Annotated in this window: 118 protein-coding genes, 1 tRNA gene and 29 pseudogenes; 110 read left to right on the top strand and 38 right to left on the bottom strand. The window is 69.4% G+C overall.

From position 1 onward, the window contains the following. Nucleotides 1-49: 49 nt before the first annotated feature. From KAE78_RS17850 to KAE78_RS18825, 4 genes and pseudogenes are all read left to right on the top strand, one after another. Nucleotides 50-292, top strand: a pseudogene (locus KAE78_RS17850) (tyrosine-protein phosphatase); the annotation flags it as partial. After that, a complete protein-coding gene (locus KAE78_RS11750) occupies nucleotides 270-701 on the top strand; it encodes a tyrosine-protein phosphatase (RefSeq protein WP_262927653.1) in 432 nt (143 codons plus the stop codon). The pseudogene KAE78_RS17850 and the gene KAE78_RS11750, both read left to right, overlap by 23 nt. Nucleotides 702-749: 48 nt before the next feature. Further along, nucleotides 750-1097, top strand: a complete 348-nt coding sequence (locus tag KAE78_RS11755; protein WP_317451773.1) for an SIP domain-containing protein — start codon at nucleotides 750-752, stop codon at nucleotides 1095-1097. Next, the gene (locus tag KAE78_RS18825) at nucleotides 1094-1219 is read left to right on the top strand and encodes a hypothetical protein (RefSeq protein WP_317451774.1); all 126 of its coding nucleotides are present in this window, start codon (nucleotides 1094-1096) and stop codon (nucleotides 1217-1219) included. Before KAE78_RS11755 ends, KAE78_RS18825 begins: the two co-directional genes overlap by 4 nt. 34 nt (nucleotides 1220-1253) lie before the next feature. On the opposite strand, the gene KAE78_RS11760 is transcribed toward KAE78_RS18825, so the two are convergent. The 5 genes and pseudogenes from KAE78_RS11760 to KAE78_RS11775 form a co-directional block, all read right to left on the bottom strand. Beyond that, a complete protein-coding gene (locus KAE78_RS11760) occupies nucleotides 1254-1703 on the bottom strand; it encodes a Fe-S oxidoreductase (RefSeq protein WP_223170951.1) in 450 nt (149 codons plus the stop codon). Nucleotides 1704-1821: 118 nt separating this feature from the next. Further along, nucleotides 1822-1950 (bottom strand): annotated as a pseudogene (locus tag KAE78_RS18830) (arginase family protein); the annotation flags it as partial. A gap of 83 nt (nucleotides 1951-2033) precedes the next feature. Continuing rightward, nucleotides 2034-2519: pseudogene (locus tag KAE78_RS18835) on the bottom strand (arginase family protein); the annotation flags it as partial. Between the two features lie 165 nt (nucleotides 2520-2684). Continuing rightward, nucleotides 2685-3422, bottom strand: a complete 738-nt coding sequence (locus tag KAE78_RS11770) for a PspA/IM30 family protein (RefSeq protein WP_223172482.1) — start codon at nucleotides 3420-3422, stop codon at nucleotides 2685-2687. 1653 nt (nucleotides 3423-5075) lie between these two features. Beyond that, nucleotides 5076-5615, bottom strand: a pseudogene (locus tag KAE78_RS11775) (TPM domain-containing protein); the annotation flags it as partial. Between KAE78_RS11775 and KAE78_RS11780 the strand changes: the two are divergent. Continuing rightward, nucleotides 5614-6456 carry a DUF3097 domain-containing protein gene (locus KAE78_RS11780; RefSeq protein WP_223170952.1) on the top strand — a complete coding sequence of 281 codons (843 nt, stop codon included), beginning with the start codon at nucleotides 5614-5616 and terminating at the stop codon, nucleotides 6454-6456. The pseudogene KAE78_RS11775 and the gene KAE78_RS11780 overlap by 2 nt on opposite strands. A 225-nt stretch (nucleotides 6457-6681) precedes the next feature. Here the strand turns inward: KAE78_RS11780 and KAE78_RS11785 are convergent, their stop codons facing one another. Then, nucleotides 6682-7380, bottom strand: a complete 699-nt coding sequence (locus KAE78_RS11785; protein ID WP_223170953.1) for an HNH endonuclease signature motif containing protein — start codon at nucleotides 7378-7380, stop codon at nucleotides 6682-6684. A gap of 244 nt (nucleotides 7381-7624) precedes the next feature. On the opposite strand from KAE78_RS11785, the gene KAE78_RS11790 reads away from it, so the two are divergent. The 4 genes and pseudogenes from KAE78_RS11790 to KAE78_RS18850 all read left to right on the top strand — a co-directional run bounded on the left by KAE78_RS11790 (nucleotide 7625) and on the right by KAE78_RS18850 (nucleotide 10177). Beyond that, nucleotides 7625-8032 carry a hypothetical protein gene (locus KAE78_RS11790; protein ID WP_223170954.1) on the top strand — a complete coding sequence of 136 codons (408 nt, stop codon included), beginning with the start codon at nucleotides 7625-7627 and terminating at the stop codon, nucleotides 8030-8032. A gap of 615 nt (nucleotides 8033-8647) precedes the next feature. Further along, nucleotides 8648-8872: pseudogene (locus KAE78_RS18840) on the top strand (tRNA (guanosine(46)-N7)-methyltransferase TrmB); the annotation flags it as partial. A 26-nt stretch (nucleotides 8873-8898) separates the two neighbouring features. Further along, nucleotides 8899-9233, top strand: a pseudogene (gene trmB, locus KAE78_RS18845) (tRNA (guanine(46)-N(7))-methyltransferase TrmB). A 106-nt stretch (nucleotides 9234-9339) separates the two neighbouring features. After that, nucleotides 9340-10177 (top strand): annotated as a pseudogene (locus tag KAE78_RS18850) (CPBP family intramembrane glutamic endopeptidase). Nucleotides 10178-10339: 162 nt separating this feature from the next. Here the strand turns inward: KAE78_RS18850 and KAE78_RS11810 are convergent. Continuing rightward, a pseudogene (locus tag KAE78_RS11810) lies at nucleotides 10340-11959 on the bottom strand (ABC-F family ATP-binding cassette domain-containing protein). Between the two features lie 198 nt (nucleotides 11960-12157). On the opposite strand from KAE78_RS11810, the gene KAE78_RS11815 reads away from it, so the two are divergent. Further along, a complete protein-coding gene (locus KAE78_RS11815; RefSeq protein WP_223170957.1) occupies nucleotides 12158-12550 on the top strand; it encodes a DUF1304 domain-containing protein in 393 nt (130 codons plus the stop codon). A gap of 71 nt (nucleotides 12551-12621) precedes the next feature. Here the strand turns inward: KAE78_RS11815 and KAE78_RS11820 are convergent. After that, nucleotides 12622-13703 (bottom strand): annotated as a pseudogene (locus KAE78_RS11820) (DUF1611 domain-containing protein). 139 nt (nucleotides 13704-13842) lie between these two features. Continuing rightward, nucleotides 13843-14085 carry a hypothetical protein gene (locus KAE78_RS11825; RefSeq protein ID WP_223170958.1) on the bottom strand — a complete coding sequence of 81 codons (243 nt, stop codon included), beginning with the start codon at nucleotides 14083-14085 and terminating at the stop codon, nucleotides 13843-13845. On the opposite strand from KAE78_RS11825, the gene KAE78_RS11830 reads away from it, so the two are divergent. Beyond that, nucleotides 14043-14285, top strand: a complete 243-nt coding sequence (locus KAE78_RS11830; RefSeq protein WP_223170959.1) for an alpha/beta hydrolase — start codon at nucleotides 14043-14045, stop codon at nucleotides 14283-14285. The two genes, KAE78_RS11825 and KAE78_RS11830, sit on opposite strands and share 43 nt — an antisense overlap. A gap of 121 nt (nucleotides 14286-14406) precedes the next feature. Next, a pseudogene (locus KAE78_RS19850) lies at nucleotides 14407-15554 on the top strand (AAA family ATPase). A gap of 259 nt (nucleotides 15555-15813) precedes the next feature. Here the strand turns inward: KAE78_RS19850 and KAE78_RS11845 are convergent. Next, a complete protein-coding gene (locus tag KAE78_RS11845; protein WP_223170961.1) occupies nucleotides 15814-16083 on the bottom strand; it encodes a helix-turn-helix domain-containing protein in 270 nt (89 codons plus the stop codon). A 131-nt stretch (nucleotides 16084-16214) separates the two neighbouring features. Here KAE78_RS11845 and KAE78_RS19855 point away from each other — a divergent pair, with 131 nt between their 5' ends. Both KAE78_RS19855 and KAE78_RS11855 read left to right on the top strand, forming a co-directional pair. Beyond that, on the top strand, nucleotides 16215-16406 hold the full coding sequence (locus tag KAE78_RS19855) for a helix-turn-helix domain-containing protein (RefSeq protein WP_223170962.1): 192 nt from the start codon (nucleotides 16215-16217) through the stop codon (nucleotides 16404-16406). Further along, a complete protein-coding gene (locus KAE78_RS11855) occupies nucleotides 16403-16783 on the top strand; it encodes a hypothetical protein (protein WP_223170963.1) in 381 nt (126 codons plus the stop codon). The genes KAE78_RS19855 and KAE78_RS11855 overlap by 4 nt, the downstream gene beginning before the upstream one ends. A gap of 421 nt (nucleotides 16784-17204) precedes the next feature. Here KAE78_RS11855 and KAE78_RS11860 read toward each other — a convergent pair whose 3' ends face one another. Then, nucleotides 17205-17372 (bottom strand): hypothetical protein, encoded by a 168-nt coding sequence (locus KAE78_RS11860; RefSeq protein ID WP_223170964.1) that lies wholly within the window; start codon nucleotides 17370-17372, stop codon nucleotides 17205-17207. Nucleotides 17373-17447: 75 nt separating this feature from the next. Between KAE78_RS11860 and KAE78_RS11865 the strand changes: the two genes are divergently transcribed. From KAE78_RS11865 to KAE78_RS12000, 29 genes and pseudogenes are all read left to right on the top strand, one after another. Next, on the top strand, nucleotides 17448-18179 hold the full coding sequence (locus KAE78_RS11865; protein WP_223170965.1) for a DNA methyltransferase: 732 nt from the start codon (nucleotides 17448-17450) through the stop codon (nucleotides 18177-18179). Beyond that, nucleotides 18176-18394: a hypothetical protein gene (locus KAE78_RS11870; RefSeq protein ID WP_223170966.1), complete on the top strand. Its 219-nt coding sequence runs from the start codon at nucleotides 18176-18178 to the stop codon at nucleotides 18392-18394. Before KAE78_RS11865 ends, KAE78_RS11870 begins: the two co-directional genes overlap by 4 nt. After that, a complete protein-coding gene (locus KAE78_RS11875; RefSeq protein ID WP_223172485.1) occupies nucleotides 18394-18909 on the top strand; it encodes a phage antirepressor KilAC domain-containing protein in 516 nt (171 codons plus the stop codon). Before KAE78_RS11870 ends, KAE78_RS11875 begins: the two co-directional genes overlap by 1 nt. 2 nt (nucleotides 18910-18911) lie before the next feature. Further along, a complete protein-coding gene (locus tag KAE78_RS11880) occupies nucleotides 18912-19106 on the top strand; it encodes a hypothetical protein (RefSeq protein WP_223170967.1) in 195 nt (64 codons plus the stop codon). Further along, the gene (locus tag KAE78_RS17860; RefSeq protein ID WP_262927655.1) at nucleotides 19103-19237 is read left to right on the top strand and encodes a hypothetical protein; all 135 of its coding nucleotides are present in this window, start codon (nucleotides 19103-19105) and stop codon (nucleotides 19235-19237) included. The genes KAE78_RS11880 and KAE78_RS17860 overlap by 4 nt, the downstream gene beginning before the upstream one ends. After that, nucleotides 19234-19995 carry a helix-turn-helix domain-containing protein gene (locus KAE78_RS11885; RefSeq protein WP_223170968.1) on the top strand — a complete coding sequence of 254 codons (762 nt, stop codon included), beginning with the start codon at nucleotides 19234-19236 and terminating at the stop codon, nucleotides 19993-19995. The genes KAE78_RS17860 and KAE78_RS11885 overlap by 4 nt, the downstream gene beginning before the upstream one ends. Next, entirely contained in the window at nucleotides 19961-20386 is a 426-nt protein-coding gene (locus KAE78_RS11890) for a hypothetical protein (RefSeq protein WP_223170969.1), read from the top strand. The genes KAE78_RS11885 and KAE78_RS11890 overlap by 35 nt, the downstream gene beginning before the upstream one ends. Beyond that, the gene (locus KAE78_RS11895) at nucleotides 20353-21285 is read left to right on the top strand and encodes a helix-turn-helix domain-containing protein (RefSeq protein WP_223170970.1); all 933 of its coding nucleotides are present in this window, start codon (nucleotides 20353-20355) and stop codon (nucleotides 21283-21285) included. The genes KAE78_RS11890 and KAE78_RS11895 overlap by 34 nt, the downstream gene beginning before the upstream one ends. Before the next feature lie 145 nt (nucleotides 21286-21430). Next, complete coding sequence (locus KAE78_RS11900) at nucleotides 21431-21682, top strand: hypothetical protein (RefSeq protein ID WP_223170971.1); 252 nt, start codon at nucleotides 21431-21433, stop codon at nucleotides 21680-21682. Next, nucleotides 21682-22125, top strand: coding sequence for a hypothetical protein (locus tag KAE78_RS11905; RefSeq protein ID WP_223170972.1), 444 nt, complete (start codon nucleotides 21682-21684; stop codon nucleotides 22123-22125). Before KAE78_RS11900 ends, KAE78_RS11905 begins: the two co-directional genes overlap by 1 nt. Beyond that, nucleotides 22118-22438 (top strand): hypothetical protein, encoded by a 321-nt coding sequence (locus KAE78_RS11910; protein ID WP_223170973.1) that lies wholly within the window; start codon nucleotides 22118-22120, stop codon nucleotides 22436-22438. Before KAE78_RS11905 ends, KAE78_RS11910 begins: the two co-directional genes overlap by 8 nt. An 11-nt stretch (nucleotides 22439-22449) precedes the next feature. Then, nucleotides 22450-22899, top strand: a complete 450-nt coding sequence (locus KAE78_RS11915; protein WP_223170974.1) for a hypothetical protein — start codon at nucleotides 22450-22452, stop codon at nucleotides 22897-22899. Beyond that, the gene (locus tag KAE78_RS11920) at nucleotides 22896-23165 is read left to right on the top strand and encodes a hypothetical protein (RefSeq protein WP_223170975.1); all 270 of its coding nucleotides are present in this window, start codon (nucleotides 22896-22898) and stop codon (nucleotides 23163-23165) included. Before KAE78_RS11915 ends, KAE78_RS11920 begins: the two co-directional genes overlap by 4 nt. Continuing rightward, on the top strand, nucleotides 23162-23353 hold the full coding sequence (locus KAE78_RS11925) for a hypothetical protein (protein WP_223170976.1): 192 nt from the start codon (nucleotides 23162-23164) through the stop codon (nucleotides 23351-23353). The genes KAE78_RS11920 and KAE78_RS11925 overlap by 4 nt, the downstream gene beginning before the upstream one ends. Further along, nucleotides 23350-23604 (top strand): DUF3263 domain-containing protein, encoded by a 255-nt coding sequence (locus KAE78_RS11930; protein WP_223170977.1) that lies wholly within the window; start codon nucleotides 23350-23352, stop codon nucleotides 23602-23604. The genes KAE78_RS11925 and KAE78_RS11930 overlap by 4 nt, the downstream gene beginning before the upstream one ends. 11 nt (nucleotides 23605-23615) lie before the next feature. Further along, nucleotides 23616-25397: a ParB/RepB/Spo0J family partition protein gene (locus KAE78_RS11935; protein ID WP_223170978.1), complete on the top strand. Its 1782-nt coding sequence runs from the start codon at nucleotides 23616-23618 to the stop codon at nucleotides 25395-25397. Between the two features lie 259 nt (nucleotides 25398-25656). Beyond that, the gene (locus KAE78_RS11940) at nucleotides 25657-26601 is read left to right on the top strand and encodes a histone-like nucleoid-structuring protein Lsr2 (protein WP_223170979.1); all 945 of its coding nucleotides are present in this window, start codon (nucleotides 25657-25659) and stop codon (nucleotides 26599-26601) included. 242 nt (nucleotides 26602-26843) lie between these two features. Further along, nucleotides 26844-27431, top strand: coding sequence for a hypothetical protein (locus KAE78_RS11945; protein WP_223170980.1), 588 nt, complete (start codon nucleotides 26844-26846; stop codon nucleotides 27429-27431). 71 nt (nucleotides 27432-27502) lie between these two features. After that, nucleotides 27503-27736 (top strand): hypothetical protein, encoded by a 234-nt coding sequence (locus KAE78_RS11950; RefSeq protein ID WP_223170981.1) that lies wholly within the window; start codon nucleotides 27503-27505, stop codon nucleotides 27734-27736. Beyond that, nucleotides 27729-27926 carry a hypothetical protein gene (locus KAE78_RS11955; RefSeq protein WP_223170982.1) on the top strand — a complete coding sequence of 66 codons (198 nt, stop codon included), beginning with the start codon at nucleotides 27729-27731 and terminating at the stop codon, nucleotides 27924-27926. The genes KAE78_RS11950 and KAE78_RS11955 overlap by 8 nt, the downstream gene beginning before the upstream one ends. Beyond that, the gene (locus KAE78_RS11960) at nucleotides 27919-28146 is read left to right on the top strand and encodes a beta/gamma crystallin family protein (protein ID WP_223170983.1); all 228 of its coding nucleotides are present in this window, start codon (nucleotides 27919-27921) and stop codon (nucleotides 28144-28146) included. Before KAE78_RS11955 ends, KAE78_RS11960 begins: the two co-directional genes overlap by 8 nt. Beyond that, entirely contained in the window at nucleotides 28080-28385 is a 306-nt protein-coding gene (locus tag KAE78_RS11965; protein ID WP_223170984.1) for a hypothetical protein, read from the top strand. The genes KAE78_RS11960 and KAE78_RS11965 overlap by 67 nt, the downstream gene beginning before the upstream one ends. After that, the gene (locus KAE78_RS11970; RefSeq protein ID WP_223170985.1) at nucleotides 28340-28888 is read left to right on the top strand and encodes a hypothetical protein; all 549 of its coding nucleotides are present in this window, start codon (nucleotides 28340-28342) and stop codon (nucleotides 28886-28888) included. Before KAE78_RS11965 ends, KAE78_RS11970 begins: the two co-directional genes overlap by 46 nt. Beyond that, the gene (locus KAE78_RS11975) at nucleotides 28881-29156 is read left to right on the top strand and encodes a hypothetical protein (protein ID WP_223170986.1); all 276 of its coding nucleotides are present in this window, start codon (nucleotides 28881-28883) and stop codon (nucleotides 29154-29156) included. The genes KAE78_RS11970 and KAE78_RS11975 overlap by 8 nt, the downstream gene beginning before the upstream one ends. Then, nucleotides 29153-29893, top strand: coding sequence for a hypothetical protein (locus KAE78_RS11980; protein WP_223170987.1), 741 nt, complete (start codon nucleotides 29153-29155; stop codon nucleotides 29891-29893). The genes KAE78_RS11975 and KAE78_RS11980 overlap by 4 nt, the downstream gene beginning before the upstream one ends. Nucleotides 29894-29933: 40 nt before the next feature. Beyond that, nucleotides 29934-30140: pseudogene (locus KAE78_RS19860) on the top strand (hypothetical protein); the annotation flags it as partial. 106 nt (nucleotides 30141-30246) lie between these two features. Then, complete coding sequence (locus KAE78_RS11990) at nucleotides 30247-30405, top strand: hypothetical protein (RefSeq protein WP_223172524.1); 159 nt, start codon at nucleotides 30247-30249, stop codon at nucleotides 30403-30405. Continuing rightward, nucleotides 30405-30563, top strand: coding sequence for a hypothetical protein (locus KAE78_RS11995; protein WP_223170988.1), 159 nt, complete (start codon nucleotides 30405-30407; stop codon nucleotides 30561-30563). Before KAE78_RS11990 ends, KAE78_RS11995 begins: the two co-directional genes overlap by 1 nt. A 212-nt stretch (nucleotides 30564-30775) precedes the next feature. After that, the gene (locus KAE78_RS12000; protein ID WP_223170989.1) at nucleotides 30776-31243 is read left to right on the top strand and encodes a hypothetical protein; all 468 of its coding nucleotides are present in this window, start codon (nucleotides 30776-30778) and stop codon (nucleotides 31241-31243) included. Here KAE78_RS12000 and KAE78_RS12005 read toward each other — a convergent pair. Continuing rightward, a complete protein-coding gene (locus KAE78_RS12005) occupies nucleotides 31206-31826 on the bottom strand; it encodes a hypothetical protein (RefSeq protein ID WP_223170990.1) in 621 nt (206 codons plus the stop codon). The genes KAE78_RS12000 and KAE78_RS12005 overlap by 38 nt on opposite strands. Before the next feature lie 703 nt (nucleotides 31827-32529). On the opposite strand from KAE78_RS12005, the gene KAE78_RS12010 reads away from it, so the two are divergent. From KAE78_RS12010 to KAE78_RS12115, 23 genes and pseudogenes are all read left to right on the top strand, one after another. Beyond that, a complete protein-coding gene (locus KAE78_RS12010; RefSeq protein ID WP_223170991.1) occupies nucleotides 32530-32898 on the top strand; it encodes a hypothetical protein in 369 nt (122 codons plus the stop codon). Nucleotides 32899-32955: 57 nt separating this feature from the next. Beyond that, nucleotides 32956-33123 (top strand): hypothetical protein, encoded by a 168-nt coding sequence (locus KAE78_RS12015; protein WP_223170992.1) that lies wholly within the window; start codon nucleotides 32956-32958, stop codon nucleotides 33121-33123. Between the two features lie 13 nt (nucleotides 33124-33136). Beyond that, nucleotides 33137-33517 (top strand): annotated as a pseudogene (locus KAE78_RS17865) (phage portal protein); the annotation flags it as partial. 5 nt (nucleotides 33518-33522) lie between these two features. Beyond that, a pseudogene (locus KAE78_RS17870) lies at nucleotides 33523-34209 on the top strand (phage portal protein); the annotation flags it as partial. Between the two features lie 910 nt (nucleotides 34210-35119). Beyond that, a complete protein-coding gene (locus tag KAE78_RS12025; RefSeq protein WP_223170993.1) occupies nucleotides 35120-35908 on the top strand; it encodes an HK97 family phage prohead protease in 789 nt (262 codons plus the stop codon). Nucleotides 35909-35934: 26 nt separating this feature from the next. Further along, nucleotides 35935-37257 carry a phage major capsid protein gene (locus KAE78_RS12030; protein ID WP_223170994.1) on the top strand — a complete coding sequence of 441 codons (1323 nt, stop codon included), beginning with the start codon at nucleotides 35935-35937 and terminating at the stop codon, nucleotides 37255-37257. A gap of 117 nt (nucleotides 37258-37374) precedes the next feature. Further along, the gene (locus KAE78_RS12035; RefSeq protein WP_223170995.1) at nucleotides 37375-37614 is read left to right on the top strand and encodes a hypothetical protein; all 240 of its coding nucleotides are present in this window, start codon (nucleotides 37375-37377) and stop codon (nucleotides 37612-37614) included. 187 nt (nucleotides 37615-37801) lie between these two features. Next, nucleotides 37802-38158 carry a hypothetical protein gene (locus tag KAE78_RS12040; RefSeq protein ID WP_223170996.1) on the top strand — a complete coding sequence of 119 codons (357 nt, stop codon included), beginning with the start codon at nucleotides 37802-37804 and terminating at the stop codon, nucleotides 38156-38158. 47 nt (nucleotides 38159-38205) lie between these two features. Further along, nucleotides 38206-38496 (top strand): hypothetical protein, encoded by a 291-nt coding sequence (locus KAE78_RS12045; protein ID WP_223170997.1) that lies wholly within the window; start codon nucleotides 38206-38208, stop codon nucleotides 38494-38496. A gap of 4 nt (nucleotides 38497-38500) precedes the next feature. Further along, the gene (locus KAE78_RS12050) at nucleotides 38501-38749 is read left to right on the top strand and encodes a hypothetical protein (protein WP_223170998.1); all 249 of its coding nucleotides are present in this window, start codon (nucleotides 38501-38503) and stop codon (nucleotides 38747-38749) included. 3 nt (nucleotides 38750-38752) lie between these two features. After that, complete coding sequence (locus KAE78_RS12055; RefSeq protein WP_223170999.1) at nucleotides 38753-39184, top strand: hypothetical protein; 432 nt, start codon at nucleotides 38753-38755, stop codon at nucleotides 39182-39184. Between the two features lie 65 nt (nucleotides 39185-39249). After that, a complete protein-coding gene (locus tag KAE78_RS12060; protein ID WP_223171000.1) occupies nucleotides 39250-39840 on the top strand; it encodes a hypothetical protein in 591 nt (196 codons plus the stop codon). A gap of 67 nt (nucleotides 39841-39907) precedes the next feature. Beyond that, nucleotides 39908-40177: a hypothetical protein gene (locus tag KAE78_RS12065; protein WP_223171001.1), complete on the top strand. Its 270-nt coding sequence runs from the start codon at nucleotides 39908-39910 to the stop codon at nucleotides 40175-40177. A gap of 44 nt (nucleotides 40178-40221) precedes the next feature. Continuing rightward, the gene (locus tag KAE78_RS12070) at nucleotides 40222-40545 is read left to right on the top strand and encodes a hypothetical protein (protein ID WP_223171002.1); all 324 of its coding nucleotides are present in this window, start codon (nucleotides 40222-40224) and stop codon (nucleotides 40543-40545) included. A 30-nt stretch (nucleotides 40546-40575) separates the two neighbouring features. Then, nucleotides 40576-41382 carry a phage tail tape measure protein gene (locus KAE78_RS12075; protein ID WP_223171003.1) on the top strand — a complete coding sequence of 269 codons (807 nt, stop codon included), beginning with the start codon at nucleotides 40576-40578 and terminating at the stop codon, nucleotides 41380-41382. An 86-nt stretch (nucleotides 41383-41468) separates the two neighbouring features. Continuing rightward, nucleotides 41469-42569 (top strand): hypothetical protein, encoded by a 1101-nt coding sequence (locus KAE78_RS12080; RefSeq protein ID WP_223171004.1) that lies wholly within the window; start codon nucleotides 41469-41471, stop codon nucleotides 42567-42569. Nucleotides 42570-42669: 100 nt separating this feature from the next. Further along, nucleotides 42670-44805: a hypothetical protein gene (locus KAE78_RS12085; protein WP_223171005.1), complete on the top strand. Its 2136-nt coding sequence runs from the start codon at nucleotides 42670-42672 to the stop codon at nucleotides 44803-44805. A gap of 178 nt (nucleotides 44806-44983) precedes the next feature. Continuing rightward, nucleotides 44984-45844, top strand: coding sequence for a hypothetical protein (locus KAE78_RS12090; protein WP_223171006.1), 861 nt, complete (start codon nucleotides 44984-44986; stop codon nucleotides 45842-45844). Continuing rightward, the gene (locus KAE78_RS12095; protein ID WP_223171007.1) at nucleotides 45841-46512 is read left to right on the top strand and encodes a pyocin knob domain-containing protein; all 672 of its coding nucleotides are present in this window, start codon (nucleotides 45841-45843) and stop codon (nucleotides 46510-46512) included. Before KAE78_RS12090 ends, KAE78_RS12095 begins: the two co-directional genes overlap by 4 nt. A gap of 431 nt (nucleotides 46513-46943) precedes the next feature. Beyond that, complete coding sequence (locus KAE78_RS12100) at nucleotides 46944-47501, top strand: hypothetical protein (protein WP_262927656.1); 558 nt, start codon at nucleotides 46944-46946, stop codon at nucleotides 47499-47501. A 38-nt stretch (nucleotides 47502-47539) separates the two neighbouring features. Further along, entirely contained in the window at nucleotides 47540-47779 is a 240-nt protein-coding gene (locus tag KAE78_RS12105; RefSeq protein ID WP_223171008.1) for a hypothetical protein, read from the top strand. Between the two features lie 178 nt (nucleotides 47780-47957). Then, on the top strand, nucleotides 47958-48386 hold the full coding sequence (locus tag KAE78_RS12110) for a DUF2746 domain-containing protein (protein ID WP_223171009.1): 429 nt from the start codon (nucleotides 47958-47960) through the stop codon (nucleotides 48384-48386). Beyond that, nucleotides 48386-48700, top strand: coding sequence for a hypothetical protein (locus KAE78_RS12115; RefSeq protein ID WP_223171010.1), 315 nt, complete (start codon nucleotides 48386-48388; stop codon nucleotides 48698-48700). The genes KAE78_RS12110 and KAE78_RS12115 overlap by 1 nt, the downstream gene beginning before the upstream one ends. 71 nt (nucleotides 48701-48771) lie before the next feature. On the opposite strand, the gene KAE78_RS12120 is transcribed toward KAE78_RS12115, so the two are convergent. The 9 genes and pseudogenes from KAE78_RS12120 to KAE78_RS12150 all read right to left on the bottom strand — a co-directional run bounded on the left by KAE78_RS12120 (nucleotide 48772) and on the right by KAE78_RS12150 (nucleotide 52315). Then, complete coding sequence (locus tag KAE78_RS12120) at nucleotides 48772-49158, bottom strand: hypothetical protein (RefSeq protein ID WP_223171011.1); 387 nt, start codon at nucleotides 49156-49158, stop codon at nucleotides 48772-48774. Continuing rightward, nucleotides 49155-49370, bottom strand: coding sequence for a type II toxin-antitoxin system HicA family toxin (locus KAE78_RS12125; protein ID WP_223171012.1), 216 nt, complete (start codon nucleotides 49368-49370; stop codon nucleotides 49155-49157). The genes KAE78_RS12120 and KAE78_RS12125 overlap by 4 nt, the downstream gene beginning before the upstream one ends. A 70-nt stretch (nucleotides 49371-49440) precedes the next feature. Then, a complete protein-coding gene (locus tag KAE78_RS12130; RefSeq protein WP_223171013.1) occupies nucleotides 49441-50070 on the bottom strand; it encodes a hypothetical protein in 630 nt (209 codons plus the stop codon). An 80-nt stretch (nucleotides 50071-50150) separates the two neighbouring features. Beyond that, nucleotides 50151-50348 (bottom strand): hypothetical protein, encoded by a 198-nt coding sequence (locus KAE78_RS17875; RefSeq protein WP_262927877.1) that lies wholly within the window; start codon nucleotides 50346-50348, stop codon nucleotides 50151-50153. A 9-nt stretch (nucleotides 50349-50357) separates the two neighbouring features. Beyond that, nucleotides 50358-50672 (bottom strand): annotated as a pseudogene (locus KAE78_RS17880) (tyrosine-type recombinase/integrase); the annotation flags it as partial. Further along, nucleotides 50615-51079, bottom strand: a pseudogene (locus KAE78_RS19865) (tyrosine-type recombinase/integrase); the annotation flags it as partial. The pseudogenes KAE78_RS19865 and KAE78_RS17880, both read right to left, overlap by 58 nt. Nucleotides 51080-51213: 134 nt before the next feature. Next, on the bottom strand, nucleotides 51214-51435 hold the full coding sequence (locus KAE78_RS12140) for a hypothetical protein (RefSeq protein WP_223171014.1): 222 nt from the start codon (nucleotides 51433-51435) through the stop codon (nucleotides 51214-51216). A gap of 88 nt (nucleotides 51436-51523) precedes the next feature. Further along, nucleotides 51524-51596 (bottom strand) — tRNA-Arg (locus KAE78_RS12145). Nucleotides 51597-51748: 152 nt separating this feature from the next. Further along, complete coding sequence (locus tag KAE78_RS12150) at nucleotides 51749-52315, bottom strand: SGNH/GDSL hydrolase family protein (RefSeq protein ID WP_223171015.1); 567 nt, start codon at nucleotides 52313-52315, stop codon at nucleotides 51749-51751. Nucleotides 52316-52596: 281 nt separating this feature from the next. Between KAE78_RS12150 and KAE78_RS12155 the strand changes: the two are divergent. Both KAE78_RS12155 and KAE78_RS17890 read left to right on the top strand, forming a co-directional pair. Further along, nucleotides 52597-54262, top strand: a pseudogene (locus KAE78_RS12155) (arginine--tRNA ligase). 649 nt (nucleotides 54263-54911) lie between these two features. Next, a complete protein-coding gene (locus tag KAE78_RS17890; protein WP_262927657.1) occupies nucleotides 54912-55034 on the top strand; it encodes a hypothetical protein in 123 nt (40 codons plus the stop codon). Nucleotides 55035-55105: 71 nt separating this feature from the next. Here the strand turns inward: KAE78_RS17890 and KAE78_RS12160 are convergent, their stop codons facing one another. Next, nucleotides 55106-56125, bottom strand: coding sequence for a YihY/virulence factor BrkB family protein (locus KAE78_RS12160; RefSeq protein WP_223171016.1), 1020 nt, complete (start codon nucleotides 56123-56125; stop codon nucleotides 55106-55108). 325 nt (nucleotides 56126-56450) lie between these two features. Here KAE78_RS12160 and lysA point away from each other — a divergent pair, with 325 nt between their 5' ends. From lysA to thrB, 4 genes and pseudogenes are all read left to right on the top strand, one after another. Then, nucleotides 56451-57923 (top strand): diaminopimelate decarboxylase, encoded by a 1473-nt coding sequence (gene lysA, locus KAE78_RS12165; protein ID WP_223172487.1) that lies wholly within the window; start codon nucleotides 56451-56453, stop codon nucleotides 57921-57923. Nucleotides 57924-57969: 46 nt separating this feature from the next. Then, nucleotides 57970-59289: a homoserine dehydrogenase gene (locus KAE78_RS12170; protein ID WP_262927658.1), complete on the top strand. Its 1320-nt coding sequence runs from the start codon at nucleotides 57970-57972 to the stop codon at nucleotides 59287-59289. Between the two features lie 2 nt (nucleotides 59290-59291). Beyond that, nucleotides 59292-60379: pseudogene (thrC, locus tag KAE78_RS12175) on the top strand (threonine synthase). Nucleotides 60380-60399: 20 nt separating this feature from the next. Beyond that, nucleotides 60400-61340, top strand: a pseudogene (gene thrB / locus KAE78_RS12180) (homoserine kinase). Between the two features lie 185 nt (nucleotides 61341-61525). Here thrB and KAE78_RS12185 read toward each other — a convergent pair. Continuing rightward, entirely contained in the window at nucleotides 61526-61954 is a 429-nt protein-coding gene (locus KAE78_RS12185) for a hypothetical protein (RefSeq protein ID WP_223171018.1), read from the bottom strand. 231 nt (nucleotides 61955-62185) lie between these two features. Here KAE78_RS12185 and rho point away from each other — a divergent pair. From rho to KAE78_RS12200, 3 genes and pseudogenes are all read left to right on the top strand, one after another. Continuing rightward, a pseudogene (gene rho, locus KAE78_RS12190) lies at nucleotides 62186-63433 on the top strand (transcription termination factor Rho); the annotation flags it as partial. A gap of 2 nt (nucleotides 63434-63435) precedes the next feature. After that, on the top strand, nucleotides 63436-64509 hold the full coding sequence (gene prfA, locus KAE78_RS12195) for a peptide chain release factor 1 (protein WP_223171019.1): 1074 nt from the start codon (nucleotides 63436-63438) through the stop codon (nucleotides 64507-64509). Nucleotides 64510-64554: 45 nt separating this feature from the next. Further along, complete coding sequence (locus KAE78_RS12200; protein WP_223171020.1) at nucleotides 64555-64965, top strand: hypothetical protein; 411 nt, start codon at nucleotides 64555-64557, stop codon at nucleotides 64963-64965. Between the two features lie 39 nt (nucleotides 64966-65004). On the opposite strand, the gene epsC is transcribed toward KAE78_RS12200, so the two are convergent. After that, nucleotides 65005-65574 (bottom strand): serine O-acetyltransferase EpsC, encoded by a 570-nt coding sequence (gene epsC, locus KAE78_RS12205; RefSeq protein ID WP_223171021.1) that lies wholly within the window; start codon nucleotides 65572-65574, stop codon nucleotides 65005-65007. Nucleotides 65575-65579: 5 nt separating this feature from the next. After that, nucleotides 65580-66518, bottom strand: a complete 939-nt coding sequence (cysK, locus tag KAE78_RS12210) for a cysteine synthase A (RefSeq protein ID WP_223171022.1) — start codon at nucleotides 66516-66518, stop codon at nucleotides 65580-65582. Nucleotides 66519-66619: 101 nt separating this feature from the next. Between cysK and prmC the strand changes: the two are divergent. The 18 genes and pseudogenes from prmC to KAE78_RS12300 all read left to right on the top strand — a co-directional run. Continuing rightward, nucleotides 66620-67488, top strand: a pseudogene (prmC, locus tag KAE78_RS12215) (peptide chain release factor N(5)-glutamine methyltransferase); the annotation flags it as partial. A gap of 47 nt (nucleotides 67489-67535) precedes the next feature. Then, nucleotides 67536-68234 (top strand): L-threonylcarbamoyladenylate synthase, encoded by a 699-nt coding sequence (locus KAE78_RS12220; RefSeq protein WP_223171023.1) that lies wholly within the window; start codon nucleotides 67536-67538, stop codon nucleotides 68232-68234. Beyond that, nucleotides 68231-69388, top strand: coding sequence for an MraY family glycosyltransferase (locus tag KAE78_RS12225; RefSeq protein ID WP_223171024.1), 1158 nt, complete (start codon nucleotides 68231-68233; stop codon nucleotides 69386-69388). Before KAE78_RS12220 ends, KAE78_RS12225 begins: the two co-directional genes overlap by 4 nt. Nucleotides 69389-69478: 90 nt before the next feature. Further along, entirely contained in the window at nucleotides 69479-69901 is a 423-nt protein-coding gene (locus KAE78_RS12230; RefSeq protein WP_223171025.1) for a hypothetical protein, read from the top strand. Between the two features lie 128 nt (nucleotides 69902-70029). Continuing rightward, nucleotides 70030-70843 (top strand): annotated as a pseudogene (gene atpB, locus KAE78_RS12235) (F0F1 ATP synthase subunit A). A 42-nt stretch (nucleotides 70844-70885) separates the two neighbouring features. Further along, the gene (gene atpE, locus KAE78_RS12240; protein ID WP_223171026.1) at nucleotides 70886-71122 is read left to right on the top strand and encodes an ATP synthase F0 subunit C; all 237 of its coding nucleotides are present in this window, start codon (nucleotides 70886-70888) and stop codon (nucleotides 71120-71122) included. A 29-nt stretch (nucleotides 71123-71151) separates the two neighbouring features. Then, complete coding sequence (locus tag KAE78_RS12245; RefSeq protein WP_223171027.1) at nucleotides 71152-71688, top strand: F0F1 ATP synthase subunit B; 537 nt, start codon at nucleotides 71152-71154, stop codon at nucleotides 71686-71688. Next, nucleotides 71688-72476, top strand: coding sequence for a F0F1 ATP synthase subunit delta (locus KAE78_RS12250; protein ID WP_223171028.1), 789 nt, complete (start codon nucleotides 71688-71690; stop codon nucleotides 72474-72476). Before KAE78_RS12245 ends, KAE78_RS12250 begins: the two co-directional genes overlap by 1 nt. A gap of 45 nt (nucleotides 72477-72521) precedes the next feature. Then, a pseudogene (gene atpA / locus KAE78_RS12255) lies at nucleotides 72522-74161 on the top strand (F0F1 ATP synthase subunit alpha). A 19-nt stretch (nucleotides 74162-74180) separates the two neighbouring features. After that, on the top strand, nucleotides 74181-75080 hold the full coding sequence (locus KAE78_RS12260; RefSeq protein ID WP_223171029.1) for a F0F1 ATP synthase subunit gamma: 900 nt from the start codon (nucleotides 74181-74183) through the stop codon (nucleotides 75078-75080). Between the two features lie 23 nt (nucleotides 75081-75103). Next, nucleotides 75104-76556 (top strand): annotated as a pseudogene (gene atpD / locus KAE78_RS12265) (F0F1 ATP synthase subunit beta). Nucleotides 76557-76558: 2 nt separating this feature from the next. Next, nucleotides 76559-76819, top strand: a complete 261-nt coding sequence (locus KAE78_RS12270) for a F0F1 ATP synthase subunit epsilon (protein WP_223171030.1) — start codon at nucleotides 76559-76561, stop codon at nucleotides 76817-76819. A 62-nt stretch (nucleotides 76820-76881) separates the two neighbouring features. Beyond that, a pseudogene (locus KAE78_RS12275) lies at nucleotides 76882-77571 on the top strand (YaaA family protein); the annotation flags it as partial. A gap of 138 nt (nucleotides 77572-77709) precedes the next feature. After that, entirely contained in the window at nucleotides 77710-78519 is an 810-nt protein-coding gene (locus KAE78_RS12280) for a DUF5684 domain-containing protein (RefSeq protein WP_223171032.1), read from the top strand. Nucleotides 78520-78528: 9 nt separating this feature from the next. Continuing rightward, nucleotides 78529-79511: pseudogene (locus tag KAE78_RS12285) on the top strand (aldo/keto reductase). An 81-nt stretch (nucleotides 79512-79592) separates the two neighbouring features. After that, nucleotides 79593-80402, top strand: a complete 810-nt coding sequence (locus KAE78_RS12290; protein ID WP_223171033.1) for a PP2C family protein-serine/threonine phosphatase — start codon at nucleotides 79593-79595, stop codon at nucleotides 80400-80402. Between the two features lie 56 nt (nucleotides 80403-80458). Continuing rightward, nucleotides 80459-81547, top strand: coding sequence for a hypothetical protein (locus tag KAE78_RS12295; protein WP_223171034.1), 1089 nt, complete (start codon nucleotides 80459-80461; stop codon nucleotides 81545-81547). An 8-nt stretch (nucleotides 81548-81555) separates the two neighbouring features. Next, nucleotides 81556-81978, top strand: coding sequence for an FtsK/SpoIIIE domain-containing protein (locus KAE78_RS12300; protein WP_262927659.1), 423 nt, complete (start codon nucleotides 81556-81558; stop codon nucleotides 81976-81978). Nucleotides 81979-82525: 547 nt separating this feature from the next. On the opposite strand, the gene KAE78_RS17895 is transcribed toward KAE78_RS12300, so the two are convergent. Continuing rightward, on the bottom strand, nucleotides 82526-82648 hold the full coding sequence (locus tag KAE78_RS17895; RefSeq protein ID WP_262927660.1) for a hypothetical protein: 123 nt from the start codon (nucleotides 82646-82648) through the stop codon (nucleotides 82526-82528). 162 nt (nucleotides 82649-82810) lie between these two features. Between KAE78_RS17895 and KAE78_RS12305 the strand changes: the two genes are divergently transcribed. Further along, nucleotides 82811-83353 (top strand): hypothetical protein, encoded by a 543-nt coding sequence (locus KAE78_RS12305; protein ID WP_223171035.1) that lies wholly within the window; start codon nucleotides 82811-82813, stop codon nucleotides 83351-83353. Here the strand turns inward: KAE78_RS12305 and KAE78_RS12310 are convergent. After that, nucleotides 83343-84340, bottom strand: a pseudogene (locus KAE78_RS12310) (asparaginase). The gene KAE78_RS12305 and the pseudogene KAE78_RS12310 overlap by 11 nt on opposite strands. A 176-nt stretch (nucleotides 84341-84516) precedes the next feature. Between KAE78_RS12310 and KAE78_RS12315 the strand changes: the two are divergent. Beyond that, nucleotides 84517-85020, top strand: coding sequence for an OsmC family protein (locus KAE78_RS12315; RefSeq protein WP_223171036.1), 504 nt, complete (start codon nucleotides 84517-84519; stop codon nucleotides 85018-85020). A 37-nt stretch (nucleotides 85021-85057) separates the two neighbouring features. Here KAE78_RS12315 and KAE78_RS12320 read toward each other — a convergent pair whose 3' ends face one another. Then, a complete protein-coding gene (locus KAE78_RS12320; protein ID WP_223171037.1) occupies nucleotides 85058-85747 on the bottom strand; it encodes a lysophospholipid acyltransferase family protein in 690 nt (229 codons plus the stop codon). A gap of 220 nt (nucleotides 85748-85967) precedes the next feature. Between KAE78_RS12320 and KAE78_RS12325 the strand changes: the two genes are divergently transcribed. Further along, nucleotides 85968-86912, top strand: coding sequence for an FKBP-type peptidyl-prolyl cis-trans isomerase (locus tag KAE78_RS12325; protein ID WP_223171038.1), 945 nt, complete (start codon nucleotides 85968-85970; stop codon nucleotides 86910-86912). 25 nt (nucleotides 86913-86937) lie between these two features. Beyond that, on the top strand, nucleotides 86938-88029 hold the full coding sequence (gene dxr, locus KAE78_RS12330) for a 1-deoxy-D-xylulose-5-phosphate reductoisomerase (RefSeq protein ID WP_223171039.1): 1092 nt from the start codon (nucleotides 86938-86940) through the stop codon (nucleotides 88027-88029). Here the strand turns inward: dxr and KAE78_RS12335 are convergent. From KAE78_RS12335 to KAE78_RS12345, 3 genes are all read right to left on the bottom strand, one after another. Further along, complete coding sequence (locus tag KAE78_RS12335) at nucleotides 87947-89659, bottom strand: Mur ligase family protein (protein WP_223171040.1); 1713 nt, start codon at nucleotides 89657-89659, stop codon at nucleotides 87947-87949. The two genes, dxr and KAE78_RS12335, sit on opposite strands and share 83 nt — an antisense overlap. 239 nt (nucleotides 89660-89898) lie before the next feature. Beyond that, a complete protein-coding gene (locus KAE78_RS12340; RefSeq protein ID WP_223171041.1) occupies nucleotides 89899-90576 on the bottom strand; it encodes a YcnI family protein in 678 nt (225 codons plus the stop codon). 218 nt (nucleotides 90577-90794) lie between these two features. Next, on the bottom strand, nucleotides 90795-91391 hold the full coding sequence (locus KAE78_RS12345) for a hypothetical protein (protein WP_223171042.1): 597 nt from the start codon (nucleotides 91389-91391) through the stop codon (nucleotides 90795-90797). A gap of 230 nt (nucleotides 91392-91621) precedes the next feature. Between KAE78_RS12345 and KAE78_RS12350 the strand changes: the two genes are divergently transcribed. The 5 genes from KAE78_RS12350 (at nucleotide 91622) to KAE78_RS12370 (ending at nucleotide 95105) form a co-directional block, all read left to right on the top strand. Next, nucleotides 91622-92935 (top strand): M50 family metallopeptidase, encoded by a 1314-nt coding sequence (locus tag KAE78_RS12350; protein ID WP_223171043.1) that lies wholly within the window; start codon nucleotides 91622-91624, stop codon nucleotides 92933-92935. A 129-nt stretch (nucleotides 92936-93064) separates the two neighbouring features. Then, entirely contained in the window at nucleotides 93065-93400 is a 336-nt protein-coding gene (locus KAE78_RS12355) for a YciI family protein (RefSeq protein ID WP_223171044.1), read from the top strand. A 255-nt stretch (nucleotides 93401-93655) separates the two neighbouring features. Then, nucleotides 93656-93859: a YciI family protein gene (locus KAE78_RS12360; RefSeq protein WP_411155944.1), complete on the top strand. Its 204-nt coding sequence runs from the start codon at nucleotides 93656-93658 to the stop codon at nucleotides 93857-93859. Beyond that, complete coding sequence (locus KAE78_RS12365; RefSeq protein WP_223172490.1) at nucleotides 93859-94869, top strand: RNA polymerase sigma factor; 1011 nt, start codon at nucleotides 93859-93861, stop codon at nucleotides 94867-94869. Before KAE78_RS12360 ends, KAE78_RS12365 begins: the two co-directional genes overlap by 1 nt. Then, the gene (locus KAE78_RS12370) at nucleotides 94812-95105 is read left to right on the top strand and encodes a hypothetical protein (protein ID WP_223171045.1); all 294 of its coding nucleotides are present in this window, start codon (nucleotides 94812-94814) and stop codon (nucleotides 95103-95105) included. The genes KAE78_RS12365 and KAE78_RS12370 overlap by 58 nt, the downstream gene beginning before the upstream one ends. 233 nt (nucleotides 95106-95338) lie before the next feature. Here KAE78_RS12370 and KAE78_RS12375 read toward each other — a convergent pair. Then, a pseudogene (locus KAE78_RS12375) lies at nucleotides 95339-97243 on the bottom strand (anthranilate synthase family protein). Nucleotides 97244-97418: 175 nt separating this feature from the next. On the opposite strand from KAE78_RS12375, the gene ispG reads away from it, so the two are divergent. Together ispG and KAE78_RS12385 are read left to right on the top strand one after the other, a co-directional pair. Then, nucleotides 97419-98570, top strand: coding sequence for a flavodoxin-dependent (E)-4-hydroxy-3-methylbut-2-enyl-diphosphate synthase (gene ispG, locus KAE78_RS12380; RefSeq protein ID WP_223171046.1), 1152 nt, complete (start codon nucleotides 97419-97421; stop codon nucleotides 98568-98570). Continuing rightward, complete coding sequence (locus tag KAE78_RS12385) at nucleotides 98570-98953, top strand: VOC family protein (RefSeq protein WP_223172491.1); 384 nt, start codon at nucleotides 98570-98572, stop codon at nucleotides 98951-98953. The genes ispG and KAE78_RS12385 overlap by 1 nt, the downstream gene beginning before the upstream one ends. On the opposite strand, the gene KAE78_RS12390 is transcribed toward KAE78_RS12385, so the two are convergent. After that, complete coding sequence (locus tag KAE78_RS12390) at nucleotides 98896-99153, bottom strand: hypothetical protein (protein WP_223171047.1); 258 nt, start codon at nucleotides 99151-99153, stop codon at nucleotides 98896-98898. The genes KAE78_RS12385 and KAE78_RS12390 overlap by 58 nt on opposite strands. Nucleotides 99154-99170: 17 nt before the next feature. Between KAE78_RS12390 and KAE78_RS12395 the strand changes: the two genes are divergently transcribed. The 5 genes and pseudogenes from KAE78_RS12395 to KAE78_RS12410 all read left to right on the top strand — a co-directional run bounded on the left by KAE78_RS12395 (nucleotide 99171) and on the right by KAE78_RS12410 (nucleotide 104355). Further along, complete coding sequence (locus KAE78_RS12395) at nucleotides 99171-99803, top strand: phosphotransferase family protein (protein ID WP_223171048.1); 633 nt, start codon at nucleotides 99171-99173, stop codon at nucleotides 99801-99803. Further along, complete coding sequence (locus KAE78_RS12400; RefSeq protein WP_223171049.1) at nucleotides 99803-100591, top strand: hypothetical protein; 789 nt, start codon at nucleotides 99803-99805, stop codon at nucleotides 100589-100591. Before KAE78_RS12395 ends, KAE78_RS12400 begins: the two co-directional genes overlap by 1 nt. 154 nt (nucleotides 100592-100745) lie before the next feature. Further along, nucleotides 100746-101078, top strand: coding sequence for a nuclear transport factor 2 family protein (locus KAE78_RS12405; RefSeq protein WP_223171050.1), 333 nt, complete (start codon nucleotides 100746-100748; stop codon nucleotides 101076-101078). Between the two features lie 503 nt (nucleotides 101079-101581). Further along, nucleotides 101582-102130: pseudogene (locus KAE78_RS17900) on the top strand (S8 family serine peptidase); the annotation flags it as partial. A gap of 119 nt (nucleotides 102131-102249) precedes the next feature. Then, nucleotides 102250-104355 carry a S8 family serine peptidase gene (locus KAE78_RS12410; RefSeq protein ID WP_262927865.1) on the top strand — a complete coding sequence of 702 codons (2106 nt, stop codon included), beginning with the start codon at nucleotides 102250-102252 and terminating at the stop codon, nucleotides 104353-104355. 46 nt (nucleotides 104356-104401) lie between these two features. On the opposite strand, the gene KAE78_RS12415 is transcribed toward KAE78_RS12410, so the two are convergent. Next, nucleotides 104402-104686, bottom strand: a complete 285-nt coding sequence (locus KAE78_RS12415; protein ID WP_223171051.1) for a hypothetical protein — start codon at nucleotides 104684-104686, stop codon at nucleotides 104402-104404. A 274-nt stretch (nucleotides 104687-104960) separates the two neighbouring features. Between KAE78_RS12415 and KAE78_RS12420 the strand changes: the two are divergent. After that, nucleotides 104961-105451 (top strand): annotated as a pseudogene (locus KAE78_RS12420) (GNAT family N-acetyltransferase). Between the two features lie 131 nt (nucleotides 105452-105582). On the opposite strand, the gene KAE78_RS12425 reads toward KAE78_RS12420, so the two are convergent. From KAE78_RS12425 to KAE78_RS12440, 4 genes are all read right to left on the bottom strand, one after another. Next, on the bottom strand, nucleotides 105583-106803 hold the full coding sequence (locus KAE78_RS12425) for an HNH endonuclease signature motif containing protein (RefSeq protein ID WP_223171052.1): 1221 nt from the start codon (nucleotides 106801-106803) through the stop codon (nucleotides 105583-105585). 44 nt (nucleotides 106804-106847) lie between these two features. Continuing rightward, a complete protein-coding gene (locus KAE78_RS12430; RefSeq protein WP_223171053.1) occupies nucleotides 106848-107036 on the bottom strand; it encodes a hypothetical protein in 189 nt (62 codons plus the stop codon). Between the two features lie 274 nt (nucleotides 107037-107310). After that, nucleotides 107311-108906: an isocitrate lyase gene (locus KAE78_RS12435; protein WP_223171054.1), complete on the bottom strand. Its 1596-nt coding sequence runs from the start codon at nucleotides 108904-108906 to the stop codon at nucleotides 107311-107313. Between the two features lie 130 nt (nucleotides 108907-109036). Then, nucleotides 109037-109387 carry an MBL fold metallo-hydrolase gene (locus KAE78_RS12440; RefSeq protein ID WP_262927662.1) on the bottom strand — a complete coding sequence of 117 codons (351 nt, stop codon included), beginning with the start codon at nucleotides 109385-109387 and terminating at the stop codon, nucleotides 109037-109039. Nucleotides 109388-109538 lie beyond the last annotated feature (151 nt).

The following is a 109538-nucleotide window of genomic DNA, read 5'->3' on the forward strand; positions in this document are numbered from 1 at the left end:
CCGTCCTCGAGATCGAGGGGCCTGGAACGTCCGCGACGTCGGCGGGATCATGGCATCCGAGGGGCGCATCCGCTCCGGCATGCTCATGCGCTCCGGGAATCTGGCCGCGGTGACGGATGCGGGCGCCGAGGCCATCCGCGGGCGCGTGCGCCACATCGTCGATCTGCGGGGTGAGCGGGAGCTGAAGAACGAGCCGACCGCGGTCACCGGGGTGACGATCACGCACCTCCCGCTCTTCTACGGGTCGATCCGTTCCTTCTTCACCGCGGATGCGACGCTCGACGAGCTGTACGGGCACATCCTCGACGAGGGCTCGGACAAGATCGTCGAGGCGATGCGGATCCTCGGCGCGGGGAGCCCACGCTCGTGCACTGCACGGTCGGCAAGGATCGCACGGGGTCACCGTCGCGCTCGCGCTGGCCGCGGTCGAGGCCGAGCGCGAGGCGGTCGTCGCGGACTACGCGCTCACCGAGTCGCAGCTGCCGCCAGAGCTCGTCCGTCGTGCACTGGGCTTCCTCCGTTCGAGTCATCCCGATGCGGTCAACATCGAGGCGCTCGCGACCAAGTCTCCGGCGCCGGTCATGCGCGCCCTGCTGGCGCGGATCGACGAGGAGTTCGGCTCCGCGGCGGGGTATCTGCGCGCGCACGGTCTCACCGCGGGCGAGCTGAACGGGCTGAGGAGCGCGCTCGTCGAAGGCTAGGAAGGTAAGGCAAGCCTTCATCGGTGATAGACTCGTCACGTTATGACGATGATCACCGAAGTCCGCACCTCCCGCGCGCAGCGCCGTGCCGCACGGCAGTCGCGCGTGCAGCACCTGGTGACCGCCGACGAGCAGTCGCTCGCTGAGCTCGAGGCCTTCCTCGCCACACTGCCGCTGTGCGCGACCGGCCGGGTGTTCATCGAGGTTCCGGATACCGAGTCGATCAGTCATGTCGACGCCCCGGCACGCATGACGGTGACCTGGCTCGCACGTTCGCGTCGCTCGGGCTCCCCGGCACCGGGCAGGCCTGCGGTCGCGGCATGGCCGTGGCACGTGCCACCTGCGCCTGGGCCGATGAGATGCTCTGCGACGAGGCGGGTGCCCAGACGCAGGTGACGCTGCTGGGCGGCTACCTCGGCACCGCCGACATCATCGAGCACCTCACCGAGAAGACCGGCGTCGCCGCCGAGCGCATCCACGCCCCGGAGAGCTTCGGCCTGCTCCCCAGCAACTCCTGAGAGCCCGGCCCTTCGGAGGATCCGGCTCGCTCGCTCAGCGAGCCGACCTCGTGCGCGGAACGTAGTTGCCGTCCTCCAGGCCCGCCTCGATCTCGAAGCGGTTGCGCAGCGGATCGCGCCCCGCCGCCAGGTACAGGAGCGGCATGAGGAAGCCGTAGCGCAGCCACTGCTGCTTGTGCACGGCTTCGTGCCGCAGCACCGCGTCACTGGGGGCGGCCTCGCCGGTGAGGAAGCAGGCGCCCACGCACTGCCCGCCGCGCATGTAGGTCCCGCGCGGCATCCCCCGGAACACCAGCAGCCCGTGTCGGCGCTCGACCTCGCCCGTGCTCCACAGCGTGCCCCAGGTCCAGCCGATCGCGGTCGCCCACAGATAGCCCAGCCTGCTGAGCGGCGAGCGCAGGAGGAAAGAGGGGATGCGCCGGTCGAAGCGGCGCCCGCGCGCCAGGATCTCCTCGGCATCGCGGCGCCACTCGGTGTCGGTCACGCCAGGGCTCCGACCAGCCGCAGGAGCGACCCCAGGTCGTCGACGGCGTCGACGGGGAGCGTGGAGCGAAGCCGGCGATCGTGGCGCCGGCCAGCGGCATCCGTTCTCGCAGCGCCTTGATCGTCGCGCTCAGCGCCGCCACAGTCGCGCCGAAGGGCGCCGGGCTGGAGACCCCGCCGAACTGACCGGGGTCGAGCACGTCGACGTCGACGTGGATGTAGACGCGGGAGGCGCCGGTCGCCGACACCGCCTCTGCCAGCGCCCCGGGGCGGTGAGCGCGTCGGCGGCCAATCGTGTCAGGGGAAGACGGTTCAGGGCGTCCTCCTCACCCGGGTCGATCTCGCGGGCGCCGACGAGCACGACGCGCTCGGCGTCGATGGCGGGGGAGAGCGTGAGACCGGGCGCGCCCTCGCCCAGGACGGCCCGCAGGGCCATCCCGGAGAACGCCCCGGAAGGGGAGCTCTCGGGCGTGTGGAGATCGGGATGGGCATCGCACCAGACCACCGCGACGTCGTCGGTTCCGCCCGGAAGCGCCGCGAGAGCGCCGACCGTGATGCCGCAGTCGCCGCCGACGACGATCACCGGTTCGTCGGCGTGCTCCTGCAGGGCCTCGCCGATGAGCGTCCGTGTGCGCTCCAGCGCGCTCTTGCGCAGGACGCCGCTGCCGAGCGACTCACCGGCCTCCAGCGGCACGTCGAGGATGTGGGTGGCCGCCCGCGGCAGGTCGCCGGCGATCGCGGTGGCGCCGTCGCGGAGCAGCATGGCGCGGGCCGCGGGCGACCCCTGCCACTGCGGGACGATGAGGAAGCGGGTCATGGGAGGTTCTCTTCAGATCATGCGGACGGCTCCCGGCCGTTGAGCGAGTCGTGGAGCGAGGGAACGGAACGGGGTGACTCACCACGTTCCGACTCGGTCGCACGTCGCACACCCTCGCTCAACGACCGGGAGAGACGACTCGCGCGGCGCGAGGCCGCGGGAGGGTCAGTCCTCGATCGCGGCCTGCGTGGGCCCGCCGGCCTTCAGCTCGGCCAGCCGCGCCTCGACCTCGGTGAGCTCGCCGAGATCCTCCAGGCTCTCGAACTGGGCGTCCAGGCTCGATGCGGCCAGCTCGATCTTGCCCTGGGCGAGCGCTTCCTGGCGACGGACCTTGTCCTCGAAACGACCGAGCTCGCTGGTCGGGTCGAGCACATTGATCGACGAGATCGCGTCCTGCACCTTGGTCTGCGCCTCGGCGACCTTGGCGCGCGAGAGCAGCTCGCTGCGCTTGGACTTGAGCTCCTCGAGCTTGACCTTCATCGTGTTCAGGCCGTCCTTGAGCTTGTCGACGACCTCGGTCTGGGCCGCGATCGTCGGCTCGGCGCTGGTGGCCTCGCGCTCGGCGGAGATCTGCCGCTGGAGTGCGATCTTCGCGAGGGAGTCGAACTTGTCGGCGTCGGCCGTGTTGCCGCTCGTGCGCAGCTCGTCGGCCTTCTTGCTCGCGGCGAGCGCCTTGTTGCCCCACTCACGGGCCGACTGGACGTCTTCCTCGTGGTCGCGCTCGAGCAGGCGCAGGTTGCCGATCGTCTCGGCGATGGCCGCTTCCGCGTCGGCGATGCTGTTCGTGTAGTCACGCACGAGCTGGTCGATCATCTTCTGCGGGTCTTCCGCCGAGTCGATGAGCGCGTTGATGTTCGCTCGGACGAGGGTCGAGATGCGACCGAAGATGGACTGCTTTGCCATGGTTGGTTCCTTTCGTGGACGGATTCTGTTGTCGTTGAGTCGTGTGGTCAGAAGCGGCCGCCGCTGGAGCTGGAGCGCCCGCCTCCGCCCGAGCTGGATCGTCCGCCTCCGCCGCCGAAGCCGCCGACGGAGAAGCCTCCGCCGCTGGAGCTGGAGCGGCTGCTGCCGGAACTGCCGAAGAGGCCGCCGCCGCTGCTTCCCAGCTGCTGCCTCCGCCGCGGCCGCCGGTGGATCGGCCGATGAGGATGCCGCCGAGCAGGGCGCCGAGCGTGTCGTCCTGGCCGCCGCCGCCCCAGGATCCGCCGCCGCCCAGGAGCCAACATCGTACTGGGCCTGGCGGAGCGCTTCGCTCGCGAGCGCGTCGGCGCGCTGGGCGAGGGTGAGGGCGCGCACCGGATCCGCCTCGGCGAGCCGCCCCGCCTCATCGCGACTGCTCCTCGCCTCGGCCAGACGGGTGCGGGCGCGCGATTCGACGGCGCCGCGGCGGTTCAGAATGAAGCTCTCGGCGGCGGAGAGCTGGGTGTCGGCGCGCTGCAGAGCGCCGGCCAGCAGGCTGCGCGCGTGCGCGATCTTCGCCTGCTCGTCTCGCACGCGCTGGACGATCTGATCGATCGAGGTGTTGGCGGCTTCGAGGATCCGCAGCGCTTCGACGGGGTCGCGACCCGTGTCGCCGAGCATGGCCTGTGCCCGCGCGAGATGCTGCCGGGTGGCGTCGATCGCCTGTGCGACGGCGCCGTCGGCGTCCGGAAGCGCCGCCGCTGTCTGCAGATCCTGCTGGAGGTCGGCGACGAGGGCGGCGCTGCGGTCCTCGGCGTCTTTGAGGTCGTTCGCCAGATGCTCCACGGCGTCCTCGAGCTGGGTCGCCTGCTGCACGGCGCCCTCGGCGGCGCGGATCGATACCGCGGCGTCGCCGGTGCGGCCCTCTACGATCGCGTCGTCGGCGGCGTGGATCTGCTCGTCGGTGAACGACATCCGTACGCGCGCCTGTGCCGGGTTGTCGGCGACGGCAGAGATCGCAGCCGGAACATACGCCGCGGTCAGCCGAGCGAGGATCTGATCCGCCCGGTCGATCTCGGCACCGGCGGCCGCCCGGAGCGCCCGCACGTTCTCAAGAGCGGCGGGTGCGCTCTGCTCGAGCTCGCGCAACTCGTCGAAGTCGGCCTTGCGTTCTTCGAGCGACTCCGTGGACTCGGAGCAGAGCGCAAGGATGCGCGTGTTCCAGTCCCTGCGTTCCTGGTCGCTGTCGGGGATCTCGTCATCGAGCTTCTGCTTGAGCGAGAACGCCTCGTTGAGGTCTGTGCGCGCGGTCGCCAGCGCCGTGACGAACTCCGCGATCACCTCGTCGCCGAACTGCGCGCGGGCGTATTCCAGCTCCTGTTCGCTGGACCGGACGAGGTCGTCGGTGCGTACGAGGGCGATGTTCGCCTGCTGCGCCAGTTCGGCGATCTCGGATTCCCGCTTCGCGTGCTCGGCGGCACGTCTGCGCGCGCGGCGGAGGAGCAAGACGACGACGATCACGGCCACGGCGACCGCGACGACGATGCCGATGATCGCCCACGTCCGCGCGTCGCGGGCCGGACCGTCGATGAGGATGTCCTGTATCTCGGCCGCGGCGGCGTTGATCGCCCCTGCCCAGTCGTCGTTCCCGAGGGACGGCAGCATCGCGTTGGTGACCTTCGTCCGGTCGGCGGCCGAGAGCAGACCGTCGGCGCCGTTGATCGCGAACATCCGGGCATCGGTCGCGATGCCGATGAGGTACTGATGGTCGGCGAGACCGTTGCGTTCGGCGGTCTCCGAGACCCAGGCCCGGTCGTTCGCAGGAGTGGTGAACTCGGGAACGAAGACGAGGAACAGGTCGACGCCCGTGTCGCGTGCCAACTGCGCCAGTCGCTCGTCGCCGGCGGCTTCCTGCGCCGGTGTGAGCACGTCGCTCACGTCCGTGATGTAGGTGCCCGGACTCAGCGGGCCGGGGTCGGTCGCGGGCGCCGCCGTCGCCGCCCAGCCGGGAGCGAGGAAAGCCCATACGATGCCGATCGCGATCACCCAGCGAGCCCGCATCCCGCTCCCTCCGCTCGAACCGGCAACCCCACGGCACGAGTCTATGCACAGCCGCCGACGCGCGACAGTGCGGCCTCGCAAACGCCGTTCGCGGTGCGCGGAACGATCGTCGTTCGCACATACGCTGAGAGGCATGCACGACAGGTACGGATCCGATGTGCTCGCGCCCGGGTGGCGCGAGCGCGCCGCGAAGGTCGTCCCGCAGGTCCCCGCCGAGGTGGATCTCGTGGTCGAGGTCGCCGAGGACGGCTTCTGCGGGGCCGTGACCAAGCGCGAGGGCGGCCTGGTCGAACTCGAGGACTTCCGCGGGAAGCGGCGCCTGTTCCCGATGGGGCGCGGGTTCCTCATCGACGGCGAGCCCGTCGAGCTCGTCGCGCCGGCGGTGGCGCAGGCCGCGCGAGGGCGCACGGCATCCGGATCCTTCGCGGTCGCGGATGCGCGGGCGCGCACGGCGCTGCCCAGCCGCATCCTCGTCGAGGGACGGCACGATGCCGAGCTCGTCGAGAAGGTGTGGGGCGATGACCTGCGGATCGAGGGCGTCGTCGTGGAGTACCTCGAGGGCGTCGATCTGCTGGACGATCTGCTGCGCGCCGAGCCGCCCAGCGCCGAGCGCCGCTATGGTGTGCTCGTCGACCACCTCGTGCCCGGGTCGAAGGAGTCGCGGATCGCCCAGGCGATCGAGCGCGGACCTCACGGGCGTTTCGTGCGGATCGTGGGGCATCCCTTCGTGGACGTCTGGCAGTGCGTGACCCCGGCTGCTCTCGGCATCCGAGCCTGGCCCGAGATCCCGCGCGGCACCGACTGGAAGACCGGCGTGTGCCGGGCGTTCGGCTGGCCGGCATCTGATCAGGCCGACATCGCCCATGCCTGGAAGCGGATCCTCGGTCGGGTGGGGTCGTTCCGCGACCTGGAGCCGGCGCTCCTGGGTCGTGTGGAGGAGCTGATCGACTTCGTGACGGCTCCTCCCGCTCGCTGAGCGAGGGCGCGCGGTGACCCGGGACGCGCGTTCCCGATCCGGGATGCGCGTTCCCGCCCTGACTCGGAGGGGCCGCACGTGATCGACGTGAGAGCGGGCGAGATCGGCCCCACGCACGCTGCGCTCACCGATATCGGTCCGATACGCACTGCACTCACCGATACCGGTCCGATGCATGCTGCGCTCACTGACGCCGTTGAGGCTCGTTCGTTCGGGCTCGTTGGTTCAGTCTCGTCGGTTCAGGCGGCGACATCGACGGTCGACGTCGGGGCGCGGAAGCGTTGCGGGGCGGACCGATGTCGCCCCAGAGATATCGCCGCGACAGCCGTGGCGCGAGAACGATCGGCGACGCCGAGGGATGGTCCTCGGCGGATGCAGGAGGAAGTCCTGGGCGCCGCCTCGCGTGATGCGCCATCCGCCGTGGTGAAGCTGCATGTGGTGGAATCGGCAGAGCAGGATGCCGCGATCGATGTCGGTGCGCCCCTGATCTCGGTCGAACTGGTCGATATGGTGGGCCTCGCAGTAGGAGGGCGGTCGGTCGCAGCCCTTCCATCGGCATCCGCCGTCGCGGATCGCCAGCGCGATGCGCTGCTTCGAAGAGAACAGGCGTTGCTCACGACCGAGGTAGAGCGGGTTGCCGTCGTGGTCGAGGTGACACTCGGTGGTTCCCGATTCGCATGCGTGCTGCGAGAGCACCCACGCCGGAAGAGCCGTGCCGTCGTCTTCGGCGATGCCGATCGCGGCACCGCCGCTCGTGGCCGCCTGCTGGGCCTCATGGGTGATGATGAGCCTCACGCCGGCCTGCCGGCTGCCGAAGACGTTCTTGGCGTCGGCGAGTATGCCGGCCTTGAGGATGTCGATGATGAGGTCGTAGGCGAGCTGGTTGTTGTCGCGGGTGTCGGCGACGAGTTCTTCGGCCCGCACCTTCTCTTCGCGATCGACGAAACGGGGCCGCCGCGTCGGGGACGCAGCGCGGCGCCGATCGCGCTCGACAGCCACAGCGCCGCATGATCGTCGAGCACCATTGACGCGCGGTGCTGACCGTGCTCATCGACCCATTGCCGGAACGAGCGGTTCTCGAATCGCTGCGCATAGCGACGCTCCGCGCCCTCGGGTCGAGCTGATCGCGCAGCGCTCGCGCGGCGCGCCCGAGCTCTTCCACCGTGCGGTGCGCGGCCTCGTCGATGAGCTGTTCTGCCGCCAAGGACCACGCTTCGCGGGCCGCAGCGTCAGCGGCAGCACGCGTGGCGACTTCATCGATCGAGGCAGCGGAATCATCGCCCGCACCGCTCGCCTCGGTCACCGGCGGCTCGCCCAGCCCTTTCCGGATCGCGTGGTGCTGCTCCGCCGAGATCCGCTGCGCGGTGATCGCGCGACCGAGCGGTGCATGCCACGGCTCGGTCGCGCGCGCAGCATCGTGCATCCCGGCAGCCGGTTCACCCTCACCCGCCGCTCCGGTGTCGGGCGGCGAGCCGACCGGCGCGGCAGCGGCACCGCTGCTCTCCAAGAGAGTCGCTCCGAGCTGCACCTGCTTGGCCGCCTCGGCCCGCGTCGTTCCGGTGAGATCTTGCAGTAGCGAGGCGGCGCTGCGGTGCCCGCGTGCCTGCGCGAGCCCGGCGTGCCCATGCCGACGGCTCGACCGCGCGCTGATCACACCGCTGGCTGCCGCCCGCACGATGCCTGCCAGCTTCGCGAGCTGGTCTGCCTCGGCGAGAACCGCCACCACCGCATCGTCGTCGAGCGCTGCGACCACTTGTGTAACGGAATCGACCTCTGCCCCGCCAGCCGCGCGCGCAACCCCTCGAGGGAGTCGGCGATCGAGGCGAAGAACGTCATACGTCAAGACTCTCAGTGACCACCGACATTCGAACGAAGTTTCGACCGCATGAGTATCACGAAAAGATAACGGATGTCGTTGGCCTTTCAGAGCGTGAGACGCGAGGCGCCAGCGTGGACATCGCCGACATGATCTCAGTCCGCCCGGTGACGAGCGAGTGGACCCCTGCCTGCCGAGGCGACGCAGAACGAGGTCGCATCCGCCGTGAACGCGTGCGTTGCTCGCTGCTCACGTGCGTCGAGAAGGAGAGCCGGGAGCGAGCGGACCGGCTCCGGCACCCGGTACCCTTGACCCATGCCCGAACCGCGCACCTTCCGCGATGAACCCGTCTCGTTCGTGCGCCGCAGCGGTCGGATGTCGGAGGCCCAGGAGCGCGCCTTCACCGATCTCGCTCCGCACTACCTGCTCGACGTCCCCCGCGACATCGCGTCCACCTCGGTGCACCCCGAGGCCCGGCTCGACCCGGCATCCGAGTACGGACGCGAGGCGCCCCTGATCGTGGAGATCGGCTCCGGACAGGGCCATGCGATCGTCGCGGCTGCTGCCTCCCGCCCCGGCGACGACTTCCTCGCCGTCGAGGTGTTCCGGCGGGCCTGGCCCGCACGATGCTCGACGCAGACAAGGCGGGCGCGCGCAACCTTCGGCTCGTCGAGGCCAACGCTCCGGAGGTGCTGCAGAGCTTCCTGCCTCAGGGCGCGGCATCCGAGGTCTGGATCTTCTTCCCCGACCCTGGCACAAGAAGCGCCACACGAAGCGCCGCATGGTGCGCGAGGGCTTCGGCCCTACCGCCGCCCGCGCCCTGCGCGACGGCGGCGTGCTGCGACTGGCGACCGACTGGGAGGACTACGCGCTGCAGATGCGCGCGGTGCTCGATGCCGAGCCGCTTCTCGAGCGCGCCTTCGAGGGGAGTGGGCCGAGCGCTACGAAGGGCGGATCATGACCGCCTTCGAGCGCAAGGGGCTCGCCAAGGGGCGCGACATCCGCGATCTGACCTACCGGCGGAAGCCGCGCACAGGCGATGGGCCGAGCGACCACGAGGAGCCGGCATGAGCCACGCCGAGGTCGCCGTAGAGCGCCGGGTGGGCATCGGCCTGATCCCCGCGGTGCTGGTCTGTCTCGCCGCTCCTGCGCTGTTCGTCCTGGAGATCTCGTGGCTCGGGTGGCTGCTGCTCGCGGCCGGCGTGGGCGGAGCACTGCTGATCGAGAGACAGCGCGCGACGGCATCCGACCCTCCCTCACCCGCGACCTCGCGCTCATCGCGATCGGCATGCTCATCGTGAGCCTCGTGCCGCTGGCAGCCAAACTCGACAACCTCGCCTTCCTGCGGTTCACCCTCGCCCTCGGCGGGCGGTCGTGGTGCCCTACGTGATCTCACGCTTCGTCTTCCGTGACCGGGCGATCAGCTTTCCGTGGCGGGGAGGCGGCCGCTGGGGCGCGCTGCACTGGGGCTGGCTCGTGGGCGTGCTCGTGCTCGGCTGGCTGATCCTGCCGTTCTACTTCATCACCTCCGGCGTCTACCAGAACTGGCCCGTCGTCGACACGCCCGACCTCATCGCGCGCCTCTTCGTCGGCGTCGGCGCCGTCGGCATCTGGGACGAGCTGTTCTTCATCTGCACCGTCTTCGTGCTGCTGCGCCGGCACTTCCCGGATGCCGTGGCGAACGTCCTGCAGGCGACCGTCTTCGTGTCGTTCCTGTGGGAGCTGGGCTACCGCGAGTGGGGCCCGCTGCTGACGATCCCCTTCGCGCTGCTCCAGGGCTGGATCTTCCTGCGCACGCGATCCCTCGCCTATGTCGTCACCGTGCACCTGCTCTTCGACGCGGTCGTCTTCGCCGTGCTCGTGCACGCCCACAACCCGGGGATGTGGGAGATCTTCCTGGTCTGAGGCCTATCAGCGCTCGTGCTGCGCACGAGCGCAACCCGATCGTTGAGCGAGAGCGGCGAAGCCGATCGAGACGAAACGCCCTGGCTTGGATGCTATCGACGCCCGTGCGATTCGACTCGCTGCGCTCACTCAACGACCTGAGGGGAGGCGGGTGCCGGAGCCTCATGCGCCGGATGCCGCCGGCAGTCCCAGCTCCGGCCATCCCGCAAGATCGCGCCGCATCTGCCGATCGTGCGTCGCGATCACGACGACGGCCTCCGTGGCATCCAGCGCCTCGGTCAACTCGTCGACGAGCGCGATGGAGAGGTGGTTCGTCGGCTCGTCGAGCAGCAGCAGATGCGGCCGGGCCGCAAGGGCGAGTGCGAGGTCGACCCGGCGCTGCTGGCCCATCGACAGCGCGGAGAAGGGCTTCGCGGCATCCGCGGCCCCGAGCAGTCCGAGCGCCGACAGCGAGGGACGTCGCCGGAACCCCACCCGCCCTCACGGCGCAGCCTCTCGAGGCGGCGCTCGAACAGCTCCCGCGCACTGAGCGCGCTCACCAGCGACGATTCCTGCGCGAGGAGCTCGATGCGGGCGGCACGGGCGCGCCGCACCTCGCCGCCCGTCGGCTCCAGCGAACCGGCGAGCACGCCCAGCAGGCTGGACTTCCCGGTGCCGTTGGGACCCGTGATGAGCAGGCGGTCGCCGGACTCCAGCACAAGCGTCACCGGCTCCTCCAGACGCCCCGCCACGCGCACGTCCTCGGCACGCACGAGCGTGACGCTCGGGCGGGCCGGCAGCTCCGGCATCCGGAATCGCAGCGGTGGCTCGGGCACCGTGACCGCGTGCCTCTCCAGCTCGTCGCGTCGACGGTGCACCGACCGCACGAGTGCCGGTGCCCGCGTCGCCCGCTGATGCTTTCCGGTGCCCTTCGGGGGACGCCAGCCCGAGACGAGCCGGTTCTGCGCCTCGGAGAGATCCTGCGTCAGCCGGGCGTGCTCGGCGCGCTCCCGTTCGTGCTCGGCGACCCAGCGCTCCCACTCGGCCTCACGCCCCTCACGGTAGGCGGCGAATCCACCGCCGTAGACACGCGCGCGGCCGTCCTTGCTGGGGTCCAGGTCGAGGATGGCGGTGGCGGCATCCGACAGCAGGGCACGATCGTGACTGACGATCACGACGCCGCCGCGATGGGCGCGCAGCGCGCGCGTGAGGAAGTCGAGCCCGTCGGCGTCGAGGTGATTGGTCGGCTCGTCCAGCAGCAGGAAGTCGTGATCGGCGCCGAGCAGGCACGCCAGCCGCACCCGGTAGCGCTGGCCGACCGAGAGCGTCGACAGCGGGCGGGCGCGGTCGGTCTCGGCGCCGAGCGCCTCCAGCGCGATGTCCACGCGCCGGTCGGCGTCCCAGGCGTCGAGCTGCTCCGCCGCGCGGAGCGCCTCGGCGTAGGCCTCGGCCGCGCCGACGGGGTCGTCTGCGAGATCGGATGCCGCGGCATCCAGCGCCGTCAACGCGGTACGTGCCGCGGCCAGCTCGATGTCGATCACGTCGCCGACGGTGCGGTCGTCGTGGGCGGGCAGCGACTGCTCGGCGACTCCGAGGGTGCCGTGGAGGCGCACCTCACCGGCATCCGGGGCGAGAGAACCCGCCAGGACGTGCAGGAGCGTGGACTTGCCGCGGCCGTTCTCGCCGACGACCCCCAGCGCGAGCCGGGGAGATGAGCATGTCGACGCCGGCCAGAACCGGGCGACCGGAGCGGGCGACGTGGATATCGGATGCGGACAACTGCGCCTGCGCGCGGGCAGGCAGGGAGATGGTGATGGTCACGAGGGGTTCCTCTGGATCTGAGTGCGGTCGCGCAGGCGAGTGCGCGCGGATACGCGAAGGACCTCCACCGCCCGGAGCGGGCGGAGAGGTCAGCTCAGATCAGATGAAGAAGTACCACTGCACGAGGGAATGGTAGCAAGCGTTGCGGGGATGGCGCTGAGAGGATGCGAGAATCGACAGATGCTCCTGATAGGTATCATCGCCGCCGCCGGTGCGGCCGTCACCCACATTCTCATCTTCGTGCTGGAGTCGTTGCGATGGACCGAGGAGCCGACGCGGCAGATCTTCGGCATCCGGAGCGAGGCCGACGCCCAGACGACCAAGCAGCTCGCCTTCAACCAGGGCTTCTACAACCTCTTCCTGGCGCTGACGACGATTCTCGGCATCGTGCTGACCTACTCCGGTCACCTCACGGTTGGGCTCACGCTCATCTTCGCCGGCACCGGAATGATGCTCGCCGCCTCCCTCGTGCTGCTCCTCTCGAACCGGCGGATGCTGCGTGCCGCCGTGATGCAGGGCGGCATCCCGCTGCTGGCGATCGTCGCCCTCACCCTCACGGTGACGCTGGGCTGAGACCCGGCGCCGCCCGGGCGGCGGGGGATGCGCTCTGACGGACGTGTGCCGGTTCTCCGGCCAGGTCGCCGTCAGCTCGCTGCGAGTGACGTGTCCAGCGCGGGGAAGGCGCGCAGGACCATCTCGACGAGCCGGTCGAGCGGCCGCGTGAGGGGATCTGTGGCGGGGACGCCGAGCTCGAGCTCGTACTCGGCGATGGCCTCGTCGATCTCGCCGTCGCTCATGTGCTCGTGGTTGATGGTGACGCCGATGACCTCGGTGTCGGCGAAGGCCTCGATCAGCTCGATCTCGCTGGCCACGCTCGGCATCGGGAACATCGGGAAGTCGCCCAGGGTCCGACGTTTCGGCGCGTGCTGCACGATGACGCCCGCGGGCCTGCTGCCGCGCAGGATGTAGGCGGAGGTCAGGTACGCCGGGTGGCTGAGCGCACCTCGCCGGAGCAGAACTGGGGTACCAGTGCGTCCAGGGCGACGCCGTACTTTCCGCCCTGGATGATCGTCGTCTGTCCGGTGCCGACGAGCACGGCCTTGATGCCGCGGGCGTTGAGCGACTCGACCAGCAGCGTCGCCGTCGTGCGCTTGCCGATCGCCCCGTCCGTGCCGAGCACCGCGATCCGCGGGCAGGTCACGTCGAAGATCCGGCCCGAGAACGGGTGGAGGTCCTTCTTCGCTTTGGGCCGGCGCACATCGGTGATGGTCACGTTCGCACGCAGGCTCGCGGCCGCGAACTCGATGTCGTCGTTCAGGAACTCGTGGAGGCCGTTGATGATGTGCATGCCTCTGGCGATGCCGTCCAGCAGCACGAGACGCTGGGCCTCCGAGAGGAGTCCGCTCGCGGGCGCGACGCCGCAGATCAGGTAGTCCGGCACCTGCCCGGCGTGGGCGATGGCCTCGGCGAGGTTCGCGAGCACCGGGATGCCGTTGGGCGTGTCGTCCAGGAACCTGCCGGCGTCGGCGCCGGACCGGGTGCTGTCGATGACGCTGAGGACCTCGTACTTCTCCGAGTGGCGCACCAGGCCGTTCGCGGTCTTGCCGTCCTGCTCGCCGAACTGGCCCTCGCAGTAGACGACGGCCGTCGTCCCGTGCGGGAGAGCGGCGAGGGCGGCGCCGGAGTCGGAGAGATCGGGGCGGGAATCGGACAGGAACATGATCATCCTCTGAGTAGTTCAGAGGAGGCGACGGGGTCGTGGCGGGGTCGGAACGCCCAGCAGCAACGAGAAGTCTTCCCTGATCCGACGTCTGTCGGTGAAGCGACCCTATCAGGCGGGGATGTGGGGCGGCTGTGGGTCTCGGTCAGGCGAGGAAGCGCGCCTCGATCACGCGCCGGGCCCGGGCTCCGGTGTCCCGGCGCAGACCCTCCGGCGCCTTGGCGACCGTCAGTGCGAGCATGGGGACGGCGACGAGAAGATCCTCGGCCTCGACGTCGGCTCGCACTTCTCCGGACGCTTGGGCGGAACGCAGAACCTCGGCGACGACGGCGCGCAGTCTATGCCGTGCCGGGCAGGCGAGAGGATCTCCGAGGGCTTCCGTCCGCATGGCTCTGCGCCGGCGACATCGAGCTGTTCTTCGACGAGGTCGTGACCTACTCCGAGAGGCTCACGGCCGCCGGCGTGGACACCCGGCTGGAGATCGTCGAGGGTGGCGCGCACGGTTTCGAGAACTGGGCGTGTGAGACGACGCTCGCGCAGAATCTGCTGGGAACCGCACGGTCGTGGCTCGCTGAGAAGCTCGGATGATGTGCGGCGTCGCCCCGGCTACGGGTCGGGGTGCTCGGGCACGACGGGTCTGAGCCCGGCATCCGATGTCGACCGATAGGGGTTAAGCCGGGCTGTCGGATGCTCCTGCGAGGATGGTCATATGCTCACCACCCTCGCCGTCGCCGGGTACCGTTCCCTCGTCGACGTCGTGCTGCCGCTGAGCCCGCTCACGGTGATCACCGGCGCCAATGGCACTGGGAAGTCCAATCTCTACCGCGCCCTGCGTCTGCTCGCCGCGGCCGGGCACGGGCAGGCGGTCGCGGCGATCGCCCGCGAGGGCGGACTGAGCAGTGTGCTGTGGGCGGGACCGGAGACCCCTCAAGGTCCGGGTGCGCAGGGCACCGTGCGGAAGTCCCCGGTCTCGGTGCGGCTGGGCTTCGCCGGAGACGAACTCGGCTACATCCTCGATCTGGGTCTGCCGCAGATCGATCCGCGCGGTCCCAGTCCTTTCGTCCGCGACCCTGAGATCAAGCGGGAGCAGGTCTTCAGCGGGCCCGCCGCCCGTCCGGGGTCTCTGATGATTGACCGGCGGAGCGCCGGCGTCCGAGTCCGGGGCGATGACGGATGGGTGTCGCTGACACAGAGCCTGGGGCCGGGCAGAGCGTCCTGCTCGATCTTGCCGACGGCACGGCGCAGCCGGAGGCGGTGGCGCTTCGGCATCGGATCGCCTCCTGGCGCTTCTACGACCACTTCCGCACCGACGCCGCGGCACCGGCGCGGATGCCTCAGGTGGGCACGCGCACACGATGGCTGAGCGACGACGGCGCCGATCTCGCGGCGGTCTGGGCGACCACGCAGGACGCCGCCCGCGGAGGCCCGCTCGACGACGCGGTCGAGCGGGCCTTCCCGGGCTCGCGCGTGGAGGTCGCGGTCGCCGACGGCGTGTTCCGCCTGCAGCTGCACCAGCCCGGGCTGCTGCGTCCTCTCGAGGCGGCCGAGCTGTCCGACGGCACTCTGCGCTATCTGTTGCTGTGCGCGTCCCTGCTGCCTGCCGTTCCCCCGCCGCTCCTCGTGGTGAACGAACCGGAGTCGAGTCTGCACGAGAGCCTCCTCGAGCCGCTGGGTGCGCTGCTGGCCGCAGCCGCCGCGCAGACCCAGGTCGTTGTGGTCACCCACTCGGCGCTGCTGCGCCGCGCGCTCGCCGAAGCGGACGGTGCGATCGTCGAGCTCGAGTCCGAGGGCTTCGGCACGCGCGTGCGCGATCAGCTGCCGCTGGAGCGCCCAAGCTGGCACTGGCCCTCGCGCTGAGGGATCCTCGGCACACTCAATCGCCTCGGCAATGAGCGCAAGCGCTCATGCGCTCGGCTCAATCGTGTGTGCCCCCGCGTCCCTATCGCCCTCTCCACGCGCCGCAACGTTGCGTGCGGACAGCGGGTCGCGAGGGGGAGCGGCGCGCGGAGCCTCCTGGGCGACAGGGGCCCGTCAGACGGGAGGTGTAGAACGAGAAAAACCGCCCCAGAGGGCGGCTTTTCTCGTTCGTGCCCCCGACAGGAGTCGAACCTGCGACCTACGGTACCAACGTTCGGAGGTCTGGCGGCGTCGAGCCACCAACGTCGAGGAACCAGCGGTAGTCAATCTTGGTGAGTAGCTGGAGCCGCTTTGCCAGATCGGGCACCGCGCGGAAGCGGGGAGCCGAGCGGCCGGTCTCATACGCGGCCACAGTGCTCGGCGTCAGGTCGAGCGCGGCCGCGAACTCTCGCTGTTCCATCCCGATCGACATGCGGGCCTTCCGGAACTTGTCGGCGAAGGTCCAGTCCGGGACGTAGATGGTGTCCACTGCGGGTGCTGGTGTGCTCATAGGAACATTATGCAACCCTCGGCAAACCTACGCAAGCGCCACCGAAACACGCACGACACGCAATCACACTACGCTTGCGTATGTTTGCGACGTGTGCTTATGTTCTCATCATGCAAACTACGCATGCGCAGGATCGACGAATTGGCGTAACAGAGGCCGCTCGGATCTCAGGTTTCTCCATCGACACCATCCGGCGTGCCGCCGACTCCGGCAAGCTGAACCACACCCGCACCCCCGGCGGGCAACGACGCTTCCTTGTCGATGACGTTCTCGCGCTCGCCGAGGGTGGTGAGCAGTCGTGAACGAGGTTCTCGTCGGGCTGGTCGCCGTCACGCTGATCGTCGCGATCGCGGGCCTCGTGCTACAGCTTCGCGCGGCAGGAGTCTTCGAGCTGCTGGCGGACGCGTTCTGGAGCACCTACGACACCGTGACCGGGAAGACACTCCCCCAGCTCTGGCCTACATGCGCGACCTGTGGGCATGAGATCGACCCGGACTATCGACCGTTGAACGTGATCAAGACCCAGGATGCGGCCACAGCTGTCCCCGACGACGGGCAGAAGCGTTGTGCTTCCTGTTCAGCCGGTTCACGTGCCGTCGGAGGCGACGAACGCGGCGGCGTGACGTTCGCGTCCACGGCCACACATACAGCTTCACTGTCGAAGGACGGACCCAAGTGACCGTCACAGAAGCGCCGAGCTCCCAGACCGGCAACTCGATCACCTCGTCGGGCGCCACCGAGGAGAACTTGTGCGAGCCGACGAGCTCGGTCGCTGATTCGAGCATCACCCACACCTCACTGGCATCTTCCCGAGTGCGATTCACCAAGCGACCCTCTGGCAGCACAACCCAAAGCGGACGATACGCCTCTCGTCGCTCCGCGCGGACGCCGAAAGCAAGCGCCACCGCCGACGCGATCAGCGCGGCTGCAACGCCGGCCCACGTCGCGACGTCGCCCCATGCCACCGTCTCCAACCATTCCATGCCTGCGATCGTATCCGTCGCGCTCGCCGGGGGCGGTGAGTAGCCGTGCGGCAATCGTTCACGATCCACGCGGACCGGGTCTCGATCCGGAACACCGACCGTCGCCGGCCGGCGCGGTCAGCCCGCATCGACGCGAGCGGCGATGTGCTCGAGCGCGTCCCAGATGCGGTTCAACTCCGCCGAGATCGTCATCCGGTCACTCGCGCCCCGCTCGGCAAGGTCGGCGATGTCGTCGACGGCCGCGGCGCGGAGGTTGCGGACGACGTCCAGGGTTCCAGCTCTCATTCTGATCTCTCTCCCTCAGGGTCTCCGGTCGCAGGGGACGACCGTGGGGTCACAGCCCCGAGGGTAGAGCAGTCGGTGCACCACTCTGGCACCGACACTGCGGCCGCGGAGCCGGGAGCCTATCGCTCCGCGGCCGCACCAACGCTCTACTACCAGGACCGCCTCGTCACCCTCTACCACGGCGACTGCCTCACCGACCCGTCGCTCTGGACCGGCGCGGCCGTCATGATCACCGACCCGCCCTACGGGCTGCAGAAGCTCGCCGGCGGCTACGGATTCCGCTCCAGCCGACGCGGTAGCGTCACGATCGCCAACGACCTCGACACCACCGTCCGTGACGCCGTGCTCGAGCTGTGGGGCGACAAGCCCGTCGCGATGTTCGGCACACCCCGCCTCGAGGAACCGCCCGGCGGCTGGTCCGACCGACTCGTCTGGGACAAAGCCCAGCTCGGCCTCAACGGCGGCGCCTGGCGCTACGCCCACGAGACGATCTTCGTCCGCGGCGACGGATGGCAGCGCCTCAGCGACAGCTCCTCGAGCATCCTCCGCCACTCCACCCAGAAGAACCGCGCCCACGTCGCCCGCCACATCCACTCCAAGCCCGAGAAGCTCCTCGCCGACCTCATCACAGCAGCCCCCGACGGCCTCATCGTCGACCCCTTCGCCGGCGGCGGCTCCACCATCGCCGCCGCCCGAGCCCTCGGCCGCCCGATCGTCGCTTTCGAGCTCGAGGAGCACTACTGCGACGCGATCGTCGAACGCATCACCAGCCGCCTCGACCTCTTCGAGCCCGGAGACCCCGCATGAGCGTCGACTGGCCGGTCGCGCAGATCCCCACCAGCGACACCGGCCCCACACACCCCGACGCCGTCTTCCTGCCCTCCACTGGCCACACCACGGCACCCTCCGCGTCCTCGTCGACCGCGACGCGATCCTCATCGCCGCCCCCGACCTCCACGCGCTCGCCGAGGTCGACGCGGACGGCGATGAGCCGGTGCACCCGACGATCGAGCCGCGAGTGATGTGGCGGCGCAACGCGGACGCCGAGCTGACCCCGATGTACGACCTCGCCTCCGCGGTCGCCGTGCTCGAGCACACCCCCACCCACCAGACCACGGAGCTGCTCGAGTGGATGGGCGAGACCCTGCCTGAGATCCTCGACGACGAGGTCCTCGCCGGCGCCGTCCCCCTCGAGCCGCACACCGCCGCGTTCACCGTCGCCCATGCCGCGGAGATCCTCGACCGCGACCCCACGGTCTCCATCGGCCGGCAGAGCCTCTTCGCCCACCTCGAGCACATCGGCTGGGCCGAGCGCCACCCCGACGGCCACTGGCAGCCCACTGCCACCGCCCGCCGCCACCACTGGCTCACCATCCGCGCTGTCGTCATCCGTGCCGGCAACTCCCGCCGCTACTACGACCAGCTCTACATCACTCAGACCGGCCTCACGGAGCTCCGCCGCACTCTGCACGCCCTCCACAGCGAGCCGGTCCTCTTCGAGCCCGAGACCCTCCCGATCCCCGACACCGAAGGATGATCATGGACACTCCCACCACCGCTCCCGGGCGCACGACCTGGCGCCACTGGGTCTACACCCTCGCCGCTTTCGCGATCCTGATCGCCGTCATGTGGGCGCTCGCCGTGCTCCCGCTGGCGATCGCGATGCTGATCGCCGTGGTCGTCGCGGCCGCCCTGATCGTCGGCAACGTCGCCCTCGCGAGGAGCGCCCGGTGAACGGCGTCCCCCACAACCGGCGCCGACCCCGCCACGACCGCCTCCGCGACTGGGCGGCGCTGATCATCACCGGCACCGCGGCCGCCACGACGATCTCCGTCTTCATCGTCGGGATGGTCCTCGTCCCATGAGCGCCCACCGCCCCGCCGACTACCGGTGCCCAGCTGAGCACCGGCACGGAGACACCCTCACCTGCGCCACCGCCCACGGCTGCACCTGCCCCGACTGCAAGGGCGCACACCGCGAGTACTCGTTCTACCGACGGCACATGCTCGCCGCCGGCCGCGCCCACGTCTTCGACAGCCTCATCGACGCCACCGCCGCCCGCCGGCGAGTCCAAGCCCTCATGTGCCTCGGCTGGTCCCAATCCGAGATCTCCCGCCGCACCGGCATCCGACAAGCCCGCCTCTCGGCCGTCCTCTACCAGCCCACCATCAAGACGAGCACCCACCAGCGCATCGCCCGCGCCTACGACGACCTCTGCCTGTCCACACCGCCCGCCGACACCAAGGGACAGCGCATGAGCGTGCACCGCACCCAGGCGCTCGCCGCACGCCGCGGCTGGGTGCCACCGCTGGCCTGGGACGACATCGACAACGACCCCACCCGGCGACCGTCGACACAGCCGACACGACCCCGGACCCGATCGCCGTCGACCTCGCGATCGCCGGCCACCCCGTGCCCCTCACCCCGGTCGATCGCCGTGAATGCGTCCGCATCCTCCACGCCGAGCACTGGTCCGACGGCCGCATCGCCGACCGCATCCGCTGCACAGAACGCACCGTCGAACGCATCCGCAACAAGCTCGGACTCCCCGCCTGGGACCAGCACGAGCAGATCACCAGGAGAGCCGCATGAGCACCCCCACCGACGTCATCGAAGGCACTAGCCACGGAGAACTCCGCTGGCTCGTCTGGCGCGAATACCTCCGCCCCACCATGTTCGGCGAGACCATCACACCCGACCCGGAGGTCAAGACCGCTCGCCACGCGCTCTCGTCTGGGCCGTCCGCCCCATCCGCGGACGCGGCGCCCTCCGTATCCCCGCAGGCGGCCCCACATTCTTCGCCAGCCGCATCGCCGCCCTCAACTTCGCCCACCAGCAAGCACGACGCCACTACCGCCCAAGGAGAACCGCATGACCCCGCACGCCCCGTCATCACCGCCGCCTTCGCCGGAGAAGACCCCAACCCGTCGGCCGCCTCGTACACCTCGCGCTCGCCGCGATCGCGGACGAGAACGGGCATGTGGAGACCACGGTCCACACCCTCGAGCACATGACCGGCCTGATCCCGACGCGATCGAGGTCGCCCTCGGCCACAACCACCTCGACACCCCCTGTTCCCGGGCTGTGGATCTCGCCGACGGCATCATCGTCGCCAACCTCCCCACGGCGGCCTGAGATGCCCGACGAGGAGTCACTCGACGAGCAGCTGCGCGCCCAGCTCGGAGACGCCGCATACACCGCGCTCCGCGCCCGCTCTGACCAGACCATGGCCGCGGCACGGGAGATCGTCGCGTTCTCCATTGACCAGCAGCGCGCCAGCACCCTGCCCCAGAAGGAGCACCTGTCCCTGCACGTGCTCGAAGTGGTGAAGGCCTACTGCGGCCCGACGCCGGATCCGATCCGCCTGATCGAGCTGATTAGTGCTCTGGCCAACATGTCTGCCATGGCCGCTCGACGCATCGGGAAGCTCGAGGCCGCCGCGGCCGAGCCCGTGAGCAAGCGGCCATGGTGGCGGGCGGAGGCGCGGCAGAGTGACCAAGAGCAGCGCCGGCGCCGACAAGCCCACCCGAATCAAGAACCGATACGGGCCTTTGCGCAGATCCCCGAGGTCCTCGTCCGCGACCCGAACGTCTCCGACCGCGCCGTGCGGATCTACGCGCTCCTGTGGACCTACAGCGCGGAGAGGAGCCGCAAGGCGTGGCCGTCGAGGAAGACCATGGCAGAGACCCTCAACGTCTCCGTCAAGACCATCGACCGGGGCATCCGGGAGCTCGAAGAACGCGGCGCGATCGCCGTCGACGCCGACTTCGACGGCATCCGCCAGACCGCCAACATCTACACGATCCTCGTCCTCGACGACACCCCGAAATCTATCCACAGGGGCGACAAAAATGACGCCCCTCAATCATCCACAGGGGCGTCAAATATGTCCCCTCGGGGGCGTCAAATATGACGCACCAAGAACAAGAACCAGAAGAACAAGAGATTAACTCCAGTCCTGAGACCAATCACGACACTGCGCCTGTGGATAACTCCGGGACCGGACGAATCCACCCGCACCTACTCCGAGGACGCTCAGCTCGACCCACGGCAAGCCGTTGCAGCCGGCCGACGTGTTCGCCGCGGTCGGCCGCTCGCTCCCGTCGACGTTCGACGACGAGCAGCTGCAGATCCTGGCCGACGAGATCCTCGCCCGCTCCGCGTCCCGAGTACTCGACCCCACCGGGTACGTCATCCGCGCCCTCCGAGACCGCGACCTCGTCTCCCGAGGCTCCTGGCTCATCCGCGCCGAGGACATCGCCCGCGAGCACGCCTTCGACTGCACCCCGACCGGCCAGAGGAGGTTCTGATGCGCTCCCAGCTCGAGATCTCCGGCCACATCCACCCGACCCGCACGACGTGGATCCTGCACTTCAGCTGGCCGACGAACCCGCTGCCGATGAACGGATCCCGCGGGAACTGGCGCCGGCACGCCCGCGAGACCGCCCAGGTCCGCAACCACGCCTACCAGCTCGCGAACCTCGCCGCCATCCCGCCCCTCGGCCGGATCCGCGCCCAGCTGACCTGGTGGGTCACCACGAACCACGTCCGCGACCCCGACAACCTCGCCCAGCTCGAGAAACCGCTCTTCGACGCCCTCGTCTCCGCCGGCATCGTCCCCGACGACCGCCCCGCCTACATGGAAAAGCCCCGCGCCGTCATCCGCACTGTCGACAAGATCCACGGCATCGTCACCGACCGCTGTTTCACCCTGACCATCACCCAACTCCCCGAGGAGACACACTATGGCTGACCCGTTCGACGACCCCGCCGCCCGAGAGTGGGCACAGCGCGCCATCGACGACCTGCTGCCGAAGATCCGCGAGTCGGCCGCGACGATCAGCATCGTCCCCGACGACGCCGGAGTCACCGACATCAAGTTCGCCGTCGAGCTCGGCCTGTCGGCGATGCTCGACAAGCCCGTCATCATCGCCGTCACACCCGGGCGGAAGATCCCCGAGCGCCTCGCCCGCATCGCCGACGAGATCGTCGAGTTCGATCCGCACGACCAGCCCGCGACGGCCCGCCGCATGCGCGAAGCGATCAAGCGAGTGCTCAGCGCATGAGGATCCTCACCGTGAAGCAACCATGGGCGTGGGCGATCGCAGCGGGCTTCAAGTCGGTCGAGAATCGGACGCGCAACATCGCTGGCGACTACCGAGGGCCTGTGGCCATTCACGCCGGGCGAGGGTTCGACCAGGCCGCAGCAACGCACCCCGAGCTCGTCCGCAGGGCACGCGAGCAGTGGAATGACGAAGCGGCCGAGCTGTTCACCGGGATGCCGCAGATGTTCGGCCACATCCTCGCGGTCGCGAACCTCTACGCCGTGCATCAGCACGACGGAACTGCCCAGTTCGTCTGTTGCCCGAACGCGCCAGACCGCTATCAGGCGTGGGCGCAAGCCGGCACCTGGCACCTGTGCCTGGCCTCACCGCGACGCCTCGCCCAGCCGCTCCCGTACAAGGGCGGACTCGGCCTCCGCCGACTCGACGCCACCACCACCGCACTCATCGAGGCGCTCACATGAACATCGACGGCGAGATCGCGGCCGCACGCCGCCGCATCCAAGCCCGGATCGACGCCAACGCCCGAGCGGCACTGATCCGCATCGGCGTCGACGTCGAGGCCGATGAACGCGCCGCGATCGAGGCTGCAGCTGCCGAACGGCAGCGCATCGCGATCGCCGCGGCGGAGCAGCTCGGCCGGAACCTCCGAGCCATCTACGATGCCTTCGCCGCCATCTACGATGCCTTCGCCGCCATCGCCCGCGGACTCAACGGCGGCACCCGATGACCGAGCAGCGCTCGCCGCAGCTGATTCCCGCCTATGCCGTCCACTGTTTCTTCGCCGGCACGTGCAGCCATGTGGTGTGGGACAACGATGCGCACGACGCGAATCGCCGGATGCAGGCCCACTACGACGAGTCGCATGAAGCCGACCTCGCACGGCTCGGCTACGCGAAACAGGGAACCCGATCATGACCGAACCGCGATCGCCGCGTCCGACCGTGCCGCAGCTGATCGACTTCGCCGCGACGCACGCCGGCAGGTTCAACGGGACCGTCGACCTCACCATCCGCGCCGAGCTCGGCATCACGCCGGCCCGCTACTTCCAACTCCTGAACCGGGCGATCGACACCACCGAAGCCCTGCAACACGACCCCGTCACCACCAACCGGCTGCGCCGGGAACGCGACCGCCAGGTCGCCGACCGTGCAGCCCGACTCCACTGAAAGGCACGACCATGGCCCGCAAGACCACCACCCCGACCCTGACCGCCGTCACCCTCCTCGACATCGACCCGGCCACCCTCGGCGTCGACGACCAAGTCCGCTCCGACGCCACCCCGGACGCCGAGCTCATCGCCTCCGTGCGCCGGTTCGGGATCCTCCAGCCGCCGACGGTCTACCGCGATCCCGTACGGAACAAGCACATCGTCGTGATCGGTCACCGCCGAGTCGGCGCCGCGATCGCCGCGAAGCTCCCCAGCATCCAGGTCCTCGTCCGCGACGAGTTCGAAGCCAAGGACGCCCTGCGCACCGAGCAGCAGCTCGTCGAGAACATGCGCCGCGAAGGCCTCACCCCCGCAGACCAGGCCGCCGGCTACAAGGCCCTCCACATGTTCGGCCTCCGCCCCGAAGACATCGCCGCCGCCGTCGCCGACAAGCCCGAGCGCGTCAAGGCCGCGCTCACCGCGATGGAATCCGAAGTCGCCCGGGCCGGCCTCGCCGGCGGCGTCGACCTCGAGCAGGCCGCACTCATCGCCGAGTTCGACGACGACCCCACCGCCCAGGCGGATCTCTCCAAGGTCGCCCTGAGCAACCCCGCCCGCTTCGCCTCCGACGTCGAGTACTACCGCCGCCGCCGCGCCGCGAAGATCAAGCGCACCCAGCTCGAGGAGCAGCTCCGCACCGAGAGCATCGAGATCGTCGGCGAACACGGCTACGACAACGTCATGTGGGACGGCAACGGTGACACCGTCCCATGGGGCCAAGGCCGCCGCCTCCACCGCCTCAGCATCGAACCCGCAGACCACACGACCTGCCCCGGCCACGCCGCAATCATCACCAACGCCAACAGCGCCGACACGATGGACATCCGCTACGTCTGCACCGACTGGAAGACCCACCACCCCGACGCCGAGGGTCCCGTCCGCGAGCTCACACCCGAAGAGCAGGCCGAGGCGCAGGAACGCGCCAAGGCCCGCGAGCAGCAGGAGCAGCTCCGCCTCGCCTACGAAGCCAACGCCACCGCCCGCCGCGACTGGCTCCGCGGCTTCATCAAGGGACGCCTCAACCAGACCCAGGGATCTTCGACCTCATCGCCGACGCCACCATCGGCATCGCCCTCCAAGAAGACGTCGAACTCGGCTACGGCACCCACATCGCCATCTACATCCTCACCGGCAAGACCACCCCGGCCCGCTGGTCCGACCCCGCCCTCACCGACATGCTCACCGCCGGCAAAGTCGCACCCCTCCGCGCCCTCGTCGCCAACGCCCTCGCTATCTGCGAAACCGTCACCGAAACCCCCGGGGACGCCGAAGTCGCACCCCGGCTCGCGATCGCCTACCTCGACCGCCTCACCACCTGGGGCTACCAGCACACCGAACACGACACCGCGATCCAGCAAGCAGCCACCGACGCGCTCGCCGAAGACGCCGCTGAGGACGCCGAGATCAACGCCAGCGAACAGAGCGGCGAGGACGAGACGGAGGACGCAGCGTGAGCACCGTTGGCGAGGTCATTCTCCTGGTGCTCGTCGCCGCCGGCGTCCTCCTGGTCTGCTTGAGCCTGTGGGCGCAGCGATGACCCGCCGCCGCGGCCCCTACAAGCCCCGTACCCGCCTCCACGTCGACCAGACCACCCACCACGAGGGCGACACCGTCATCGTCGGCGCCGTCCGATGGATCATCCGCACCATCACCGACCAGGACGTCACCCTCGAGGCCTCCAACGCCTCCCCAGGAATCATCTGGCGCACCACCCTCAACAACCTGCCCGACCCCGTCAAGGAGCAACGATGAACATTCCCGTCCACCACGCACCCAAGCCCGACAAGCCCCGACGACGCTCCCTCGCAGACCGAGTACTCGAAGGCGTCGGCAAGCTGATCCTCTTCGCCCTCGGCGTGCTCCTCCTGGCGCTCATCTGCTACGCGATCGTCTGGGTCGGCGTCCAGATCAACACCCTGCTCACCACCCTGATCGGGGATGACCACGATGAGCAGCGCAGACCTCTGGGAAGACGGCTACCCCACGGCACCCCCGCCGGCTACGACGACGGATGCCGCGGCGCGATCTGCCCTCCGGCATCGAACACGGCCTCTCCTGCAAGACCGCGAAGCAGAAAGCCGCCGGCGACTACCGATACCGCCAACTCGCCGCCGACGGGAAGACTCCACACGAGATCGCGATCGCCCTCGGCCTCCTCGGCGACGACACCACCGACACCCCCAAGCCGAAGCCCAAGGCCGAGCGCGCCCGCACGGTCGACGTCGAACCCGACCTCGAGGACGAGACCACCGACCCGGAACCCGAACCCGAGCCTCAGCCGACACCCGAGCCAGCACCCGACGTCGCCGAGGAACAACGACGGCCGGCGCCGCCGAAACCCGGTCCGTCGAAGCTCCTACAACCGCGCCGACCGAAGACCCCTGCACCACCGCTACCGGTCGCGGCGACCCACAGCAACGCCGACATCCGAACCTGGGCACGAGACCAGGGCTACGAAGTCGCCGCGAAAGGCACCATCCCACGCCGCATCATCGACGCCTACTGGGAAGCACACGGCCTCCTCGACCCCGCACCCACCCAGCTACAAGACGTCCTCACCGTCCCCAAGGAGCGCCACCGCCGCCCCGACTGGGCGACCGTCAACCTCACCAACGAACGCGACCGAGCCCGAGATCTCGCCACCCGCCTCGAACAAGAACTCGCCCGCAGCGAAGACACCCGCCGCACCGACCTCCGCAACCACCGCCGCGAGAACAAAGCCCTCGACAAAGAACTCGGCGTCCTCCGACAGCGCCTCGAGGCTACACAAGCCGCATTCACCCTCGTCCTCCGACTCTGGGACGAAGCCACCCGACGCGAACAAGATCGTCTCATCGGCCGGAACCTCCGAGCCATCGCCGAAGCCCTCAGCGAAGCCCGCCCCAAAGCCGATGACGCCGCAGCCCGCATCGCCAACCCTCCCACCCGAAAGGAACGCCGCTGGTGGAAGCGCTAACCCCCAACCCGACCACGACCCCATCGCGCTCGCCGCATCCGAGCTCGAGCCGGTCGAGGTCGCGGACGTGCTCCGGATCGTCGACGAGCTCGCGATCGCCTCGGCGCCGACGCCACGGTCGAAGATCCTCCGTCCCGCGCTGATCACACAACTGCGCGATGCCGTCGCACCGTCGACCGGCGCGACCAGCAGCGGGCGGGTAGCGGGCGCAGCCTCCCGATCGACACAGGAGCGTTCACCCTGTGGGAAGACGTCACCGGCCGCATCGAAGCGCTGCACGAGGACCTCGAGGGCGACCCACCCTCGCCGGCAGCCACGAGCAGATCCTCCTCGCCTGGTCCCGCGAGCTCGCGGCCGCCGACGCCGCGGCACCGCACGGGCTGAACCAGGACGCGCTGCGCTTCACCCTCCACAAGGTCACCCGCATCCGCGACCTCATCCGAGACTTCTTCGACCCGCCCCGCACCGGAGACATCCCCAAAGCCCGCTGCCCCTCCTGCGACGAGACCACAGCCCTCGCCCTCGTCGACGGCGACTGGATCCCGGTGCCGGCGATCGGCTGGATCCACACCACCGGCGACGGACTCGAAGCGTTCTGTCGCAACTGCGACCGCCGCTGGTCCGGCGAGCTCCTCCACCTCATGGACCGCTTCAAGTGGGCCCAGCGCCGTCCTGCCCGCGTCCGTGACCTCACCACGCCGCTCACCGGGGACGACTGGACACACATCCGCCTCGACCTCCGCGAAGCCGCCCAAGACCCCTCCGACATCAACGTCTGGCAGCAGCCCGGCGTCACCACCAGCCACACCGAACGAGAGGACACGGAATGAGCGAACACACTCCGACGACGGATGAGGTCCGTAGCACATGGATTGAGCATTACACGTACCCGGAGCGGAGTGTGCTGGCTGAGCAGTTCGACGCCTGGCTCGCCGCGCATGATCGGGAGCGTGACCGGGAGGTTGCGGCACGGACGCTGGAGGATGCGGCGAATGCCTGGACGCAGGGCGAGTGGGCGAATACGCCCCGGAAGGCCGAGCGGGCCGCAGATCGCCTCTCCGCAGCGCAGTACGCGGGTGACTGGCTCCGCGCCCGCGCCGAGTCCATCCGCACTGAGGGAGGCGGCGATGGGTGACCGCGAGTGGACACCACGCGAGAAGGCGATCAAGAAGGCCGCGAAACGGATCATGCAGCACTGGGGCGCGAGCGATTCCATGCCCCGGGGAGTGCGTGAGGAGGTCTGGTTGGAGGCGCGTGCACTGGCCCACGAGATCTTCGACATGGCCGATGCTGTGCGCACCGAGGGAGGGCAGACCGATGGCTGAGCTTCCCGGCCTGGAGTTGCCACGCGCACGCCAGGAGACCGAGCGCACGATGCTGGACCGCCTGCGTGCCCGCTACGGCCGCACCTACCAGAACGGCTCCTACCGTGGCCGGCAGTACGTCATCGCGGAGAAGGTCGCGACGACACCGGGTGCATGGGGCGGGACCGCATCGCGGATGCGATCGTGCTGGACACGTGGGCGACCGCGCACCATGACCTGACAGAGAGCGAGAAGCTCGACCGGAAGTGGGGCGAGCGGCAGTCGGTGCACGGCTTCGAGGTCAAGGTGTCCCGCGCGGACTGGCTGACCGAGCTACGTGACCCGGAGAAGGCCGAGGCGTGGGCACGCTACTGCCACTACTTCTGGCTCGTCGTCGCCGACAAGACGATCGTGCACGACGACCTGCCCGACGGGTGGGGCTCCTCGTCCCGCACGGGGCTGGCCTGCGCGCGGCGGTGAAGCCAAAGCGCCGGGACGCCCTGGCGATGCCGCTACCGATCGTCGTGTCGATCGCGCGCGCGGTGCAGAAGACCGAAGTTGCGATGGCCGGGGCGACACCAACACCACCAACCACGAGGACTGGAGGCAGAGCAATGGCTGACTATCGCATCGAGTACACGATCTATCGGGATGACGAAGAGATCGGATTCGGGTCGTCCGCGTCCTGGTCAACGCCGCAACAGGCCGCACACATCCTGTCAAGCGACATCGACAACTACCAGTGGGAGACAGAGTCGGGGCACCCCGACCCCGCGAGATCAAGGCTGATGTCGAGGACGGGAGACAGAGCAATGGCTGACGGATTCACGCGAGGCATGACTCGCAAGGTGCGAGCGGCCTACGAGTTCTACATGGTGACACAGGAGGGCATGAGCGCCGGGGACGCTCTTCGTGCTTTCGACCGGTGGCACGAAGAGATCACTGCCCCGGCTGATGTCGAGGTTGGGAGACGCGATGCCTGACCAGGAGTACGAGGTGTACCGCACGATGAAGGGCGTCCAGGTCTACCGAGTGACCGCGCGCTCTCGCAATGACGCCGTGCGGAAGGTGCTCGACGGCGGCGGCGAAGGGCTGACGTTCGAGATCACTGAGGGCGCTCGAACCGCGCAGGCCTTCCCCGTAGATGTCGAGGACGGGAGGCAGATCCACGAGGCGCGGCTCGTGAGCGTGTCGATCGACCAGACCGGTCTGGGATCGATCGACCTGCGCGACGGGCGGCGACAGCCGTGAAGATCGCGATCGCCGACCCGCCCTACCCGCCACTGTTCCGCGAGCGGTTCGACCTCGTAGACGGCCGCTCCAGAGTCACCGCCCGATCCCGCGCGACCCGCTGGTACGGCGACGGCACGCGCTCAAGAACCGATGCACCACGCGCCGACCTCCACCCAGAAGCGAGCAAATGGGACGACATAGCCGAACACCGCGCCCTGCTCCTGCACCTGGTGGAGCACTTCGACGGCTGGGCCATCGCCACCACACCAGACGGTCTCGGCGCCTACCACCCGCTGCCCGTCAACTCGCAGATCATGGCCTGGCACCGGCCCACCGCGATGCCCGGAGGCGGGCGCCTCATCGAGCGATGGGAGCCCGTGATCGTCTACATCCCCGAGGAACGACGCACCCGCGCCGGCGCACGAGTCTCCAACGTCCTCACCGCCAATGCCCATCAGCACGCGGTGGCCGTGGAAGCTTCGTTGGATCGAAGCCACCCGAATGGACACGCTGGGTACTCGACGCCCTCGGCTACGATCCCTCCACCGACGAGCTCCACGACCTGTTCCCCGGCTCCGGCGCCGTCTCAGACGCCGCCGACGGAATGCTCATCGGCATCCAGTGACACGCCGAGACAAACCGCGCTCGCCGCAGGCCGACGCATTTTCGTGTTACAGTTTCGACGCGCGGTAGAAGTGTTTCTATCGCCAGACGCCCCGAGGCAGACGCCCGGGGCGTTCGACGTTAACACCTGACCTACCCCAGCAGGTTACGCCTCGGGTTGGGAGGCACGTTGTGAGCCTCTCAGCGATCATCCACTCAGCGGAGTACCGGGCCCTTCGCGCGACGCTCAAAGCCGAGTGGCGGGCGAGGAACGCTGCCTGTGGGATTTGCGGACAGGCAACGATCGAGTACGACGGCGCGAAGAACGAACCCGACAGCTTCGAACTCGACCACAAGATCAGTCGGAAACGCTGCATCGCCATGGGGTTCCCCGAGTTGATACTCGACCCGTCGAACTGTCAACCCTCGCACTGCCGGTGCAACCGCTCGAAGCAGGACGGCGATGCACGCCCACCATCGGAGAGACCACGGAGGATTGGTGACCATGCGCAAGATCACACTCAAGGACGGCCCTCTCAAGGGCAAGACCGTCCTCGTCCACGAGACACAGACGAGCTTCACCACCCACGCCGCGCCCGGCCGATATGACATCGGCGACAAGGGAGCGAAGTGGACGCCCGCCGCGAAGAGCGCGGCGAACTGATGGCCACCGTTGGATCCATCGCGCTCCGCCTCCGCCTCCGCATCGAGGCCGGCATCGTCGACGGTGTGCTCACCGACGTGGGCCACGCCGACATCGACATGCCCCTCCCTGTTCGCCTCGCCCGCTCGGAGGAGCAGGAGTCGCCGGTGCGACCGTAGAGGTCGACACCACCGCGCTCCGCTCGACGCTGACCGCCGCGGTCGCTGCCTTCGAGAACGTCGTGGCCGCAGGCTCGTCCCACCCGAGGAGGGAGGGGCGTCCGGATCTCTGCAGTCCTGACGCCCAGGCCACTCCGCCGGCAGTGATTTCCCCACCCAGGGTTAGCTCGACGTCGAGAGAGTCGTCCGCGTCCGCAGATCGGAGGCCCGTCATGGCGATGTCTCCGGAGGAGCGAAGGGCCCGCGATGCCGCACGGAAGCGGCGCACGCGCGCCGCAGCGCGTGCGCAGCGCGACGCCGAGCTCGCGGACGCGCGCGCATCCGCCGAAGCAGAAGCGCCCACGACGATGCGTGACGCCGTCAAAGAGGCGATCGCCGCGGCGAAGTGGCTCACTGGCACCGACTCCGCATCGACCGCGCAGGCGACCGTTCTCGCCGGCCGCATCGACCTCCTCGAGCACGAGGGGGAGACGACGAAGGCTCTCTCGGCTCATCGCGCGCTCTCGCAGGTGCTCAACGACCTGGGCATCACCGCGACCAAACGCCTGCAATACGAGCTGCGGTCGCTGAAGCATGCGCCGAAGCCGGAGGGTGACGATGAGCGGGAGTCGAGCGAAGGCGAAGCGCCGTCAGGCGACAACGTCACCAAGTTCCAGAGGCCGGCGAAGCGGCGCGCGTAAGGTCTACGGCTGCCAGACGCCGAGGCTGTTCACCCCGCCGAAGCGTGAGCTCACCCCGGAGACGAGCCTTGGGTTCGACGTCATCGAGTTCTGGGACTGGATGCGCGATCGCCTCGAGGAGCTCGCCGAGAATCGCGCCGACAACGACGACACCGACTATCTCGACCTGCTGCCGCGCGCCCTGGAGTGGCAGAAGTGGCTGCTGATCCACGCGCTCGAGCTGCTCGACGTGCCGGGCTGTGTGTTCCGATTCCGCACGGTCCTGTTGCTGGTGGCACGGCAGAACGGCAAGAGCACGCTGCTCACCGTGCTGATCCTGTGGCGCCTCTTCCAAGACGGCGCCCGAATGGTCCTCGAGACCCACGCCTCCCTCGATCACGCCAAGGAAGCGTGGGAGGAAGCGGTGAAGGTCGCCGACGCCATCCCGGAACTGTCCGACGAGATCGCCGAGATCAAGACCGGCAAGTCCTCGGAGCTGCTCGAGCTCGACGGCGGAGAACGATTCAAGATCGCCACCGCCAATCGTCGCGGCGGCCGTGGCTTCCGCGGTGACCTCGTCATCTTCGACGAGCTCCGCGAGCACCAGGACTGGCGGGCATGGTCGGCGACATCGAAGACGACCCTGGCCCGGAAGCGTGCACAGGTATGGGGCGTGTCGAACGCCGGCGACATGTCGTCGGTGGTGCTGCGGCACCTCCGTTCCGTCGCGATCGGCAACATCACTGGCAAGGCGCTCGACGACATCCCGCCCGAGATCGCCGACCAGGTCGACCTGGACAGCATCGGGTTGTTCGAGTGGTCGGCCGGCACCGTCGACGGCACCGAGGACGGACAGCCGGTCAGCAAGTGGGACCGAGCGGGCTGGGCTCGCGCGAACCCCTCGTTGGGCTACACCGAGCTCGACGAGCGCGCGATCGCCGCCGCGGCCGCGTCCGACCCGGAATGGGAGTTCCGCACCGAAGTGCTGTGCCAGTTCGTAAACATGATCGGCGCCGGCCCCTTCCCGAACGGGGCGTGGGCGAACACCCTCGACACGAAGGCCGACCGCGCCCAGCGGGGAGTGACCCGCGACCCGCACCGCCCCGCCTGCTACGGGTGGACATGTCGCACGACCGCACCATGGTCTACATCGCACTGGCGTTCTGGGACACCGAGGGCAGGATCCGTGGCGAGATCGTCGCGCAGCGCGCCGGCGCCGAATGGGCGATCCCTGGTTGCAGTCCCCGGCCAGGAAAGTCGCCCCCGACCATGTCGCCTTCCAACGCCGCGGCGCGCCCATCTCATCAATGTGGCAGGACTTCGAAGACGCGGGAATAGACGTGACCGCGTGGGGCGACGACCTGCTCGCCGGATGGCATGGGAAGGTCTACGACCTGCTCCGCATCGCCGCGCCCGACGACTCGCCCGCGGGCGAAACGCCCGAACAGATGCGGGAACGCGTCCGAATCTCGCACGGTGCGCAGCCGGTCCTCGACGTGGCCGCATCGACCGCGCAGATCAAGGCGGTCGGCGATGGATGGGTGATCGACCGGAAGGCGTCCCCAGCGGATGCCGCCCCGCTGCTGGCGTTCATCGCCGCTGTCGGCCTGCTGCTGACGAACCCGGCCTCGGCATCGAGGTCGGCGTACGAGAACAACGGCCTGATGGTCGTCTGAGGTTGGGAGGCCCGTGTGGGCGCATTCCGGAAGGTGCTGCTGCTGCGACGGGTGATCGTGAACCTCGTCGACGGTACGTCGATCGAAGGGGTCCTCTATCGCGATCCCGGCAATCTGCTCGTCCTGAAGAACGCGATCTATCACGAGCCGGGCGCCGCGCCGCTCGAGCTCGACGGCGACACCGTCATCGACCGCGCCAAGGTCCTGTTCGTTCAGGCGCCGTAGAGAGGAGGCGACGATGGTCTTCGCTGTCTCCGAGGGCAAGCTCCTCTCCGTCCAGAAGCCCGCGTATCAGGCGCCGACGTCGCTGCGGCTCAGCGACGACCTGTCCGAGGACTACGCGACGCTCTATCGCAAGCAGCCTTCCGTGCGCACGGTGGTCGACTTCCTCGCCAGGAACATCGCGCAGCTGTCCCTGCACACCTTCCAGCGCGTCGACGACAGCGACCGGAAGCGGATCCACGATCATCCCTTCGCGGTGCTGATGCGCGAGCCGAACCCGTACACGACCGGCTACCGCCTCATGCGGGACCTGATCTCCGACCGCGGTATCTACGATCGCGCCCTGTGGGTCAAGGTGCGCCACGCCGGTCGCGACATGCTCGTGCGGATCCCGCCGCGACTGTGGGAGATCCGCGACGACGACAACTGGCTCTCCCCGTCGGCGTTCGTCATCAAAGGCAACCGCGGCAAGACCACCATCCCGCCGAGCAGTGCGTCTACTTCCGCGGCTACAACCCCGAAGATGAGCGCTACGGGCTCTCGCCGATCGAGTCGCTGCGCCGCATCCTCTCCGAGGAGTACGCGGCAGGGCAGATGCGGGAGCAGTCGCTGCGCAACGGCGCCCGCATCGGCGGATACATCCAGCGACCCAAGGACGCCCCGGACTGGTCAGATCCAGCCCGCGATCGATTCGCGACGGGGTGGCGGGCACAGTACTCCGGGCAGACCGCCACTGAGGGCGGCGGCACACCGGTGCTCGAGGACGGCATGACCTTCGTCGCCGCCGGCCACTCGGCCGCCGACATGCAGTACATCGAGGCGCGCAAGCTCTCCCGCGAGGAAGCCGCCGCGGCGTACTTCATCCCGCCGCCGATGGTCGGGATCCTCGATCACGCCACCTTCGGCAACATCGAAGAGCAGCACAAGATGCTCTATCAGGACACCCTCGGCCCGACGCTGCAGGAAGTGCAGCAGGAGATCGTGTTGCAGATCCTGCGGGCGAACTTCCCCAACGACGCCGACGAGCTCTACGTCGAGTTCAACATGCTCGAGAAGCTCCGCGGCTCGTTCGAGGAGCAGGTACAGCAGCTGCAGACCGCGGTCGGTGCACCGTTCCTGAGCCGCGCCGAAGCTCGAGCTCGGATGAACCTCCCGCACATCGAGGGCACCGACGAGCTGGTCGTCCCTCTGAATGTGCTGATCGGGGGTATGGCGTCACCGACCCACCAGGTCCCCGCCGGTTCCGGCGGCGGCGAACTTCCGCTCGACGAGGAAGCCAAGGCGCTGACCGCGCGGCTTCAGGTGAAGTCGCGGGCGACAGCACCGCAGATCGCCAAAGCGGCGCAGGTCCTGTCGGAGTTCTTCGCCCGGCAGGAGCGCAGCGTGCGCTCCGCGCTGGGCGCGAAGGATGCCGAGTGGTGGGACGGTGAGCGGTGGGACCGCGAGCTCGCCGGGGCGCTGCTCGCTCTGTCTTCATCGATCACCGTCGACGTCGCCCGCAAGCAGCTCGAACGCCTCGGCATCGACCCGGACCAGTACGACGTCGACCGGACGATGGCGTGGATGCGGAAGGTGTCCGAATCTACGGCGACGAGCATCAACGCCGCCACGCAGACAGCGATCGTCACAGCTCTCGCCTCCGAGGACGGCGTCGACGCGGTCGGACACGTCTTCGAGGTCGCCAAGACCGCCCGCGCCCAGCAGGGCGGACAGACGCTCGCGACAACGCTCGCGGGATTCGCCTCCGTCGAGGCTGTGCAGCAGGTGCGCGGGAGTCGCGGCGCCACCAAGACGTGGATCGTGACCTCCGGCAACCCACGCCCTCGCACGCACAGATGGCCGGGGAAACGGTTCCCATCGATTCCGTGTTCAGCAACGGCGCGAAGTGGCCCGGTGATACCGGGGCGCTCGACGTCGACGAGGTCGCCGGCTGTTCCTGCGACGTCGAGATCAACTTCGAGTAGGAGGAGCCATGCTCACCAAATCGATGCCCGTGTTCATGAAGGCAGTCGGCGAGTCGGACGGTCTGGAGGATGGCACCTTCGAGGCCATCGTCTCCGTCTTCGGCAACGTCGACAGCTACGGCGACAGGGTGATGAAGGGCGCGTTCGAGAAGACGCTCGAGGAGTGGACGGCATCAGGCAATCCGATCCCGGTCTACTACTCGCACCGGATGGACGACCCCGACTACAACATCGGGCTCGTCCTGGACGCGAAAGAGCTCGCCCCTGGTGACAAGCAGCTGCCGGAGCCCCTGATGGAGCTCGGCGGCCTGTGGGTCAGGGGCCAGATCGACCAGCACGAAGAGGCACGCAAGGCGCGGCAGGCGTACCGGCTGATGAAGGGGCGCCGGCTGACACAGTTCAGCTTCGCCTACGACATCGTCGACTACGCCGTCGTGAAGGCCTCCGCCGACGACGAGTACGTCTGGGAGCTGCGCGAGCTGAAGCTCTATGAGGTCGGGCCGACGCCGATCGGCGCGAACCAGGAAACCGAACTTCTCAGCGTGAAGTCGGCGGCGCACCACGCCGACCGGCTCGCCGCTGGGCTCAAAGCCGGCCGAGTGATCTCGGCCAAGAACGAGAGCGAACTGCGCACCGCGTACGAGTCCATCGGGCGCGTGCTGGATGCTCTCGAACCCGACGAGGACAGCAAGGCCAGCGAACGCGCACCGGCCAAGACCGCCGACGACCCCGACGGGGCCAAGGCGGCCGAGGAGCCCACACGCATGTCGTCCGCCCGCGCCCGTCAGCTCATCGCTCTCGAATCCGCGAGCGAATCCATCTAGTCCCCACGGGGAGGAAGGGGAGCGTCATGACGACGACTCTCGAAGAGCAGATGCGTGCCGAGCTCAAGGCCGCGCGCGACATCTCACTGAAGTACGGCGATGGCGACATCGAGGGCGACGACCTCGCGGCCGTCACCAAGCACCTGAAGGCCTATCAGGACCTGAAGGTGCAGTTCGAGAAGGGCAAGGAGTCCGACGACGTCAAGGCGCGCCTCGACGCGATCGGCTTCGATCTTGGCCTCGAGCGCACGCCCGAGCAGGAGGCGCAGGCAAAGGCGTTCCGTCAGCCGTCCAAGCTCAAGAGCATCGGCCAGATGTTCGTCGAGTCCGCCGAGTACAAGGGGCTGATGTCCCAGTTCGGCGGCGGGCACATCAACGAGAAGGCGCGGGTGCAGTCCTCGCCCTTCGGCATCAAGGGCCTCGTCACCGGCGGCTCGGACACCTCCGGCGGCGCGTTCGTGGAGAACGACCAGACCGGCATCTACGAGCCCCTCGGACGCCGGCCACTGACCATCCGCGACCTCGTCTCGGTGCGTCAGACCGAGTCCGACACGGTCGAGTACGTGCGCCAGACGGTGCAGCTGGCCAGCGCCGCACCGGTGCCCGAGGCCACCAGCGCCGCCGCACCGACCGTGGCGACGGTGGAGGACGGCGAAGACCTCGTCTCGACCGTCGTCCCGAACCCGGGAGGCGGATACAAGCCCGAGGGGTCGCTCGCGTTCGAGAAGGTCACCGCGACCGTCAAGACGATCGCCGAGTGGATCCCCGCAACCAAGCGCGGACTCGCCGACGCGAAGCAGCTGCGCGGCCTGATCGACGACGAGCTGCGCGCCGACCTGGCGGAGGAGGAAGAGGACCAGATCCTCAACGGCAACGGATCCGGTGAGAACTTCACCGGCATCCTGAACACCTCCGGCACCCAGGCGCAGGCCTACTCGGCGACGGTCGCAGACCTCAACCCGCTGATCGAGACCACTCTCAAGGCGAAGACCAAGGTCCGCACCGGCGGCCGCTCGATCCCCACCGGGTACGTCCTGAACCCGGCGGACTGGGAGATCATCCAGCTGGCCCGCCTCGCCAAGAACCCGAACAACGAGGCGACCGCGGGCGCCGTGCAGACCCTGCACGGACTCCCGGTCGTCGAGTCGGAGGCGATCCCCGCCGGCACCGGCCTCACCGGTGACTTCCGCAAGGCGGTCATCTGGGACCGGGAGCAGGCGTCCATCACCGCCACCGACTCGCACGCGGACTTCTTCATCCGCAACCTCGTCGCCATCCTCGGCGAGGAGCGACTCGCGTTCGGTGTCACCCGCCCGACGGCGTTCGTCGAGATCGACCTGACCGCGTAATCGATCGGGGTCACCGTGGCCAAGTGCAAGATCTGCGGTCAGCCGCACCAGGCCTGCGGACCGCGCACCACGGTGATCCCCGTCGACGAACGCATCACCAGTAAGGAGCACAGTCCCATGAGCCTGAAGCGATACACCATCCCCTCCGGACGCCGCGGCGAGCACACCATCACGGTCAAGCTCACCGAGGCCGAAGCGAAGAGGCTCGGCGCGACGCCGGCTGCCGCCAAGGCCGCCAAGCCCGCGGCGAACACGAAGCGCACCCCGCGCAACAAGGCCGCCAAGCCCGCGGCGAAGACGGCACCGAAGGCAGATGCCTCGGTCGAGGCCGCGTCCGACCCGGACGCCAGCGAGTAAGAGGGGTGGTGGGGATGTCGTTGGAACTGACATCGTTTGCGACACCGGAACAGATGGCGCAGCGCTCAGGCGGCGCCATCCCCGCCACTCGCCCTTCCTGCAGAGCGAACTCAACGCCGCGACCCGGCAGATCCGCAACGCCTGCGGCTGGCACATCGCGACTGTCGAAGAGCTGACCTACAAGAAGGTGCGTCCGTTCTCCGAGGCCGTGTGGCTTCCGGCCATGCAGATCGAGGCGATCGCCTCCGTCACGATCGACGGCACAACTCTCACCCCAGCGAACGTCGATTTCGACCCGGACACCGGGTGGACGTCGCTGTGCGGCCGGCGAGTGAACCTCACCTTCACCGCAGGGCACGAGGCCATCCCCGAGGACCTCGTCACGCTCACCCTCGAGCTCGCCGCCGGCGCGCTCGGCTCCCCGCTCGGCATCAGCCGTGAGCAGGCTGGCGCCGTCTCGGTGACCTTCACTCGCACCTCCGGTGCGCTGCAGCCTGCCGACCACGCCCGCCTCGCCGCATACAAGCTCGGGAGGCTGCCGTGATCTCCGGGCTCGTCGCCCGCCACACCATCAGCCGGGAACGACCCGTGATGGTCACCGACGGCCGCGGAGGCCGCGAACCGGACTTCACCGGCGCCACATCAGTTGACCTGGACGGGTGGGCACTGGACGCGGGGAACACGCTCGCCGATCAGCAGAACCGCGACGGCGCGCTGATCCAGTGGACGGCCCGAGGCCCGTTCGACGCCGACATCGACCGGCATGACCGGATCACCGTCAGCGGCGAGCAGTTCAAGATCGATGGCGCCGTGATCCGGCAGCCCGGACCGACAGCGGCGACATCCCACACGATCCTGCTGCTCGCAAAGTGGAAGGGGTGAGACCGTGGCCGGCAAGATGCGCATCCAGATCAACAAGCCCGGGGTGCTCGCCCTCCTCAACGCCCCCGAAGTCGCCGCCGACCTCACCAGCCGCGGCAACCGGATGGCCGCGGCCGCCGGCGACGGCTTCGAGGTCGACACCACCAGCAACCGCGACCGCGCCGTCGTCTTCGTCCGCACCGCCACCGTCGACGCCATGCGCGCCGAAGCCAAGGACCGATCGCTGACCCGATCGATCGACGCCGGGAGGTAGACCGTGGAGCTCCTGGTCCCCGCCGACGTCGAGGTCGCCGCGCTCGCCGAGCTGTCCACCATGCTCCCCGGAAACGGCTTCCCCGGCGTCACGTCGGCCGCTGAGGCGCTCGGGACGAAGATCCCGACCGCTGACCCCAAGCCGGCCGAGTTCGGCCGTGTGCTGACCACCGGCGGCGCCGGGCGGGATCTCGTCACCGACACCCCGACCCTCATCCTCGAGGGCTACGCCGTCACTGAGCAGCGTGCCCGCGACCTGTGCGCGCTGATGGTCGCAATCGTCGAGGCCGCGGCCCGCGCCGGCTCCCTCGGCGGGGTGACATGCTACGCCGCCCGTGTCGGGTCCCTGCCCAGCAACCTCCCGCACCCACAGGTGCCCACACACTTCCGGTTCACCGCCACAGTTTCCGTCGACCTCCGCAGGACGACGGTCTAGGTTCCCCGCTTCACTCACCGGTACGCCCGTGCCGGTGATCCGTCGTGCCTGAAAGGGGCAAAGACATGTCCGTGAACAGCAGCAACGTCTACGTCGGCGCACCCGATCAGGCCGTGACCGGAGCGATCCTCACCGGCCCCGAGACGGACGTCATCCCAGACACCATCGATGACTTCACCTTCGAGGGGCTCGACTCCTCGGGATACGTCGGCGAGGACGGCGTCACGATCACGCCGACCGAGTCGACCGAGTCGATCAAGGACTGGTCGCTGAAGGTCATCCGCAAGATCCTCACCGAGTTCGACTCGACGATCGCCTGGGCGCACCTCGAGCTCAACGAGGCCGCGCTGAAGAACTACATGGGCGAGGACAACGTCGACGTCACCGAAGCGACCGTCTCCGCCGGCACCCTGACCCGCGCCGCGATCGCCGGCGAGATGCGCCCGGTGAAGGCCTGGTACTTCAAGATCAAGGACGGCACCCGCCGCGCCCTGGTCTTCGTCCCGCACGGTCAGGTCACCGACCGCGGCGAGATCAGCCTGCTCGCCTCACAGGCGATCACGCTGCCGGTCACGCTCACGACCTACCCGGATGCCGCCGGCAAGAACATCTACATCTACCTCGACGACGGCGTCGTCGCCGCCAGCGGGGACTGATAGACCGTCGCGGCGGGGCCACCGGGAACCGGTCCCGTCGCGACGCTGCAGCCGTTGGTTCCCGAGAATGAGAGGTTCCCATGGAAGAGAAGTTCCACCACACGCTGCCCAGCGGCGACACGATCACGCTCCCGAAGTACAAGCACATCCCGCCGGGCTGGCCCGCAGGGCACGCAAGGAACCCGCGGGCGATCAGATCTGGACCTTCCTCGAGGCCCTGTGCCCCGAAGAGGATCTCGCCAAGCTCGACGGGCTCACGCTCGAGGGCTTCGCCGAGCTCGCCGCCGCCTGGCAGAAGGACTCCCGCGTGAACCAGGGGGAATCTTCGGCCTCCTAGATCTCGTAGACGAGCATCGGGAGGCCGTCGAGTTCGAGCTCCTGGTGATCGGCCGACACCTCGACGAGCTCGGCACCCCGGCACTGTCCTGGCGTGACCTGTTCGTCCTGGTGCGCCGGTGGCAGAAGGTGCCGGGGAACGCCTTCGCGGAGTCCTGGCGGGGAGCGGCGCTGCCGTCCTGGTCGGAGCAGGTACTGGCAGTGATCGTCGATCTGCTGCAGGCCGTGAGCTTCAAGCTCAGCCGCGGCAAGGGCAGCAAACCCCGGCGTTTCGAGCGCTGGTGGGAGCGGGTCAAGAAGCGCTTCGGGCGCGACCCGATCCCCATGTCGCAGTTCGACGACTGGTGGGAAGCCGCCGGCCGACGCTGACCCGGAGGGGGTGAGACGATGTCGCAGGGTGTGGAGCTCGCAACCGCCTGGGTGCGTCTCGTCCCCTCGGTCGAGGGCGTCACTGACTCCGTGACGAAGGCCTTCGCGCCCGGTCAGAAGGCCGCGGAGGACGCCGGCGGGAGAGCCGGCGCCGGCTGGTCCTCGAAAGTCAAGGGCGCGATCGGCGTCGCCGCGATCGTCGCCGGGGTCGTCACGACCTTCAAGAAGCTCTACGAGGTCGGAGCCGTCTTCGACGACGTCACCGACACCATCCGCATCGGGACGGGCGCCCAGGGCGAGGCCCTCGACGGCCTGGTCGATGTCGCCAAGAACGTCGGACGCAACGTTCCGGTCGAGTTCGACAAGATCGGCCCGGTCGTCGCCGATCTGAACACCCGCCTCGGGTTGACCGGCGACACGCTGCAGACCGTCTCGGCGCAGTACCTCGAGGCCGGCCGGATCCTCGGCGAAGACGTCGACATCAAGAAGACGACGGCCGCCTTCAGCGCCTTCCGCATCGAAGGCGAGCAGGTCGAATCCGCCATGGACACCCTCTTCCAGGTGTCGCAGGCGACCGGGGTCGGCATCAACGAGCTCGCCACCAACACCGCCAACGCCGCCCCCATGGTGCAGAACCTCGGATTCACCTTCGAGGACACCGCGGCGCTGATCGGCACCCTCGACAAGGCCGGCCTCAACGCGAACAAGATGCTCACGACCCTCGGTCCCGGTCTCGTGAACATGTCCAAGGATGGCGAGCAGCCCGCCGAGGTCTTCCCCGGGTCGTCGCCGAGCTCGAGGAGCTCGTCGCCGCCGGTGACACCGCCTCGGCGATAAACCTCGCCGGCAGCATCTTCGGCACCCGAGGAGCGTCCCAGTTCGTCGCGGCGATCCAGTCCGGCACGCTCAACATGGACGATCTGATGGCGTCCACCGGCGCCACAGGCGACACGATCCTCGGCGTGGCCGAGGAGACGGCCGACTTCTCCGAGCAGTGGCAGATCTTCAAGAACCGGGCACTGGTGGCCATCGAGCCCGTCGCGACGATGGTCTTCAACAGCCTCGGCGCGGCGATGAAGTGGGTCAACGACCTCTTCGACGGTATGGATCTCGGCGAGGTCTTCGGGCCGATGCTGTCCAGCGTGAGCGAGCTCGCCCCGCTCGTGCTGGACCTGTGGACGTCACTGTCGCCCGTGTCGCTGGCCTTCCAGGCGCTGCAGCCCGTGCTGCCGCTGCTCGCCGATCTGCTAGGCCAAGTCGCCGGTGTCGCGAGCGAGCTCGCCGCCGCCATCCTGCCGCCGCTGTCGTCCATCCTCGACATCGTCGTCGGTGTCGTCGTCGATCTGATGACCGCGTTCGCCCCGCTGATCTCAGCTCTGGTCGAGGCCCTCGCCCCGATCCTGACCGTCGTCGCGCAATTGGCCGGCGCCGTTCTCGTCCCCGCGCTACAGATCGTCGCCGGCATCGTGCGCGTTCTCGGCGACGTGATCACGTGGCTGGTGAAGACCATCATCAAGCCGTTCTTCACGAACATCGTCATCCCCATCGTGAAGGACGTCGCCGCCGGATTCGAAACCGCCTTCGGCGGGCTCGGTGATTTCTTCGAGACCATCTGGTCCGGGATCAAGGCCGGATTCAAGGCCTTCATCAACTTCATCATCGACGGGATTAACGGCTTCATCAGCGGCTTCAACTCCGTCGGTGGTTTCCTCTCGGACATCACCGGCGGGGCCGTCAGCTTCAAGATCGGCACCCTCCCGCGGCTCGCCGACGGCGCCACGATCCTGCCCCGCCCGGGCGGAACAGCGGCGATCCTCGCCGAGGCCGGCAAGCCGGAGTCCGTCGTGGACACCGGACTGCTCAACCGGGCATTGGAGGAAGGCCTCGATGGCGACACAGGCGGCATCCGGCCGGGAGACCGGGTGATCTTCGAGATCGAAGGAACCCCGCTGACCGCGGTCGCGAAGCGTGTCGTGGACGACGTGCTGCCGTCCCCGGTGCAGTCCCGCGTCATGTCGGTCTGACCCGTCCGCTACGCCCCGTCACTGGCGGGGCTTCGTCATCTGAGGGGGCACTGTGGCCGCGACTACTGAGCGTTTGAACTGGCTCCGTGCGTCTCCGAACGTGCGGTTCCAGCTGTTCGCGAACTACATCGGTGCTGACATCGCAGCGAACGAGTCGATCGTGGACGTGCGGATCCGGTGCGCGAACGGACCGGGAGCGACGTCGGCGACGCAGTCGAACGACGGTGGTTCGCATGTCGGGTCGATCGACGGGATCGGCACGTTCGCTTCTCGTTCGCAGACACCGTTCATCCCCAGCGGCCTAGGGGCGAACGCGCAACGGTGGAACCTCGAGGCGCGTGTGCGTATCCCGCACAACTCGAATGGATCCCACGCGAACGCGATCATCCGCATGATCACCGACTGGGGTCCTGGCGGTTCGTACGGGCAAGAGGGCACCTACTCGATGCCGCTGCCGACGATCCCACGAACCCCGACCAATGTGGCGGTGGAACGCCTGTCCGACACGTCCATGCGAGTGACCTGGGATCATGTTTCCCCCAGCACTCGCGGCCGCATCCAGCGGCGCATCAACGGTGGCGCCTGGCAGACCATCTACACGATGAACACGACCTCCGGGACGTTCACGAACTCGTCCGGACTCGGCGCGAACCTGCGCGTCGACTACCGCGTGGCAGGCGTCACCGATGCCGGCGTATCCGCCTACTCCTCCCCGGTCACCGTCTACACAACACCAGGCACTCCGCTGGCCCCTGCCGTCTCACGAGTCGCCGAGGGCATCCGCGTCGCATCGGCGTCCACGCTGAACACGCACGCGACGCATTTCGACATCCAGGACGACGGCGTGCTGGTCGCCTCCGCCCAGCCGGTCTCGAACCTTCCCTGGGTGCACGAAGACCCGAACCCGGCGATCGCGCACCGCTACCGCATCCGCGGCCGGCGTGCGTCCGGAGGGATCGGCTCATCAACCCTGATCGGCTCCTACTCGCCGTACTCGGCCACCGTCGAGCTGCTCGCCCCGCCAAACCCACCCACCGGGCTCACCCCCAACGGCGGCGTCGCCGCCGACGACATGGACGTGCGCCTCCAGTGGGTGCACAACCCTGTCGACGCGTCGGACCAGAGCGACTACGAGCTCCGATACCGGGAACCCGACGACGCATGGACCACCCTCGCCGGCGACGACGAGACTTTCCGCGACGTCCCCCTCACCGCGGGCGACTGGGAATGGCAGGTCCGCACCAAGGGCGAGCACCCCGACTGGTCGAACTGGTCCTCGACCGCAACAGTCGAAGTGATCAGCCGCCCCGGTGTCGCAATCACCCAGCCCGAAGACGAGTGGGACGCCGCGATCCTCCCCGTCACCTGGACTTGGTTCCAGGAGCAAGACCGGCCGCAGACGCAATGGCAGGTGCAACTGCTCCAGGACTCCGAAGTCATCGAGTACCGCGCCGGAGTCGGCGCCGCGACATCGTTCACCCTGCCCCGCCACCTCACCGAAGGCGAGTGGACGGTCCGCGTCCGAGGCCGCACCGGTGACGTGTGGTCCGACTGGGACGAGACAACCTTCCAGGTCGTGTTCGATCCCCCCGCCGCGCCGGCGCTCGCCGGGGAGTGGGACGAGGCGCAGGGCGGTGTCAGCTTGTCCTTCGGGCCGGTGGACGACGAGGTCGCGCCCGAGACGGTGCGTGTGGTGCTCGAGCGGTCCTTCGACGGCGAGGAGTGGCATTCCATCGCCGAGGGCACTGAGCCCACCGAGGTCGTCGACTGGGAGTCTCTGTCGAACGGGCACACCTGGTATCGGTCGACGTCGTTTACCGCACCAGGTGCGGCCGCCGAGACGGTGATCGTCGTCGAGGCACGATCGAGCGCGGTCTGGCTGTCCGGCGGCAGCGGTTTCGAGATCACTGGGCGGCTGCCCTACGACCCGAAGGTGACGATCACGGTGGGCCGTGAGACGGCGCTGAAGCAGTACGCCGGACGTTCCAAGCCGGTCGTGTACCGCGGTGAGGCGTTGTCGAGGATCGTGCAGATCCAGGGGACGGTACTGGACCAGGCCGTCGACAACGCCGGCATTGACCACCTGACCGAGCTGTCACATCTGTCGCATCCCGTCTTCCTGTTCCGCAGTCCGCGCGGTGATCGCATCTACGGGTCGATCAGCGCCATCAACCTGCCGCGCAGGTTCGGATCGTCCCTTCCGGGGAGTGGGACGGCGTGTGGGAGTACGGGGTGACGCTGACGGAGGCGGAGGCCGAGGAATGAGCAGGTGGCGATTCGAGCTCCTGGACCGCTGGGACCATCCGTTGCGGGATCTTGACGGGGTAACCGGTGGGAGCGCGGAGATCGTCGCGCAGTCTGTCCTGGGCGGATCCGGGCAGCTGTTCCTGCACCGCCGGCAGGACATCGACTGGATGTCGCACCGAGTGCGGGCGATCTACCAGGGCAACACGGAGTGGCCGGTCGGCACCTTCCTGCTGTCGTCGCCGAAGGCGGTCCACACCGCCTTCGGTGCCCGCTACGAGGTCGGGCTGCTGACGAAGATGAACGTCATCCAGGAGGACGCGGTCGAAGACCGCTTCTCCCTGCCTGCCGGCACCCCGGTCATCCCCACCGTCGTGAGCCTGATCCACTCCACCGGGGAGACCAGGATCGCCGTCACCGACAGCAGCAGCGTGCTCACTTCCGCACTGACCTGGGACGCCGGCAACTCGAAGTTGGCGATCATCAACGAGCTGCTGCAGTCCGCCGGCTATTGGGCACTGTGGTGCGACGGCGGTGGGCAGTTTCGGGTCGAACCGTACGTGGATCCGGCGTCCCGGCCCGTCTCGCACGTCTTCGAGTACGGGGAGGCGAGCCTGTACCTCCCCGATTGGGAGCACGAACAGAACCACTCCAGCGTCCCGAACCGCTTCGTCGCGATCGGTGAAGGCGACGAGGAGAACCCTCCCTTGGTGGGAGTGGCGGTCAACGAGGATCCCGCTAGCCCGTACAGCTTCCAGGCGCGAGGCCGGTGGATCACCGCGGAGCCGGACGAGGGCGTGGAAGCGGAGACGCAGACCGTCATCGACCAGTACGCGGCTCGCCGGCTTCGTGACCTGATGGACCCGGTCTCGAGGCTGACGGTGTCGCACGCGATGCTCCAGCTGGAGCAGAACGCCCTGGTGTCGTTCATCCCGGAGGACGGCGTGCAGCGTCTCGCGACCGTGCAGCGCATGGCCTGCGACTTCGTGTTCGCTCCCGACATCAGCGCAGAGTGGAGGCAGGTGTTATGACATCGGTCTTCGAGGAACTGTGGGCGGCTATCAGGGAACTGAAAGCCAACCGCGGCCCCGTAGTCCGGTGGGGAACGGTCGCGACGGGCTCTCCGCTCACCGTGTTCCTGGATGGCAGTCTCGACACTGCCGGGTCGCCGGTGCCGTCCCCGGCACGCTCGGTCATCCCGGACCTGCGTGCCGGGGACCGGGTGCTGTGCGTGGAGCAGCACCGCCGCGTCACTGTCGCCAACGTCGCCGGCCGCGCCCGGCTCGTCGAAGTCACCGACCTGAACGACGCGATCACGCCAGGGTTTCACTGGTGCGCCGGCGACGCCGCGAACAATCCCGCCGGCTTCGAGCTCGTCGTCCTCGCCGAAGCTACCGACGCCGGAGCGATCGTGCAGACGGCCCACCGATCCGGCACGACCTCGAGCAGTGCCCTGCGCACCGAGTGGCGGCGCCGACGGAGCGCGGCCGGTGCGTGGACCGGGTGGTTGGAGATCTCCAATCCTGCGATCGCGGACGGCATTGTCTCGGCATCGGTCGCGGCCAACACCACGGCCAGCTTCTCGGTCACCTTCCCGGCGGCCTGTTCTCTGCGGCACCGAACATCCAGGCGACCATGCAGGTCAACAATCCGCACCTGTACTCCGTCTCGTACAACAACCGCTCCGCATCCGGGGTGACCATCCTCATCCGCAACGAGACCAGCTCCGCGGTGACGCTCACCGCGAGCTGGTCGGCGATCGGGGTGTGACATGGTCTATCCCGTCTTCGACGACGCCGGCAATCAGATCGGCACGCTTGGTTCCCGCGATGTCGTCTGCAGCACCCCGCGCTGCATGAACAGGGGCGTCCCGATCGAGGTGCCCGACAACGACGACCCGGTGCTCTGCGGCCCTGCGGGCAGTGGATCACCCCACCGCCCGAATTCTGACCTCCATCCCCGCTCTGGGCTCCGCTCGAGCGGGCTCTCCGACCATAGGAGCACCATGCGATCCGTGAAGGACTACTACACCTACACTCCGAACGCCCGCCAGCGCTACGGCGCCCGCGGGACGGTGGCCGCACGCATCGCGGCACGGACATCTCGTACAGCACGACACCGGGCACCCCGGTGCCGGCGCTTCTTGGCGGGACCGTGCACGCGATCGTCGCCCCGTCAACCGGGCATGGCTTCGGGCACCAGTCGATCGTGGAGTCGGTGTTCGGCTCCAAGCGCTACCGGGTCTCCTACGCCCACGGCCGCGTCGCCCCACCCGTCCGAAAGGGCCAGACCATCAGCGCCGGCACGAAGGTGCTCGAGGAGGGCACCTCCGGAGCCACCTCCGGCTCCTGCATGCACCAGGAGGTGTTCGACATCGCCCGGGGCGTGTTCATCAACCCGGAGCCCTTCAACAGGCAGGTCCTCACGACCGGCGGCGGAGGTGGCACACTCCTGCCGACACAGCGACTGGTGACGTCGGTGTCCCTGAACCGCCGCCGCACCCCCGACCGCAAGTCCGCGCCGATCAACGAGGCCGGACGCGGCCCCTCAAGCGCGGCACCATCGGGAACTTCGTCGGCTGGAAGCGTGGAGAGAGCGTCGCCGGCAACGACGTCTGGTTCCAGGGCACCTCCGGCCACTGGTTCCACTCCGGCGGCCTCGACGGCGGCGCCCGCACCGTCGGCCTGAAAGACCTCAACCCGAAGGCCACGACCGCCACACGCACCGTGCGCACCCTCAAGGGCTCGACGACTGTCAACGGTCGCTCTCAGCCGAGGACCTCCGCGCCGGTCCGGCAGAAGCTCAAGCGCGTCGTCACCGGCACCTTCGACGGCTACCGCGTCGGGCAGAAGATCACCCAAAACGGCGTCACCAGCGACATCTGGTATCGCGGCGCGTTCAACGGCAACTGGTTCTGGGCCGGGAACTTCACCAACCGCTCGACCACCGGCCTCCGGAAGGTGTGAGCATGCGGCCCCACAACGTCCAGCACGGCCAGAAACGGCCCCAACCGTCCACAGGGCGCCTCCCCAGCGCCCTCCTGGCCGTGCTGGCACCCGCCGCCATCATCTGCCTCCTCGCCCTCGCAGGCACGGCAGGTGATGCCTGATGCCCAACCGCCGCTACAGGAAGATCCCGACCTGGATGATCATTGGCATCGGCCTGCTCGGGACCGGCGCCGCCATCGTCTGGGTCGCCACCCTGCGCGACGAACACGGCGACCGCCTCATCGACACCGCCACCTCGGCGGTCCTGGTCGCGCTGCTGGGCACGGCCGGCACCATCCTCGGCCTCGTCCTCCAGCGCACCGGCGAAGTCCGCCACCAGGTGCAGAACGACCACGGCACCAACTTCCGCGACGACCTCGACGACACCCGCAGCGAGATCGCCGCGGTCCGCGACATCGCCGAGCACGCGGTCCGCGCCGCGCAGAAGGGCTCCGACGACACCGTGCAGCTGCGCGAAGACGTCCAGCAGCTGCGCGAGGACCTCGGCGGCACCCAATCCGACATCCGCGGCATCCGACGAGACATCGGACGCCTGACCAACCACCTCACCCAAAAGGAGTCCTGATGGACATCACCCTGCCCACCATCCCCGCCGGCATGCTCGTGCTGCTCGCGCTCGCCGCGCCCTACCTGCAGGCGCTCGTCCAAGCGCCGGACTGGAAGCCCTGGGCCAAGAAGCTCCTCGCGGTCGTGCTCGCCCTGGTGCTCACGGCCGTCGTGCTGATCTTCTACTACATCTACACCGGCGACGTCATCCCGGACTGGCCAGCCCTCGTGCTCCTCGCGATCGTCGTCGCCCAGGCCTCCTACGCCCTGCTGACCAGAGCCACCGCGACCGCGCTCGAGCACCGCACCTCCGGCGAGATCCCCCGCCACTGACCGCTCGCACACGAGACCCCCGTCTCCGACCACTCACGGTCGGAGACGGGGGTCTTTCGTCGTGCCCGGGATCACGCAGCGTGCGGCGAGACCACCTGCGATACGCGGCCCGGAGTGATGTGCAGGGCCGTAGCGATGTCGCGCACCGACCACCCCTGAGCGGCCAGCCGAGCGGCCGCCTTCGCGGTCGAGTCAGCGAGCTCCTTCTGCTGCTCCTCGAGCTCATGCCGGCGCTCGCCGAGGGCGACGGCCGCGGCGAAGTCGTCGGGGACGCCCTCGAAGCGGAGGGAGATCTCGAAGGTCTCGTCGTCCGGGGCGTCGAGGACCAGGCCTACGACCTCCTGGAGGTTGCGGCGCAGGGCAGGGAGGTTGCGGGCGAAGGTGTGGGCGCCGGCGAGCTCCTGGACGTCGCCGATCCAGGTGTCGCCTTCGCGGGTGACGATAGCGGTGTAGCTCACTTCTTGGTCCATCCTTTCCCGAGGGCCGGTGCGAGGTCGCGGTCGATCTTGCTGAGCAGTCCGGCGGGGATGTCGTCGCGATCCTTGCCGGAGACGGTGGTGTGTGCCACGACGCCGTTCACTTCGATCCGGAAGAAGCGGTGAGAGCCGCGCTGGCGGATCAGCTCCCCGCCCTGGCTGGTGATCTTGGTGATGACTTCGCGTGCCTTCATAGTAGCAGTTTACCCACTAAACACAATTGATGTCAAGTCACTAAACACCAAGATTGAGCGCCCCGACGGATCAGACGTTCCCGCCCTTGTCGCGGATAGCGTACCAACGGTGAGCGATCGATCTGAACCTCTGCACCTCGCCGACAGGCCATTCAGCCTCCTCGGCAGCCTTGTACGCTCGCCACCACATCCGGCCGTAGCTGTCGGCATCGCCGGCTGTCGCGACGCCATCGGTCGGCGCGACCTCGGGATAGCCGTCCGGGACATTGCTCGGCACACTCCCGTTGGTAGGCAGATCGGCGGCGCGACGAGCCATACTCAACCACGTATCCCGGTCGGCATTGACCTTCTGTGTGCTGGCAGCGATTTCCGCTGGTGAGGCGAATCGGGCTACCGAAGCCAGCTCGCCTCGGTAATTCGACCCGAATCCGACCACCACGGCAGGGCTCCCACTCTCCACATACACTCGATCGCCGAGCTGCGGAGGCTGGGGCAAGCGCCACGCATAGGCATACCCATAATCCAGATCGTTGGGATCCCGATCCGGTGCAGCCTCACCGAGTTCGCGATGAGCGACCCGAACCACGTTGACACCCGGTATCTTCCTCCGCACGACCACGAGCGAGATCCACACGAACAGCCACAAGCCGCCCGTGAGTAGCGTAAGGATCAGATGCAGGACGTGGTTGGTCTTCTTCATGCTGCTCGCCTCCGATAGTCGCGTCTCCCGGCAGTGTAGCGAGCGGGGCGAACTCGAGGTCATCGACCATTCGGGCGTGGTCAGGCAGCGAGCTTGTCACCTCGACGCCCCTGATCTGCGCTCGCCGCGGATGGCAGCTCGACGATCTCGGCGGTCTTCGTGCCGCGGCCGGAGCGCGTCGGGAGCTCCCTCGTCGGCAGCACGGCGAGGGCGGTACGGCGGTCCTCGTCGAGCACCTTCGTGTAGCGCTGCGTCGTCTGCAGCGACGAGTGCCGCATGAGCTCCTGGACGGCGCGGATGTTCGCTCCACGGCGGACGAGCTCCGTGCCGAAGGCGTGCCGCAGGGAGTGACCGGTGAGGGAAGTGTCGACGATGCCGGCACGGTTGCGTGCGTCGGTAAGGAGGTCACTGACCGAGCTGCCCTTGATGTGCCCCGAACGACCCTTCCGGGCGGGGAACCACCACCCGGGCCCATCGTCGGGGCAATCTCGCGGATCGTGTCGTGGAGCGGCAGATAGTCGGTGCGGCCGCCCTTGCCGAGGACTTTGAGGGTGCCAGCGTCGAGGTCGACGTCGTCGGAATGCACGGCGGCGATCTCCGATGCCCGGAGACCCTGGTACGCGGCCAGGAGAATCATCACCCGCGTCCGCCGATAGGCGCCCGAGGACAGCAGCGCATCGATCTGCTCCTGCGTGTAGGGCCGGGGAAGGTGCGGTGGCACGATCACCTCGGGGAGCCGCAGCGCGGGATTGTCGGCACGGAGGCCCTCGGCATGCAGGAAGCCGTAGAACGCGAGGTAGGTCGCTCGGGCTGTCGCCTGGGTCGACGGTGCGATGCCGTCGCGGGCCTGATCGCGTCGGAGGTGGAACACCGTCGCGTCGAGCAGTGTGGTGCCCTGCCGTGCAGCGAATGCACGCAGGATCGAAGCTCGGGTGCTGACGGTGCGTTTCGCCCGGTTGCCGGCGCGCAGGTAGTCGGAGTAGGCGGCAAGCAGATCTTCGTCGTTCATGGTCTTCCCCTGATCGGTGAGCTTTCCTCGACGCTATGAACCGCGACGAGCGCGCCGCGAGGACCGACCCGCCCAGACTCGCGGAGCGTTCCTGGTGGGTGTCGTTCATGCGGCTGAATGCAGCCAGTGGGGTATCAAGACTGAGGGTGCAGCGCGGAGTGCACGGGGCATGCCGTGTCATCGCAATCGACGGTGCATCGCCCGTGACAGCCGAAGCAGATCGTCAGCTCGCCCTCGAAGTCGTACTCGAGCCCGTCGCCGCCGCACGACTCACACCAGTGCTCACCGATGTCGAGTGCGGCGGGCGGGTCGCCGGCGATGAAGCGCCCGTCGCCGAGCTCGATGATCGTAGCCATCAGGCGCTCGCCGGGAAGAGCTCGGTGACCTGCGCGAGCCGCTCCCGCTCAACTGGCGGGTGCTCACGGGTCGGCAAGAAGTGAAGTGTGCCCCCGACAGGAGTCGAACCTGCGACCTTCGGTACCGGAAACCGGCGCTCTATCCACTGAGCTACGGAGGCGTACCGGTCAACGATATCAGCGTTCGGGGCGAGTTCTGTGCCGGAAGCGCTGCGTGAGCACAGGCGAAGACGCGGAGACAGGCAGGTTTCCCGGATATCTTCCTGTTCCCCGCGCGTTCGCCTGTTCTCACGCGGCGACCCCGCGTGTCAGATCACTGGGCAGACGCCGCAGGCGCAGGCGCAGCCAGCTCCGCGAGTGCGGACGCGACCTGCTCGGCCAGATACCGGTGCCCGTCGTCGGAGGGATGCCGGCGCCCCTCGTCGACGTCGATCACCGCCAGGTAGTTGCCCTCCGTGATCCACTCCCGCTCGACCGGCGAGATGTACCACCAGCCGCGTGCCGCGGCCAGCTCGCCCAGGTCGCGGTCGATCCGGGCCGTGCCCTTCGCGACCGGCAGCGCATGCGGTGCGGGCCCGAGCACGACGATCGCGGCATCCGGATAGAGCGCCGAGAGCGCGTCCCAGGCATCCGTGACCGCTTCTCGATACCCGGACGTGCCGAGCCTGCGGTCGTTGATCGACCCCTGGACGATCACGAGGTCGGGGAGAGTCCGGGGTCGAGCGCGGCGATGCGCGCGCCGAAGGTGTTGCCGAAGTGCCCCTCGCGCAGATAGCCGCTGGCCGGCTCGCCGTCGACGATCGTCTCGCCGCCGATGAGCTCTGCGAGGAGAGCAGCGTAGCCGAGTGTCGGTGCGCTCGCGGCCGCGCCGTAGGTCCATGAGTCGCCGAACACCAGGACCCGAGGGCTCTCGGGCAGCGCGAGCGCTGCGGGGGCCACGGAGACGACATCGGATCCCGCACCCGCCGGCGACGCGATCGGGGCGGCGCCCACGGCCGCCACAGGCCGAGAACGGCGGCGAGGGCGGCCACGAGGATCAGCGCGATGAGCCCCGGGATCCGGATGCTGCGATGCGCTGAGGCCGCTTTCATGGTCCGAGAGTAGGCGAATGCCGCCCTCGCGCCCAATCGCGGCGTCACAGAACCGTAGAATTGACGGTCTATGAACCCCGAGACTCTCGCCGAAGCCCTCCTCGCCGTCATCGCACCGATCGCGGAGGCACGACGACCCGGCGAGCCTCTGGCGATCGACGCCGCCGACATCACGATCGATCGCCCGCGCAACCGCGATCACGGCGACTGGTCGTCCAACATCGCGATGCGCCTGGCGAAGCCCTTCGGCACGAACCCGCGTGAGCTCGCGCAGGAGATCGCCGACGCGCTCGCCGCGCACGAGGGCATCGCCAGCGTCGAGGTCGCCGGCCCCGGGTTCATCAATGTCCGGCTGGATGCCGCGGCGGCGGGCTCCCTCGCGAAGGCCATCGTCGAGACGGGCGTCGCCTACGGCACGAACGACTCGCAGGCCGGCAACTCGATCAACCTCGAGTTCGTCAGCGCCAACCCGACCGGCCCGATGCACATCGGCCACACCCGCTGGGCGGCGCTCGGCGATGCGATCGGACGCCTGCTGGCCGCCAGCGGCGCCAACGTCGCCCGCGAGTTCTACATCAACGACGCCGGAGCCCAGATGGACCGCTTCGGCCGCTCCATCCTGGCCGCGGTGCGCGGCGAGGAGATCCCGAGGACGGCTACGCGGGCTCCTACATCTACGACCTCGCCGAGCGCGTGGTCGCCGCCGAGCCCGGCATCCTGGATCTGGACGACGACCAGCAGTTCCTCGTCGCACGCGACCTGGCCTACGAGTTCCAGCTCGGCGATCTGAAGGCGTCGCTGGAGAAGTTCAACGTGCACTTCGACGTGTGGTTCAGCGAGCGCACGCTGCACGCCCCCGCCGAAGACGGCGGCCCGAGCCTCGTCGACCAGGCCGTCGACCGCCTCCGCGCGCAGGGCCACGTCTTCGACGCCGACGATGCGGTGTGGGTGCGCACGACCGACTTCGGCGACGACAAGGATCGCGTGATCCGTCGCTCGAACGGCGAGTACACGTACTTCGCCGCGGATGCCGCCTACTACCTGAACAAGGGCGACCGCGGCTATCAGCACAAGATCTACCTGCTGGGCGCCGACCACCACGGCTACGTGCACCGTCTCAAAGCGCTCGCCGGTGCCGCCGGCGACGACCCCGAGAAGGACATCGAGGTGCTCATCGGCCAGCTCGTCTCGATCAACGGCGCGCGGCTGAGCAAGCGCGCCGGCAACATCATCGAGCTCGACGACCTGCGCGACTGGCTGGGGACGGACGCGCTGCGCTACTCGCTCGAGCGCTACCCGGCCGATTCGCCGCTCACCCTCGACCCCGAGATCCTCCAGAAGCGCACGAACGACAACCCCGTCTTCTACGTGCAGTACGCGCACGCCCGCACCCACAACGTCGCCCGCAATGCGGAGGACTCGGGCGTGGGTCGTACGCAGTTCGCCCCCGAGACCCTCACGCACGAGACCGAGGCGGCGCTGCTGGGCGCATTGCAGGAGTTCCCCGCATCGTGGCCTTCGCCGCCGAGGTGCGCGAGCCCCACCGCGTCGCGCGCTACCTCGAGGAGCTCGCCGGCCTCTACCACCGCTGGTACGACAATTGCCGCGTGATCCCGCAGGGCGACGACCCGATCGAGCCCGTGCACCACACACGCCGCTGGCTCAACGACGCCACCGGCCAGGTGCTGCGCAACGGACTCGACCTCCTCGGCGTCCGGGCTCCGGAGCGCATGTGACGGCACACCCCGCGGCGGTCGGGCAGACACCCCGTCGTCGGCGTCGTTGGCCCTGGGTGCTGCTGATCGTCGTGGTGCTCGCCGGCGTCCTCGTCGTCGCCGGCGAGGTGATCGCCCGTGCGGTCGTTCCGCAGGTCGTGCGCGCCCAGGTCGTCCAGGCGCTCGAACTCCCCGATGACCAGGACCTGGAGGTCGAGGCCGAGGGCGTCCTGCTGCCGCAGCTGCTGACCGGAACTCTGAACGCCCTCCACCTGTCATCGGATGCGGTCGATCTCGGGGAGCTGACCGGCAGCGTCGAGGCGACGGCGACCGACGTGCCCGTACGCGGTGGCGAGATCGGCGGCATCACCGGCACCCTGCGGATCGAGGCCGACCAGTTCACCGGGTTGCTGGCGGCATCCGACATCCCGCTGGAGCGGATCACCCTCGGTGACGGCGTCGTGACCCTCGAAGGAACGGTGCCGGTCTTCCTCGTCGAGCTGCCCGTGAAGGTGGGGTCGAGCCGAGTGTCCGCGACGGCGACATCCTGCTGCGTCCGTCGGTCTTCGAGATCGGCGGCGCCGAGGTCGACATCTCGGCCCTTGCAGAGCGACTGGGCGGATTCGGCGGCGACCTCACCGGCCCCTACACCGTGTGCATCGCCGATCGGATGCCGGCGGGCATCGCTCTCACCGATATCACCGTCGCAGGTGGCGCCGCGGTATTCGACGTCTCCGTCGACGGCCGGATCACGGTCGACGAGACGCTGCAGCAGCTCGGCAGCTGCGGCTGACGGTCCGCGCCTCACCCGGTCGTTGAGCGGGGACGCGCAGCGACCGAGCCGACACGCGGTGCGGATGCCGCTCAGTCGCTCGCAGCCGCATCGCGGGCGGCGCGCAGCTCGGCCGCGGCTTCGGCGACCGCCTTCTCGGCCTGCTGCACCCGACGCTCGGGGAGGGTGCGCGCCGAGAAGCGGGCGTGCACGCGGTCGTGCTCCTCGTCGACGCCGACGCAGATGTAGCAGGCGGCGTAGAGGATCACCTGCGTCGACAGGTTCACCCACAGCAGCAGCGCGATGAGGGAGGCGAACGAGGCCAGCAGCGGGTTCGAGGTGGCACCGCCGACGAAGAGGCTCGACAGCTCCTGCAGCACGAGCAGTCCGGCACCGCCGAGGAGCGCTCCCGGCCACAGGGCCCGTGCCGACGCCCGCACCCCCGACAGCAACCAGAAGACCGCGGCGATGAGACCCACGTCGAGCGCGAACACGACCAGCAGCGACAACAGCCGAATCCCCCAGGAGGCGGCGGCGCCGTCGAGCCCGATCGCCTCCGCGACCTCCCGTACGCCCAGGCGTGCGGCGAAGGTCAGGCCCGCTGCGACGACGAAGGCGGCGGCGATGCCGAGCGCGAGGGCGAGGTTGCGCAGCAGCACCCACACGAAGGAGATGTCGTCGGATGCGGTGCCCGCCAGAACGCGCAGCGCGGTGCGCAGGGAGCCGATCGCGCCGAGCGCGGCGCCGATGAGACCGATGAGCGACAGCGTCCCGGCGATGGAGAGCCCCACCGGCGCACGGATCGAGTCGGGGTCGACGATGCCGTTCTCCCCGACGAGGCCCGGGATCGCGCTGTCGACCGCGTCGATGAGCGCAGCCCATGCGGTCGGGTTGCCGGAGAGCCACAGCGCGGCGATCGAGAAGCCCAGCAGCAGGCCGGCGAAGATGCTGAACAGCGCGCGGTAGGTGATGCCGTCGGCGAGCATCGGACCACGCCGCTCGGTGTACTGGAGCGCGGCGCGGACGGGCTTGCGCTCCAGCGCCCAGGCCGTCACCGCCGCGATCGTGCGCTGCACCCCGCCCAGCGGTTTCTCTGACTCTGTCCTGCTCACGTCGTCCACCCTACGCAGGCGCCGTCGCGCGCTCACACCCTTGACATCCCACTTCCGGTGCGGCATCCGACAGGACACACGTCGCTGGCCGACTCTGCCTGTCTCAGAAGATGCGGGCTGTCGTGCACTGTAGGCGCATCTTCTGAGACCGCCGGAACCGTGTGTCTCAGAAGATGCGGGAACCGCCCGGGTTTGCCCGCATCTTCTGAGACAGGCTCCGACTGCGGCGAACGGGACGTATGCCGAGGGGTGATGCAGTGTCGATATGATCGAGGGATCGTCGCCCCGCGCGATCCTCCGAAGTCTCCAGCTAAGGTGCTCCGTGATCTCCCGCCTGCCCGCCAATCCGCTCGCTCCGCAGTGGCTCGCCGTGCCCGAGGACGCCAATGCGCTCGCCGCAGGCGTGTGGCCGGCATCCGCCGCCCGAGACGACGACGGCGCCCTCACGATCGCCGGAGCCCGCGCCGACGAGCTCGTCCAGCGGCACGGCACGCCGCTCCTGGTCATCGACGAGGACGAGGCCCGTGGCCGCGCCGAGCGCCTGCGCGCAGCCTTCGACCGCGCTGCCGCCGCTCACGGCACGACCGCGACCGTGTATTACGCCGGAAAGGCGTTCCTCAGCACGATCGTCGCGCAGTGGATGACGGATGCCGGGCTGAACGTCGACGTCTGCACGGGTGGGGAGCTCGCCGTCGCGCTCGCCGCGGGCGTGGCGCCGGACCGCGTCGGCTTCCACGGCAACAACAAGTCGGTCGCCGAACTCGAGCGCGCCGTCGAGACGGGCGTCGGCACGATCATCGTCGACAGCGAGATCGAGATCGAGCGCCTCGCCGCGATCACCGCGCGCACCGGCACCGAGCAGCGCGTGCTCGTGCGCGTGAACAGCGGCGTGCACGCAGAGACCCACAGCTTCCTCGCCACGGCCCACGAAGACCAGAAGTTCGGGTTCACGCTCGTCGAGGCGGAGGCGGCGGTCGCCCGCATCCGAGAGCTGCCTTTCGTGCGCTTCGTGGGGCTGCACTGCCACATCGGTTCGCAGATCTTCGGCGTCGCCGGCTTCCGCGAGTCCGCCTCCCGGGTGATCGAGCTGCACGCACGGCTCCAAGAGGGCGGCGAGGTCCCGATCCTCAACCTCGGCGGGGGTTTCGGCATCGCCTATACCAGCGCCGACGACCCGACGCCGATCGACGAGCTGGCAGAGGGCATCGTCGCGACCGTCGCCGACGAGTGCGCCGCGCGCGGCATCCGGATCCCGCGCCTCGCCTTCGAACCCGGACGCTCCATCATCGGCACCGCCGGCGTCACCCTCTACGAGATCGGCACGACCAAGGACGTCACGGTCGACACGGGCGGAGAGACCGCCGCGCGCCGCTACGTCAGCGTCGACGGCGGCATGAGCGACAACGCCCGCCCCGCGCTGTACGGCGCGCAGTACTCCGCCCGCCTCGCATCCCGCGAGGGCACCGGCGATCCCGTGCTCGTGCGCGTCGTCGGCAAGCACTGCGAGTCCGGCGACATCGTCGTCGACCACGAGTACCTGCCGGGCGACCTCACCCCCGGCGACCTGCTCGCCGTCCCCGCGACCGGCGCCTATTGCGCCTCGCTCGCGAGCAACTACAACCATGTGCCGCGCCCGGCGGTCATCGCCGTGCAGGACGGCGTCTCGCGCGTGCTTGTGCACGGGGAGACCATCGACGATCTGCTCGCGCGTGATGCCGGAATCCCGTCCGCTGTACCCGAAGCTCGTACTGAGCGAGCGCCAGCGGGTCGAAGTGAAGGAGAACGATGCTTGTACTGAGCGAATGGAATGAGTCGAAGTGACACCCGAGTACCGACGACTCCGCGTGGCGCTTCTGGGCGCCGGCGCGGTGGGATCGCAGGTGGCCTCGCTCCTGCTCCAGCACGGCGACGAGCTCGCCGACCGCGCCGGGGCCGTTCTGGAGCTGGCCGGCATCGCCGTGCGCGACGTGAACGCTCCCCGCGACGTGGATCTTCCCGCCGAGCTGTTCACGACGGATGCCGAGAGCCTCATCGTCGGTGCGGACATCGTCATCGAGCTCATGGGCGGGATCGAGCCCGCCCGCGAGTACATCCTCCAGGCGATCGGCTCCGGCGCGGATGTCGTGACCGCCAACAAGGCGCTGCTGGCCACCCACGGTCCCGAACTGTTCGAGGCGGCCGACCAGGTGGGTGCCTCCGTGCACTACGAGGCTGCGGCCGCCGGTGCGATCCCGATCATCCGCCCGCTGCGCGATTCGCTCGCCGGCGACCGCATCGTGCGCATCATGGGCATCGTCAACGGCACGACCAACTACATCCTCGACCGCATGGACACCGAGGGCGCCGACTTCGCCGACGTCCTGGCCGAGGCGCAGAGGCTCGGCTACGCCGAGGCCGACCCCACGGCGGATGTCGAGAGCTATGACGCCGCCCAGAAGGCCGCGATCCTCGCGAGCCTCGCCTTCCACACGGCCGTTCCGCTCGAGGCCGTGCACCGCGAGGGCATCACCGGCGTCACCAAGGCCATGATCGACCAGGCGCGCGACGCCGACCAGGTGATCAAGCTGCTCGCCGTGTGTGAGCGCATCGACGTGGATGGCGCCGAGTCGATCTCGGTGCGGGTCTACCCGGCGCTCGTCTCGCGCACGCATCCGCTCGCCTCCGTGCACGGCGCGCACAACGCCGTCTTCGTCGAGGCCGAGGCGGCCGGCGACCTCATGTTCTACGGCGCCGGCGCCGGTGGCATCCAGACCGCGTCCGCCGTGCTCGGAGACGTGGTCTCGGCCGCCCGCCGCCACATCGCCGGCGGCACCGGGGTGGGGGAATCGACCCGGGCGAACATGCCGGTCGCCCCGATCGGCCACGTCGTGACCCGGTACCAGATCACCCTCGAAGTGGACGACCAGCCCGGCGTCCTCGCCACGATCGCAGGGATCCTCAGCGACGGCGGCGTCTCGGTCGCCACCGTCGTGCAGACGGTGGTCGACCTTTCGACGCCGGTTGCTGAGCCTGGTCGAAGCACAGGGACCGGGATTCCCACGGCCCTCCTCGTCATCGGCACCCACCGGGCCACCGAACAGGCGCTCAGCGACACCGTCGCGCGCCTGGCAGAAAGCGATGTCGTCGAACGTGTGGCCAGCGTGCTGCGCGTGGAAGGAGAATGACCATGGCACATCTTTGGCGCGGAGTCCTGCGCGAGTACGCCGACCGGCTCGGGGTCACCGAGCAGTCCACCGTCGTCACCCTCGGCGAGGGCGGCACGCCCCTGCTTCCTGCACCTGCGCTCTCGCGCCGCACCGGTGCCGACGTCTGGGTGAAGTTCGAGGGCATGAACCCGACCGGCTCCTTCAAGGACCGCGGCATGACCGTCGCGCTGTCCCGCGCCGTCGAGCACGGCGCGAAGGCCGTCATCTGCGCCTCGACGGGCAACACGTCGGCATCCGCCGCCGCCTACGCAGCCCACGCGGGGATCACCGCGGCCGTGCTCGTGCCCGAGGGCAAGATCGCGATGGGCAAGCTCAGCCAGGCCGTCGCCCACAACGGACAGCTCATCCAGGTGCGCGGCAACTTCGACGACTGCCTCGACATCGCCCGCGAGCTCGCCGAGCACTATCCGGTCCACCTGGTCAACTCCGTCAACCCCGACCGCATCGAGGGGCAGAAGACCGCCGCCTACGAGGTCGTCGAGGTGCTCGGCGACGCACCCGACTTCCACTTCATCCCGGTCGGCAACGCCGGCAACTACACCGCCTACTCCCGCGGCTATCGTGAGGAGGAAGGGCGCGGCGAGGCCACCCGCGTGCCGCGCATGTTCGGCTTCCAGGCCGAGGGCTCGGCGCCGATCGTGCGCGGCGAGGTCGTGAAGAACCCCGACACCGTCGCGACCGCGATCCGCATCGGCAACCCCGCCTCGTGGGAGCTCGCGCTGGAGGCGCAGAAGGCGACGGACGGGTACTTCGGGGCGATCGACGACAGGCGCATCCTCGAGGCGCAGAAGCTGCTCTCTGGCGAGGTCGGGATCTTCGTCGAGCCCGCCTCCGCCATCAGCGTCGCGGGTCTCCTCGACCGCGCTGAGGCCGGTGCCGTCCCGAAGGGCGCGCGCGTCGTGCTCACGGTCACCGGTCACGGCCTCAAGGACCCCCAGTGGGCGCTGCGTCAGCCGGACGGGTCGGATGTCGCCCCACCGTCGTCGACGCCGCCACGAGCGAGGTCGCGAGCGTCCTGGGCCTGCAGCCGAAGGGATCCGACGCGTGAGCGAGGGGGCTCCGGTCCCTCTGCCCGCCGAAGGGCGCACCGTCGCGGTGCGCGTCCCCGCCACCGCGGCCAATCTCGGCCCGGGCTTCGACACGCTGGGGCTCGCGCTGAGCGTCTACGACGAGCTGATGATCACGGCGCTGGAGGCGTCGCGACTCGAGATCGAAGTGCGCGGCTCCGGTGCCGATGAGATCGCGCGTGACGAGAGCAATCTCGTCGTGCGCTCGATCGCCCATGTGTTCGCCGATGCCGGGCGCCCTCTGCCGGGTCTGCGCATCGTCGCCGACAACGGCGTCCCGCACGGCCGTGGTCTGGGCTCCTCCGGGGCCGCCGTCGTCGCCGGCGTGCTGGCGGCCGCCGGGCTCCTCGAGGGGAGGTCTCCTTCTCCGACGACGACCTGCTGCGCCTGGCGACCGAGCTCGAGGGCCACCCCGACAATGTCGCCCCGGCGCTCTTCGGCGGCCTCACCATCGCCTGGGAGGGCGATCGCGGTCCGCAGCACAAGAAGCTCCTCGTGCACCGCGGTGTCGCCCCGCTCGTGCTCGTGCCCTCGTACACGATGTCGACGGCGCTGGCGCGTTCCCTCCAGCCCGCGCACGTGCCGCGGGAGGATGCGGTCTTCAACGTCTCGCGGTCCGCGCTGCTGATCGCCGCGCTCACGCAGAGCCCGGAGCTCCTCCTGGATGCGACCGCCGACCGTCTCCATCAGGACTACCGCGCCGAGGCCATGCCGGAGACGAGTCGCGTGCTGCGCGCCCTCCGTGAGGCGGGGTTCGCGGCGGTCGTCTCCGGTGCGGGGCCGAGCCTGCTGGTGCTCGCCGACGGCCCGGGCCGCCGTCAGGAGGCCGCAGCCGTCGCCGACGCAGCCTCCGACACCCCGTGGGAGCAGCTGATGCTCGCCGTCGACGTCCGTGGTGGTAGAGTATGGAATCGAGCGGAGGGCTCCACGTCACACTCGTGAATCTGGCCCCGTCGCACTTCTGCGAGATCCGCACGGCAATCCCCACAGCTTTCTGAGCTGTGGCTGGCATGCGCCCTCAGGGGTGCTCCGTGCGAACACGTATAGCACCCGTTATCGCGTGGACCGCTCACCCCCACGACATATGAGGGAGTACTCGTGGAGAATTTCTCCGAGACCCAGAACGATCAGCCCGTCGCCGCATCCGGCGACACCACCACCGACGCGCCGGTCGCCGAGGCGCCGCGCAAGCGCGCCCCGCGCCGGGCGACCACCGCCACGGCCGCGGCCAAGGCGAGCGAGCAGGCCGCGGCTCCCGCCGGAGAAGAGGCGCCCAAGGCCAAGGCGCCGCGCGCGAGCCGCGCGAAGAAGGCCGCAGAGTCGGATGCCGCGACCACCGAGTCCGCCGCATCCGATGCCCCGGCATCCGACGCTCCGGCCGAGGAGCCCAAGAAGCGCCCGTCGCGTGCCCGCAAGGCGCCCGCGAAGACGGAGGATGCCGCGGCATCCGAGAGCGCCGCGCAGGGTGAGACCGCGAAGGACGACGCACCCGCCTCCGACGCGCCGAAGGGCGACGAGAAGGCCGACAACGGCGCCAAGAGCACCGCGTCCAGCAAGGGCCGGGCGGTGCCAAGGCCAAGGCCGACGCGAAGAGCAAGCCCGAGACCAAGGGCGAGTCCGCCGACGGCAAGTCCGAGGGCGAAGGCGAAGCCTCGGGCGACGACAGCGGCAACGAGTCCACCGGACGCAACCGCAACCGCAACCGCAGCCGCAGCCGCGGCCGCGGACAGGGCGGTCAGACGGGCGGGCAGGAACCGCCCGCGGACGACGAGGGTTCCGCCGGCGGGGGTCGCACGCGCCAGCGCAACAAGCGCCGTGGTGGCGCGAACGACGAGTTCGAGCCCGAGATCGGCGAGGACGACGTCCTCATCCCCATCGCGGGCATCCTCGATGTCCTCGACAACTACGCCTTCGTGCGCACGACCGGCTACCTCTCCGGTCCCAGCGACGTCTACGTCTCGCTCGGCCAGGTCAAGAAGTACAACCTGCGCAAGGGCGACGCGGTCGTCGGCGCCATCAAGCAGCCCCGCGAGGGCGAGCAGCAGGGCCGCCAGAAGTACAACGCTCTTGTCAAGGTCGACTCGGTCAACGGGCTCTCGGTCGAGGACGCCGCCACCCGCGTCGACTTCGGCAAGCTCACCCCGCTGTACCCGCAGGAGCGCCTGCGCCTGGAGACGGCGCCCGAGAAACTGACCCAGCGCATCATCGACCTCGTCGCCCCCATCGGCAAGGGCCAGCGCGGCCTCGTCGTCGCGCCCCCGAAGGCCGGCAAGACGATCGTCCTGCAGCAGATCGCGAACGCGATCGCGCAGAACAACCCCGAGGTCCACCTCATGGTCGTGCTCGTCGACGAGCGCCCCGAAGAGGTCACCGACATGGAGCGCACCGTCAAGGGCGAGGTCATCGCCTCGACCTTCGACCGTCCCGCGGAAGATCACACGACCGTCGCCGAGCTCGCCATCGAGCGCGCCAAGCGCCTCGTGGAGCTTGGCCGTGACGTCGTCGTGCTCCTCGACTCGATCACCCGCCTGGGCCGCGCCTACAACCTGGCCGCCCCGGCATCCGGTCGCGTCCTCACCGGCGGCGTCGACGCCTCGGCGCTGTACCCGCCCAAGCGCTTCTTCGGCGCCGCGCGCAACATCGAGAACGGCGGCTCGCTGACCATCCTCGCCACCGCGCTCGTGGAGACCGGGTCCAAGATGGACGAGGTCATCTTCGAGGAGTTCAAGGGCACCGGCAACAGCGAACTGCGCCTGTCGCGCCAGCTCGCCGACAAGCGCATCTTCCCTGCCGTCGACGTCAACGCGTCGTCCACCCGCCGCGAGGAGATGCTGCTCTCGCCCGACGAGGTCAAGATCACCTGGAAGCTGCGCCGTGCCCTCGCCGGGCTCGACCCGCAGCAGGCGCTCGAGGTCGTGCTCGGCAACCTCAAGGAGACGAGCTCGAACGTCGAGTTCCTCGTGCGGATGCAGAAGTCGATCCCGACGGCTCCCGCCGGCGGCCACAGCCACGGCCACGAGAACAACATCCGCTGATCGTGTTCGAATCGGTCCATGCTCTCATCGACGAGCATCGCCGGGTGCAGGAGGAGCTCTCCGACCCGGCGGTGCACGCCGACGCGGCACGGGCCAAGCGGGTCAATCGCCGCTATGCGGAGCTGAGCCGGATCGTCGCCGCGCACGAGGCGTGGGTGGCGGCGGGGGAGGACCTCGAGGCGGCGCGCGAGCTCGCCAAGGAGGACGAGGCGTTCGCCGAGGAGGTGCCGACGCTGGAGGAGCATCTCGCCGAGGCGCAGGAGCGCCTGCGGCGCCTGCTCATCCCTCGCGACCCGGATGACGCACGCGACGTGATCATGGAGATCAAGGCCGGGGAGGGCGGCGCCGAGAGCGCGCTGTTCGCGGCCGACCTGCTGCGCATGTACATGCAGTACGCCGCATCCAAGGGGTGGAAGACCGAGCTCCTCGAGCGCAACGAGTCCGACCTCGGCGGCTACAAGGACGTCCAGGTCGCGATCAAGGGCTCCTCCACCGATCCCGCCCAGGGCGTGTGGGCGCACCTGAAGTACGAGGGCGGCGTGCACCGCGTGCAGCGCGTGCCCGCCACCGAGTCGCAGGGTCGCATCCACACCTCCACCACGGGCGTGCTCGTCTTTCCTGAGGTCGACGAGCCCGAAGAGATCGAGATCAACCAGAACGACCTCAAGGTCGACGTCTACCGCTCCTCGGGCCCCGGCGGGCAGTCGGTCAACACGACCGACTCGGCCGTGCGCATCACGCATCTGCCGACCGGCATCGTCGTCTCGATGCAGAACGAGAAGTCGCAGCTGCAGAACCGCGAGGCCGGGATGCGCGTCCTGCGCGCCCGGCTCCTCGCCCGCCAGCAGGAGGAGCTCGCCGCCGCGGCATCCGACGCCCGCAGGTCGCAGATCCGCGGCATGGACCGCTCTGAGCGCATCCGCACTTACAACTTCCCCGAGAACCGCATCGCCGATCACCGCACCGGGTACAAGTCCTACAACCTCGACCAGGTCATGGACGGCGCGCTCGAGCCCATCATCGAGTCGTGCATCTCCGCCGACGAGGAGGAGCGACTCGCCGCCCTCGGCGAATGACGCTCTTCCCGTCAAGCGCTCTCCGGCGGTGGTATGTTCAGCGCCATGATCACGTTTCTCATCCGGTCGCTCATCTTCCTCGCCTCGGCCGCGGTCGGACTGATCGTGGCGAACCTGCTACTAGCGGGGTTCCATATCGACTGGCGCGATTGGTGGGGCTTCGTCCTGGCCATCGTCATCTTCGCGGTGCTGCAGAGCGTGCTCGCGCCGTGGCTCGCGCGTGTGGCGCAGCGCAACGCGCCGGCGCTGCTGGGCGGCATCGGCATCGTGTCCACCTTCGTCGCACTGCTCATCGTCGTGCTGATCCCCGATGCCGGACTGTCGATCGGCGAGCCCGTGCTGCTGACGTGGATCCTCGCTCCGGTGATCGTGTGGATGGTCACCGCGCTGGCGACCTGGCTGCTGCCCGCGGTGTTCCTCAAGAAGAAGGTCGAAGAGCGCCGCGACGAGAACTGAGGGCGGAGGGCGGCGACTCGCGCCTGACCCGGGTCGCGTCTAGATCGAGTACTCGGGAACCGTCAGCGCGCTCTTCGCGGCAGGCGCCGAGGCCTTCCCGCGGGGGCGAGCGGGAACGCCCACGAGCACGACGTTCGGCGGAGCGTCCTTGGTGACCACGGCGTTGGCGCCGACGACGCTGCCGGCGCCGATCGTGATGGGTCCCAGGATCTTGGCGCCCGCGCCGACCATCACACCGTCCTGGAGCGTCGGATGCCGCTTCCCGCCTTCCCGCTGCCGGCCGCCGAGGGTGACCCCGTGGTAGAGCATGACGTCGTCACCGACTTCGGCGGTCTCGCCGATCACGACGCCCATGCCGTGGTCGATGAAGAAGCGTCGGCCGATCGTGGCGCCCGGGTGGATCTCGATGCCGGTGAGCCAGCGGGTGATCTGCGAGCCGGCCCGGGCGAGGAAGCGCAGCCTCCACCCCCACAGCCGGTGGTTGATCCGGTGCGCCCACACGGCGTGCAGACCCGGGTACAGCAGAGCCATCTCCAACCCGCTGCGTGCCGCGGGATCGTGGACGCGCGCCGCACGAAGGTCCTCGCGGATCCGGGCGATGACTCCCACGATGGTCAGTCCTCTGCGGGGTCTTCGTAGAGGGTCGTGGTGAGGTAGCGCTCACCGGAGTCGGGCACGATCACGACGATGTTCTTGCCGGCGCTCTCCGGGCGGCGGGCGATCTCGAGCGCGGCCCAGACGGCGGCGCCGGAGGACATGCCCGCGAGGATCCCCTCGCGTGTGGCCAGTTCGCGGGCGACGCGGATGGCGTCGTCGAACTCGACGTCGAAGATCTCGTCGATGATCTCGCGATTGAGGATCGCGGGGACGAAGTTCGGCCCGATGCCCTGGATGCGGTGACCGCCGGGGCGCCCCTCGGTGAGCATGGGGGAGTCCTTGGGCTCGACCGCGACGACCTGGACGTCCGGGTTGCGCTGCTTGAGCACCTCTCCGACGCCGGTGATCGTGCCGCCGGTCCCGATGCCGGCGACGAAGACGTCGACCTTGCCGTCGGTGTCGGCCCAGATCTCCTCGGCGGTCGTGCGCCGGTGGATCGCGGGGTTCGCCTCGTTCTCGAACTGGCGCACCCAGATCGCACCGGGGGTGTCCTCGACGATCTGCTTGGCGGTGTTGACCGCCTCGGTCATGCCCTTGTAGGGGTCGGTCAGCACGAGTTCCGCGCCGTATGCCTTCAGCAGCATGCGACGCTCCTTGCTCATCGACGCGGGCATCGTGAGGATCACCCGGTAGCCGCGGGCCGCGCCGACGAGGGCGAGGGCGATGCCGGTGTTGCCGCTGGTCGACTCGACGATCGTGCCGCCCGGCTTCAGCTCTCCCGAGGCCTCTGCGGCGTCGATGAGCGCGATGCCCAGGCGGTCCTTGACGCTCGAGCCGGGGTTGTAGAACTCCAGCTTGGCCAGGACCGTTCCCGGCAGACCTTCGCTCACGGAGTTCAGCCTCACCAGGGGTGTACCGCCGAAGGCCGTGGTGATGTCGGAGTGGATGCCTGCCATGGAATCTCGCCTTTCTGCGCACGAGGGGTGCCGAACAAGCCTAGGCGAGCGCGGCCTCTCCCGTGCACTTTGTGACACCCTCGCCGGAATAGGGTGGGAGGGTGAGTGAAGGATCCGGGGAGCGGCCGCTGAGCGCGCTCGTGCGCGCCGCCGCCGAGACCCTCGCCGCGGCGGGAGTCCCCGATCCGCAGGTCGACGCCGAGCTCCTCGTCGGCCACGTGCTCGGGCAGGGGCGCGGACAGGTCGCCGCGGCATCGGTCCGGGGAGACCGCCTCACCGCCGCCGAGGCCGCAGCACTCGATGCGCTCGTGGCCCGCCGAGCCGCCCGCGAACCGCTGCAGCATCTCACCGGCACCGCGCCGTTCCGGCACCTGGAGCTCGCCGTCGGCCCCGGCGTCTTCGTGCCGCGGCCGGAGACCGAGACGGTCGTGCAGTTCGCGATCGACGCGCTGCTGAACGCCCCCGACCCCGCGCCGGTCGGCATCGACCTCGGCACGGGAAGCGGCGCGATCGCCCTCGCGATGGCCACCGAGGTGCCGCACAGCCGCATCTTCGCCGCCGAGCTGTCGCCCGAGGCGCACCGCTGGGCCGCGCAGAACACGGCGCGCGCCGAGAACCTCACGCTCGTGCAGGCCGACCTGGCCGAGGCCTTCGACGATCTCGCCGGCCGCGCGCACGTCGTGATCTCCAACCCCCCGTACGTGCCGGATGCCGCGATCCCGCGCGATCCGGAGGTGCGCCTGTTCGACCCTCCGCTGGCGCTGTACGGCGGAGCCGACGGTCTCGATGTCGTGCGGGTGCTGAGCGGGCGGGGGATGATGCTGCTGCGCTCGGGGGTCTGCTCGTGATCGAGCACGGCGAGTTGCAGGGCGAGGCGATCCGCGCGCTGCTGGCCGCCGACGGCTGGCGGGCGACCGCGACGCACCGCGACCTCACCCAGCGCGACCGCGCCACCACGGCCATCCGCCCTGAGCCTGAGAGCGGCGGTGCGGCCCCGACCCGTAGAATCGACGTGACATGTCCTCCGTCTTCGACTGCCGCGATGAGGCCCAGCTCCTCGCGGGTATGCGCCACGCCCGTCAGGCGATCGCCCGTGGCGAGCTCGTCGTGGTCCCCACCGACACGGTCTACGGCCTCGCCGCTGATGCGTTCTCGCCCGCGGCGGTCCAGCGTCTGCTCGACGCGAAGGGGCGTGGGCGCAGCCAGCCTCCGCCCGTGCTCGTCTCCGGGAGGCCCATGCTCAGCGCCCTCGTCGAAGAGGTGCCGGATGCCGTCGAGCGCCTCGTCGAGGAGTTCTGGCCGGGAGGGCTGACGATCGTCCTGCCCGCGCAGCCCTCGCTGTCGTGGGACCTCGGCGACACGAGGGGCACCGTCGCGGTGCGCATGCCCGATCGCCGCGTGACACTCGAGCTCCTCGCCGACACCGGCCCTCTGGCCGTTTCCAGCGCCAACCTCACCGGCCAGCGGGCGGCGGTCTCCTCGATCGACGCCGAGGCGATGCTCGGCGAGAGCGTGAGTGTGTACCTCGACGACGGTGCGAGCTTCACCGGCATCGCCTCGACCATCGTCGACGCGACCTCGCTCGTCGCCCGGGGAGCGGATGCCGCGCCCGGCCGCGTCCGCATCCTCCGCGAGGGCGCCGTCGAGCGGGAGGATCTCGCCCGGGTCCTCGGCGACCTGCTGGAGCCTGAGGCCGACGCGGACGGAGCGGCGTGAAGCAGTATCTCTTCATCGTCATCTTCACCGCCGCCCTCACGCTCATGCTGAGCTGGGGCGTGTGGCAGCTGGCGCTGCGGTACAAGCTGTATCCCGGCATCCGGGATCGCGACGTGCACAAGACGCCGACGCCCAGGCTGGGCGGGGTGGCGATCTTCCTCGCGATCTGCGCGGCGATCGCCGTGTCGGCCGCGCAACCGTACTTCGACAACCTGTGGGTGCCGCCGCAGACGATGTGGGCGATCCTGGGAGCGGTGGCGCTCATCGCGGTCGTCGGTGTCGTCGACGACATCTGGGACCTGGACTGGATGATCAAGCTCAGCGCCCAGTTCCTCGCCGCCGGGATCATCGCCGCCGTCGGCGGTCTGCAGATCCTCTCCCTCCCCGTCGGCGGACTCGTGGTCGTCTCCAGCTGGACGAGCATCATCATCACGATGTTCGCGATCGTGATCGTCATGAACGCGGTGAACTTCATCGACGGCCTGGACGGCCTGGTCGCGGGCGTCTGCCTCATCGCCAACGGCGTCTTCTTCGCCTACGCCTTCATGCTCACCCGCGACACCGGCGCCTCCAGCTACTTCAACCTCGCCTCGTTCCTCGCCGCGGTCCTCATCGGGGCGTGCATCGGGTTCCTCCCGATGAACTGGAGCCCGGCGAAGCTGTTCATGGGCGACTCGGGGGCGCTCGTGATCGGCCTGCTCATGGCCACCTCGGCGGTCGCCCTCACCGGTCAGCTCGATGCCGCTGCGCTCGACCCCGAGCAGCTCGGCCGTTCGCAGCTGCTGGGCGCGTTCATCCCGATCATGCTCCCGATCGTCGTGGTCATGCTGCCGCTGCTGGACTTCGGCCTCGCGGTGCTGCGTCGCATGGCCGCGGGAAAGTCCCCGTTCTCGCCCGACCGCAAGCACCTGCATCACCGGATGCTGGATCTCGGCCACCGCGACCGCGACGCCGTGATCATCTTCTACGCCTGGACCGCGATCATCTCTCTGGCGTTCCTGCTCATGTACATCGGCACCCGCGAGGACTGGCCCGGCCAGTACTGGCTCGGCTTCGCCTTCGGCGTCGTGGGCGCGCTCGCGTGCCTCGTCGTCACCCTCATGCCCTCACGCCGCGCCGCGGCATCCGACCCGATCCCTCAGGAGACCCCGTGAAGACCCCGCCCCCACGAGTCCGGCGGCCCGCGGCAGCCGAATCCGGTCACGAGCAATCCCGTGCTGCGCCGCACTCTCCTGTGGAGCGGGGTGGCAACCCTGGGGCTGGCCATCGTAGGAGCGGCGATCGGCTGGTTCGTCGCGGGCGTCCCGGGACTCATCAGCGCCCTGTGCGGGATCGTGCTGGCCGCGCTCTTCCTCTCGATCACCGCGATCACGATCCTCGTGGCCAATCGCTGGTACGGCGATCCGCTGTATGTGCCGATCTTCTTCGGGGGAGTGCTGGGCGGGTGGCTGCTGAAGTTCATCCTCTTCTTCATCGTGCTGGCGGTGCTGCGCCAGCAGGACTGGATCGAGCCGATGATCTTCTTCATCGCGGTGGTCGTGTGCGTGTTCTTCACCCTCATCATCGACGTCGTGGTGATGCTCAAGACCCGGATGCCGTACGTCAGCGACGCCACGCTTCCGGATGCCGCAGACGAGGCCGGTTCCGGCACCGCCGACGATTCGTGAGCGGGCCTGATCTTTTGATAGGCTGTAATCGTTCCCGCAGGCAGGTCGCCACGCGCCGAGAGGTGAAGGTGTCGCCGCGGACGACACCCAACCGCCCTCTCGCGCTGGTTCACGCCGGTGCCACGAAGCTGGAGCCACACAGTTGACTCAAGCCGCGAATATCCTCGCCATGGCCGACGACGAATTCCATCCACCGTCGATCTGGGAGTTCTTCCCCCGGCGATCTTCTTTGAAGGCACCCCCTTCGAGATCACCCGGATCACGCTCATCCAGTTCCTCGCCACGGCGTTGCTGGTCGTGATCTTCCTCCTGGGAACACGGCGTCTGAAGATGATCCCGGGTCGTTTCCAGAGCATCATCGAGATGGGCTTCGACTTCGTGCGCAAGAGCATCGCGCACGACCTGCTCGGACGCAAGGACGGCGACCGCTTCCTGCCGATCCTCATGACCTTCTTCTTCATGATCCTGTTCATGAACATCATGGGCATCGTCCCCGGCATCAACCTCGCCGGCACGAGCGTGATCGCCCTCCCGCTGCTGCTGGCCGCGGTCTCCTACTTCACCTTCATCTACGCCGGCATCAGGAAGAGCCCGGCGGGCTTCTTCAAGAACGCGCTCTTCCCGAGCGGTGTGCCGCCGGTGCTGTACATCCTGGTGACCCCGCTCGAGTTCATCTCGACCTTCATCATCCGTCCGGTGACGCTGACGCTGCGTCTGATGATGAACATGATGGTCGGGCACCTCATGCTCGTGCTGCTGTTCGGCGCGACGCACTTCTTCGTCTTCGGACTCGGCGGCTGGTGGACGGCGATGGGTGCAGCCACGCTCGCCGGCGGATTCGCCTTCACCCTGTTCGAAATCCTGGTGGCCTTCCTCCAGGCGTACGTCTTCACGATCCTGACCGCGGTCTACATCCAGCTCGCGGTCGCAGAAGAGCACTAAGAGGTCAGGCGAACGCCTGACCACAACGAAAGGAAAAATCCCGTGGACGCAACTACGGTTCTCGCTGAGATCACCGGCTCCCTCGCCGCCGTCGGCTACGGCCTCGCCGCCATCGGTCCCGCCATCGGTGTGGGCATCGTCGTCGGCAAGACCATCGAGGGTGTCGCTCGCCAGCCCGAGCTCGCCGGCCGCCTGCAGGTGCTGATGTGGATCGGTATCGCCTTCACCGAGGCGCTCGCCTTCGTCGGCATCGCTGCCGGCTTCATCTTCGGCTTCTAATCCGCACGCTCGAGACCTAAGGAGACAGGATGCTTTCCGCTCTTGTCACAGTGGCCGCGGAAGAGGCGCCCAACCCGCTTCTTCCGCCGCTGTACGACATCGTCTGGTCGGCGGTGTGCTTCGTGGTGATCCTCGTGGTGTTCTGGAAAGTCATCATTCCGCGCCTGACCGCACTGCTGGATCAGCGCGCCGAGGCCATCGAGGGCAACATCGCCAAGGCCGATGAGGCCCAGAAGCAGGCCGAGGCCGCGCTGGAGGAGTACACCCGCCAGCTCGCCGAGGCGCGCACCGAGGCCGGTCAGATCCGCGAGGCCGCCCGTGAGGACGGCAAGAAGATCGTCTCCGAGGCCAAGGAGCAGGCGACCGCCGAGGCCGCCCGTCTGACGGCGGCGGCATCCACGCAGATCGACGCCGAGCGCCAGGCGGCGCTCGTGTCGCTGCGCTCGGAGGTCGGCACGCTCGCCCTCGACCTCGCCGGCGGCGTGGTCGGAGAGACGCTGTCCGATGACGCCCGTGCGGGCGCCGTCGTCGACCGCTTCCTCGCCGATCTCGAGGCGGCGAAGTAATGGGCAGCGCGACCACTCAGGCGCTGAGCGCTTCTGCAGCGGCTCTGTCCGCTGAGAAGGGGATCACGATCGAGACCGCGGCGGAGCTGTTCACCGCTGCGCGTCTGATCGGCGAGTCCGGCCAGCTCAGCGGAGCCCTCTCGGACTCGGCGGCTCCCGCCGAAGCCCGTGCGGGCGTGGTGGCCGCGGTCTTCGGCGCCGCCTCGGCGCCGACGAAGACGGTGCTCTCCCGCGCTGTGTCCGAGCGCTGGTCCTCCGCCGCCGACCTGGTCGACGGCATCGAGGAACTGGCCATTCGTGCGGCGGCCATCGCCGGGGAGAGCGACGACATCGAGGGCGAGATCTTCGCCTTCTCCCGCGTCGTCGCCGACAACCCCGAGCTCGAGCTCGCGCTCGGCAGCCGTCTCGGTGACAACGCCGCCAAGGGCGAGCTCGTCGAGAAGCTGCTGGAGGGCCAGACGAGCGCCGCGACGGTGCTCATCGTCTCGTCGCTGGTGCGTCAGCCGCGGGAGCGGCGCGTGCGCCAGCTGCTGAGCCGCGCCTCGCGCATCGTCTCGGCCCAGCACGAGCGCATCGTCGCCACGGTGCACAGCGCCCGCGCGCTCACCGACGCCCAGCGCACCCGACTCCTCGACTCACTGCAGAGCCGCTACGGCACGAAGGTCACCCTCAACGAGGTGCTCGACCCCGCCGTCGTCGGGGGTCTGCGCATCCAGGTCGCCGACGACGTCATCGACGGCAGCATCTCCGCACGCCTCGCCGAACTCCGGCAGAAGCTCGCGGGCTAACGACTTCGCGCGACAACGCGCAGAATCTCACACAAAGGGAAGACAATGGCAGAACTATCGATCAGCCCCGACGTCGTCCGTGACGCACTGAAGGACTTCGTCGCCGCCTACGAGCCCACCGGGGCCGCGGCGACCGAGGTCGGAACCGTCATCGACGCCGCAGACGGCATCGCACACGTGGAGGGCCTGCCCGGTGTCATGGCCAACGAGCTCATCCGCTTCGCGGACGGCACGCTCGGCCTCGCGCAGAACCTCGACGAGCACGAGATCGGTGTCGTCGTCCTCGGCGAGTTCTCCGGCATCGAGGCGGGCATGGAGGTCACCCGCACCGGCGAGGTGCTCTCGGTGCCCGTCGGCGACGGCTACCTCGGCCGTGTCGTCGACCCGCTGGGCAACCCGATCGACGGCCTCGGCGAGATCGCCAGCGAGGGTCGTCGCGAGCTCGAGCTCCAGGCGCCCGGCGTCATGCAGCGCAAGAGCGTGCACGAGCCCATGCAGACCGGCATCAAGGCGATCGACGCCATGATCCCCGTCGGCCGCGGCCAGCGCCAGCTCATCATCGGCGACCGCCAGACCGGCAAAACCGCGATCGCGATCGACACGATCATCAACCAGAAGGACAACTGGGACTCGGGCGACGTCAACAAGCAGGTCCGCTGCATCTACGTCGCCATCGGCCAGAAGGGCTCGACGATCGCTTCCGTGAAGGGCGCGCTCGAAGAGGCCGGTGCCATGGAGTACACCACGATCGTGGCCGCTCCGGCATCCGACCCCGCCGGCTTCAAGTACCTCGCCCCTACACCGGCTCGGCCATCGGCCAGCACTGGATGTACGCGGGCAAGCACGTCCTGATCATCTTCGACGACCTGTCCAAGCAGGCCGAGGCCTACCGTGCCGTGTCGCTGCTGCTGCGCCGCCCGCCGGGCCGCGAGGCATACCCCGGTGACGTCTTCTACCTGCACTCGCGTCTGCTCGAGCGCTGCGCGAAGCTCTCCGACGAGCTGGGCGCCGGTTCGATGACGGGTCTGCCGATCATCGAGACCAAGGCCAACGACGTCTCGGCGTACATCCCCACCAACGTGATCTCGATCACCGACGGCCAGATCTTCCTGCAGTCCGACCTCTTCAACGCCAACCAGCGTCCGGCGGTCGACGTGGGTATCTCGGTCTCGCGAGTCGGCGGTGACGCGCAGGTCAAGTCGATCAAGAAGGTCTCCGGTACCCTCAAGCTCGAGCTCGCGCAGTATCGCTCGCTCGAGGCGTTCGCGATGTTCGCCTCCGACCTCGACGCGGCCTCGCGTCGTCAGCTCGACCGTGGTGCGCGACTGACCGAGCTGCTCAAGCAGCCGCAGTACTCGCCGTACCCCGTCGAGGACCAGGTCGTCTCGATCTGGGCCGGCACCAACGGCAAGCTCGACACGATCGCCGTGGAGGACGTGCTCCGCTTCGAGCGCGAGCTGCTCGACCACGTCCGTCGCAACACCGGCATCCTCGAGACGCTGCGCGAGACCAACGTCCTCGGTGACGACACCGTCGCCGAGCTCGAGAAGGTCGTCGACGAGTTCATCCTCGAGTTCCAGTCGGGCGACGGCAAGTCGCTCGGCGCCGTGGGGCACGAGGAGCACGCCGCGGCCGAGGTCGAGGACATCAACCAGGAGAAGATCGTCAAGGGCCGTCGCGGCTGACCGCGGCGGAATCTGAAACATGGGCGCACAACTCAGGGTCTACAAGCAGAAGATCAGTTCTGCTCAGACGACCAAGAAGATCACGAAGGCGATGGAGCTCATCGCGGCTTCGCGCATTCAGAAGGCGCTGGCGCGCGTCAAGGCGTCCACGCCCTTCGCGCGGGCCGTGACCCGGGCCGTGTCCGCCGTCGCGACGCACTCGAACGTCGACCACCCGCTGACGCGCGAGCCCGAGGTGGTCCGTCGCTCCGCGATCGTGATCCTCACCTCGGACCGCGGTCTTGCCGGCGCGTTCAACTCGCAGGTGCTGCGTGAAGGGCTGGAGCTCGCCGAGCTCCTGCGCTCGCAGGGCAAGGAGCCGGTGTACTACCTCGTCGGACGCAAGGCCGTCGGGTACTTCCAGTTCCGCGGGATCGCCTCGGCGGCGGAGTGGACGGGTGACACCGACACGCCGCACTTCCACACCGCCGAAGACATCTCCGCCTCGCTGCTGGACGCCTTCACCCGTGGCGGCGAAGAGGGCGGCGTCGACGAGATCCACCTCGTCTACAACCGCTTCGTCAGCATGATGACGCAGACCCCCGAGTCGGTGCGTCTGCTGCCGCTGGAGATCGCGGAGGCCGACGAGTCGGAGGCGGGAAGCGCCGTCTACCCGCTGTACGAGTTCGAGCCGGATGCGGCTACAGTGCTGGACGCGATCCTGCCGGTGTACATCCAGAGCCGCATCTTCAACGCGCTCCTGCAGTCGTCGGCCTCGAAGCAGGCGGCGACCCAGAAGGCGATGAAGTCGGCCAGCGACAACGCCGACAAGCTCATCACCGACTACACGCGCCTGCGCAACAACGCCCGCCAGGCCGAGATCACTCAGCAGATCGCGGAGATCGTCGGCGGCGCCGACGCCCTCGCATCGAGCAAATAGACCCTCAAGAAAGAGACGAAGATATGACCCCCACCGCCACGGCTGACAAGGCCGAGACCGCGGTCGTCGGGCGCGTCGCACGCGTCACGGGACCGGTCGTCGACATCGAGTTCCCGCACGACTCGATCCCCGAGATCTACAACGCGCTGAAGACGACCATCGTCATCGGCGAGGAGTCCACGGAGATCACCCTCGAGGTCGCACAGCACCTCGGCGACGACCTCGTCCGTGCGATCGCCCTCAAGCCCACCGACGGCATCGTCCGCGGCCAGGAGGTGCGCGACACCGGCGAGGCGATCTCGGTCCCCGTCGGCGACGTCACCAAGGGCAAGGTGTTCAACGTCATCGGTGAGGTGCTCAACGCCGAGCCGGGCGAGCAGATCGAGGTCACCGAGCGCTGGCCGATCCACCGCAAGGCCCGAACTTCGACCAGCTCGAGTCCAAGACGCAGCTGTTCGAGACCGGCATCAAGTCGATCGACCTCCTCACCCCCTACGTGCAGGGTGGAAAGATCGGCCTCTTCGGCGGCGCCGGCGTCGGCAAGACCGTCCTCATCCAGGAGATGATCCAGCGTGTGGCCCAGGACCACGGTGGCGTCTCGGTGTTCGCCGGTGTCGGCGAGCGCACCCGTGAGGGCAACGACCTCATCCACGAGATGGAGGAGGCCGGCGTCTTCGACAAGACCGCGCTGGTCTTCGGCCAGATGGACGAGCCGCCGGGGACGCGTCTTCGCGTGGCCCTGTCGGCGCTGACGATGGCGGAGTACTTCCGCGACGTGCAGAAGCAGGACGTGCTGCTGTTCATCGACAACATCTTCCGCTTCACGCAGGCCGGCTCCGAGGTCTCGACGCTGCTGGGCCGCATGCCCTCGGCCGTGGGCTACCAGCCCAACCTCGCCGACGAGATGGGTGTGCTCCAGGAGCGCATCACCTCGACGCGTGGTCACTCGATCACCTCGCTCCAGGCGATCTACGTCCCCGCCGACGACTACACCGACCCGGCACCGGCGACGACCTTCGCCCACCTCGACGCCACGACCGAGCTCTCGCGTGAGATCGCCTCGAAGGGTCTGTACCCGGCGATCGACCCGCTGACCTCGACCTCGCGGATCATGGACCCCGCTACCTCGGCGAGGACCACTACCGCGTGGCCACCACGGTCAAGCAGATCCTCCAGAAGAACAAGGAGCTGCAGGAGATCATCGCCATCCTCGGTGTCGACGAGCTCTCGGAAGAGGACAAGATCGTCGTCGCCCGTGCGCGCCGCATCCAGCAGTTCCTCTCGCAGAACACCTACATGGCCAAGAAGTTCACGGGCGTGGAGGGTTCCACCGTTCCGCTCAAGGACACCATCGAGTCCTTCGACGCCATCGCCCGCGGTGACTTCGACCACGTCGCCGAGCAGGCCTTCTTCAACGTCGGCCCGATCTCGGACGTCGAGGAGAACTGGGCACGCATCCAGAAGGAGAACGCCTGATCATGGCGCTGCACGTCAGCCTCGTCTCCGCCGATGCGGAGGTCTGGACGGGGGAGGCGACCCTCGTCGTCGCCAAGACCGTCGAGGGCGAGATCGGCTTCATGACCGGTCACGAGCCGGTCCTGGCGATCCTCGCCGAGGGCCAGGTGCGCATCACCCAGGCCGACGGCACGAAGATCCTCGCCAACGCGCAGGACGGCTTCGTGTCGATGGAGGGCAACGACCTGACGATCGTCGCGGGCAACGCGGCGCTCATCGCGTGAGGGTTCTTCTCCCACCATCAGAGACAAAGCGGACGGGGGGATCGGGCCAGGCGCTCGATCCCCTCTCCCTGTCTCTGCCCTCGCTCGCCGCACAGCGCGAGCAGACCGTCGATGCGCTCGTGGCGCTGTCGGCCGATCCCGCGCAGGCGCAGCGCACGCTCAAGCTGAGCGCGCGTCAGCTCGGTGAGATCGAGCACAATCGGATGCTGCGGTCCGCTCCGACGATGCCCGCGGTGGATCGCTACACGGGTGTCCTCTTCGATGCGCTCGATGCCGCCACGCTGGAGACCCCCGCGCGTCGGTGGCTGGGCAGGCACGCCTGGATCCACTCGGCGCCCTTCGGCCCCGTGGGCGCTCTGGATGCGATCCCCGCCTATCGGCTGGCCGCCGGGACCTCTCTGCCCGGTCTCGCGCCGCTGCGCCGTCATTGGTCGGATGCCGTCACTGCGGCGTTCGCGGCGGAGGCGCCCGGCTTCATCCTGGACCTGCGCAGCGAAGCCTATGTTGAGCTGGGGCCGATTCCGGCATCCGTCCCCTCGGTGTACGTCCGCGTCGTCGCCGACGAGGGCGGGTCGACCAGGGCCCTCAACCACTTCAACAAGAAGGCCAAGGGCCTGCTCGTGCGGGCCTTGGCCGAGGACCGACCGACGATCCGCTCGCAGCGGGCGCTGGAGCGCTGGGCGGCGACACGCGGGATCGTGATCCGCAGCGGTGCCGACGCGGGCGTGATCGAGCTCGTCGCAGAGGCATGAGCGGTTCCGTAAAGTTTCGTTCCATCCCGAGTGGGCGATTGCCCGGGGAAACCGCGCACCACTACGATGACGTGTGCAGGGAGGGGCTTCCTGCCGTGCGGCTGATCTCCAGCGGCAAGTCTGAAAGAGAGTGAGATTATGGGCTATTCCGACGACGCGGCGGTGCTCGCGCTGCTGGCCGGCTTCTACTTCGTCCTGTTCATCTTCGCGATCGCCGGGTACCTCATCACGGCGTTCTTCCTCATGAAGGTGTTCGACAAGGCCGGTGTGCAGGGCAAGTGGCGCGCGTGGGTGCCGATCTACAACTCGATGGTCTTCACCAAGCTCGGTGACCTCTCGCCGTGGCTCGTGCTCATCGGGCTCGGTGCGACGATCGTCCTGGGGTGGATTCCGGTCCTCGGTCAGATCATCGCGCTGATCCCGGCCGCGATCCTTCTCGCGGCCGCCTGGCGCGTGGGCCTGAAGCTGCAGAAGGAGCCGGTGTGGCTCATCCTCGCCTTCTTCCTCTCCATCGTGTGGCTGGGCATCCTCGCCTTCGACAAGTCGCGTTGGAACAAGGACATCCCGCCGGCTCCGTGGGCGGGCAACAACTTCCTCGCCGACAGCACCGTGTGGGCGGGTGTCCCGGTGCAGACGAGCGCCGTCGCCCCGGCGGCCCCCGCCGCTCCGGCCTATGCGCCGCCGGCTCCTCCCGCGTCGGCACCGCCCGCCCCGGCGGCCGACGCGCCTCCGGCGCCGCCCGCACCCGCGGCTCCGGCAGCGGACGCCCCGGCGGCCCCGAGGCCCCGGCCGCTCCCGAAGCGCCGACGGCCGATCCGGAGAACCCCACCACGCCTCCGGCGTGATCTGACGCAGAACGTCACCGCACGCAGCCCTCGATCCTCTGGTCGGGGCTGCGTCGTTCGCTCACCGCGAGGAACGTCGCCGGGCCCCGCCGTGACCCGATAGCGTGGAGGCATGGGTGATGCACAGCGCCGCGTCGGCGCATCCGGACTCGTCGTCTCGGCCACAGGACTCGGCTGCAACAACTTCGGCCGCGCGGGAACCGCGACCGAGACCCTGGAGGGCACCCGAGCGGTGCTCGACGCGGCCTTGGAGAACGGCGTGTTCTTCTTCGACACCGCCGACATCTACGGCAAGGAGCCCGGCCTCAGCGAGACGCTCATGGGCCAGGCGCTTCAGGGCCGCAGGGACCAGGTCGTGCTCGCGACGAAGTTCGGCTACGACATGGACATGGGATACGGCTTCCCCGGGGACGCGGTTCGCGTCGTTACGTGCGCCGCGCCGTGGAGGAGTCGCTGCGCCGGCTGCGCACCGACTGGATCGACCTCTACCAGCTGCACCAGCCCGATCCCGCCACACCCGTCGCCGAGACGATCGACGCGCTGGATGAGCTCGTCGGCGAGGGCAAGATCCGCTACTACGGGCACTCCAACTTCTCCGGCTGGCAGATCGCCGAGGCCGAGTTCACGGCGAGGGCGCGATCGACCGGCCGTTTCATCTCCGCGCAGAACCACTATTCGCTGCTGGCCCGTGCCGCCGAGCGGGAGGTGCTCCCCGCGGTGGCGCGATACGACCTGGGTTTCTTCCCCTTCTTCCCTCTGCACAACGGTCTGCTCACCGGCAAGTTCAGCCGGGATCACCTCGTCCCGGGAAGCCGCATCCAGCAGGTGCGCTCCCACGTCTGGGAGAACGCGCCCTGGGAAGCGCTGGAGGCCTACACGGCGTTCTGCGAGGAGCGCGGCCTCACGATGCTCGAGGCGACCTTCGGGTGGCTGCTGGCCCGGCCGGGTGTCTCGAGCGTGATCGCGGGGGCGACGTCTCCCGCGCAGATCGAGGCGAATGCGAAGGCCGGCACGGCGTGGACGCCGGGTCCGGAGGAGCTCGAGGCCATCGACGCCTTCTTCCCGCTGCCCGCCGATCCGGGCGCGCAGGTATGAGCGCCCGACATCCGGAATCCCCTACGATGTGGAAGTACGCCGTGGCGACCCGGTCCGGCGCTCACCGCTCGGAGGGTGTGCATGCCTGAGACGTCGCAGCATTCGCAGCGCGTTCCCCTCGCCGAGGGGCGCGAGCTCTCCGTGACGTGGGCGGGGACGACCGACACCGGCCGTCGCCGCGAGACGAATCAGGACGCCTTCCTCGCCGAGTACCCCCTTTTCGTCGTCGCCGACGGCATGGGCGGGCATGCCGGGGGCGAGATCGCCAGCCAGGCGACGATCGGCGAGCTGCGCGGCGTTCTTGCGGCGGGCGAGGTGACGCCGGGAACGATCGAGGCGGCGCTGGAGCGGGCGACCGAGGCGATCACGAGTCATCCCGAGGCCACGGACGAGGGCACGGGGACGACGCTCACGGGTGTCTTCCTCACCGATGTCGACGGTCAGCCCCGGTGGATGTCGCTCAACATCGGCGACTCGCGGGTGTATCTGCTCCGCGACGGCGCGATCTCGCAGGTCACGACCGATCATTCCGTGGTCCAGGAGCTGATCTCCTCGGGTCGTCTGAGCCCCGAGGAGGCCGAGGGCCACCCCTACAGCAACGTCATCACACGGGCCGTCGGGGCCAGCGACCTCACGGTGCCCGACTACGTGTCGATCGAGCCCCACGACGGCGATGTGTTCGTGATCTGTTCGGACGGGCTAACCAAGGAGCTCACCGACTACGGGATCCTGCACTTCGTGACGGGTCAGCCCGAACCCGCGGCGGCCGTGGACGCGATGCTGTCGGCCGCGCTGGAGAACGGCGGGCGCGACAACGTCACGCTGATCGTCGTGCGGGTGTCACTGAGTGGTGGCGACGTCTCCTCCACAGACGAAGAAACCGTCGAGTAGTCCACAATCCGCCTTTTTCGGCGGTCGTGAGGCCCTCCGTGCCCTGAGATGGGGGAATGGACCTCGCCGAGCCCCTGACGCTTCCCCCGACACCGGAGCCCGCCCGCAGGCCGCCGATCCCGAAGCTCGCCGCCCTCGTGCCGGTGGCCGCCGGCATCGCGATGTGGGCGGTGACCGGGTCGCTGCTGGCGCTGTGCTTCGCGGCGCTCGGACCGCTCATGATGCTCGCCTCGGTCGCCGACGGCATACGTCAGCGACGGCGTGAGCAGAGGCGGGCGGAGGCGGATGCCGCCGAGCAGTGGCGCCGAGCCGACGCCGCGCTCGCGCGCCGCCATGCCGCCGAGCGCGAGGCGCTGCAGCACCGGCACCCGGATGTGCGCACCTGCCTGGAGGAGCCGCCGCTCGGCGAGGCCGGATTCGGTGCCAAGACCATGCTCGTCCTCGGCCGCGGCACGGCGACCAGCACGATCCGCGTGAGCGGCGGCGACGGCGAGCGCGCCGAACGATTCCGGGCGCGGGCGGCGCTGCTCGACGAGGCGCCCGTCGCGGTGGAGCTCGGCGGCGGCATCTGCATCCGGGGCGCGCGTCCTGTCACCGCCGCCGTCGCGCGGGCGCTTCTCATCCAGCTGTGCACGCGCTTCCGCGCGACCCGGCTGACCCTCGCGGGCGACGACGCTCTCGCGGTGCTCGGACTCGATCAGCTCCCGCACGCGCGGCCGCGCGCGCGGGAGGCGGCCCGACTGGCGGTCGCCTTCGGAATCTCTCGCGATCCACGAGCCGACGCCGTGCTGTGTCTGCTCGGGCCGGAGGACGAGCTCCCCGAAGGCGTCTCGACCATCGTCGAGTGCGAGGACCCGACGCGGGCCCAAGTGCGCAGCAGCGCCGGGGTGCGACGCGTGCATCTCGATGCGCTCTCGCGTGCGCAGGCGCAGCGCATCGTCGCCGGATGGGCGCAGGAGACCGGAGACGAGTCGGCGGTCCCGGTGTCGCTGACGCTGAGCGAGCTGTCCGCGCCCTCGGAGGCCTCGGGTCTCCTCGCCGTCATCGGCCGCGGGGAGCGGGGCGAGCTGCACATGGACCTCGTCGCCGACGGCCCCCACGCGATCGTGACGGGGATGACGGGCGCGGGAAGAGCGAGCTGCTGATCACCTGGGTGACCGCGATCGCGCAGGCGCACGCGCCCGAGGAGGTGAACTTCGTCCTCGCGGATTTCAAGGGCGGGACGGCCTTCGATCCGCTGCGGACGCTGCCGCACGTCGCGGCCGTGATCACCGACCTCGACGAGGAGGGCGCCCAGCGCGGTGTGCAGAGCCTGCGTGCCGAACTCCGGCGCCGCGAGGAGGTGCTGGCCGCGGCCGGAGTCCGCGACGTCGCCGATCCCGCGGTGGAGCTGCCGCGGCTCGTGATCGTCGTGGACGAGTTCGCGGCGCTCCTCCACGAGCATCCGGATCTCGGCGAGGTGTTCACCGACATCGCCGCACGGGGAGGGCGCTGGGCATGCACCTCATCCTGGGCACGCAGCGGGCGGCCGGAGTCATCAGGGAGGCGCTCGCGGCGAACTGCCCGCTGCGGCTGAGCCTGAGGGTGACGGATGCCGCCGACAGCCGCACCGTCCTCGGCGTGGGCGATGCCGCCGAGCTCCCCGGCGACGCGGCGTCCCGCGGCCTTGCGATCGCCCGGCGTCCGCGGGACGACGCACCGCATCTCGCGCGTGTGGCGCTGACATCGCCCGCCGATCTGGAGAGGGTGCGCCGGCGCTGGGAGGGCGCTGCCCCCGCACGAAGCCCGTGGCTGCCGGCGCTGCCCACCCGGCTCGATCTCGCCGAGCTCTCCCGTGGCGAGGGCGACGGGGCGCTGGTGATGGGGCTCGCCGACGAACCCGCGCGCCAGCGGCAGAGCCCGGTCCTGCTGCGCTGCGGCCAGGATCGCGGTCTCGCGGTCTTCGGCGGCCCGCAGAGCGGGAAGTCCTCGCTCGTGGCGCTGCTGGCCGCTCAGAGCCCGGCCGCGGGGCTGATCGGGCCGGATCCGGAGGCCGCCTGGGACGCCGTCACCGTGCTCGCCGCCGGAGAGGCTCCGGCTCCGCCTCTGCTGCTCATCGACGATCTCGACGCGCTGATCGCCCGCTATCCCGCCGAGTACGCGCAGGCCTTCGCCGAGCGGGCGGAGCAGGCCGTGCGGCGGGCCGCCACCGAGAAGACGACGGTGGTCGTGACGGCGAGCCGGGTCACGGGGGCGGTCGCCCGCATCGCCGACCTGCTGCCTCAGCGGGCCCTGCTGGCGCTGCCGTCGCGCGCGGATCACCTCGCGGCGGGCGGAGCGGCGGGCGACTACCTGCCCCGGCGCGCGCCGGGAAGAGCGCATCTGGACGGCCGGGAGGTGCAGTTCGCCTTGGCGTCCGGGTTCTGCCGATGCAAGAGCCCGCCGTCGAGCCGTGGCGGCCGAGCGCCCTCACCGCGGTCGTGTGCGCGCAGCCGCAGCGGATGGTCGCGCAGCTGCGCGAGTCGCATCCGGATGCCGTCGTCTCCCCGGTCGGCGAGGTCCGGCCGGGCGCGGCATCCGATCCGCTCGAAGGCCACGATGCCGGCAACGGTCTGCTGCTCGGGGCGGGGCCGGATCCTGCTTCGCTCGTGGTTCTCGGGGCCGGGCCCTCCATCGGAACCGGCCGAGAGCCCCGTCCATCCCAGGGATTGGCCGCCACGGCATCGTCCGCACCCTCCGTGCTCGTCGGCGACGGCGAGGCCTGGCAGCGGCAGTGGGCGCTCTGGCAGCGGCTGCGAGCCGAGGCCGATGTGGTGGTCTCCGCCGAGTGCACGGGCGAGCTGCGCACGCTCGTGGGGATGCGCGACCTGCCGCCCTACGCGCTCGCGCACGCCGGACGGGCGTGGTGGTTCCGCGCCGGTGCGCGCCCCGCGCGGATCCTTCTGGAGGCGACCGGGTCGCTCAGGCGCTGAGGGCCGACACACGGATGCGGCCGACGCGCTCCCCGCCGCCGAGCACGTCCAGCGGCAGCACCGCTTCGAGGCGGGCGAGATCGTCCGCCGAGAGTGCCCGTGCTGGGTGAGGAGAGCGGCGGCCACGAGGGTCGCGGCGCGCCCCGAGCCGTCCAGGGTCTTCAGCGCCACGGTGGTCTTGTCGGGCGCGACCATGACCATGACGCCCTCGGCGCCGCCCTTGGCGAAGACGCCGAGGGTCTCGATCGCGAGCGTGTCGGGGCGGCCGGGGCCGTCGATCGTCCACGGGTTCTCGCGCACGGCCCGCACGATGGAACCGGCCACGCGGTGCAGCGCGAAGGGAGAGCGGTCGGAGGCGCCGCCGACGCGGTGGATGCCGCGGGCCAGGCCCAGCAGCGACATCGCGTAGACGGGGGCGCCGCATCCGTCGATCGCCGTGTGCCCGACCTTCTCACCGGCCAGACGTTCGACGACCTCCCGCACGTGCACCTGCAGAGGGTGCTCCGGGTCGAGGTAGCCGGCCGTCGGCCAGCCGGTCGCCGCGCAGGCGCGCAGCATCGCGGCGTGCTTGCCGGAGCAGTTCATGCGCACGCGGGCCGGGGCCGTGTGCTCGCGGACGAGCTCGTCGCGGGTGGCGGTGTCTCCCGGCCAGGCCGGCGGGCACCCCAGGTCGTCTTCGGTGAGTCCGGCCCCGGCGAGGACGTCCCGCACGACGGCGGCGTGGCGGTCGGTTCCCGCGTGGCTCGCCGTGGCCAGCGCGAGCCCGAGCGGCTCCAGCTCGGCGCCCGCGGTGACGGAGGCGACCGCCTGCAGCGGCTTCAGGCTCGATCGCGGCAGGATCAGCGCCTGCGGGTTGCCGTATGCGGCCAGGACCTCGCCGTCCGGCGAGAGCACGACGGCGGCGCCGAGATGGCGCGACTCCACGAATCCGCTGCGTTCGACGACGGCGAGCTCGACGACGTCGTTCAGAGTGAGTGTCTCCGGCATCCTTCCAGCCTAGGACGTCGCACCCGGCATCGTGCGTTCGCGCCACGCGAGGACAGGCGAAGACGCCGGGACACGCGGATGCGGCGGCACCCTTCCCGTCTGCACGTGTTCGCCGGCCTGCGCGCCCTCCTGCGCGGTGCGTGGCGGCCGGGGCGGACGCCTGGAAGACTGGTCGGGTGAGCACCGCATCCGCTCGTCCTCTCGGCGAGCATCACTACGCACTGACCACCACCTGGACCGGCAACCGCGGGACCGGCACGAGCGGCTACCGCGACTACACCCGTGATGTCACGGTCGAGGTCGCGGGCAAGCCCGCGCTGCTCGCCTCGGCCGACAAGCCCTTCCGCGGCGACCCGAGCCGGTGGAACCCCGAAGACCTGCTCGTGGCGGCCCTCAGCGAGTGCCACCTGCTCTCGTACCTGCACGCCTGCGTCACGGCCGGTGTCGTCGTGATCTCCTACCGCGACGAGGCGACCGGCCTCATGCGCGAGACCGGAGCGGGCGGAGGAGCCTTCGCCGAGGTGACGCTGCATCCGCAGGTCGTCGTCGCCGAGGAGTCGATGGTCGTCGCAGCGGAGGCTGCGCACGCCCAGGCGAACGAGTGGTGCTTCATCGCGAACTCGGTGAACTTCCCCGTGCGACACGAGGCGACGATCACCGTCGCCGGCACGGACGCCTGAGCCGGAGTGCGCGCCGGCATCCGCTCACGGAACCGGGTCAGCGGCGCTCGTGGGGGAGAGCCTGCTTGATCTTCTCGATCGGGCCGTGCGCGGGCGCCTCGTTGTAGGTGCCGGCGAGCTCCTGCTCGGAGAGCGCGTGGATCGCCGCCATGATCTCGTCGGTGGCCGTGCGACGGGCCCTGCCCGAGTTCGCCGCGCCGTGCGTGGACAGGTCCAGCGGTGCACCGAAGCGCACCGTCACACGCTCGCGCAGCGAGGGGAGCTTCGCGCCCTTGGGCATCACGCGGTCGGTTCCGATGAGTCCGACCGGCACGACCGGCGCCCCCGTCTGCAGGGCGAGGAAGGCGACGCCCGTGCGCCCCTTGTAGAGCCGGCCGTCGGTGGAGCGGGTGCCTTCGGGGTAGAGCGCGACCGCAAGGCCCTCGTCGAGGAGCTGGCGCTGCTGGTCGAGGGCGTCCAGCGCGGCCTGTCCGGCGCCGCGGCGCACGGGGATCGCCCCGATGGACTCGAAGAAGCCGCGGCTGATCGCCCCCGACAGGCCCGTGCCCTCGAAGTAGCTGGATTTGGCGAGGAAGTGCACCGGGCGCGGTGCGGCGACGGGGATCGCGATCGAATCGATGAAGGAGAGATGGTTGCTCGCGAAGATCACGGCACCCGTGCGCGGCACATTCTCTCGGCCCTCGACCCGCGGGCGGTAGACGAGTCGCGCGAGAGGGCTGATGATCATGCGGCCGGTGCGATAGCGGAACCCGGCCCGCTTGGGGTGCGCTGCTGTTCGCCGGTGTCTTCCGTCGTCGCGGACTCGTCACTCTGCTCAGCAGTCATCCCTCCAGAATAATCCTGCTTCCATGCATCCTCCGGCATGCGCCGCGCCGCCTCTCCCAGCGCCCGCAAAGCCGTATGCGGCAATATGGAGACGTCCCTCATCCTTTCCCGAAGGTTTTCCTGTGCGCATTCGCTCTCTCGCCGCTGTCTCCACGGTCGTTGCGACGGCTCTTCTGCTGTCGGCCTGCTCCGGCTCCACCGACCCCGAGACCCCGGCGACCCCGGATGCCGCGGGCGATCAGTGCACGGTCGCGGCGGAGCCCGGCGCGGCATCCGACTCGGTGACGATCGAGGGCGAGTTCGGCGAGGTCTCGACCGCCGTCTTCGAGACCGGCCAGAGCGTCGAGGAGCTCGAGCGCACGGTCGTGGTGGAGGGCGACGGCGCGCGGGTGGCCGCCGACGAGTACGTCGAGTACGCCCTCAGCGCCTTCGACGGCGAGACCGGCGAGCGCCTGGGAGATGCCGGCTACGAGGACGGCGAACTGCTGCCGGGCATCAACTCCGAGGCGACCGGACTGCTCCAGGTGATCGGCTGCGCCACCGTGGGAAGCCGCCTGTCGGTGGCCTTCCCCGGCTCCGCACAGGCCGGCCCGCAGCTGTACATCGTCGACGTCCTCGGCATCACGCCGATGGCGGCGTGGGGCGAGGAGCAGGAGCCGACTCCGGGCATGCCGGAGGTCACGCTCGCCGAGGACGGCGCCCCGACCGTCGTCATCCCGGATGCCGACGCCCCCGAGGAACTGCAGATCGCGGTCCTCAAGGAGGGCGACGGCGTCGAGGTGGCCACCGGCGACACCAGCCTCCTGCAGTACTACGGCGTCGACTGGGCCACGGGCGAGACCTTCGACCAGTCCTGGAGCAACGGTGCGCCGCTGGTCCTCGAGGGCAACCCTTATGTGGCCGGCTTCGTCGCCGCGCTCGAGGGCCAGAAGGTCGGCTCGCAGGTGCTCGTCGTCATGCCGCCCTCCCTGGGCTACGGCGAAGACCCCGAGGCGCACGACCTCGGCGGCAAGACGCTCGTCTTCGTGATCGACATCCTCGCCACGCAGCATCCGATCGTCGGCTGAGACCCGCGGGGCTAGTCTGGGCGGTATGCGTCGCGTCATCGTCCTCGGCTCCACCGGTTCCATCGGCACCCAGGCGCTCGAGGTGATCCGCGCCAATCCGCGGCGCTTCGAACTGGTCGGCCTTGCCGCAGGCTCGAACGCCGAGCTCGTGGCCGAGCAGGCCGAGCTCTTCCAGGTCGAGCACACGGCGCTGGGCGCGGAGGAGTCCGCACAGCTCGTGCGCGATGTCGAGGCCGATGTCGTGCTGAACGCCATCACCGGCTCCATCGGGCTCGGTCCCACGCTCGCCGCACTCCAGGCCGGGCGCACGCTCGCCCTGGCCAACAAAGAGTCGCTCATCGTCGGCGGCACGCTCGTGACGGCTGCCGCGGAGCCCGGGCAGATCGTCCCGGTCGACTCCGAGCACTCCGCGATCGCCCAGGCGCTGCGCGCGGGGGAGCGCTCCGAGGTGCGCCGGCTCGTGCTCACCGCCTCGGGCGGGCCGTTCCGCGGCCGCTCGAAGGAGAGCCTGGCATCCGTCACCCCCGAAGAGGCCCTCGCGCATCCGACGTGGGACATGGGGCGGGTCGTGACGACCAACTCCGCCACGATGGTCAACAAGGGGCTGGAGGTCATCGAGGCGCACCTGCTGTTCGGCGTCGAGCTCGACGACATCGAGGTCGTCGTCCATCCGCAGTCGATCGTCCACTCGATGGTCGAGTTCATCGACGGCTCCACGATCGCGCAGGCCTCGCCGCCCGACATGCGGCTGCCGATCTCGCTCGGGCTCGACTGGCCGCACCGCATCGGGGGCGTCGGCGCGCCCCTGGACTGGAGCGCCGCCACCAGCTGGACCTTCGAGCCGCTCGACGACGAGGCCTTCCCCGCCGTGCGTCTGGCCAAGCGCGTCGGTCGCGCCGGAGGCACCTTCCCCGCGGTCTACAACGCCGCCAACGAGGAGGCGGTCGACGCCTTCCACGAGGGGCGCATCCCCTTCACGGGCATCGTCGAGACCGTCGAGCGTGTCGTCGAGGCGCACGAGGCGCCGCCCGCCCTCACCCTGGAGAGCCTCGCCGAGGCCGAGTCGTGGGCGCGGTCACGCGCGCAGCAGTTGCTGGGAGCCGCCGCGGAGGGCTGACCCGCGGGCATCGCGTGCGGACGTCGTCCGGCTCAGCCCTCGCTCTCGGTCCCTGAGCTCGTCGAAGGGTCGCCCCATCCGGCGTCCCGCAGTGCGTCGAGCATGAGCTGACGCGGGCTGTACGGGTAGCGCACGCCCTGGATCTCACGGAAGTCCTGGTGGCCGGGGCCCATCCACAGCACGACGTCGTCGGGGCCGGCGAGCGAGACGGCCTTGACGACCGCATCCTCGGGCGGGGAGATATTGTAGAGCCCGCCGGGGGCGGGTTCTCGGCGGCGCCGGCGTAGAGCGCCGCGCGGATGGGCTCGGACTCCTCCCACCGCAGGTGGTGGTCGGTGATGATCGCGATGTCGGCGTGCTCGACGGCGGCCTTGCCCATGGCGTGGCGCTTGGACTGGTCGCCCGAGCCGCGGACGCCGAAGAGGACGATGAGCTTCCCCTTGGTCAGCTGCCGCACCGATCGGGTCGTCTTCTCGAAGCTCTCGGTGTTGTGGGCGAAGTCGAGGTACACCTGCGGGCCGCGACCGGTGGTGACGAGCTCGGTGCGCCCGGGGAGGACGGTGCGGATGCCGCCGTCGCGCTCGAGAACGGCGACGATGTCGTCCCAGGCGATGCCGCCTTCCAGGAGCATGACGATGGCGAGTCCGGCATTGGCGGCCATATGCGCCCCGGTCGTCGGGATCGTCGTCTCCAACGTGCCGGCCGGGCCGCTCAGGCGGATCCGTGTCGCGTTCAGGCCGTGCTCGAGCACCTCGACCTGCCAGTCGGCGGTCGCGGCGAGCGCGGCGTCCTCGGCCAGTTCGGCCGTGGCGATGGTGGTGACCGGGATGTCGGCCTGCTCCACGACGGTGCGCCCGGCGGCGGTATCGAGGGAGACGACGGCGCGCTTCGAGCGCTCCGAGCGCAGCATGGGGAGCTTGCCGGCGAGGTAGTCGTCCATGTCGGCGAACTCGTTCATGTGGTCGCGCTGCAGATTGGTGAATCCGGCCACGTCGTACTCGATGCCATCGACACGGTTGCGGATGATCGCCTGCGCGCTGACCTCGAGGGCGAGATGGCTGACGCCCTTCTCCCGCATATAGGCGAAGAGCGCGTGCAGCTCGCTCGCCTCGGGCGTGGTGAGTCCTGCCATGACCACCTCGCCGTCGATGTGGCGGTGCGCGGTGGACGACATTCCGGATCGGATGCCGAGCTGCTGCAGGAGCGCATCCTGCAGGTGCACGGTCGAGGTCTTGCCGTTCGTGCCGGTGACGCCGAAGGTGAACGGCATGTTGCCGTCGTTGCCGTAGATCCAGGAGGCGAGGGCGGCGAGCACCGTGCGCGGGTCATTGGTGACGAGGACCGGCAGCCCGGTCTCTGCGGCGATGTCGGCACCGGCGGCATCCGTCACGACTGCCACGGCACCGCGCTCGCGCGCGTCGGCGGCGTAGGTCGCTCCGTGCACGCGGGCTCCCGGAAGAGCCACGAACACCTCGCCGGAGCGAATATCGCTCGAGGCGTGTGTCACGCCGCGGGTCGCGATCCCTTCGATGTCGCCGCGGACCTCGAAGCCGAAACGTTCCGCGAGCTCGGTCAGCGTGCGGGGAGCGTTGTGCTCCGGTCGCAGCACGGGAGGGATGCTCTGCTTCATGGGGTGATTCTCTCCACTTCTCCGGCTCTGGCGACATCACGTGCCCGAGCGCATCGTCCAGTCTCTCATGCCCGCCTCCGCGCTCCGGCGGGCTCCGATCCGCCGCCGGTGGTCGATGTTGCCACCCTGGCGTGCCCCGTCCGCGACCTGCGCGTGCCGGCGGTCTCAGTTGTTGCGGGTTGCGGGCTGGCCGACCCGCAACAACTGAGACACGCAAGGTGGTTGCTGCGCGAGGGCGCTCAGACTCGGGAGCGGCGCGCCCGCAGGGCGGTGCCCAGCGCGGCCAGGCTCACGGCGAGGGCCGTGCCGGAGAGGATCCAGGGGAGGACGGATGCCGCGGCATCCGATTCCGACGCGTGTTCGCCGGTGCCGTGCGCGCTGCCTCGGTCGCCGTGAGCCGCGTGCCCGGATCCGCCGTCGGCCACCGCGAGCACCGGCGCGGGGGCATCGAGATCGTGCGGGTCCTGCCCCTCGGCGGCGAGCTCGGTCCACTCGGCGGTGCCGTCCGCGCACGTCTGCACGACGGGGAAGGCGAGGGTGTCGGGCGCGTCCTCGGCGATGCGCACCGCCATGCTGACCGCGCCGCGCAGTTCGTCGGGGATCGGGGCGAGCGCGGTGTAGGTCACGACGGAGACGAGGCCGTTGTCGCCGCGTTCGATCGCGATGTCCCAGTTCGCGTCCGCCGTCGGCGACACCGAGGCGAGCCCTTCGGGCATCTCGAAGCGCAGACCGGTGGTCGGCGAGTGGTCGCAGCCGTGCGTGAAGGCGAAGGTCAGCACGCTCGACGCTCCGCGGGACGCCTCCTCGGGCGAGACCCCGATGTGGGCGCTCGCCGCGAGCGGTGCGGCCAGGGCGAGGCCGGTGCCGAGGAGGGCGCCGGTGACGATGCGGGTGATGCGGGTGGAAGAGGTAGACATGGGTGTTCTCCTGAACGGTCGATGGGATGTCTCGAGGGGATGCCGTGAGCGCACGGCCACGGGCGCGCCGATCCGGCGCTGCGCGCGGGAGGCGCCGCTGCGCGCGGACGACAACTCCGGAAGAATCGCTCTTCGTGAGGGAGCCGCGCCCGTGTTTCCGCGCACCGACAGTCGGACGAACGGGGTTCTTCCGGAGTTGTCGGCGCGCGGCGAAGCGCTCAGACGGCGAGCGTGACGGCCCGTGGGCCGCCCGGGATCGCGGGAGGCCCACGCCGTGAGACCGGGCCGAGCGCGGCGGCGCGCAGGACCGGCATCCGATCGATGAACCCGGCGGGAGTGAGATGCGCGGGAGCGGGCACCGCGGGCAGCGGGCGCAGGGCGGCGCGGACCCAGCGGACGACGGCGAGAAGGAGCTGTTCGCCGTGCCAGAGCAGCAGCGTCGTCAGGAGCGCGGCGGCCGCGTGCGCGGCGAGCATCGCGGGGCCGGTCGCCGCCCCTTGCGTGACCGGGCCGAGCGCGACCGGGTCGACGTGGTGCGCGTGCCCGGCCGTCGCTCCGCCGGCGGTCGTTCCGAGCGCGTGGAACAGGGCGTGGAACACGCCCTGGCTGACGAGGACGCTGAGGGCGACCCGCACGCGGTGCGGCGTCGGCCCGACCAGCAGTGCTGCGACCGGCGTCAGGAACACGGCGAGGGTGATGACGAGCAGCGGATGCGGCGGCGCCCCGCCACCGAGCGTGTGCGACATCGCCGCGAGGAGCGTGGCGAGCCAGGAGGCGGACGTCGCACGCAGCAGGCGGAGCTGGCGGGCGGTCACACCGTCAGCCTAGAGGAACGCCATCGGCCCGCTGGACCCGAGATCGGAGGCGCCGGGCGTGTCCGACTCCGGAGGAATTCCTCCTCGGCCCACTGCCCGCGCACCGGAGCACGGCGTGTCGGCCTGACATCCGTCATCCGCTCCGGAGCCGAGGACACCCGCCTATCCGGCCGCACCCGCCACCGCACGCCGCTCAGCGGATTCCACGACGCGCCCACTACGGTGGGCAGGTGGACATCCTGCTGTATCTGGGCGGCATCCTCTTCATGGTGCTGGCCCTGACGATCTCGATCGCCCTGCACGAGATCGGGCACCTCGTGCCGGCGAAGCTCTTCGGCGTGCGAGTGAGCCAGTACATGGTCGGCTTCGGCAAGACCCTGTGGTCGACGCGCCGGGGCGGGACCGAGTACGGCGTCAAGGCGCTGCCGCTGGGCGGCTACATCTCGATGGCGGGCATGTACCCGCACTCGGGGGCGACCAAGCCCGCCGGCGGAATGTTCCGCACGCTCGTGCAGGAGGCGCGCGACGCCAACGACGAGACGATCGTGGCGGATGCCGAGACGGGTGTCTTCTACCGGCTGCCGGTGTGGAAGCGGGTGATCGTGATGCTCGGCGGCCCGTTCATGAACCTGCTCCTGGCGCTCCTGGTCTTCACGATCGTCTTCTCGGGGATCGGCGTGCAGCAGGGCACGACGACCATCGCGACGGTGTCGGAATGCGTGCTGCCTGCCGGCTCGACCCAGACCGAGTGCGGGCCGGAGGATCCGGCGGCGCCGGCGGCCGAGGCCGGGCTCCTCCCGGGCGATGTGCTGCTGTCGGTCGACGGGCAGGACGTGGAGACCTTCGCGGATGCCGCGGCGATCGTCCAGGCCTCGCCGGGGGAGTCGCTTCCCGTCGTCGTCGAGCGCGACGGTGCCGAGGTGGCGCTCACGCTGACGCCGGTGCTCGCCGAGCGTGCCGTGTTCGACGAGCGTGGGCAGCCCGTCGTCGATGAGGACGGCGCCCCGGTGACGACCGAGGTCGGCTACGTGGGCATGGGCGCACAGGTGAGCTTCGTGCCTCAGCCGATCGGCGCCGGCGCGGAGTTCACCTGGGAGAACACGCAGGCCGTCGCCGGGATCATCGTCCACCTGCCCGCACGTCTCTGGGATGTCGCGGTCTCGACCTTCACGGGCGGTGAGCGCGACCCGAACGGGCCGCTCAGCGTCGTGGGAGTCGGGCGCCTGGCCGGCGAGGTTGCCGCCACCGATGCGCCCGTGCTCAACCGCGTGTGGACGCTGCTGAGCCTGACGGGGTCGCTGAATATCGCCCTGTTCGTCTTCAACCTCATTCCGCTCCTGCCGCTGGACGGCGGACACGTCGTCGTCGCGCTCTGGGACGGGCTGCGCCGCGCCTGGGCGAAGCTCTGGCGCCGTCCGCCGCCCGCGCCCGTGGATGCGACGCGGCTCGTGCCCGTCACGATCGTCGTGGCGGCGCTGCTGATCGGCATGGGCGCGCTCCTGCTCATCGCCGATCTCGTCAATCCCGTCAACCTGCTGGGGTAGCTGCCGTCGCCGCACGGATGTCGAAAACGGGCTTGCCCGTTCGCTGACGCCATGCGACGGTCGAATCGGCCGTGCGATACGCCGACGGAGGAGACCCATGAAGTACGTGCTGATGTTCACGTCCACCCTGTGCACGATGCGGCGGTGCCGCCGGAGCGCGCGCAAGAGATCTATGCGCAGGTCTACGAATGGTTCCAGCAGAACGCGGCGGTCTTCGCGGAAGCGGGCGCCGAGCTCCAGTCGGTCGAGACGGCCAGCACCGTGCGCCATCGCGCGGGCGGGCCGGTGATCGTCGACGGGCCGTTCACCGAGGCGCGGGAGGCGGTGGGCGGATTCGCCGTGGTCGATGTGCCGGATCGGGATGCCGCGCTCGCGCTCGCCCGCACGTGGCCGATGCTCGTCCTGCCGGGCACGTCGGTCGAAGTGCGGCCGATGGTGACCGACTACAGCCAGTTCGAAGAGTGATCCCCGAAAGTGTCGAAAACGGCCTTGCCCGTTCGCTGACTCCATGCGACGGTCGAATCGGCCTCGCGACACGCAGACGGAAGGAAGACCCATGAAGTACGTACTCATGTTCACATCGGATCCCGAGCGGGATGCCGCGGTCCCGCCGAGCGGCAGGAGGCCGATCTGCAGCGGATCTTCTCCTGGTTCGAGGAGAACGCCGCGGTCGTCCTCGACGGCGGCGCGGCGCTGCACGGAGTGGAGACCGCGACGACCGTGCGCGCGGGCGGGGAGGGCCCGGTCGTCGTCGACGGCCCCTTCTCGGAGGCCAAGGAGGTGATCGGCGGCTTCTCGATCGTCGACGTGCCGGACCTGGACGCCGCCATCGCGCTCGCGAAGACCTGGCCGTCGCTGGAGCTTCCCGGCAACTCCGTCGAGATCCGGCCGATGTACGACGATGAGGAGCTCTTCGGGCAGTGATGCGATCGGATGCCGCGAACGACCGTGCGGGGGCATCGGATGCGGTGCTCGCGGAGACGGTCCGTGCCGAGGCGGGGCGGATCGTCGGGGCGCTCGCGCGCTTCTTCGGCAGCATCGACGTGGCAGAGGAGGCCGTCGCCGAGGCGGTCGAGGAGGCGCTGGGCGCGTGGCGGCGGGCGGGGGTGCCGCCAGGCGCCGCCGCATGGCTCACGATCGCCGCACGCCGCAACGCCCTCGATCGGATGCGGCGCGCGAAGCTCCATCGCGACCGGCTCCCGCTCCTCGCGCCGATGCCCGACGCCGTGCCGCCCGCCGGGCAGGGCGGGGAGGCGGACGACAGGCTTCCGCTGCTGTTCGGATGCTGCCACCCGGCGCTCTCGCCGGAGGCGAAGCTCGCCCTGACGCTGCGCGCGGTGCTCGGCGTGACCACGGCGCAGATCGCTCAGGCGACGCAGGAGCCGGCGGCGACGGTCGGACAGCGGATCAGCCGGGCCAAACGGAAGATGGCGGCCTCCGGCATCCGACTGCGGATCCCGGAGGGCGCGGAGCGCGCATCACGCCTGGATCTCGTGCTCACGGTGATCTCCGTGATGTACGACACCGCCCATCATCGTCCCGGCGCCGACGCGCGGGCCGATCGCGATCTCGCCGAGGACGCGCTCTGGCTCGCCTCGGTCGTGGCCGAGGAGCTCCCGGGCGAGGCCGAGGCGCACGGCTTGCGGGCGCTGCTGCTGTTCCATCGGGCGCGGGACCGTGCGCGGTCGCAGGGCGGCGAGTTCGTGCCGCTGCCGCAGCAGGATCGACGGCTGTGGGATCGATCGCTGATCGCCGCCGCCCACTCCTCGCTGGAGCGCGCGGCGGCGCTGCGGCGGCCGGGGCGATGGCAGCTGCAGGCCGCGATCGCGGCGTGCCACTCGGATGCGGCCGAGGCGGCCGACACCGACTGGCCCAGGTGCTCGCCCTCTACGATCTGCTGCTGCGCTACGACTCCTCGCCGTTCGTGCGGTTGAACCGCGCGGTCGCGCTCGCCGAGGTGGCCGGGGCCGAACCGGCGCTCATCGAGGTCGACGCCCTCGCGGGGCGCTTCGAAGAGTACCACCTCTGGTGGGCGCTGCGGGCGGATCTGCTGCGGCGGCTCGGGAAGCCGGATGCCGCGCGCGGCGCCGACCGCCGTGCCCATGCGCTCGCGGCGAACGAGGCCGAGCGGCGTCTGCTGGCCGCGCGGTTGGACGCCCCCGGTCGTTGAGCGAGGCGACCCCGGTGACTTCGCGACGGGCAGGCTGCGGGCGATCAGCCCCTCCCGGTCGTTGAGCGAGCGCAGCGAGACGAAACGCCCTGGCGTCGATCGCGATCAAGTGGCATGCGAGGGTACAGGGGGTCTGCGGGAGCGAGCCTCGGGAGGGCCCACGCGAAGCGTGGGAGGGACCCTCCGCTCGCTCCCGCAGACCCCCGGAGCCCGACCACAACCAGTCCAGCCCTTCAGCTCAGCGCGTGAGCCACCAGCCGCTCCAGCGTCGTCATGCCGTCGCGCGAGAGGATCGACTCCAGGTGCCCCTGCACGGAGGCGAAGCCTTCGCCGCGCAGCGCGTAGACATCGCCGCTGGCGGCATCCGCTGACACCTCGGCCGCGCCGACCTGTGTCGTCCCGGGGGCGACGCGCGCCGTGAAGGTGTTGTAGAAGCCGATCGAGGCGTCTTCGCCGAAGACGGGCACGCTCTTCTGCAGGCCCTGATGAGGCGCCGCGAGCGGCTCGAGGGCGATGCCGAAGCCGTCGCTGAGGATCTGGTGACTCAGGCACACGGCCAGCAGCGGTGCGCCGGAGCCACGGCGGCGGGCGACGATCTCGCGCATGCGGGCGATGCGGGGAGGGCGGCGTCACGCGGATCACCGGGGCCCGGGCCGGCGACGAGGAGATCGGCGGAGTCGACGGCGGCATCCGACACCTCGTCCCAGTTCACGATCTCGACCGAGAGGCCCAGATGGCGCAGCTGGTGCGCGAGCATTGTGGTGAAACGGTCCTCGGCGTCGACCAGGAGGGCCGAGCGGCCGGCGAAGGCGTCGCCGGTGTGGTCCTGCTGCGGCTGCAGCCAGAAGTCCGCGAGGCGCGAGTTGCGGGAGGCGAGAAGGGCGGCGACGTCGGGGTCCGCGGCGAGGTCCGTGTGCTCGCCCGGGGCGTCGGCGTCCTCGCGGGCTTCGGCGACGGTATCGCGCGGGATCGCCCCGATCGCCCCCAGCACGCCGGCCGCCTTGCCATGTGTCTCGCCGACCTCGCCGTGCGGGTCGGAGTGTCGCACGAGCGTCGCCCCGACCGGGACGCGCAGGGTCTGCTCATCGAGGTACACGGTGCGGATGAGGATCGGCGCGTCCAGATCGTGCGAGCCGGCATCGTTCGGGGTGAACAGCGCAGCGACGCCCGAGTAGTAGCCGCGGGGTTCACGCTCATGGCGTCGGATGACCGTGCAGGCGTTCTGCATGGGCGACCCGGTCACGGTGGGCGCGAACATCGTCTCGCGCAGGATGTCGCGGGGTCCATCGTGCTGCGCCCGCGCAGCATGTACTCGGTGTGCGTCAGGCGCGACATCTGCTTGAGGTGGGGGCCGGTGATCCGGCCGCCGTCGGAGCAGACGGCGCTCATCATCTTCAGCTCTTCGTCGACGACCATGAACAGCTCCTCGGTCTCCTTGGTGGAGGTGAGGAACTCGATGAGCGATTCCTTCGTCGCCCCGCCCGCCGGATGCCGGAACGTGCCCGAGATCGGGTTCATGGTGACGACGCCGCCCCGGGCGACGACGTGCGCCTCAGGGCTCGCACCGACGGCGATCACACCGGGGGTGACGACGGCGAAGGTCCAGTACGCGCCCCGCTCGTGGGCGAGCAGCGCCCGGAACCAGGTGAGGGCCGCCTGTCGCTCGTCGGCGTCTATGCGGGCGGTGAAGTCGCGGCGGATGACGAAGTTCGCTCCCTCGCCGCGGCCGATCTCGTCGGCGATGACCCGCTCGACGATCTCGGCATATTCCTCGTCGGCGAGGTCGAATCCGGCATCCGACAACGGCACGGCGACCTGGGGAGGGCGGCCAGTGCCGCTTCGCGGGGGAAGTGCCGGTGCTCGTCGACGAGCAGGCAGCGCAGCGGCGCCCCGTCGTCCTGCGCGACGAAGCCGCGCTCGCGCACCTGCCGGTAAGGGACCATCGCGAACACCTCGCGCGCCTCCGTGCCGGTCCCCGCGCCCGTCGACGAGTGCAGCGGGATGTCGGCGAGCAGGTCCACATCGCGGACCTCGCCCGTGAGCACCTCGACGGTCTCCGCGCCGTCGCGCGCGATGAGCACGAAGGAGGCGGCCGGATCGGCGGCGAGCTGGGCGAGCAGGGCGGCGGGATCGGTCATCGATCACTCCTGGGATTCGGGCGGCTCAACCAAGAAAGACCGCCGATGCGGGCGGTCTGGTTTCGTGGGAACGCGAACACACCGCCTAGGAAGCGGGCCACCAGGTGGAGTTCGCGTGCATGAGCCGAAACTATCACACAGCGCGTGTTCACCCGGCGCGTCGTAGGCTGGTGGGGTGCCAGCAGTCAATCTGGGGATGCCCAAGGTTCCCGAAGTCCTCGCTCCGCGACGCAAGTCCCGGCAGATCCGCGTCGGAAAGGTCCTCGTCGGCGGCAACGCCCCCGTGAGCGTGCAGTCGATGACCACGACCAAGACGACCGACATCAACGGCACTCTGCAGCAGATCGCCGAGCTCACGGCATCCGGATGCGAGATCGTGCGCGTCGCCGTCCCCTCGCAGGACGACGCCGATGTGCTGCACATCATCGCGAAGAAGTCGCAGATCCCGGTCATCGCCGACATCCACTTCCAGCCGAAGTACGTCTTCCAGGCGATCGACGCCGGCTGCGCCGCGGTGCGGGTGAACCCGGGCAACATCCGCAAGTTCGACGACCAGGTCGGTGCGATCGCGAAGGCGGCGAAGGATGCCGGTGTCTCGCTGCGCATCGGCGTGAACGCCGGCTCCCTCGACAGGCGCCTGCTGGAGAAGTACGGCAAGGCGACGCCAGAGGCGCTCATGGAGAGCGCCGTCTGGGAGGCGTCGCTGTTCGAGGAGCACGATTTCCACGACTTCAAGATCTCGGTCAAGCACAACGACCCGATCGTCATGGTCAAGGCCTACCGGCTGCTCGCCGAGCGCGGCGACTGGCCGCTGCACCTGGGCGTGACCGAGGCCGGTCCGGCGTTCCAGGGCACGATCAAGTCGGCGACGGCGTTCGGCATCCTGCTCGCCGAGGGCATCGGCGACACGATCCGTGTGTCGCTGTCGGCACCGCCGGCCGAAGAGGTCAAGGTCGGCCACCAGATCCTGCAGTCGCTGAACCTGCGCGAACGCAAGCTCGAGATCGTCTCCTGCCCCTCGTGCGGGCGGGCGCAGGTCGACGTCTACTCGCTCGCCGACAGCGTGACCGAAGGGCTGAAGGACATGACCGTGCCGCTGCGCGTGGCCGTCATGGGCTGTGTCGTCAACGGTCCGGGCGAGGCCCGCGAGGCCGATCTGGGCGTGGCCAGCGGCAACGGCAAGGGGCAGATCTTCGTCAAGGGCGAGGTCATCAAGACCGTGCCCGAGGCCGAGATCGTGCAGACCCTCATCGAAGAGGCCAATCGCATCGCCGCCGAGATGGGGGCGGACGCGCCCGTCGGCACGGCGCAGGTCATCACCGCGTAATCGTGCTGCACCACGTCGAGCTGTGGGTCGCGGATCTGGATGCCGCGCGCGCCGAGTGGGGATGGCTGCTCGAGCGGCTCGGCTGGGAGCACGACGGCTCGTGGGACGAGGGATCGACGTGGACGTCCGGTGCGACCTACATCACCCTGACGACCTCTCCGAACCTGCACGGTGACGCGCACGACCGTCGGATGCCGGGGCTGAACCATCTCGCCTTCGGCGCCGGCGAGCGCTCTGCGGTCGATGCGATCATGACCGCAGCGCCCGGGCATGGCTGGACCCCGCTGTACCAGGAGCGGTACCCGCACGCCGGCGGCCCGGACCACTACGCGGGATGGCTGGAGAACTCGGCCGGGTTCAAGGCGGAGATCGTCGCGGCGTGACCGAAGACCCCCTCCGCAGGCTCAGCGGGAGCCAACGCCGGCTCCTGCGCGGATGGATGCCGCACGCCCGGGCTCTTGCCGATCACAGCTGGGGACTCGTCGACACGGTCGTGCTCGAGATCTCGGATGGGCGGCGCCGCGCGATCGTCAAGGCCGGAGGCCCCGACAACCACCACCTGGACCGGGAGCTCGACGCGCATGAGGGCTTCACCTCGGTGTGGACGCGCACGGATTCCGCGCCGACGCTGCTGCACGCCGATCGCGCCGAGAGGATCGCCGTGCTCTCCTACCTGCCGGGAACGCTCGCCTATCGGGCGCCCGCTGCGACCGACCCCGCGGTGCACCGCCGAGCGGGGAGCTGCTGCGCCTCTTCCACAGTCAGGCGTCGCGTGCGGGCGGACGCGAGGCGGAGGAGAGGATCACCCGGCGCACCCGCGAGTGGCTCGATGCCGAGCACCGGATCGCCGGAGACGTCGAGGCGCGGCTGCGGGAGGCGCTGGACGCCCTCGACCCCGGCGACCCGCCGCTCGTGCCGACCCACGGCGACTGGCAGCCGCGCAACTGGCTCGTCGACGGCGACGAGGTGCGGGTGATCGACTTCGGCCGGTTCGCGTTCCGGGCGGCGGCGACCGACCTCGCCTGGCTCGCCGCGCAGGAGTGGCGGGAGAGCCCGGTGTGCGAGGAGGCGTTCCTGGACGGGTACGGTGGTGATCCGCGGCATCCGGAGCATTGGCTCCTCGTGCGTCTCCGTGAGGCGATCGGCACCGCCGTCTGGGCGTTCCAGGTGGGCGATGCCAACTTCGAGGCGCAGGGGCATCGGATGATCGCAGAGATTCTGGAGGAGCTGTGATGACTGAGACGATGGTGACCTTCCCGCAGGGTGCGGTGGCCGGTGTGGGCACGGTGATGCGTGTCGAGGGCGACATCGTGGTCGTGGACCGGACGCCCTTCCACCCCGTCGACCACACCTGGCCCGATCAGCCCGGCGACTCCGGCTTCCTCGTGCACGGTGAGGAGCGGGTCGCGGTCGTCGAGGCAGTGATGGCCGCGGTGAGCGACGACGGAGAGTTCGCCGTCGGTGCGGCGATCCCCGTCAAACGCGGCGCCGAGGGCTGGACGTGGCTCGTGGGGCACAGGGTGTCGGATGCCGGAGCGCACTGGCTCGCGCCCGGCACGGATGTCGAGCTCGCCGTCGACGCGGAACGGCGGGCGGCGCTGAGTCGTGGTCACACGGCGTGCCATCTCGCCTCGCTCGCGCTGGATGCGGCGCTCGCGGATCTGTGGCGGAAGGACCCGGGCACGGATCCACTCGGCGCCCCCGACTTCGAGGGGCGCGCCAATCAGACGAGCTTCATCCACGAGGACGGTGCGGTCGACGAGTACCGGCTCGGCAAGAGCCTGCGCAAGGCGGGCTTCGACACCGAAGGGCTCGCCGCATCGCTGGGGAGCGTCAGGCGCGTGTCGACGCGCAGCTGGCCTCGTGGATCACCGCGGGCGGCGCGAGCGGCGTCGAGACAGACGGTCCGCGGATCACCGATCGGCGGCGCTGGCGGTGTGCGCTGCCCAAGGGCGAGGCGGTCTTCCCCTGCGGAGGGACGCACGTGGACGCGCTCGCCGCGTTCTCGGCGATCACGGTGACCCTGGAGATGCCGGACCCGCAGACGCTCGTGATGACGACGACGGTGCACCCCGCGCGCACATAGGATCAGGCGTCTCCGCGACAAGGGGGACCGGGCGGCGTAGAGTGTCGAGCGAGGCGCCGCAGGAGCGCCGGGGAGACATGGGGGAAGACATGGCTGAAGTGACCCTTCCGGCGCCGGTGCAGGCGCTCGTGGACGCGATCAACGATGCGGATACCGAGGCGTTCGTCGCCGCATTCACCGCGGACGGCTTCGTGGACGACTGGGGCCGGGTGCTGAGCGGACCGGAGGGTGTGCGCAGCTGGGCGGGAAGCGATGCGATCGGCATGGGCGCGCAGATGACAGTGCTGTCCGCCTCCACCGAGGGCGACACGACCCGCATCCGCTTCGGGTGGGTGAGCAGGCGCTTCACCGGGGAGTCCGACGGGATCCTCGTCGTCGACGGCGACCGGCTCGCGAGCTTCACGATCCCGCCGCACGGCTGACGCGCCGTCGGGTGCATTGGTCGTACGTCCCCTCTCTTCTTGGACGTACGTCCCATCCCGCCTGCTCGGAGGCCTCTTCCCGTCCGACTCGACAGAGGGTTAGCGTTCTGAGCGCCGTCTGTCATGAGCGGACGGTGAAGACACCCCTGACGAGAGGCGGTTCACTGATGCATCGACGAATACTGGCCATAGCGGGCGCGATCGCGCTCACGCTTCCCGCGGGAGCCGCGATGGCTGCCGGGGAGGAGGATCCCTCCTCCCGGTTCCCCTCATCCGACGGGGCCGGCGCCATCGACAGCGACTTCACCCCGAGCGCCATCGGCGCCGACGGCCGAGTGACCGTGATCGTCGAGCTGGAGGGCGACCCGGTCGCCGTCGTGGAGGCGGAAGAGGGTCGCGAGCTCAGCACGAGCGAGCGAGAAGACATCGCCGACTCCCTCGAGGACGCCCAGGAGGTCGTGGTCGACGCGATCGTCGATGCCGGCGGCGAGGTGAGCGCTCAAATGCACTCGGCCTACAACGGTGTGCAGGCGGCGATCCCGGCCGCCGAGCTCGACGCCGTCGCCGACCTTCCCGGCGTCGTCGCCATCCATCCCGTGCGGACGTACTCGCTCGACAACGCGGTGTCGGTGCCGTCGCTGGACATCCCTGCCCTGTGGGAGAACACGGGATACACGGGCGAGGCGATCAAGGTCGGCATCATCGACACCGGCATCGACTACACCCATGCGACCTTCGGAGGGCCCGGCACGGTCGCGGCCTTCGAAGAGGCGGCGGCGAACTCCACACTGCCCGCCGACCCGGCGCTGTTCGGTCCTGACGCCCCGCGCGTCAAGGGCGGCATCGACCTCGTCGGCGACGCCTACGATGCGAGCTCGAGCGACCCCGAACGCCGCATTCCCGTGCCCGACGACAACCCGTTGGACTGCCAGGGCCATGGCTCGCATGTCGCGGGCACTGCGGGCGGCAGCGGCGTGAACCCTGACGGCACGACCTACACCGGCCCCTACGACGAGTCGACGGCCGGCCGCGAGTTCCGGGTCGGCCCCGGCGTGGCCCCTCAGGTCGACCTCTACGCGATCCGCGTCTTCGGCTGCACCGGTTCCACCGATGTCACCGTCCCGCCATCGACTGGGCCGTCGCCAACGGTCTGGACGTCATCAACCTCTCGCTGGGCTCCTCCTACGGACGCGGCGACGATCCGAGCGCGGTCGCCGCCGCCAATGCGGTGGGGGCGGGCGTCGTCGTCGTCGCCTCGGCGGGCAACTCGGGTCACAACCCCTACCTCACGGGCTCGCCGGGCTCGGGCGAAGGCGTGATCTCCGTGGCCGCGACGGACGGATGGTCGTCGTTCCCCGGTGCGACCGTCACGGTCGACGGCGAGGCGATCGAGGCGATCAACGCGAACGGAGCCGATGTCTCGGATCTCGGCGAGCTCGCCGTGGTCAGGCTCGTGGACGATCCGGCGACTCCGGGCAATGAAGCGCTCGGATGCCGTGAATCCGACTTCGTCGCGGCGGGCGTCGTGCCCGATGGCGGCCAGCTCGCCGTCGTCGAGCGCGGCGAGTGCGCCCGTGTCGCGAAGGCGATCGAAGGCGAGAAGGCCGGCGCCGCGGCGGTCCTTCAGATCAACAGCGACGACTCGCTCCCTCCCTACGAGGGCCCGATCTTCTCGAACCCCGACACCGGCGAGGAGTTCGACGTCACGATCCCGTTCCTCGGCGTGCGTTCCTCGGCGGCATCCGCCTTCACCGCAGACGCGGTGGCGACGGTGGAGCCCATGGAGATCACCAACCCGAACTTCGGCGCGTACGCCGGGTTCACCTCGGCCGGCCCCCGCAGCGGGGACGGCGCGCTGAGCCCGAACGTGGCGGCTCCGGGTGTGTCGATCGCATCCGCGGCCGTCGGTACGGGCAGCGGCGTCGCGATCTCGTCGGGAACGTCGATGGCGGCCCCGCACGTCGCGGGCGTCGCGGCGCTGTCGGTGCAGGCGCACCCGACCTGGTCGGTCCCGCGGATCGCGGCCTCCATCGTGTCGACGGCCGACCCCGACAAGGTCGTGGGACAGGACCTGGTCACGGGAGGTGTCGGTCTGGTCGACGCGACCCGGGCCGTGACCACGCAGGTGACGGCGCTCGGCGATGCGTTCCGTGTCGAGAGCGGATGGGCGCGCGAGGCGGCGCTGAGCTTCGGATTCCAGGAATCGCTGCTCGGCTACGCCGGGGTCAAGGCCGTCACGATCCACAACGACGGTCCGAAGTCGGTCACCTACCGGGTGTCGACGACGCCCACGGCCGAGTCCGCGAAGGCGAAGGTCAACGTCTCGTCGAAGTCGCTGACCGTCGGCGCCGGGCGCTCGGCCACGGTGCTCCTGACACTCACCGCGGCGGCCAAGGACGTTCCCTCGTCGCTGGGACACGGCACGTTCGGGTTCCACGAGATCTCGGGGAACGTGACCTTCACCTCGGCCGACTCGGTGCTGCGGGTGCCGTACCTGTTGGTTCCGCGCTCGAACAGCGTGGTCTCGACGAGCACCTCCGCGCTCTTCACGAAGAGTCAGAATGTCGGGGACGCGAAGAAGTCGATCACGCTGAACAATCTGCTCGGTGCGATCGACGCGGATGCCGATGTGTTCCAGTGGGGGCTCAGCGACCCGAAGGACGCCACGCGAGAGCTGCCCGACGACGGTTACGATGTGCGCGCCGCGGGCGTGCAGTCGTTCGCCGTCGGCGACGACACGCTGCTCGTGTTCGCGATCAACACCCACAAGCGGTGGTCGAACGCGGCGTCCAACGAGTACAACGCCGTCATCGACGTCGACCAGGACGGCGAACCCGATTGGTACGTGTTCTCCTACGATTCGGGGGCGGTGCGCACCGGCTTCGCGGACGGACTCCCGGAGACGTTCCTCGCCGATGCGCACACGGGTGCACTGTACGCGAGTGGGTTCCTGACCCAGGCGCCCACCGACAGCAGCACTCTGCTGATGCCGGTCTACGCGAGCAGTCTCGGACTCGAGGGGGAGTTCGACTACACGGTCGAGACCTATGGCCGCAACGGCGGTGAGGACGTCGTCGACGCCTGGGCGACCTACGACCCGACGGCGCCGGCGCTGAGCAACGGCCAGTACGTCACGGTGAAGAAGCGCGGGACCGCGAAGTTCACCGTCGACGTGGACGCCGCGGGTGTCGAGGCGCAGAAGCCGCTCGGCACGATGGTGGTCGTCCTCGACAACCAATCCGGTGCCGGAGAGGCGCTGCTGATCAAGGTCAAGTAGACCTCATGCGATGGGGCGGATGCGTGCATCCGCCCCATCGTCGCCCTCAGGGCGTGACGCAGAGGGTCGGGGTGTCGCCCCGGCCGAAGCGGTAGTCGTAGTGCTTGCCGTCGGCGGTCACGATGACGCGCATCCCGTCGACGAGGGCTTGCGTGTAGGACTGGCCGGGTTGCGGGCAGCCGAGGGAGCCGTCTGAGAACGTGACCCGCTCCGCCGTGACGAGCTCGGGGGGCGCCGTGACGCCGCGGCCGGCCAGGTCGGACTCGATCGCCGCCCAGCGTGCCGGGGGGACATCGGTGGGTGTTCCGCTCGGTTCCGCCGATGGGCTCACCGGGCCAGGCGTCGTCGTCTGGAACGGTGGACGTGACGTGGGGGATCGGACACGGGGTCTCCCATCGCGCAGCCGGTCACGGTGAGCGCAAGCAGCATCGGCGGGATCAGATACCGGATTCGCATTGCGGGCACCTCCTTGGGTTGCTCCCAGGCTATGGCCGATACCTGCGAGCGGGCGGGGAGTGAGGCTCGCTCGCGATCCCGCCGTACGGCCGACCGGGTCGTCGCGCCGCGGAAATGTCGTTGTAACGCGCCGCCGCTACTCTCGGGTCATGCTGGCGAGCTTCACGGTGCGTCCGGCGGTTCAGACCGACGGTGCTTTCCTCGGCGACATGCTCGTCGAGGCGGCCAATTGGCGCGGCACGGTGCGTCTGCGTCACGAAGTGCTCACGAGCGTCGAGCATCGCCGCTACATCGCGGGTGGATGCGCCCCGGGGATGCGGGACTGGTCGCGGTCGATGGCGCCGGCGAGTCGATCGGTGCGGCGTGGTATCGGATGCTGCCGCGCAGTGATCCGGGTTTCGGATTCACCGGCGTGGGCGTTCCCGAGCTGATCATCGGGGTTCGTCCGATCTGGCGGGCGCACGGCGTCGGTCGTGATCTCTTGCGTCGATTGTGCGAGCTGGCGCGCGCCGAGGGCCATGCGCGACTGAGTCTGAGCGTCGAGCGCGGCAACTTCGCCGCCACCCTGTATCGCAGCGAAGGGTTCGCGGTGACGAGCGCCGGCATCATCCGCGAGACGATGGTCAAGCGCCTGCGGTGATGCTGCCGGGCCTGCCGGCGTCGTTGCAAATGACGCCCCGCGTGTACTGCCGAGGCGGACTCATCCCCGGGCTCCGCCTCATCCTCGGGGCGCGCCTCAATCTCGGGGCGCGCCTCACCTCCTCGTGGGCTCTACGCCGCCGCGGGGCGGAAGCGTCTGGGAGGCGGGTCGATTCCCGCCCAGGCGTAGCCGAGCGCGAGTTGGGGGTGCAGCACTGTTCCGCTGCCGTCCGGGTGCTGGAGGATGAAGTCGCCTTTGCCGTCGCGGGTGATCCGCCACCCGCCGTGATGAAGCTGCATATGGTGAAAGCGGCACAACAGGATGCCGCGATCGATGTCGGTGCGCCCGCCTTCCGAGTACGGATCTATGTGATGCGCCTCGCAGTAGGAGGCGGGCCGGTCGCAGCCCTTCCACCTGCATCCGCCGTCGCGGATCGCCAGCGCGATGCGCTGTCTGGGGGTGAACAGGCGCTGTTCCCGGCCCACGTCGAGTGGATTGCCGAAGGCATCGACGGTGACCGTGGTCGTGCCGCTGTTGCAGATGTGCCGTTCTGCGACGGCTCCGGGAAGGCTGATGATGCCGTCTTCGCTGTGCGCCGTGGGTGCGGGCTGATCGTTGCCGTCTTCATCGGTGTCGACCACGCGTACGATTCGCACGCCCGCCTGCCGGGTTCCGAACACGTTCTCGGACTCGGCCAGGGTTCCGGCGCGGAGGACATCGATCATCAGATCGTAGGTGAGCTGGTCGTTCGTACGCGGGTCGTCGACCAGGTCCTGCGCGCGGGCGGCTTCAGCGGAGTCGACGAAACGAGGGCCGCCGCGCCGCGGTCGCAGTGCGCTGTCGATGAGGGTGCGGACCCACAGCATCGCCTCGTCATCGAAGACGAAATGGCCGTGGTGCACGCCTTCGCGGTCGGTCCACACCCGGAACGAGCGCCGTGCGAGCTGTTTCCGAAAGCGTTCTTCGGCGCCCTTCGGGTCGAGTCGATCGCGCACCGCCTTAGCGGCGGCGCGCAGCTCCTCGACCGTGCGATGCGGTGCCTCGGTCAGCAGCTGCTCGGCAGCGAGCGTCCACATCTCGCGCACCGCGGCGTTCTCACTGTCACGATCGGGCCCGCCGTCTCGAACATCTGCGGCATCGGCACCCTGCTCGCCGTCACCCGGCTGCTCCGGCGGTTCCCCGAGGCCCCTGCGGATCGCGTCGTGCTGCGCGGAGGTGAGCGCGCCCTCCAGCACCGCGCGCCCGAGCGGTGCGTGCCAGGGCGTGGACGGGGGTGCCGCGGTAGCTGCCTCTCCGGCCAGAGCATCCGCCTGCGGCGCCGCATCGGCCAGGAGCGCCTCGCCCACACGCACTGTTCGTTCCGCCTCAGCGCGGCTGCCGCCGGTGACATCCTGTATCAGGGAGACCGCGGTGCGGTGCCCCTCGCCTGCGCCAGCCCGGCATGCCCGGTCTCTTTCGTGGATCGTGCGGCCACGACTCCCGAGGCGAGCAGCCGCAGCCGCTCGACGGCCAGGGCGGTCTCGGTGACTTCTGTCAGCACGGCGAAGACCTCGGCATCCGACATCGCACCCAGCGTCGCCCGCACATCGTCTGTCGTCCCCGCATCACCGAGCTGCGCGCGCAGTGTGGGAGGAGCCCCAGAACCTCGGTGAAAGTTGCCATACTCAGGATTCTCATCGACCACCGACATTCGAAGAGAGAAGCGAGCAGAGATCACCCGCAGAGCATCACGAAACGATAACTGTGCTGCGAGGCCTATTGGGCTCACACCCGTCATCCTGCCATCCGGGACACGAATACTGCAGCCCAAGAAAGGGGACCCCGGCCGAAGCCGGAGTCCCCTTCTGCAGAGACGGAACTCAGCCGAACTGGTTCATCGTGTTGTCCTTGCCGCCGGCCTTGAGGGCGGCGTCGCCGGCGAAGTACTCCTTGTGGTTGTCGCCGATGTCGGAGCCGGCCATGTTCTGGTGCTTGACGGTGGCGATCCCCTCACGGATCTCGCGGCGCTGCACGCCCTTCACGTAGGCGAGCATGCCCTCGTCGCCGAAGTAGCCCTTCGCGAGGTTGTCGGTCGACAGGGCGGCCGTGTGGTAGGTCGGCAGCGTGATGAGGTGGTGGAAGATCCCGGCGCGCGCCGAGCCGTCGCGCTGGAAGGTGCGGATCTTCTCGTCGGCCAGCTGTGCGAGCTCGCTGTCGTCGTACTCGACGCTCATCAGGTTGTCGCGGTCGTAGGCCGAGACGTCCTTGCCTTGCTCCACGAGCAGGTCGTAGGCCTGCTGGCGGAAGTTGAGCGTCCAGTTGAACGAGGGGCTGTTGTTGTAGACGAGCTTGGCGTTCGGGATCTCCTCGCGGATGCGGTCGACCATGCCCGCGATCTGCTCGACGTGGGGCTTCTCGGTCTCGATCCACAGCAGATCGGCACCGTTGCGCAGCGAGGTGATGCAGTCGAGCACGACGCGGTCCTCGCCGGTCCCGGCGCGGAACTGGTACAGGTTGCTCGCCAGGCGCTTCGGACGCAGGAGCGCTCCGTCGCGCTTGATGACGACGTCGCCGTTGCCCAGCGCGCTCTCCGAGATCTCCTCGACGTCGAGGAAGGAGTTGTACTGGTCGCCGAGGTCGCCGGGGGCGTTCGTGACCGCGAGCTTCTGCGTGAGTCCGGCGCCGAGCGAGTCGGTGCGGGCGACGATCACGCCGTTCTCGATGCCGAGCTCGAGGAAGGCGTAGCGGACCGCATTGAGCTTGGCGATGAAGTCCTCGTGCGGAACCGTGACCTTGCCGTCCTGGTGGCCGCACTGCTTCTCGTCGGAGACCTGGTTCTCGATCTGGATGGCGCAGGCGCCGGCCTCGATCATCTTCTTGGCCAGCAGGTACGTCGCCTCGGGGTTGCCGAAACCGGCGTCGATGTCGGCGATGATCGGCACGACGTGGGTCTCGTAGGTGTCGATCTGTGACTGGATGAAGTCGACCGCGGTCTCGTCGCCGGCGACGCGCGCCTCGTCGAGCTGTGTGAAGAGGAGGTCGAGCTCGCGGGCGTCGGCCTGGCGGAGGAACGTGTACAGCTCCTCGATGAGCGCCGGCACGGAGGTCTTCTCATGCATCGACTGGTCGGGCAGCGGGCCGAACTCGGAGCGGAGCGCCGCGACCATCCAGCCCGAGAGGTACAGGTAGCGCTTGTTCGTGGTCTTGAGGTGCTTCTTGATCGAGATGAGCTTCTGCTGCCCGATGAACCCGTGCCAGACGCCGAGCGACTGGGTGTACAACGAGGAGTCGGCGTCGTACTCGGTCATGTCGCGGCGCATGATGTCGGCCGTGTACTGGGCGATCTCGAGTCCCGTCTTGAAACGGTTCTGCGCCCGCATTCGGGCGACGTACTCGGGGTTGATCGCATCCCAGGAGGAGCCGTGCTGCTCCTTGAGCGCCCGGATGGCTTCGATGTCGTCTTCGTACGCAGTCATTTCGCTTCCTTTGCGGTGGTGGTGGGCTTGTTTCCACCTTGTGCCAAGAAAGACGCGTATTCCGACCGCTTTCAATGGGAAGATTATGGAAATTTCTGCGAAGAGGAAGAACTATCGCCGGATGGAACGCTCAGAGACCCCGCACCAGTCGCTGAAGGTGCGCGTATTCTTCGTCCATCCCCGGGTTCGCGCGGCGCGGATCGTCCGACTCTCCTGTGCGCACCACCTCGTCGATGTAGCGTCGATCGGCGTCGAGGCGGGCTGCGGCATCCGTTCCGATCGTCCCGTGTCCGGGCACGACGACGGCGGCCTTCGCCGCATACGGCGCAAGCGCGTCGAGGGCGGCGATGTACGCAGGAAGATCGTCCGGCCAGAACGGCAGCGGCAGCTCGATGTCGCTGAGCATGTCGCCCGCGAGGAGCACGCGCTGCCGAGGCAGCCACAGCGCCGCATGGCCGGGCGCATGACCGTCGTGCACCACGGGCTCGACCTCGACCCGGGCGGCAGTGGCATCGGCCCCGACACGCCCCGGACCCGCCCCATCAGCTCCACGAGCTCCTCCGGCCACCCCTCGCCCAGCGAAGCCACGAGCGACTCCCGCTCGGTCTCAGCCAGTGACGCCGTCTGCGCAG

Origin of the sequence: Microbacterium sp. NIBRBAC000506063 (assembly GCF_017968845.1) — a bacterium.
Taxonomy (GTDB): Bacteria; Actinomycetota; Actinomycetes; order Actinomycetales; family Microbacteriaceae; genus Microbacterium.

What these genes read in the sequence shown, in the direction of transcription:
- KAE78_RS11750 (WP_262927653.1), top strand. Translation starts at nt 270, where the DNA reads ATGCGACGCTCGACGAGCTGTACGGGCACATCCTCGACGAGGGCTCGG.
- KAE78_RS11755 (WP_317451773.1), top strand. Translation starts at nt 750, where the DNA reads ATGATCACCGAAGTCCGCACCTCCCGCGCGCAGCGCCGTGCCGCACGG.
- KAE78_RS11770 (WP_223172482.1), bottom strand. Translation starts at nt 3,422, where the DNA reads ATGGCAAAGCAGTCCATCTTCGGTCGCATCTCGACCCTCGTCCGAGCG.
- KAE78_RS11780 (WP_223170952.1), top strand. Translation starts at nt 5,614, where the DNA reads ATGCACGACAGGTACGGATCCGATGTGCTCGCGCCCGGGTGGCGCGAG.
- KAE78_RS11815 (WP_223170957.1), top strand. Translation starts at nt 12,158, where the DNA reads ATGCTCCTGATAGGTATCATCGCCGCCGCCGGTGCGGCCGTCACCCAC.
- KAE78_RS11825 (WP_223170958.1), bottom strand. Translation starts at nt 14,085, where the DNA reads ATGCGGACGGAAGCCCTCGGAGATCCTCTCGCCTGCCCGGCACGGCAT.
- KAE78_RS19855 (WP_223170962.1), top strand. Translation starts at nt 16,215, where the DNA reads ATGCAAACTACGCATGCGCAGGATCGACGAATTGGCGTAACAGAGGCC.
- KAE78_RS11860 (WP_223170964.1), bottom strand. Translation starts at nt 17,372, where the DNA reads ATGAGAGCTGGAACCCTGGACGTCGTCCGCAACCTCCGCGCCGCGGCC.
- KAE78_RS11870 (WP_223170966.1), top strand. Translation starts at nt 18,176, where the DNA reads ATGAGCGTCGACTGGCCGGTCGCGCAGATCCCCACCAGCGACACCGGC.
- KAE78_RS11875 (WP_223172485.1), top strand. Translation starts at nt 18,394, where the DNA reads ATGTGGCGGCGCAACGCGGACGCCGAGCTGACCCCGATGTACGACCTC.
- KAE78_RS11880 (WP_223170967.1), top strand. Translation starts at nt 18,912, where the DNA reads ATGGACACTCCCACCACCGCTCCCGGGCGCACGACCTGGCGCCACTGG.
- KAE78_RS11885 (WP_223170968.1), top strand. Translation starts at nt 19,234, where the DNA reads ATGAGCGCCCACCGCCCCGCCGACTACCGGTGCCCAGCTGAGCACCGG.
- KAE78_RS11890 (WP_223170969.1), top strand. Translation starts at nt 19,961, where the DNA reads ATGAGCACCCCCACCGACGTCATCGAAGGCACTAGCCACGGAGAACTC.
- KAE78_RS11905 (WP_223170972.1), top strand. Translation starts at nt 21,682, where the DNA reads ATGCGCTCCCAGCTCGAGATCTCCGGCCACATCCACCCGACCCGCACG.
- KAE78_RS11910 (WP_223170973.1), top strand. Translation starts at nt 22,118, where the DNA reads ATGGCTGACCCGTTCGACGACCCCGCCGCCCGAGAGTGGGCACAGCGC.
- KAE78_RS11920 (WP_223170975.1), top strand. Translation starts at nt 22,896, where the DNA reads ATGAACATCGACGGCGAGATCGCGGCCGCACGCCGCCGCATCCAAGCC.
- KAE78_RS11925 (WP_223170976.1), top strand. Translation starts at nt 23,162, where the DNA reads ATGACCGAGCAGCGCTCGCCGCAGCTGATTCCCGCCTATGCCGTCCAC.
- KAE78_RS11930 (WP_223170977.1), top strand. Translation starts at nt 23,350, where the DNA reads ATGACCGAACCGCGATCGCCGCGTCCGACCGTGCCGCAGCTGATCGAC.
- KAE78_RS11935 (WP_223170978.1), top strand. Translation starts at nt 23,616, where the DNA reads ATGGCCCGCAAGACCACCACCCCGACCCTGACCGCCGTCACCCTCCTC.
- KAE78_RS11940 (WP_223170979.1), top strand. Translation starts at nt 25,657, where the DNA reads ATGCCGCGGCGCGATCTGCCCTCCGGCATCGAACACGGCCTCTCCTGC.
- KAE78_RS11955 (WP_223170982.1), top strand. Translation starts at nt 27,729, where the DNA reads ATGGGTGACCGCGAGTGGACACCACGCGAGAAGGCGATCAAGAAGGCC.
- KAE78_RS11960 (WP_223170983.1), top strand. Translation starts at nt 27,919, where the DNA reads ATGGCTGAGCTTCCCGGCCTGGAGTTGCCACGCGCACGCCAGGAGACC.
- KAE78_RS11965 (WP_223170984.1), top strand. Translation starts at nt 28,080, where the DNA reads ATGGGGCGGGACCGCATCGCGGATGCGATCGTGCTGGACACGTGGGCG.
- KAE78_RS11975 (WP_223170986.1), top strand. Translation starts at nt 28,881, where the DNA reads ATGCCTGACCAGGAGTACGAGGTGTACCGCACGATGAAGGGCGTCCAG.
- KAE78_RS11990 (WP_223172524.1), top strand. Translation starts at nt 30,247, where the DNA reads ATGCGCAAGATCACACTCAAGGACGGCCCTCTCAAGGGCAAGACCGTC.
- KAE78_RS11995 (WP_223170988.1), top strand. Translation starts at nt 30,405, where the DNA reads ATGGCCACCGTTGGATCCATCGCGCTCCGCCTCCGCCTCCGCATCGAG.
- KAE78_RS12000 (WP_223170989.1), top strand. Translation starts at nt 30,776, where the DNA reads ATGGCGATGTCTCCGGAGGAGCGAAGGGCCCGCGATGCCGCACGGAAG.
- KAE78_RS12010 (WP_223170991.1), top strand. Translation starts at nt 32,530, where the DNA reads ATGTGGCAGGACTTCGAAGACGCGGGAATAGACGTGACCGCGTGGGGC.
- KAE78_RS12025 (WP_223170993.1), top strand. Translation starts at nt 35,120, where the DNA reads ATGAAGGCAGTCGGCGAGTCGGACGGTCTGGAGGATGGCACCTTCGAG.
- KAE78_RS12030 (WP_223170994.1), top strand. Translation starts at nt 35,935, where the DNA reads ATGACGACGACTCTCGAAGAGCAGATGCGTGCCGAGCTCAAGGCCGCG.
- KAE78_RS12035 (WP_223170995.1), top strand. Translation starts at nt 37,375, where the DNA reads ATGAGCCTGAAGCGATACACCATCCCCTCCGGACGCCGCGGCGAGCAC.
- KAE78_RS12045 (WP_223170997.1), top strand. Translation starts at nt 38,206, where the DNA reads ATGGTCACCGACGGCCGCGGAGGCCGCGAACCGGACTTCACCGGCGCC.
- KAE78_RS12060 (WP_223171000.1), top strand. Translation starts at nt 39,250, where the DNA reads ATGTCCGTGAACAGCAGCAACGTCTACGTCGGCGCACCCGATCAGGCC.
- KAE78_RS12065 (WP_223171001.1), top strand. Translation starts at nt 39,908, where the DNA reads ATGAGAGGTTCCCATGGAAGAGAAGTTCCACCACACGCTGCCCAGCGG.
- KAE78_RS12080 (WP_223171004.1), top strand. Translation starts at nt 41,469, where the DNA reads ATGGCGTCCACCGGCGCCACAGGCGACACGATCCTCGGCGTGGCCGAG.
- KAE78_RS12090 (WP_223171006.1), top strand. Translation starts at nt 44,984, where the DNA reads ATGTCGCACCGAGTGCGGGCGATCTACCAGGGCAACACGGAGTGGCCG.
- KAE78_RS12095 (WP_223171007.1), top strand. Translation starts at nt 45,841, where the DNA reads ATGACATCGGTCTTCGAGGAACTGTGGGCGGCTATCAGGGAACTGAAA.
- KAE78_RS12110 (WP_223171009.1), top strand. Translation starts at nt 47,958, where the DNA reads ATGATCATTGGCATCGGCCTGCTCGGGACCGGCGCCGCCATCGTCTGG.
- KAE78_RS12115 (WP_223171010.1), top strand. Translation starts at nt 48,386, where the DNA reads ATGGACATCACCCTGCCCACCATCCCCGCCGGCATGCTCGTGCTGCTC.
- KAE78_RS12125 (WP_223171012.1), bottom strand. Translation starts at nt 49,370, where the DNA reads ATGAAGGCACGCGAAGTCATCACCAAGATCACCAGCCAGGGCGGGGAG.
- KAE78_RS12130 (WP_223171013.1), bottom strand. Translation starts at nt 50,070, where the DNA reads ATGAAGAAGACCAACCACGTCCTGCATCTGATCCTTACGCTACTCACG.
- KAE78_RS17875 (WP_262927877.1), bottom strand. Translation starts at nt 50,348, where the DNA reads ATGCGGCACTCGTCGCTGCAGACGACGCAGCGCTACACGAAGGTGCTC.
- KAE78_RS12140 (WP_223171014.1), bottom strand. Translation starts at nt 51,435, where the DNA reads ATGGCTACGATCATCGAGCTCGGCGACGGGCGCTTCATCGCCGGCGAC.
- KAE78_RS12150 (WP_223171015.1), bottom strand. Translation starts at nt 52,315, where the DNA reads ATGGACCTACGGCGCGGCCGCGAGCGCACCGACACTCGGCTACGCTGC.
- KAE78_RS17890 (WP_262927657.1), top strand. Translation starts at nt 54,912, where the DNA reads ATGCCGGCGGGCATCGCTCTCACCGATATCACCGTCGCAGGTGGCGCC.
- KAE78_RS12200 (WP_223171020.1), top strand. Translation starts at nt 64,555, where the DNA reads ATGATCACGTTTCTCATCCGGTCGCTCATCTTCCTCGCCTCGGCCGCG.
- cysK (WP_223171022.1), bottom strand. Translation starts at nt 66,518, where the DNA reads ATGGCAGGCATCCACTCCGACATCACCACGGCCTTCGGCGGTACACCC.
- KAE78_RS12220 (WP_223171023.1), top strand. Translation starts at nt 67,536, where the DNA reads ATGTCCTCCGTCTTCGACTGCCGCGATGAGGCCCAGCTCCTCGCGGGT.
- KAE78_RS12245 (WP_223171027.1), top strand. Translation starts at nt 71,152, where the DNA reads ATGCTTTCCGCTCTTGTCACAGTGGCCGCGGAAGAGGCGCCCAACCCG.
- KAE78_RS12250 (WP_223171028.1), top strand. Translation starts at nt 71,688, where the DNA reads ATGGGCAGCGCGACCACTCAGGCGCTGAGCGCTTCTGCAGCGGCTCTG.
- KAE78_RS12260 (WP_223171029.1), top strand. Translation starts at nt 74,181, where the DNA reads ATGGGCGCACAACTCAGGGTCTACAAGCAGAAGATCAGTTCTGCTCAG.
- KAE78_RS12270 (WP_223171030.1), top strand. Translation starts at nt 76,559, where the DNA reads ATGGCGCTGCACGTCAGCCTCGTCTCCGCCGATGCGGAGGTCTGGACG.
- KAE78_RS12280 (WP_223171032.1), top strand. Translation starts at nt 77,710, where the DNA reads ATGGGCTATTCCGACGACGCGGCGGTGCTCGCGCTGCTGGCCGGCTTC.
- KAE78_RS12290 (WP_223171033.1), top strand. Translation starts at nt 79,593, where the DNA reads ATGCCTGAGACGTCGCAGCATTCGCAGCGCGTTCCCCTCGCCGAGGGG.
- KAE78_RS12295 (WP_223171034.1), top strand. Translation starts at nt 80,459, where the DNA reads ATGGACCTCGCCGAGCCCCTGACGCTTCCCCCGACACCGGAGCCCGCC.
- KAE78_RS17895 (WP_262927660.1), bottom strand. Translation starts at nt 82,648, where the DNA reads ATGCGGGCGACCGCCCCCGTGACCCGGCTCGCCGTCACGACCACCGTC.
- KAE78_RS12305 (WP_223171035.1), top strand. Translation starts at nt 82,811, where the DNA reads ATGCAAGAGCCCGCCGTCGAGCCGTGGCGGCCGAGCGCCCTCACCGCG.
- KAE78_RS12320 (WP_223171037.1), bottom strand. Translation starts at nt 85,747, where the DNA reads ATGATCATCAGCCCTCTCGCGCGACTCGTCTACCGCCCGCGGGTCGAG.
- dxr (WP_223171039.1), top strand. Translation starts at nt 86,938, where the DNA reads ATGCGTCGCGTCATCGTCCTCGGCTCCACCGGTTCCATCGGCACCCAG.
- KAE78_RS12335 (WP_223171040.1), bottom strand. Translation starts at nt 89,659, where the DNA reads ATGAAGCAGAGCATCCCTCCCGTGCTGCGACCGGAGCACAACGCTCCC.
- KAE78_RS12340 (WP_223171041.1), bottom strand. Translation starts at nt 90,576, where the DNA reads ATGTCTACCTCTTCCACCCGCATCACCCGCATCGTCACCGGCGCCCTC.
- KAE78_RS12365 (WP_223172490.1), top strand. Translation starts at nt 93,859, where the DNA reads ATGCGATCGGATGCCGCGAACGACCGTGCGGGGGCATCGGATGCGGTG.
- KAE78_RS12390 (WP_223171047.1), bottom strand. Translation starts at nt 99,153, where the DNA reads ATGCGCGTCGAGCTCCCGGTCCAGGTGGTGGTTGTCGGGGCCTCCGGC.
- KAE78_RS12400 (WP_223171049.1), top strand. Translation starts at nt 99,803, where the DNA reads ATGACTGAGACGATGGTGACCTTCCCGCAGGGTGCGGTGGCCGGTGTG.
- KAE78_RS12405 (WP_223171050.1), top strand. Translation starts at nt 100,746, where the DNA reads ATGGCTGAAGTGACCCTTCCGGCGCCGGTGCAGGCGCTCGTGGACGCG.
- KAE78_RS12435 (WP_223171054.1), bottom strand. Translation starts at nt 108,906, where the DNA reads ATGACTGCGTACGAAGACGACATCGAAGCCATCCGGGCGCTCAAGGAG.